Annotated in this window: 106 protein-coding genes and 2 pseudogenes; 31 read left to right on the top strand and 77 right to left on the bottom strand. The window is 41.1% G+C overall.

Features of this window, described 5'->3' with window-relative positions:
- The 5 genes and pseudogenes from KO511_RS07185 to KO511_RS07200 form a co-directional block, all read right to left on the bottom strand.
- Window positions 1-521: pseudogene (locus KO511_RS07185) on the bottom strand (hypothetical protein); the annotation flags it as partial.
- Between the two features lie 6 nt (window positions 522-527).
- Window positions 528-758 (bottom strand): hypothetical protein, encoded by a 231-nt coding sequence (locus tag KO511_RS22260; protein WP_252724280.1) that lies wholly within the window; start codon window positions 756-758, stop codon window positions 528-530.
- A 318-nt stretch (window positions 759-1,076) separates the two neighbouring features.
- The gene (locus KO511_RS07190; protein ID WP_215986782.1) at window positions 1,077-1,712 is read right to left on the bottom strand and encodes a hypothetical protein; all 636 of its coding nucleotides are present in this window, start codon (window positions 1,710-1,712) and stop codon (window positions 1,077-1,079) included.
- Between the two features lie 124 nt (window positions 1,713-1,836).
- Window positions 1,837-2,487: a hypothetical protein gene (locus tag KO511_RS07195; RefSeq protein WP_215986783.1), complete on the bottom strand. Its 651-nt coding sequence runs from the start codon at window positions 2,485-2,487 to the stop codon at window positions 1,837-1,839.
- A 215-nt stretch (window positions 2,488-2,702) separates the two neighbouring features.
- Window positions 2,703-2,897, bottom strand: coding sequence for a hypothetical protein (locus KO511_RS07200; RefSeq protein ID WP_252724273.1), 195 nt, complete (start codon window positions 2,895-2,897; stop codon window positions 2,703-2,705).
- Between the two features lie 245 nt (window positions 2,898-3,142).
- Here KO511_RS07200 and KO511_RS07205 point away from each other — a divergent pair, with 245 nt between their 5' ends.
- Complete coding sequence (locus tag KO511_RS07205) at window positions 3,143-3,595, top strand: hypothetical protein (RefSeq protein WP_215986784.1); 453 nt, start codon at window positions 3,143-3,145, stop codon at window positions 3,593-3,595.
- Here the strand turns inward: KO511_RS07205 and KO511_RS07210 are convergent.
- The 4 genes from KO511_RS07210 to KO511_RS07225 form a co-directional block, all read right to left on the bottom strand.
- Entirely contained in the window at window positions 3,592-4,332 is a 741-nt protein-coding gene (locus KO511_RS07210; protein ID WP_215986785.1) for a helix-turn-helix transcriptional regulator, read from the bottom strand. The two genes, KO511_RS07205 and KO511_RS07210, sit on opposite strands and share 4 nt — an antisense overlap.
- Before the next feature lie 612 nt (window positions 4,333-4,944).
- A complete protein-coding gene (locus KO511_RS07215) occupies window positions 4,945-6,537 on the bottom strand; it encodes an AbgT family transporter (RefSeq protein WP_215986786.1) in 1,593 nt (530 codons plus the stop codon).
- 211 nt (window positions 6,538-6,748) lie between these two features.
- The gene (gene ykgO, locus KO511_RS07220; RefSeq protein WP_125320556.1) at window positions 6,749-6,874 is read right to left on the bottom strand and encodes a type B 50S ribosomal protein L36; all 126 of its coding nucleotides are present in this window, start codon (window positions 6,872-6,874) and stop codon (window positions 6,749-6,751) included.
- Window positions 6,875-7,135 (bottom strand): type B 50S ribosomal protein L31, encoded by a 261-nt coding sequence (locus tag KO511_RS07225; protein WP_215986787.1) that lies wholly within the window; start codon window positions 7,133-7,135, stop codon window positions 6,875-6,877.
- Between the two features lie 115 nt (window positions 7,136-7,250).
- Here KO511_RS07225 and tsaA point away from each other — a divergent pair, with 115 nt between their 5' ends.
- The gene (gene tsaA / locus KO511_RS07230) at window positions 7,251-7,946 is read left to right on the top strand and encodes a tRNA (N6-threonylcarbamoyladenosine(37)-N6)-methyltransferase TrmO (protein ID WP_215986788.1); all 696 of its coding nucleotides are present in this window, start codon (window positions 7,251-7,253) and stop codon (window positions 7,944-7,946) included.
- Window positions 7,947-8,055: 109 nt separating this feature from the next.
- A complete protein-coding gene (locus tag KO511_RS07235) occupies window positions 8,056-9,771 on the top strand; it encodes a proline--tRNA ligase (RefSeq protein WP_215986789.1) in 1,716 nt (571 codons plus the stop codon).
- Between the two features lie 77 nt (window positions 9,772-9,848).
- Here the strand turns inward: KO511_RS07235 and KO511_RS07240 are convergent, their stop codons facing one another.
- Entirely contained in the window at window positions 9,849-10,694 is an 846-nt protein-coding gene (locus tag KO511_RS07240) for a class II glutamine amidotransferase (protein WP_215986790.1), read from the bottom strand.
- Window positions 10,695-10,782: 88 nt separating this feature from the next.
- On the bottom strand, window positions 10,783-11,361 hold the full coding sequence (gene lpcA, locus KO511_RS07245; protein ID WP_125320551.1) for a D-sedoheptulose 7-phosphate isomerase: 579 nt from the start codon (window positions 11,359-11,361) through the stop codon (window positions 10,783-10,785).
- A gap of 307 nt (window positions 11,362-11,668) precedes the next feature.
- On the opposite strand from lpcA, the gene fadE reads away from it, so the two are divergent.
- Window positions 11,669-14,119 carry an acyl-CoA dehydrogenase FadE gene (gene fadE, locus KO511_RS07250; RefSeq protein ID WP_215986791.1) on the top strand — a complete coding sequence of 817 codons (2,451 nt, stop codon included), beginning with the start codon at window positions 11,669-11,671 and terminating at the stop codon, window positions 14,117-14,119.
- 75 nt (window positions 14,120-14,194) lie between these two features.
- On the opposite strand, the gene KO511_RS07255 is transcribed toward fadE, so the two are convergent.
- Together KO511_RS07255 and dnaQ are read right to left on the bottom strand one after the other, a co-directional pair.
- Window positions 14,195-15,448 (bottom strand): TIGR03503 family protein, encoded by a 1,254-nt coding sequence (locus KO511_RS07255; protein WP_215986792.1) that lies wholly within the window; start codon window positions 15,446-15,448, stop codon window positions 14,195-14,197.
- An 8-nt stretch (window positions 15,449-15,456) separates the two neighbouring features.
- Window positions 15,457-16,200 carry a DNA polymerase III subunit epsilon gene (gene dnaQ, locus KO511_RS07260; RefSeq protein WP_215986793.1) on the bottom strand — a complete coding sequence of 248 codons (744 nt, stop codon included), beginning with the start codon at window positions 16,198-16,200 and terminating at the stop codon, window positions 15,457-15,459.
- 56 nt (window positions 16,201-16,256) lie between these two features.
- On the opposite strand from dnaQ, the gene rnhA reads away from it, so the two are divergent.
- A complete protein-coding gene (rnhA, locus tag KO511_RS07265) occupies window positions 16,257-16,721 on the top strand; it encodes a ribonuclease HI (RefSeq protein WP_215986794.1) in 465 nt (154 codons plus the stop codon).
- 7 nt (window positions 16,722-16,728) lie between these two features.
- Here the strand turns inward: rnhA and KO511_RS07270 are convergent, their stop codons facing one another.
- A complete protein-coding gene (locus KO511_RS07270; protein ID WP_215986795.1) occupies window positions 16,729-17,457 on the bottom strand; it encodes a class I SAM-dependent methyltransferase in 729 nt (242 codons plus the stop codon).
- 39 nt (window positions 17,458-17,496) lie between these two features.
- Here KO511_RS07270 and gloB point away from each other — a divergent pair, with 39 nt between their 5' ends.
- Both gloB and KO511_RS07280 read left to right on the top strand, forming a co-directional pair.
- A complete protein-coding gene (gloB, locus tag KO511_RS07275) occupies window positions 17,497-18,258 on the top strand; it encodes a hydroxyacylglutathione hydrolase (RefSeq protein ID WP_215986796.1) in 762 nt (253 codons plus the stop codon).
- A gap of 70 nt (window positions 18,259-18,328) precedes the next feature.
- Entirely contained in the window at window positions 18,329-19,879 is a 1,551-nt protein-coding gene (locus KO511_RS07280) for a lytic transglycosylase (protein ID WP_215986797.1), read from the top strand.
- 9 nt (window positions 19,880-19,888) lie between these two features.
- Here the strand turns inward: KO511_RS07280 and KO511_RS07285 are convergent, their stop codons facing one another.
- From KO511_RS07285 to rpsB, 21 genes are all read right to left on the bottom strand, one after another.
- A complete protein-coding gene (locus tag KO511_RS07285; RefSeq protein WP_215986798.1) occupies window positions 19,889-20,761 on the bottom strand; it encodes an endonuclease/exonuclease/phosphatase family protein in 873 nt (290 codons plus the stop codon).
- Window positions 20,762-20,790: 29 nt separating this feature from the next.
- Complete coding sequence (gene glnB / locus KO511_RS07290; RefSeq protein ID WP_215986799.1) at window positions 20,791-21,129, bottom strand: nitrogen regulatory protein P-II; 339 nt, start codon at window positions 21,127-21,129, stop codon at window positions 20,791-20,793.
- A gap of 179 nt (window positions 21,130-21,308) precedes the next feature.
- Window positions 21,309-21,614 (bottom strand): c-type cytochrome, encoded by a 306-nt coding sequence (locus tag KO511_RS07295; RefSeq protein WP_436840213.1) that lies wholly within the window; start codon window positions 21,612-21,614, stop codon window positions 21,309-21,311.
- 61 nt (window positions 21,615-21,675) lie between these two features.
- Window positions 21,676-22,995: a tRNA lysidine(34) synthetase TilS gene (gene tilS / locus KO511_RS07300; protein WP_215986801.1), complete on the bottom strand. Its 1,320-nt coding sequence runs from the start codon at window positions 22,993-22,995 to the stop codon at window positions 21,676-21,678.
- 153 nt (window positions 22,996-23,148) lie between these two features.
- Complete coding sequence (accA, locus tag KO511_RS07305) at window positions 23,149-24,108, bottom strand: acetyl-CoA carboxylase carboxyl transferase subunit alpha (RefSeq protein ID WP_215986802.1); 960 nt, start codon at window positions 24,106-24,108, stop codon at window positions 23,149-23,151.
- A 37-nt stretch (window positions 24,109-24,145) separates the two neighbouring features.
- Complete coding sequence (dnaE, locus tag KO511_RS07310; protein WP_215986803.1) at window positions 24,146-27,625, bottom strand: DNA polymerase III subunit alpha; 3,480 nt, start codon at window positions 27,623-27,625, stop codon at window positions 24,146-24,148.
- Between the two features lie 99 nt (window positions 27,626-27,724).
- A complete protein-coding gene (rnhB, locus tag KO511_RS07315) occupies window positions 27,725-28,342 on the bottom strand; it encodes a ribonuclease HII (protein ID WP_436840212.1) in 618 nt (205 codons plus the stop codon).
- The gene (gene lpxB / locus KO511_RS07320; RefSeq protein ID WP_215986804.1) at window positions 28,342-29,487 is read right to left on the bottom strand and encodes a lipid-A-disaccharide synthase; all 1,146 of its coding nucleotides are present in this window, start codon (window positions 29,485-29,487) and stop codon (window positions 28,342-28,344) included. Before lpxB ends, rnhB begins: the two co-directional genes overlap by 1 nt.
- A gap of 85 nt (window positions 29,488-29,572) precedes the next feature.
- A complete protein-coding gene (gene lpxA, locus KO511_RS07325) occupies window positions 29,573-30,361 on the bottom strand; it encodes an acyl-ACP--UDP-N-acetylglucosamine O-acyltransferase (RefSeq protein WP_215986805.1) in 789 nt (262 codons plus the stop codon).
- A gap of 1 nt (window position 30,362) precedes the next feature.
- Window positions 30,363-30,815, bottom strand: a complete 453-nt coding sequence (fabZ, locus tag KO511_RS07330; protein ID WP_215986806.1) for a 3-hydroxyacyl-ACP dehydratase FabZ — start codon at window positions 30,813-30,815, stop codon at window positions 30,363-30,365.
- A gap of 151 nt (window positions 30,816-30,966) precedes the next feature.
- Window positions 30,967-31,992: a UDP-3-O-(3-hydroxymyristoyl)glucosamine N-acyltransferase gene (gene lpxD / locus KO511_RS07335; protein WP_215986807.1), complete on the bottom strand. Its 1,026-nt coding sequence runs from the start codon at window positions 31,990-31,992 to the stop codon at window positions 30,967-30,969.
- Between the two features lie 6 nt (window positions 31,993-31,998).
- Window positions 31,999-32,499 carry an OmpH family outer membrane protein gene (locus tag KO511_RS07340; RefSeq protein ID WP_215986869.1) on the bottom strand — a complete coding sequence of 167 codons (501 nt, stop codon included), beginning with the start codon at window positions 32,497-32,499 and terminating at the stop codon, window positions 31,999-32,001.
- Between the two features lie 26 nt (window positions 32,500-32,525).
- Window positions 32,526-34,928, bottom strand: coding sequence for an outer membrane protein assembly factor BamA (gene bamA / locus KO511_RS07345; protein ID WP_215986808.1), 2,403 nt, complete (start codon window positions 34,926-34,928; stop codon window positions 32,526-32,528).
- Window positions 34,929-34,969: 41 nt separating this feature from the next.
- Complete coding sequence (gene rseP / locus KO511_RS07350; RefSeq protein WP_215986809.1) at window positions 34,970-36,328, bottom strand: sigma E protease regulator RseP; 1,359 nt, start codon at window positions 36,326-36,328, stop codon at window positions 34,970-34,972.
- Window positions 36,328-37,533 (bottom strand): 1-deoxy-D-xylulose-5-phosphate reductoisomerase, encoded by a 1,206-nt coding sequence (gene ispC / locus KO511_RS07355; protein ID WP_215986810.1) that lies wholly within the window; start codon window positions 37,531-37,533, stop codon window positions 36,328-36,330. Before ispC ends, rseP begins: the two co-directional genes overlap by 1 nt.
- A gap of 49 nt (window positions 37,534-37,582) precedes the next feature.
- Window positions 37,583-38,425 carry a phosphatidate cytidylyltransferase gene (locus tag KO511_RS07360; protein ID WP_215986811.1) on the bottom strand — a complete coding sequence of 281 codons (843 nt, stop codon included), beginning with the start codon at window positions 38,423-38,425 and terminating at the stop codon, window positions 37,583-37,585.
- Window positions 38,426-38,435: 10 nt separating this feature from the next.
- The gene (locus KO511_RS07365) at window positions 38,436-39,191 is read right to left on the bottom strand and encodes an isoprenyl transferase (RefSeq protein WP_215986812.1); all 756 of its coding nucleotides are present in this window, start codon (window positions 39,189-39,191) and stop codon (window positions 38,436-38,438) included.
- 96 nt (window positions 39,192-39,287) lie between these two features.
- Window positions 39,288-39,845, bottom strand: coding sequence for a ribosome recycling factor (gene frr / locus KO511_RS07370; RefSeq protein ID WP_215986813.1), 558 nt, complete (start codon window positions 39,843-39,845; stop codon window positions 39,288-39,290).
- 102 nt (window positions 39,846-39,947) lie between these two features.
- A complete protein-coding gene (gene pyrH, locus KO511_RS07375; RefSeq protein ID WP_125320525.1) occupies window positions 39,948-40,679 on the bottom strand; it encodes a UMP kinase in 732 nt (243 codons plus the stop codon).
- 182 nt (window positions 40,680-40,861) lie between these two features.
- The gene (gene tsf, locus KO511_RS07380) at window positions 40,862-41,704 is read right to left on the bottom strand and encodes a translation elongation factor Ts (RefSeq protein ID WP_215986814.1); all 843 of its coding nucleotides are present in this window, start codon (window positions 41,702-41,704) and stop codon (window positions 40,862-40,864) included.
- Window positions 41,705-41,836: 132 nt separating this feature from the next.
- The gene (gene rpsB / locus KO511_RS07385) at window positions 41,837-42,565 is read right to left on the bottom strand and encodes a 30S ribosomal protein S2 (protein ID WP_125320523.1); all 729 of its coding nucleotides are present in this window, start codon (window positions 42,563-42,565) and stop codon (window positions 41,837-41,839) included.
- A 350-nt stretch (window positions 42,566-42,915) separates the two neighbouring features.
- Here rpsB and map point away from each other — a divergent pair, with 350 nt between their 5' ends.
- The 3 genes from map (at window position 42,916) to KO511_RS07400 (ending at window position 47,026) form a co-directional block, all read left to right on the top strand.
- Complete coding sequence (gene map / locus KO511_RS07390; protein ID WP_125320522.1) at window positions 42,916-43,794, top strand: type I methionyl aminopeptidase; 879 nt, start codon at window positions 42,916-42,918, stop codon at window positions 43,792-43,794.
- Window positions 43,795-43,892: 98 nt separating this feature from the next.
- Complete coding sequence (gene glnD, locus KO511_RS07395; protein WP_215986815.1) at window positions 43,893-46,514, top strand: bifunctional uridylyltransferase/uridylyl-removing protein GlnD; 2,622 nt, start codon at window positions 43,893-43,895, stop codon at window positions 46,512-46,514.
- 128 nt (window positions 46,515-46,642) lie between these two features.
- Window positions 46,643-47,026, top strand: a complete 384-nt coding sequence (locus KO511_RS07400; RefSeq protein WP_215986816.1) for a DUF3461 family protein — start codon at window positions 46,643-46,645, stop codon at window positions 47,024-47,026.
- An 88-nt stretch (window positions 47,027-47,114) separates the two neighbouring features.
- Here the strand turns inward: KO511_RS07400 and pgpA are convergent, their stop codons facing one another.
- The 14 genes from pgpA to KO511_RS07470 form a co-directional block, all read right to left on the bottom strand.
- Window positions 47,115-47,618 (bottom strand): phosphatidylglycerophosphatase A, encoded by a 504-nt coding sequence (gene pgpA, locus KO511_RS07405; protein ID WP_215986817.1) that lies wholly within the window; start codon window positions 47,616-47,618, stop codon window positions 47,115-47,117.
- 8 nt (window positions 47,619-47,626) lie between these two features.
- Window positions 47,627-48,598: a thiamine-phosphate kinase gene (thiL, locus tag KO511_RS07410; protein ID WP_215986870.1), complete on the bottom strand. Its 972-nt coding sequence runs from the start codon at window positions 48,596-48,598 to the stop codon at window positions 47,627-47,629.
- Between the two features lie 56 nt (window positions 48,599-48,654).
- A complete protein-coding gene (gene nusB, locus KO511_RS07415; RefSeq protein WP_125321885.1) occupies window positions 48,655-49,131 on the bottom strand; it encodes a transcription antitermination factor NusB in 477 nt (158 codons plus the stop codon).
- Window positions 49,131-49,601: a 6,7-dimethyl-8-ribityllumazine synthase gene (gene ribH / locus KO511_RS07420; protein ID WP_215986818.1), complete on the bottom strand. Its 471-nt coding sequence runs from the start codon at window positions 49,599-49,601 to the stop codon at window positions 49,131-49,133. Before ribH ends, nusB begins: the two co-directional genes overlap by 1 nt.
- 162 nt (window positions 49,602-49,763) lie before the next feature.
- The gene (ribBA, locus tag KO511_RS07425) at window positions 49,764-50,873 is read right to left on the bottom strand and encodes a bifunctional 3,4-dihydroxy-2-butanone-4-phosphate synthase/GTP cyclohydrolase II (protein ID WP_215986819.1); all 1,110 of its coding nucleotides are present in this window, start codon (window positions 50,871-50,873) and stop codon (window positions 49,764-49,766) included.
- Between the two features lie 62 nt (window positions 50,874-50,935).
- Window positions 50,936-51,586, bottom strand: coding sequence for a riboflavin synthase (locus tag KO511_RS07430; RefSeq protein WP_215986820.1), 651 nt, complete (start codon window positions 51,584-51,586; stop codon window positions 50,936-50,938).
- A 2-nt stretch (window positions 51,587-51,588) separates the two neighbouring features.
- Window positions 51,589-52,689: a bifunctional diaminohydroxyphosphoribosylaminopyrimidine deaminase/5-amino-6-(5-phosphoribosylamino)uracil reductase RibD gene (gene ribD / locus KO511_RS07435; protein WP_171361500.1), complete on the bottom strand. Its 1,101-nt coding sequence runs from the start codon at window positions 52,687-52,689 to the stop codon at window positions 51,589-51,591.
- A gap of 14 nt (window positions 52,690-52,703) precedes the next feature.
- Window positions 52,704-53,153, bottom strand: a complete 450-nt coding sequence (nrdR, locus tag KO511_RS07440; protein WP_125321875.1) for a transcriptional regulator NrdR — start codon at window positions 53,151-53,153, stop codon at window positions 52,704-52,706.
- Between the two features lie 225 nt (window positions 53,154-53,378).
- Window positions 53,379-54,629: a glutamate-5-semialdehyde dehydrogenase gene (locus tag KO511_RS07445; RefSeq protein ID WP_215986821.1), complete on the bottom strand. Its 1,251-nt coding sequence runs from the start codon at window positions 54,627-54,629 to the stop codon at window positions 53,379-53,381.
- Between the two features lie 13 nt (window positions 54,630-54,642).
- Complete coding sequence (proB, locus tag KO511_RS07450) at window positions 54,643-55,776, bottom strand: glutamate 5-kinase (RefSeq protein WP_215986822.1); 1,134 nt, start codon at window positions 55,774-55,776, stop codon at window positions 54,643-54,645.
- Between the two features lie 189 nt (window positions 55,777-55,965).
- Complete coding sequence (crl, locus tag KO511_RS07455) at window positions 55,966-56,355, bottom strand: sigma factor-binding protein Crl (RefSeq protein ID WP_125321870.1); 390 nt, start codon at window positions 56,353-56,355, stop codon at window positions 55,966-55,968.
- Between the two features lie 107 nt (window positions 56,356-56,462).
- Complete coding sequence (gene frsA, locus KO511_RS07460) at window positions 56,463-57,710, bottom strand: esterase FrsA (RefSeq protein WP_215986823.1); 1,248 nt, start codon at window positions 57,708-57,710, stop codon at window positions 56,463-56,465.
- A gap of 229 nt (window positions 57,711-57,939) precedes the next feature.
- Window positions 57,940-58,404 (bottom strand): oxytetracycline resistance phosphoribosyltransferase domain-containing protein Tet(34), encoded by a 465-nt coding sequence (tet(34), locus tag KO511_RS07465; protein WP_215986824.1) that lies wholly within the window; start codon window positions 58,402-58,404, stop codon window positions 57,940-57,942.
- A 66-nt stretch (window positions 58,405-58,470) separates the two neighbouring features.
- Entirely contained in the window at window positions 58,471-59,760 is a 1,290-nt protein-coding gene (locus KO511_RS07470; protein ID WP_215986825.1) for an NCS2 family permease, read from the bottom strand.
- 621 nt (window positions 59,761-60,381) lie between these two features.
- On the opposite strand from KO511_RS07470, the gene KO511_RS07475 reads away from it, so the two are divergent.
- The 4 genes from KO511_RS07475 to KO511_RS07490 all read left to right on the top strand — a co-directional run bounded on the left by KO511_RS07475 (window position 60,382) and on the right by KO511_RS07490 (window position 64,534).
- Entirely contained in the window at window positions 60,382-61,854 is a 1,473-nt protein-coding gene (locus tag KO511_RS07475) for an aminoacyl-histidine dipeptidase (RefSeq protein ID WP_215986826.1), read from the top strand.
- A 283-nt stretch (window positions 61,855-62,137) separates the two neighbouring features.
- Window positions 62,138-62,572, top strand: coding sequence for an ATP-dependent zinc protease family protein (locus KO511_RS07480; RefSeq protein ID WP_215986871.1), 435 nt, complete (start codon window positions 62,138-62,140; stop codon window positions 62,570-62,572).
- Window positions 62,573-62,577: 5 nt separating this feature from the next.
- Window positions 62,578-63,483: a 30S ribosomal protein S6--L-glutamate ligase gene (gene rimK, locus KO511_RS07485; protein ID WP_215986827.1), complete on the top strand. Its 906-nt coding sequence runs from the start codon at window positions 62,578-62,580 to the stop codon at window positions 63,481-63,483.
- The gene (locus tag KO511_RS07490) at window positions 63,443-64,534 is read left to right on the top strand and encodes a succinylglutamate desuccinylase/aspartoacylase family protein (protein WP_215986828.1); all 1,092 of its coding nucleotides are present in this window, start codon (window positions 63,443-63,445) and stop codon (window positions 64,532-64,534) included. The genes rimK and KO511_RS07490 overlap by 41 nt, the downstream gene beginning before the upstream one ends.
- A 40-nt stretch (window positions 64,535-64,574) precedes the next feature.
- On the opposite strand, the gene KO511_RS07495 is transcribed toward KO511_RS07490, so the two are convergent.
- From KO511_RS07495 to KO511_RS07505, 3 genes are all read right to left on the bottom strand, one after another.
- Window positions 64,575-65,939, bottom strand: coding sequence for a sodium-dependent transporter (locus tag KO511_RS07495; RefSeq protein WP_215986829.1), 1,365 nt, complete (start codon window positions 65,937-65,939; stop codon window positions 64,575-64,577).
- Window positions 65,940-66,191: 252 nt separating this feature from the next.
- Window positions 66,192-66,938 carry a YggN family protein gene (locus KO511_RS07500; RefSeq protein ID WP_215986830.1) on the bottom strand — a complete coding sequence of 249 codons (747 nt, stop codon included), beginning with the start codon at window positions 66,936-66,938 and terminating at the stop codon, window positions 66,192-66,194.
- A 57-nt stretch (window positions 66,939-66,995) separates the two neighbouring features.
- Window positions 66,996-67,472, bottom strand: a complete 477-nt coding sequence (locus KO511_RS07505; RefSeq protein WP_215986831.1) for a GreA/GreB family elongation factor — start codon at window positions 67,470-67,472, stop codon at window positions 66,996-66,998.
- Between the two features lie 76 nt (window positions 67,473-67,548).
- Between KO511_RS07505 and KO511_RS07510 the strand changes: the two genes are divergently transcribed.
- Window positions 67,549-69,504, top strand: a complete 1,956-nt coding sequence (locus KO511_RS07510; protein WP_215986832.1) for a RecQ family ATP-dependent DNA helicase — start codon at window positions 67,549-67,551, stop codon at window positions 69,502-69,504.
- Here the strand turns inward: KO511_RS07510 and dinB are convergent.
- The 10 genes from dinB to KO511_RS07560 all read right to left on the bottom strand — a co-directional run bounded on the left by dinB (window position 69,483) and on the right by KO511_RS07560 (window position 78,731).
- Window positions 69,483-70,550, bottom strand: coding sequence for a DNA polymerase IV (gene dinB, locus KO511_RS07515; RefSeq protein ID WP_215986833.1), 1,068 nt, complete (start codon window positions 70,548-70,550; stop codon window positions 69,483-69,485). The genes KO511_RS07510 and dinB overlap by 22 nt on opposite strands.
- A 187-nt stretch (window positions 70,551-70,737) precedes the next feature.
- Window positions 70,738-70,971, bottom strand: a complete 234-nt coding sequence (gene nqrM, locus KO511_RS07520; RefSeq protein ID WP_215986834.1) for a (Na+)-NQR maturation NqrM — start codon at window positions 70,969-70,971, stop codon at window positions 70,738-70,740.
- A gap of 20 nt (window positions 70,972-70,991) precedes the next feature.
- Window positions 70,992-71,996 carry an FAD:protein FMN transferase gene (locus KO511_RS07525; RefSeq protein ID WP_215986835.1) on the bottom strand — a complete coding sequence of 335 codons (1,005 nt, stop codon included), beginning with the start codon at window positions 71,994-71,996 and terminating at the stop codon, window positions 70,992-70,994.
- A gap of 142 nt (window positions 71,997-72,138) precedes the next feature.
- The gene (nqrF, locus tag KO511_RS07530; protein WP_215986836.1) at window positions 72,139-73,362 is read right to left on the bottom strand and encodes an NADH:ubiquinone reductase (Na(+)-transporting) subunit F; all 1,224 of its coding nucleotides are present in this window, start codon (window positions 73,360-73,362) and stop codon (window positions 72,139-72,141) included.
- A gap of 33 nt (window positions 73,363-73,395) precedes the next feature.
- The gene (nqrE, locus tag KO511_RS07535) at window positions 73,396-73,992 is read right to left on the bottom strand and encodes an NADH:ubiquinone reductase (Na(+)-transporting) subunit E (RefSeq protein WP_114785191.1); all 597 of its coding nucleotides are present in this window, start codon (window positions 73,990-73,992) and stop codon (window positions 73,396-73,398) included.
- Window positions 73,993-73,999: 7 nt separating this feature from the next.
- Window positions 74,000-74,632: an NADH:ubiquinone reductase (Na(+)-transporting) subunit D gene (locus tag KO511_RS07540; protein ID WP_215986837.1), complete on the bottom strand. Its 633-nt coding sequence runs from the start codon at window positions 74,630-74,632 to the stop codon at window positions 74,000-74,002.
- Window positions 74,632-75,402, bottom strand: a complete 771-nt coding sequence (locus KO511_RS07545) for a Na(+)-translocating NADH-quinone reductase subunit C (protein ID WP_215986838.1) — start codon at window positions 75,400-75,402, stop codon at window positions 74,632-74,634. The genes KO511_RS07540 and KO511_RS07545 overlap by 1 nt, the downstream gene beginning before the upstream one ends.
- Window positions 75,392-76,636: an NADH:ubiquinone reductase (Na(+)-transporting) subunit B gene (locus KO511_RS07550; protein ID WP_215986839.1), complete on the bottom strand. Its 1,245-nt coding sequence runs from the start codon at window positions 76,634-76,636 to the stop codon at window positions 75,392-75,394. The genes KO511_RS07545 and KO511_RS07550 overlap by 11 nt, the downstream gene beginning before the upstream one ends.
- A 5-nt stretch (window positions 76,637-76,641) precedes the next feature.
- A complete protein-coding gene (locus tag KO511_RS07555; protein ID WP_215986840.1) occupies window positions 76,642-77,982 on the bottom strand; it encodes a Na(+)-translocating NADH-quinone reductase subunit A in 1,341 nt (446 codons plus the stop codon).
- Between the two features lie 440 nt (window positions 77,983-78,422).
- Window positions 78,423-78,731 carry a BolA/IbaG family iron-sulfur metabolism protein gene (locus tag KO511_RS07560; RefSeq protein WP_215986841.1) on the bottom strand — a complete coding sequence of 103 codons (309 nt, stop codon included), beginning with the start codon at window positions 78,729-78,731 and terminating at the stop codon, window positions 78,423-78,425.
- A 135-nt stretch (window positions 78,732-78,866) separates the two neighbouring features.
- On the opposite strand from KO511_RS07560, the gene KO511_RS07565 reads away from it, so the two are divergent.
- The 4 genes from KO511_RS07565 to KO511_RS07580 all read left to right on the top strand — a co-directional run bounded on the left by KO511_RS07565 (window position 78,867) and on the right by KO511_RS07580 (window position 82,784).
- Window positions 78,867-79,997 carry a methyltransferase gene (locus KO511_RS07565; protein ID WP_215986842.1) on the top strand — a complete coding sequence of 377 codons (1,131 nt, stop codon included), beginning with the start codon at window positions 78,867-78,869 and terminating at the stop codon, window positions 79,995-79,997.
- Between the two features lie 48 nt (window positions 79,998-80,045).
- Window positions 80,046-80,615 carry a YajG family lipoprotein gene (locus tag KO511_RS07570; protein WP_215986843.1) on the top strand — a complete coding sequence of 190 codons (570 nt, stop codon included), beginning with the start codon at window positions 80,046-80,048 and terminating at the stop codon, window positions 80,613-80,615.
- Window positions 80,615-81,172, top strand: a complete 558-nt coding sequence (locus KO511_RS07575; protein WP_215986844.1) for a peptidylprolyl isomerase — start codon at window positions 80,615-80,617, stop codon at window positions 81,170-81,172. The genes KO511_RS07570 and KO511_RS07575 overlap by 1 nt, the downstream gene beginning before the upstream one ends.
- 256 nt (window positions 81,173-81,428) lie before the next feature.
- A complete protein-coding gene (locus KO511_RS07580; RefSeq protein ID WP_215986845.1) occupies window positions 81,429-82,784 on the top strand; it encodes an AmpG family muropeptide MFS transporter in 1,356 nt (451 codons plus the stop codon).
- Between the two features lie 67 nt (window positions 82,785-82,851).
- Here KO511_RS07580 and KO511_RS07585 read toward each other — a convergent pair whose 3' ends face one another.
- The 3 genes from KO511_RS07585 to KO511_RS07595 all read right to left on the bottom strand — a co-directional run bounded on the left by KO511_RS07585 (window position 82,852) and on the right by KO511_RS07595 (window position 84,804).
- Window positions 82,852-83,514, bottom strand: a complete 663-nt coding sequence (locus tag KO511_RS07585; RefSeq protein ID WP_215986846.1) for a ChrR family anti-sigma-E factor — start codon at window positions 83,512-83,514, stop codon at window positions 82,852-82,854.
- Entirely contained in the window at window positions 83,511-84,095 is a 585-nt protein-coding gene (locus KO511_RS07590) for a sigma-70 family RNA polymerase sigma factor (protein WP_215986847.1), read from the bottom strand. The genes KO511_RS07585 and KO511_RS07590 overlap by 4 nt, the downstream gene beginning before the upstream one ends.
- Before the next feature lie 139 nt (window positions 84,096-84,234).
- A complete protein-coding gene (locus tag KO511_RS07595) occupies window positions 84,235-84,804 on the bottom strand; it encodes an LON peptidase substrate-binding domain-containing protein (RefSeq protein ID WP_215986848.1) in 570 nt (189 codons plus the stop codon).
- Window positions 84,805-85,153: 349 nt separating this feature from the next.
- Here KO511_RS07595 and KO511_RS07600 point away from each other — a divergent pair, with 349 nt between their 5' ends.
- From KO511_RS07600 to csdA, 4 genes are all read left to right on the top strand, one after another.
- Window positions 85,154-85,978: an outer membrane protein OmpK gene (locus KO511_RS07600; protein WP_215986849.1), complete on the top strand. Its 825-nt coding sequence runs from the start codon at window positions 85,154-85,156 to the stop codon at window positions 85,976-85,978.
- Window positions 85,979-86,090: 112 nt separating this feature from the next.
- Window positions 86,091-86,975 (top strand): 2-dehydropantoate 2-reductase, encoded by an 885-nt coding sequence (gene panE / locus KO511_RS07605; RefSeq protein ID WP_215986872.1) that lies wholly within the window; start codon window positions 86,091-86,093, stop codon window positions 86,973-86,975.
- The gene (locus KO511_RS07610; RefSeq protein ID WP_215986850.1) at window positions 86,968-87,573 is read left to right on the top strand and encodes a DJ-1 family glyoxalase III; all 606 of its coding nucleotides are present in this window, start codon (window positions 86,968-86,970) and stop codon (window positions 87,571-87,573) included. Before panE ends, KO511_RS07610 begins: the two co-directional genes overlap by 8 nt.
- Complete coding sequence (gene csdA, locus KO511_RS07615) at window positions 87,570-88,781, top strand: cysteine desulfurase CsdA (RefSeq protein WP_215986851.1); 1,212 nt, start codon at window positions 87,570-87,572, stop codon at window positions 88,779-88,781. The genes KO511_RS07610 and csdA overlap by 4 nt, the downstream gene beginning before the upstream one ends.
- 46 nt (window positions 88,782-88,827) lie before the next feature.
- On the opposite strand, the gene radA is transcribed toward csdA, so the two are convergent.
- The gene (gene radA, locus KO511_RS07620; RefSeq protein WP_215986852.1) at window positions 88,828-90,207 is read right to left on the bottom strand and encodes a DNA repair protein RadA; all 1,380 of its coding nucleotides are present in this window, start codon (window positions 90,205-90,207) and stop codon (window positions 88,828-88,830) included.
- A gap of 134 nt (window positions 90,208-90,341) precedes the next feature.
- Here radA and KO511_RS07625 point away from each other — a divergent pair, with 134 nt between their 5' ends.
- Window positions 90,342-92,687 (top strand): PilZ domain-containing protein, encoded by a 2,346-nt coding sequence (locus KO511_RS07625; RefSeq protein WP_215986853.1) that lies wholly within the window; start codon window positions 90,342-90,344, stop codon window positions 92,685-92,687.
- A 69-nt stretch (window positions 92,688-92,756) separates the two neighbouring features.
- On the opposite strand, the gene serB is transcribed toward KO511_RS07625, so the two are convergent.
- Window positions 92,757-93,737 carry a phosphoserine phosphatase gene (gene serB, locus KO511_RS07630; protein ID WP_215986854.1) on the bottom strand — a complete coding sequence of 327 codons (981 nt, stop codon included), beginning with the start codon at window positions 93,735-93,737 and terminating at the stop codon, window positions 92,757-92,759.
- 103 nt (window positions 93,738-93,840) lie between these two features.
- Between serB and KO511_RS07635 the strand changes: the two genes are divergently transcribed.
- Window positions 93,841-94,446, top strand: coding sequence for a YtjB family periplasmic protein (locus KO511_RS07635; RefSeq protein WP_215986855.1), 606 nt, complete (start codon window positions 93,841-93,843; stop codon window positions 94,444-94,446).
- 104 nt (window positions 94,447-94,550) lie between these two features.
- On the opposite strand, the gene deoA is transcribed toward KO511_RS07635, so the two are convergent.
- The 6 genes and pseudogenes from deoA to KO511_RS07665 all read right to left on the bottom strand — a co-directional run bounded on the left by deoA (window position 94,551) and on the right by KO511_RS07665 (window position 101,820).
- Window positions 94,551-95,879, bottom strand: coding sequence for a thymidine phosphorylase (gene deoA, locus KO511_RS07640; protein ID WP_215986856.1), 1,329 nt, complete (start codon window positions 95,877-95,879; stop codon window positions 94,551-94,553).
- 82 nt (window positions 95,880-95,961) lie between these two features.
- Window positions 95,962-96,738, bottom strand: coding sequence for a deoxyribose-phosphate aldolase (gene deoC, locus KO511_RS07645; RefSeq protein ID WP_215986857.1), 777 nt, complete (start codon window positions 96,736-96,738; stop codon window positions 95,962-95,964).
- 384 nt (window positions 96,739-97,122) lie between these two features.
- Entirely contained in the window at window positions 97,123-98,388 is a 1,266-nt protein-coding gene (locus KO511_RS07650; RefSeq protein WP_215986858.1) for a NupC/NupG family nucleoside CNT transporter, read from the bottom strand.
- A gap of 203 nt (window positions 98,389-98,591) precedes the next feature.
- Window positions 98,592-99,365: pseudogene (locus KO511_RS07655) on the bottom strand (TatD family hydrolase).
- A 149-nt stretch (window positions 99,366-99,514) separates the two neighbouring features.
- Entirely contained in the window at window positions 99,515-100,288 is a 774-nt protein-coding gene (gene yaaA, locus KO511_RS07660) for a peroxide stress protein YaaA (RefSeq protein ID WP_215986859.1), read from the bottom strand.
- A gap of 98 nt (window positions 100,289-100,386) precedes the next feature.
- Entirely contained in the window at window positions 100,387-101,820 is a 1,434-nt protein-coding gene (locus tag KO511_RS07665) for an alanine/glycine:cation symporter family protein (protein ID WP_215986860.1), read from the bottom strand.
- A 703-nt stretch (window positions 101,821-102,523) separates the two neighbouring features.
- Here KO511_RS07665 and KO511_RS07670 point away from each other — a divergent pair.
- Window positions 102,524-102,712 (top strand): DUF3545 family protein, encoded by a 189-nt coding sequence (locus tag KO511_RS07670; RefSeq protein ID WP_215986861.1) that lies wholly within the window; start codon window positions 102,524-102,526, stop codon window positions 102,710-102,712.
- A gap of 40 nt (window positions 102,713-102,752) precedes the next feature.
- Here the strand turns inward: KO511_RS07670 and KO511_RS07675 are convergent, their stop codons facing one another.
- Complete coding sequence (locus KO511_RS07675; protein WP_215986862.1) at window positions 102,753-103,304, bottom strand: hemerythrin domain-containing protein; 552 nt, start codon at window positions 103,302-103,304, stop codon at window positions 102,753-102,755.
- A 100-nt stretch (window positions 103,305-103,404) separates the two neighbouring features.
- Window positions 103,405-104,091: a uracil-DNA glycosylase gene (gene ung / locus KO511_RS07680; protein WP_215986863.1), complete on the bottom strand. Its 687-nt coding sequence runs from the start codon at window positions 104,089-104,091 to the stop codon at window positions 103,405-103,407.
- A gap of 551 nt (window positions 104,092-104,642) precedes the next feature.
- Here ung and grcA point away from each other — a divergent pair.
- From grcA to KO511_RS07705, 5 genes are all read left to right on the top strand, one after another.
- Window positions 104,643-105,020 carry an autonomous glycyl radical cofactor GrcA gene (gene grcA, locus KO511_RS07685; RefSeq protein ID WP_215986864.1) on the top strand — a complete coding sequence of 126 codons (378 nt, stop codon included), beginning with the start codon at window positions 104,643-104,645 and terminating at the stop codon, window positions 105,018-105,020.
- A gap of 148 nt (window positions 105,021-105,168) precedes the next feature.
- Window positions 105,169-106,734, top strand: coding sequence for a diguanylate cyclase (locus KO511_RS07690; protein ID WP_215986873.1), 1,566 nt, complete (start codon window positions 105,169-105,171; stop codon window positions 106,732-106,734).
- A 284-nt stretch (window positions 106,735-107,018) separates the two neighbouring features.
- Complete coding sequence (locus KO511_RS07695) at window positions 107,019-107,417, top strand: hypothetical protein (protein ID WP_215986865.1); 399 nt, start codon at window positions 107,019-107,021, stop codon at window positions 107,415-107,417.
- A 374-nt stretch (window positions 107,418-107,791) separates the two neighbouring features.
- Window positions 107,792-108,928, top strand: a complete 1,137-nt coding sequence (locus KO511_RS22415; RefSeq protein ID WP_215986866.1) for an RCC1 domain-containing protein — start codon at window positions 107,792-107,794, stop codon at window positions 108,926-108,928.
- Window positions 108,929-109,051: 123 nt separating this feature from the next.
- On the top strand, window positions 109,052-109,897 hold the full coding sequence (locus tag KO511_RS07705) for a LysR family transcriptional regulator (protein WP_215986867.1): 846 nt from the start codon (window positions 109,052-109,054) through the stop codon (window positions 109,895-109,897).
- On the opposite strand, the gene KO511_RS07710 is transcribed toward KO511_RS07705, so the two are convergent.
- Together KO511_RS07710 and KO511_RS07715 are read right to left on the bottom strand one after the other, a co-directional pair.
- Window positions 109,848-110,627 (bottom strand): TSUP family transporter, encoded by a 780-nt coding sequence (locus tag KO511_RS07710; protein WP_215986874.1) that lies wholly within the window; start codon window positions 110,625-110,627, stop codon window positions 109,848-109,850. The genes KO511_RS07705 and KO511_RS07710 overlap by 50 nt on opposite strands.
- A gap of 141 nt (window positions 110,628-110,768) precedes the next feature.
- Complete coding sequence (locus KO511_RS07715) at window positions 110,769-110,927, bottom strand: hypothetical protein (RefSeq protein ID WP_185759736.1); 159 nt, start codon at window positions 110,925-110,927, stop codon at window positions 110,769-110,771.
- Window positions 110,928-111,146: the final 219 nt, after the last annotated feature.

A 111,146-nucleotide genomic window follows, 5' to 3' on the forward strand; every position in this document is an offset into this window, starting at 1 on the left:
ATAGGGAGTTGAACGCTACGTTTAGACAGCATGGCAAATGAGCCATCAAGCTTTTTAAATAGGCCCGCACGTTCAGAAACAAAGGTTCCGTAGTTGACCCCGCCTGTTCTGCTTGCCATCGCTACTTGAGAAGCGTACAAATCATTTATTTCTAAAAGCACGCCTTGGATGTTTTTCATATTTTGCTCAACAAGTGCCGATGTAGTCCCTACACCTGTCGCTACTTGAGCATAATAGTCGCTAGGTAAACCATCTGATTTAATTCGCTCTTCCAACTGATAAGAAAACAATTCAAAGTGACGGTTCAGGGTATCAACTTCCTCATCCAGAAGCTTTCCTAATTCTTTACTGGCAATCTTTGCTTGCTCAAGCCACTCATCAAGCAGCTTCTTATCTTCTGGTGTTTTCGGCTTTGTTGTCGGAAGAAGCACAATCTCACCCTCTCGAACAGGCTCGTTAAGGTGTGAATTACAGCTTTTGATATACTGCTTTTGATCTTCCTTAGTTTCAGCAGTAAACAAACTTGCTCATAAAGCCTCTTGAAGTTGAGTAGTTGGCGACTGCAACCAGCCAAGTTCAAAAACTCGTGCTGCTTTTTCGCGCTCAGCAATAACCCGTTCACGGTTCTCAGCCCAACGTTTCTCATCCTTCTCTGTATAGGTTAATTCTTCTCTGCGCTGTTGCCGGTGACGTGCCGCTCTTTCTCTTGTGGTTTCTTGCCTTTCTTCAGGGGCATATGGGAAAGATTTATACCGCATATAAGTTCGCTTATAGAAAAAATAAAAGGGATGATACCAATAGTTTCAGCTAGTTATCATACCTAATAAAGCATTTTGATGCATTAACCAACGAAATAGTCATTTTGACTACTGAAACGCTCAAAGTAACGCTTTGCATTCGGTTTTAAAGAGTAAATATTGGTAGAGGTAGTAAGCGTTAACATAACCAGAGTGGGTTCTGATTATGACTTTTGGACAGAACGTTGTTAGTTAATTTTATAAATTGCTAAATGAGAGATAACTAAAAATATGGCAGTTGATAGCTTGATATCCATATTAATGGTGCTGATGAATTTGTTATACACCTTTTGAACCAACGTATATACCATTATCGTGTGACGCGTTTTCATAACGTTTAATATTTATGATTATGTATTTAATACTCTCTTCATCATCACCCAAATTCTTAGATAGCCTTACCATGAAAAACACGATACGAGACCACGCTTTGAAGTGATCATCTGTTAACTCGGATGCTACAGGAAGCAAATTACCAAAAGTATTTAGTTCAATGTCACATTGAGCTTTGATTGCGTCTATCTCTTGAGTTGCTAAACCATTTTCTTTAATAAATTCGAACAAACTGTCTAAGTACTCAATGTTCTGTGTATGTTCTTCACCATAAAAAGCACCTACACGATATTTACGAGGTAATGTTTTAAAACCGTGTCGTAAGAAAAAAATTAGGTACTCGCGCAAGCGCTTCTCTTTTACAATTAAAAGCTGTATTCGGTTTTGTTCCTGCCAGCGATCTATGATGAACAATATAATGCAAAGCTCGAACAACATTCCTGTGAGTTCTGGCAAAAGATTTTCCGAAAAATACTCTGCTGAATCATTTATATAGAATCCAACTTGGATACATACTAGTAGTAGGATAAAAACTACAATAGTAAATGTTCCTTGTTTAGTATTGCCCGGTATCCAGTTCATTCTTTGTAATTTTCCTCTGACAACGCACAGCACAGATAATATTCTTGAATTGATTGCTTTACGAAACCTATTACACAAGTGGATATTTATCCAACCTTACCGCTTATATATTTTTCACTTTTTATCAATCAGTTAGTTGAGCTGATTTATTAGAAATTACCTTAAGAAAATCCTCGATATTAGCTTCTTTTTCAGGCTTCTCCTTTATATGTGCATAATAAGTTTGCTGATCTGGCCCCCAATCAAAGTAAAGACCTCTATTCGGTTGTGACAGGCTTTCTGCTTGTGATTCGCTAACCACTAAACTTATTTCTGATAGCTTCTCTGGCATTGGGTTACCTACAAGTTTGGCAAAAACCATAAGACGGTAAGAGCCTGCTAGGAAGACAAAATCTACACCATCTGCTGGCAATAGAAAGTGATGATCGAATGTTACACCCTCTTGCGGAACATAAAGACCGCTACCTCGTTTTAACTCACCTTTATCGCCATATACCCAAATGTTGAAATTTTGTTTAGACTCGTGTCGTTGTAAAGATACATGGATGCTCTCTATTACTTGGCCTCGTTTTGCAGTACTAAAGAGTAATGTTCGCAAGTAAACTTTATTTTTTCCACTGTCAAAAAGAGAACCATCAGGACCCAAAAAAATCACTGTTGGCTGCGACATCAACAGCTTTCCTTTTCTAAAGAAGGTAAGCCAGGCAGTTACCCCAGATACGATTAAAGCGATACACGAAAATACCAAACTAAGCACATATAACTCTTGATTCATAAGATGAGACCAAAGTAATCAACCAGTCACATATTGAGTTATTAGAAAAGCTAGGTCAAATAACAGTGGTTAGAAATGTTACAATCAACGACTCTACGCAGAAAGGGGCAAAAACACTCCAGTCCCAAAATCTAATCTTTGATCCATTCCCCCAGCATCAATATGCTAGCCAAGATAAATGAAAGCCATTAGCAGCAAAAACGTATCGATGGGTGTTATTTCGCGGCAAACAGGCCGTTTCTTTCGGACTCGGTTGGAGCACAGGAGCGCAGGCTGGTTTGCAGCCAATGAGTGAACTTTTGCTCTGCTTCATCAGGTGTTTTCTCTAAGCCAAGCAAAATGTATTTATGGCCAAATAAACCAAACCCAAATGGGGCGACTAAATTCCCCCTTTTTATATCATCAACCACAAGCGGATAAGAACCTAACGCTGCACCAAGGCCTTCTACCGCAGCTTGAAAACAAAAATAGAAATGCGCATAAGATTGGTGAACATTGTTTAACAGATGAGAGTAGCCATTGCAGGATAACCACTTCTCCAGGTTAAATTTAGGGCATACACCAATAGAACTTTAGCGGGCAACACTCTTCTATTGACTCAAAGAGTGCTAGCCATTACTTTCTCTTCCTGTAAGAGACTGAATTTAAGATAATTATGAGTATCACTACAAAAATTAACAACAAAATAAAGGTGGAAGACTTATATCTTTCGCTAAAACTTACCAATGGGGAACAAAGCCAGATTATCTCCAATATGCCTTGCGCTTACAAAGACATCTATTACCAAAATCAATACGATAAAATTGATGACACGTTTGATTTCACTGAGCAAAACCCTGGCCGAGTTTGTTATCCAAATGAATTGGGGGAATATACCTCAAACTACATTAAAAAAATGGCAGGCCACGGATACTACAACCTTTTTTCCTTTTCATTGAGTCATAGAAACCAGTCTATCTCATGTATTGTCACCGTCCCATGGAAACCGCACGATAATCAACTTCATTTTAGTGAATTGAGAGACAAAGTGATAAACTCGACGAAAACTATAATACGTGAATTTAGTCAATATCCCGAGTTAGCTGATATAGACTTAGCACTTAGCTAAGCTATCCAACCAAGATTGATAGCTTTTATCGCTGCATCGATGGTTTTTTTTGCCCCTAACTTTAGGCGCGCATTTTTAAGGTTACTATGTACGGTAGATACTTTATATCCAGTAATCTTAGATATTTCTGTCACGTCTATCCCATCTTTTGCTAGAGATAAGCATGACAGTTCTCCATAATTGGGCTTTTCAATAGGGCTATCATTAAAGAGCTGTCCTGCGATTGTCTCTGGATTCAAAATAAGTGGGGACAACTTTACTTCTTCCATTTCTACCGAGATTTCATGAATGTACTTCTTAAGCATGTACTTTGAAAATTTAATCACAGCTTTATCTTTAACCTCATTGAAATACAAACTACCTTCCTGACAAAAACTCCCCAGAACAAACGAAACCTTCATCGAACCAACAATCGATGACCTAGCATATAAATTATTGATATTGAAACATTTTCCTAATTTTTCGTTAAACTCCACTTCTTGAGGGTCTCTATTATTTTTAGTCATAAACACCCCTTCCTTATCGTTATTCAACATAGGGTCGATAAGGTATAAGTTCTCCTTTCTATATATTTTCTTTACATCTGAAGGCAAATTTGAAATCACCGATACATTTCTATTGCTTTCAATATATAAGCTGTATAGGTCAATATTTATTTTTTCTTTCAGTGACTCACAATCAGATTTTATTGCTGAATCTTTTCTGAGCGATAGTTCTGAATTCGACTTTGATTTCATTGAGTTAACAACTTAATTATTCGGTTTGTGGATATGTACCAATCAACCCTAAATTTAGGATTTTTGTATAAACAGCTTTAACTTACCCTAAGTTCTTACTACTTCGGGCTGTTCCTAAAATAGTACCGGGGTAAGCTCCAAGCCAAATTGTACTATTATCTATAACCTTCCTAGGTAAATGCCTCACAATTCTTTTGTGAGGCAAGCTTTTTAGCTAATTTGTCCGTAGCTCAGCTGCCTTGTTAGATGATGGTTTCCATAATGTATCTCAAAAAGCACTGTATCTATTAATTATTATAAAAATCAGAATGTTATTAACATCATCTAACTTGATAATACTAAAGAAGATGTTAACAATACATAAGCTTTAGTACCCGAAAACTAAAAGAAGTTTATAATGACTCAGCCAACTGGACTCAGGAAAAATGTTGTTAACAAAAGAAATACTAATTCAATGGTGCTATCTGCCACTGAGTGATATAGGCTAAATCCTTTATTGAGGAAAAACGCCCCCCTACAGATTTCAAGTGTACAAATCCTCAAATACATAAAAGCCCCTAAACGCCAAAGCGTTTAGGGGCTAAATCGATTAAAGGTTTGGACTTTATATGGTTACGGCGTGTAGTAGGTTGCCGCGCCCGGGCCAACAGGTAGGCCAAACACAAATACCCATAGATAAAAGAGTAGGCTCCAGCCGACGATAAAACACAGTGAGTAAGGCAGCATAGTGGCGATTAGGGTGCCAATACCAAGGTTTTTCATATAGCGCGTCGCTACCGCCAGAATAAGAGCGAAGTAGCTCATCATAGGCGTGATAATATTGGTGGTCGAATCACCAATACGATACGCCGCTTGAATGGTTTCTGGCGCGTAGCCAACCAGCATCAGCATAGGCACAAAGATAGGCGCAGTCACTGCCCACTGAGCCGAAGCAGAGCCAATCATCAAGTTGATAAAGCCGCACATCAAAATAAAGGCAAAAAACAGCATAGGCCCTGTTAAACCAATTTCTTGCAAAAAGGTGGCACCCGACACAGCAAATACTTGACCAAAGTTTGTCCACTTGAAAAATGCGACAAACTGGGCGGCGAAAAACACCAGTACAATATACGTGCCCATTGAAGACATCGACTTTGACATGGCATCAATCACATCACGGTCAGTTTTCATTGTGCCGACAACTTTGCCGTAAACCAGCCCTGGAATAGCAAAAAAGACAAAGATAAAGGCGACGATACTTTTCAAAAATGGTGAACCCGCCACAGTGCCTGCATCAGAGCGTAAAATGCCATCGGCCGGCACTATGGTCCAAGCGAGCAAAGCACACAGAACCAAAAGTGCAATACCGGCGCATTTCATGCCTTTTTTCTCAATCTCTGCTAGCTTACCCATTGAATCTTGGGATAAATCTTCTGACGCTTCGTCTTCGTTGTATTTTCCCAATTTGGGCTCAACAATCTTTTCCGTTACAAAAGCGCCCATGGCCGCGATAAAGAAGGTTGAAACAAACATGAAGTACCAGTTGACTTCAGGACCAACCGTATAGCTTGGGTCAATCAGCTGCGCCGCCGTTTCCGTGATCCCTGACAGCAATGGATCCACAGTACCAATCAGCAAGTTGGCAGAATAACCGCCAGAGACACCGGCAAAGGCCGCCGCAAGACCAGCTAGAGGGTGTCGCCCCAAAGAATGAAAGAGCATAGCTGCAAGAGGAATAAGGACAACATAACCAAGCTCTGAAGCTGTATTAGAGATAATACCCGCAAAGACAACGGTGACGGTGACCATGCGCTTTGAAGCGCCCATCACCATACCGCGCATCACAGCAGAAAGTAGTCCTGAGTATTCAGCAATTGCAACACCCAATAGCGCAACGAGAACGGTTCCAAGCGGCGCAAAGCCAACAAAGTTTTTCACTAAATTGGTGACAATTAGCTCTAGGCCATCGGCATTAAGCAGACTCACTGCGTGAATCATGCCGTCAGCGGCTCGCCCTTTTACACCTTCAGGTCTTGGGTCAATAACAGAAAGTTCAAAATATCCAGCAATGCCTGATGCTACTAATATAGTGGCACAAAGTATCACAAACAATGTGATGGGGTGAGGCAGTAGATTCCCTAAGTACTCAACCATATCTAAAAAGCGTGTGAATATAGGCTTTTTAGGCGAGTTAGGTGTAGGTGTAACTGAAGCAGACGACGTCATCTGTTCTCTCCTTGTAAGTAGCTCCTGCGTTTTGTAACAATTTATCAACAAAACCTGCGCAGGTTACTCGACAAAGAAATCCATTAAAAGTCGTAAATGTAACAAGTTGTTAGCCTGATCATTATATTTTTGCGAATAAAGCTCAAAGCTAGTGACATCACCCATATAAAAATAAAAACAATATTATCAATTACATGGGTGCATTTATTAATTAACGCTGAACCGCTTTAAAGCGCGGGTTAGCTTTGCAAATCACATACAGCCGCCCTTTTCTCTTTACAATTTGGCAATCAGGATGGCGATTTTTTGCACTCTTGAGAGATTTTAGTACTTTCATTTACTCGTCTCCTTTAGCAAATTGTCCAAAGCGACGTTTAAAGTTAGCCACTCGACCTTCCTGATGAATAACACGTTGCTTACCAGTATAAAAAGGGTGTGATTTAGATGAAACCTCAATAGTAAAATAGGGATAGGTGTTCCCATCTTGCCATTCAATCGTACGATCCGTTTTTAAGGTCGACCCAATTAAAAAATATTCATCAATACTGGTATCATGAAATACCACGGTTCTGTATTCAGGGTGAATGTTATCTTGCATAAATACTCCTCCACTCATAAGTATGTTATAACATAACAAATGATAACGACTATCAACAAGTATTACTAGTGTTTTTGTGGTACTTTTATTGCCCCCCTTGCCCTGAGAGAAAAATATGTATTCTGTAAAACCAATCGGTTTTATTGAGACTCCCTATAAAGAAAAGTTTGCCGTGCCTCGTCAACCGAATTTGGTTTCAGCTGCATCCTCTCGAGTCAAATTATTGGGAGAAGCCAATAATCCTGATGCTGTGAGAAGCCTAGAGCAGTTTTCACATCTTTGGCTGCTATTTCTATTTGATCAAAATTTAGAAGCCGGATGGAAACCTACTGTTAGACCACCAAGATTAGGTGGTAATGAGCGTGTGGGGGTGTTTGCGTCTCGTTCTACTTTTAGGCCCAATGGTATAGGTATGTCAGCGGTTGAAATGAAAGGCATCACTAAAATGGGGGAACAAATCTATATCGAGCTAGGTAACGTCGACTTAGTCAATAATACGCCAATTATCGATATCAAACCCTATATTCCCTACTCAGACTCTATTGCTTGTGCCAATGGTGGCTACGCTGAAGAAGAACCCATAACCTTGCCCATCAACTTCTCAGAAGCAGCGCTTCACATATTAGAACAGCGCAGTGATGCTAGTATCGTCAAAACAGTCATCGAACAAGTTCTGGCGCAAGACCCTAGGCCCGCTTATAAAAAGAATAAACCTGATACTAAAGAATATGCCGTCAATTTGTTCGATTTAAACGTAAAATTTATCGTCAAAAATGACTTAGTAACCGTTACTGCAATTGAATGCTTTTGACAAAGGCTTTTGGCTGATATTATAAACGGCTGACTATTTCCCTGATGGGAATTCAATACTCCTGCCCATTTTGGCTGGAGACACTAACTTTAATAAACGGATAAAATTAATGCGTACCAGTAATTATCTTCTTTCTACTTTGAAGGAGACTCCAAACGACGCAGAAGTCGTGAGCCACCAGCTCATGCTACGTGCAGGTATGATCCGTAAGCTGGCTTCAGGTCTTTACACCTGGCTACCTACTGGTCTACGCGTACTGCGTAAAGTCGAAAACATCGTTCGTCAAGAAATCGACAATGCAGGAGCAGTCGAAACTTTGATGCCCGTGGTTCAGCCGTTTGAACTTTGGGAAGAGACAGGCCGCAGTGAGAAAATGGGCCCTGAGCTACTTCGCTTTACTGACCGTCATACACGTCCGTTTATTCTTAGCCCAACAGCTGAAGAAGTGATCACTAGCCTTGTACGTAACGAAGTGAGTTCATACAAACAGCTACCTATTAATTTGTATCAAATTCAGACCAAGTTCCGTGACGAACGCCGCCCTCGCTTTGGCGTGATGCGCGCACGTGAATTTTGCATGATGGATGCCTACAGCTTTGATATCGACAAAGAGGGCTTACAAAAGTCTTACGATGCCATGCATGACGCATACTGCAAAGCATTCGATCGTATGGGGCTTGGATATCGCCCTGTACTCGCCGACTCTGGCGCTATCGGTGGTAGTGGTTCGCAAGAGTTCCACGTACTGGCAGAAAGCGGTGAAGATCTAATAGCCTTCTCGACCGAGTCTGACTATGCAGCAAACATTGAGAAAGCTGAAGCAGCCGCTCCTGTTGGCGATCGCGCTGCTCCTAGCCAAGATATGACGATGGTTGATACACCAAACGCAAAAACCATCGCCGAACTTGTAGAGCAACATGGCCTATCCATTGAAAAAACAGTGAAAACACTGTTCGTCAAAGCATCAGAAGAAGTTGATGCCGATATTATCGCGCTTATCATTCGCGGCGATCATGAACTAAACGAAGTCAAAGCAGAAAACCTTGCTCAAGTGGCTGCGCCTTTAACAATGGCGACCGAAGAAGAAATTCGTGCACTTATTGGCGCAGGCCCAGGTTCACTAGGTCCTGTTAATCTCAAGCTGCCCTTTATTGTAGATCGCACAGTAGCTGCAATGAGCGACTTTGGCGCTGGTGCTAACATTGATGATAAGCACTATTTTGGCATCAACTGGGGCCGTGATGTAGAGCTAGACCAAGTTGAAGATCTACGTAACGTAGTAGAAGGCGATCCGAGTCCTTGCGGCAAAGGAACACTGATGCTTAAACGTGGTATTGAAGTGGGCCATATCTTCCAGTTAGGCAGCACATACTCTCAAGCAATGAACTGTGGAGTTCTAGGTCCTGATGGCAAGAATGCCATTCTAGAGATGGGCTGTTACGGTATTGGCGTATCACGTGTTGTGGCTTCTGCTATTGAACAAAACCACGACAAAAATGGCATTATTTGGCCAGATGCGCTGGCACCTTTCCAAGTCGCGATTGTTCCAATGAACATGCATAAATCTGAAGAAGTCAAAGCAGCAGCTGAAAAACTGTATACAGAATTGACTGCAATGGGTATTGAAGTCCTATTCGACGACCGTAAAGAGCGCCCAGGTGTTATGTTCTCTGATATGGAACTTATCGGTATACCTCACACTATAGTGATTGGCGATCGCAGTATGAAAGAAGGTAACTTCGAATATAAAAATCGCCGTACTGGTGATAAAACATCGATTGCTATCGCTGAAATCATTGCCCACCTAAAAGAGCAATTGGTTTAACCAATAGACAAACCGCTAAACAAAAGGCTGATATTAATACATCAGCCTTTCTCATTTTAACGGTATGCTTATACCAATTACTCTAATGGTTCTTTAGGGGCTTGGTTTTTCACTTTTTTAGGCGCAAAAGGGACGCCTTGCAATTCATCCGCATTACCGTCAGTTAGTTCTCCGCAATGAAATAACCCAAACTCTCCCGGCTTCATACGGTGCCATTCTTCATTGTCGGTCAATGGCTGTGTTGCGATAACCGTCACTACATCGTTTGGCGTCGTTTCTTCCTGAAAATTGATTTCAATATCTTCATCAATAAGAGAAGCTTTACCAAATGGAGCCCGGCGAGTGATCCAATACAAATGGTTAGTACAGTAAGTCATTACATATTCACCATCTGACAGCAACATATTAAATACCCCTTTCTCACGCAGCTGATCACAGCATTTCGCAATCAACTTAAACACACCTGCCATATTTTGTGGTGGTTCAGGGTAATTATCCTCCATTTGCTTTAATAGCCAGCAAAAAGACAATTCGCTATCCGTCTGGCCAACAGGGCGGTGCCGCCCCGTGACCAAATCATGGTATTCACTTAGTTGGCCATTATGCGCAAATGTCCAATAGCGGCCCCATAATTCACGAGTAAACGGGTGTGTATTTTCAAGATTAACCGCACCACGATTTGCCTGGCGAATATGACTAATAACAGCGCAGCTTTTAATCGGGTAGTTCTGAACCAATTCTGCAATTTTTGAATCACAACTTGGATTTGGATCTTTGAAATTACGAAAGCCTTTACCTTCGTAAAACGTAATTCCCCAACCATCACGGTGCGGACCCGTATTTCCACCACGTTGCATCAATCCAGTAAAACTAAAACAGATATCGGTTGGCACATTGGCGCTCATTCCGAGCAGTTCACACATAGCTCAAAAAGCTCCTTATAAAACAACAATACCAGCGCTAAACACTGGTATTATATAAGCTTGATTAACCCTTAACCATATAGAAGAGTTATTGTTCCATCTCTTTTTCAATTAGCTGAATCACTATGTGGATGATCTTGATATGAACTTCCTGAATACGATCAGCATAACCAAAATGCGGCACACGAATTTCAATATCCGCTAGACCCGCCATTTTGCCACCGTCTTTACCAGTAAGTGCAATCGTTTTCATTCCTTTAGCTTTAGAAGCTTCAATGGCTTTAAGAATGTTACCTGAATTGCCAGAAGTGGATAGCCCAAACAGCACATCACCTTTAGAACCAACCGCTTCAACATAACGAGAAAACACATGATCATAACCAAAGTCATTGCTGACACAAGATAAATGGCTAGGATCTGAAATCGCAATACCAGGAAATCCTGGCCGATTTTCACGGTAACGCCCAGTGAGTTCTTCAGCAAAATGCATAGCATCACAATGCGAGCCTCCGTTACCACAAGATAATACCTTACCACCTTGCTTAAATGACTCAGCAAGCATCTTAGCTGCCGCTTCAATCTGTGCGATATTAGTGTCGTCACTAAGAAAGGCATTTAATACTTCAGCAGCTTCAGTTAATTCGTTTTTAATCAGATCCTGATACATAGGTTGTTCTCTAATTATTGAGTCTTAAAAAGCCGACATTAACTGTCGTCATCGTCATACTCAGAGTTTACTCAAACAATCCCTACTGTCGATAGATTCCAGTAAACAATTCCGCATTTATTGTGTTCCTAACCCCAAAAAATCGTCGGTCTCTTCATTTTTAGGTTTTTTACTCTATCAAGATCATTTTTAAGCACATTTTTGTTTTACATTTATTTAATATTTTAATTACAATAAAACTGGTTGGACCTCTACTGGAATTACAGCGTATAAATAAATACAACACGCTGAACAAGGAACATTAACTATGGACACTTTGATTTCTATACTTGGATTTTCTGCTGTACTGGCAGTCTGTCTGTATCACCGAACTACCTTGGTTAAATCCATGGCTGCTCTTACTGCAACTTTATTAGTACTTTCTGTCTTTGGCGCTGCTGGGTCAGTTAGCTGGATTCTGTTCATAGTAGCGGCTGCCATTCTTACTATCCCCTCAATACGACAATCCCTCATCAGTAAAAAAGCACTCACTGTGTTTAGAAAAGTACTGCCTGAAATGTCACAAACAGAGAAAGAAGCGTTAGATGCTGGAACGGTATGGTGGGAAGCAGAGTTATTCAAAGGCAAACCAAATTGGCAACAGTTACATGATATCCAAGCGCCCCAGTTAACTGCTGAGGAGCAAGCCTTTCTAGATGGGCCAGTCAATGAAGTCTGTGCCATGGTAAACGACTATCAAGTCACTCATGAATTAGCTGATTTACCACCACAGGTTTGGCAATACCTGAAAGATAACCAGTTTTTCGCCATGATCATAAAGAAAAAGTATGGGGGCTTAGAATTTTCTGCTTATGCACAGTCTTTAGTTCTACAAAAACTCACAGGGGTATCTTCTGTACTGTCTTCCACCGTCGGTGTACCAAATTCACTAGGACCAGGAGAACTTCTGCAACATTACGGAACAAAAGATCAAAAAGATTACTATTTGCCTAGACTAGCCGAAGGAAAAGAGATCCCGTGTTTTGCTCTGACTAGCCCTGAAGCAGGATCCGATGCAGGTTCGATTCCAGATTTTGGTGTCGTTTGTAAAGGTGAGTGGGAAGGTAAAGAAGTGGTTGGAATGCGCCTAACTTGGAACAAACGCTATATCACATTGGCCCCTATAGCGACGGTTCTTGGCCTAGCATTTAAATTACGCGATCCTGAAGGTTTATTAGGGGATCAGCAAGAAGTGGGGATCACATGTGCCCTTATCCCTACCAACCTAACTGGTGTTGAGATCGGTAACCGACATTTCCCACTCAATGTACCTTTCCAAAATGGCCCTACTCGTGGTGAAGGTTTATTCGTTCCATTAGATTTCATCATTGGTGGCCCAAAAATGGCTGGCCAAGGTTGGCGAATGCTAGTCGAGTGTTTATCCGTTGGACGAGGAATTACCTTACCCTCTAATTCAACCGGAGGAATTAAAACAGCGGCACTGGCAACAGGTGCCTACGCTCGAATCCGTCGCCAGTTCAAACAACCAATAGGTCAAATGGAAGGTATTGAAGAGCCGCTAGCTCGCTTAGGTGGTAATGCTTATGTGATGGATGCAGCAAGTAACCTTACGGTCGCGGGGATTGATCTTGGAGAAAAACCATCAGTAATATCTGCGATTGTGAAATACCACTGCACCCACCGTGGCCAACAAAGCATCATCGATGCAATGGATATTTTGGGCGGCAAGGGGATCTGTTTGGGCCCCTCTAACTTTCTTGCTCGAAGCTATCAAGGAGCTCCTATTGCCGTCACCGTTGAAGGTGCAAACATTCTCACTCGTTCAATGATTATTTACGGCCAAGGCGCCATTCGCTGTCACCCATATGTACTTGAAGAGATGGATGCGGCTTACTCAGATGCTTCCGATGCCCTCGATAAATTTGACTCAGCCTTAGCAGGCCACGTTAGTTTTACTCTTAGCAACCTTGTTCGCAGTTTCTGGCTCGGGCTGACCGATGGTCGCTTTTCTGATTCTCCTGTCAACGATTCAACCAGCCGTTACTATCAACAGCTCAATCGCTACAGTGCGAACATTGCCTTCCTATCAGACGTATCGATGGCTGTTTTGGGTGGTTCTCTAAAACGTAAAGAACGTCTTTCCGCTCGTTTAGGGGATATATTAAGCCAACTTTATCTTAGCTCTGCCACTCTAAAAAGATTTGAAAGCGATGGCCGAATTGCTGAAGACTTACCATTATTACATTGGGGGCTTCAAGATAGCCTCAAACAAGCTGAAGCAGCGATTGACGAGCTTTTGGTTAACTTTCCCAACAAATGGCTAGGTAAGGCTTTAAGGGTAATAACCCTTCCCTTTGGTCTGGTTAGAAAAGCACCCAGTGATCAATTAGACAGCGAAGTAGCACAAATACTTCAAACTCCTTCAGCTACACGTGAACGCCTGGGTCGTAACCAATACTTCCAAGCGAGTGAATTCAATCCAGCTGGTAGAGTTGAACAAGCGTTACATGTTATTTTGCAAGCTGAGCCGATTTTCAACAAGGTGTGTAAAGCACTGGATGAGAGGCGTCCATTCTTAAACTTGGATCTAATTGCTGATATTGGCTTAGAAAAAGGGATTATTGATTCTGATGACGCTCAATTGTTGCGTAATGCTGAGCAGCATCGTCTCTATGTGATCAATGTGGATGACTTTGACCCAAAGGACTTGGCAGCCATGCCAAGTGAGGTCTTTCCTCTGATGGATGAAGTTGCTTAACAAGCTATATGTATAAGGGCCGCATACGCAGCCCTTATCTATTTATCCTTAATCACTTCAGCACCGTTTCGCTTACTACTTCTTCGGCATCTCTAATTGCATTTCAGGAATCTCTTCTTTCTTAGGCCTTAACTTTAACTTACCTATCCCAAACCACATTGCCAAACCAATAAGAATCACCACAATATTAGCAACAGATATCATAATGATTGTCTTAGTACGCTTTTCCTCACGAAGTTCAAGCAGCCGCATTTCTTCCATTAATTTCTGCTGTTTCATCCGCTCTTCTTCCTGAAGCCGGCGAGTTTCGGCAATATCGACCTCTTCCAAAACGCTATAAGTCTGATTTTTAACTGGGAAAACAAGAGGTCGTCCAGAGGCTAATTCGGTAGCAAATGCTCGCCCAGCCCAAGAGTAGTTTCCGATATCACCATTATACGGGATAGGTAATAAAACTCTCTCGGCGTCTTCCTTCGCACTCTCTGCGATAACCAGTTCTGAGCCATCAGGCGATTTGTGCTCTATTTGAGCGGCAATACTACCAGGTTCAATCATGCCCTGCTCACCAGCCACCGCCACCATATGCTCTTTTCCTTCTACGCGGCTTTGGATAAAGGTAGTTTGTATTGGCGTTGGGTAAACTAACACTTCCTGCTCTTGTGCCCGAAGAAAAACGCCATTACCTGAGGTAATACGAACGCGGTATTTCCCCGGGACTGGGGATATATTCAGTGAAACGGTAAACACCCCATCTCCAGCAACTTCATCTAAGCCCATTCCGTCATCAGAGAAATCACCGATTTTATAAGCTATCGGTCTTGCCTCTTTGATCAATGAAGCTTCATTTTCAATATACTTGGTGAAAGTCACCAGAAGATTGACTCGATCTAGGAAATCTCTCATGATCAAAGGTTTATCATCTGACTTCAGCTGTGCAGAGAATTTAATTTGCTCCCCCTGAAACAGTCGAGTCGGCATTTTATCCGTGATGAGCTCTAGGTGTGAAATCAAAATGATTTTATTTTTGGGTGTGATCTTACCAATTGCCTGCCATGGACCAGCCATTGGGTTATTAATAGAAATAATGTCCATTGAAGGTTCTTGATACCAACGAACATTATCTGGTTTTCGAAAAGCGTAATACTTTTTACCATCCGGACGCACAAGAACCACGGGCTTAGAACGCTCAGCTCTATATACTACAAACGTAATTTGTTCAATAGTAGAATCCACTCGAAAACGATTATCTAGTAAAGACATTGAAGATTCCTCTGCGTAAGCAGAAATACTGACTAATAAGCCAAGTAAGACTAACAAAACCTTCAACATTTCTTCTCCTACTGACGCCAGAGGCAGCTACCGCTTGTCTCCACTATGTCTAATCGTTCATTGTGTGCTTTTAATTCATCGGCCGTTGCAGCGATAACCTTTAGCGATTTTCGTCCACTAGACACTCGTTTTATTGACTCGCCTCCCAATTCACCTTCAGCTGAGTAACTTGAGCTAAACTGCAACGATGTCTGGCCACCTGTCATCAGTAAGTATACATCAGACAAAATTTCAGCATCCAGCAAAGCGCCATGGAGCGTACGATGCGAGTTGTCTATACCATATCGATCACATAATATATCAAGGTTATTACGCTTACCTGGGAAGATTTTCTTCGCCATCGCAAGTGTATCGGTCACTCGACAATAGTCATGTGTTTTGCCAATGCTGGGATCCAACATTGAAAATTCATGATCCATAAAACCCGTGTCAAAAGGCGCATTGTGCGCGACTAATTCTGCCCCGCTAATGAATGCTAAGAATTCCTCATGTACATCACGATATTCAGGTTTATCAACAAGAAATTCATCCGTGATACCATGCACTTCTATCGCTTCTGACTGAATAGCGCGATCAGGTTTAAGGTATACGTGGAAATGACGCCCTGTTAGCTTGCGGTTGATTATCTCAACGGCGCCGATTTCAATAATGCGATGACCTTGATAATGGGGGCCACCTTCTCGATTCATACCCGTAGTTTCGGTATCGAGAACGACAATGCGATTGTGATTGGAATTGTTGCTGGTATTCATAACAAATTTTGTGTCAGACTATACAAATTCTACGCTTAACCCAATAGTATCAAATCATGACGAAACTGGTGGAAATTTTTACAGATGGATCTTGCTTAGGTAATCCAGGTCCAGGTGGCTATGGCATTGTAATGCGCTACAAACAAGTAGAAAAAACATTCAGCAATGGCTATACACTTACCACCAATAACCGTATGGAAATGATGGCGACCATTGTTGCCTTGCAAACGCTCAAAGAACCCTGTGATGTCGTTTTGACGACGGATAGTCAATATGTGCGTCAAGGTATCACCCAATGGATACATAACTGGAAAAAGCGCGACTGGAAAACCTCTGATAAAAAACCAGTTAAGAACTCAGACCTTTGGAAAGCTCTCGATAAAGAAAGCACACGCCATCAAATAGACTGGCGCTGGGTCAAAGGCCATGCTGGGCACAGAGAAAATGAAATGTGTGATGAATTAGCTCGATCAGCAGCTGAAAACCCAACAGAAGAAGACACTGGCTATCAAGCGAACTAGAATCGTCTTACTCATCGGATACTTTGTAGTTGATCCCAACTGGCGTCAACTTTCTCTTAAGTTTCCAGTGAGGCTTAATTAGCTTAAGTGGATAACTTCTTTTGCGTGCCACAATAAAATAAAGACTGCCTACTGGGTTAGCCCAATCTCCTAAGCTATTTTCTAGCCAAGTCCACACAGTGCGGTAGTTTTCCATTGGAAATAAAGCATACCGATCGCAATCGATGACTTGATAATTCAGAATATTAAGCCAATCTCGAATTCTACTAGGAGTAAACATGCGCCCACTCCAGGGTAAATTATTTTTTCGCCAAGGCATCAAACTAGATAACCCTGTAAGGCTTATTGGGTTAAAACCCGTAATGATGACGTAACCATCATCAATCATTACTCGATCAACTTCTCGGAGCATTCTATGCGGGTCATTGCAGTAATCAAGTTGATGCGCTAATACAACTACATCAAAGCTTTTTTCTAGAAATGGTAAGTTGAAGCTATCTGCAATCACATTATGCAAGGGGTTTTGAATATCGAGGTGAACTTGATGTTGAATATTACAATTAAAGCTGGTTAACTCGCAGCTGAGTCCACCCAGCTTAAGCATATGATAACCAAATAGCTTTGGGCACCATTCATCAATACGAGTTTGTATTGATTCACTGACCCACTGGCCATTCTTAAGCTGAGACCATGAATGAGGCTTTTCAAGCTTCTTAAAACTTCGTGCTGGCTTCATACTTAACCTGCTTTACTCTTGGTAATCGGAGAAACAACCATGTTAGATATCAAAAGCATACCCGCATTCAATGATAATTACATCTGGCTGATTAAAAATAGCGATCAGCGTTGTGCTGTTGTTGACCCTGGGGATGCAGGTCCGGTAATAAAATACCTAGAGGAAAATAATCTAGCTTTAGATGCCATTCTAATTACCCATCATCACAATGACCATATTGGTGGTGTACCAGAACTTGTAAGACGCTTCCCAAATATTGACGTAGTTGGCCCAATTAATGAACCTGTACCAACCTTAACTCATCCAGTCGAAGTCGGTGAACAAATCGAACTATTTGGTGAAATTTTCTTGGTGCTAGGTTTAGAAGGCCATACTAAAGGGCATATTGGTTATGTAGGAGACGGTAAACTTTTTTGTGGAGATGTGATGTTCTCAGCTGGATGCGGTAGAGTATTTGAAGGCACGATGACTCAAATGCATAGCTCGTTAGACAAACTGATGGCATTACCAGAAGAAACCGAGGTCTACTGCGCTCATGAGTATACAGCTAGCAATATCGCCTTTGCTTTAGCGGTTGAACCGGACAACCAAGCACTCCTTAAGTATCGTGATGAAGTCAATCGTCTTAGAGCACAAAATAAGCCCACTCTACCAACCACGATTGGCAAAGAAAAACAAATCAATCCATTTGTTAGAACAGATCAACCCAGAATCATTCGCTCGGTGGCTAATCGAACACCTCATTCAAATAGTTCACTGGCGATTTTTACTGCATTACGTGAGTGGAAGAACGAATTTTGACGTGTTGTAACTTGTCAGCACCGTATTTAGACAAGTATTATCAGCAGCCAAAAAGAAAAAGGGTTGTGAAATGCGAGTAAAACACAGCTGGATATTAGCTCTGCTACTGACTGGATGTCAGCTTACCCAGCAATCAGAAAACAAAGAATTACCTTCTCAAAACACCGAAAATCTGTCTGAGCTAAATTCAAGCCACACCACAAAAAATACGAGTAGCGAATTTAGTGTATCGCCTCAATCTCAAGAGGATCTATGGCAACGCATTGCCATGCAGCTCAACTTCGCTATACCAGACGACAAAATGGTCAACTACTATCGCACTTGGTATTTAAAACATCCTGGACACTTAAAAACGGTCTCTGAACGAGCACAACCTTTTTTATTCCTCATCACCCAAAAAATCGAGCAACGAGATCTGCCACTAGAACTCGCACTGCTACCGATAGTAGAAAGCTCATTTGACGCTTTTGCTTATTCTCATGGAAGCGCAGCGGGTCTGTGGCAGTTTGTACCAGACACAGGGAAATATTACGGGCTCAAGCAAAATTACTGGTATGATGGACGCCGAGATGTTGCCGCTTCAACAGACGCAGCTTTAGATTACCTCACCGCACTCAATGCTCGTTTTGATGGTAACTGGTCCCATGCTATTGCAGCTTACAATAGTGGTGGTGGGAGAGTCTCTAGTGCGATTAGAAAAAACCAAAGGCTAGGTAAACCTATCGATTTTTTTTCGCTTGACCTACCGGAAGAAACTAGTGGGTATGTTCCAAAATTATTGGCCCTAGCCGATATAATGGCCAATCAAGACAAGTATGATATTGATATCCCACCAATCGCTAACAAACCTGCAGTTGAACTTTTTGATCCTCAGGAACAGCTTGATTTAGCAATTGCCGCTCGTTATGCCGGTATCAGCGTCAAACAAGTACAAAGTTTAAACCCTGCTTATAATCAATGGGCTACCGCCCCAACTGGTCCACATCAATTACTCCTGCCAGTAGACACTATCGAAAAATTCAAGAGAAACATCGCCGAAAATCGTGGAAAAGGGATGAGATTGGTGCGATATAAGGTAAAATCAGGAGATAGTCTTAGCGAGATTGCCAATCAATACAATACCACAACTAATGTCATTAAAAATGCTAACGCCTTGACCAATGATTCTATCAGAATCGGGCAATTTTTAATGGTTCCGACATCAACCAAAGACGATAATGTCTACACACTAAGTGCAAGTAACAGGTTAGCGAGAACCCAAGAAAAATCACGAGGTCAGTATAAGGTCACTCATACTGTTCGCTCTGGAGATAGTCTATGGAGTATCGCCAAGGCAAATAAAATCTCTTATCAGTCTCTTGCTAAGTGGAACAGTATCGGCCCCAAAGATACCTTGCGTGTGGGCCAGAACTTGGTGATCTGGAAGAATACTTCTGACGGAGCCGTGATTCGAACCGTCTTTTACAGCGTTAAGAATGGCGACACTATCAGTGCCATCGCGAATAAGTTTCGGGTCAAGTCGAATGATATTGTCAAATGGAACCAATTAAGTAAACAGAAGTATTTACAACCCGGTCAAAAGCTAAAATTATACGTAGATGTCACCAAAGTCAGTGTTTAGGCTTTTGACTCACGGTGAAGGTTGAATCGTTTCAGGATTTATTAACTCAAAAAATACTTCGATAGGGTTATGATCAGAAGCATCCGATGGCGATGCTTCTGCTCTAAGCAACTTTAATCCCCGATAGAATACATGATCAAGTGCATACCCAGTAACAAACTGACTTCGATTATCTGGAGAATAATCGACTTCCTTGAGGTCTAACTTATTAAGAGCTTTCTCAACGACAGCAATCCGAGTCTCACTCCAACTATTAAAGTCACCAGCGACAATAATGGGGCCACGATGCAACTCAATTAAATCTGTCAGTGTATCAAGTTGCCTCTGATACTCGCGAGTACCGTAGGTAAAATTCACTGCATGGATATTAATAACGGCTAATAGTTCACCATTAGAAAGACGATAATTAGTATAAAGTGCTGACTTGGGTAGGCGAAGCCAAGGCTCTAACTCGGTAAAAGCACATGCTTTTTGAGGTATAGCTTTCGACAAGCTGAGCACTCCAACACTGGTATTAAAAATCTCAAATGCGTCAACTTGATAAGCATTCCACTGTTGAGATTTCAACCAATCTTTTAGATCCGAGGTAAGACTAGATTCTTGAAGCAATACTAATTGTTTATTCTGGGTATAAGATTGCAAACTTTGCTGCCAATTATCTTTATTTTGCTTGTAAATGTTCCACACTAACAAACTTAATTGGCCTTTATCGTCAAGTATACTGCCCGATGATATTTCAACACAATATGGAGAAAATGCTTCACTTGACGGTGATATTAGAGCAATTTGTGGCTGACTGGGCAGAAAAAAGACCGTATTGAATCCTATAATCCCACCCAAGACTACGGCCAATAGACCAAGTAGAAGCCACTTGCTTTTCATTCAATTCTCCACCAGTAGATCAATCAAGGCTAAATAGCCTCTTCATCCTCTTCACCGGTCCGTATGCGCACTACACGTTCAACGTCAGTAATGAAAATTTTACCGTCACCAATTTTACCCGTTTGAGCCGTATCGATTATGGTATCAACACATTGATCGGCAACATCATCAGCCACCACGATCTCAAGTTTTACTTTAGGCAAGAAATCAACCATGTATTCAGCACCACGATATAATTCTGTATGACCTTTCTGACGACCAAAACCCTTTACTTCTGAGACAGTCATACCTGTTATACCAACTTCTGCGAGAGCCTCTCGCACATCATCTAACTTAAACGGTTTAATAATGGCTTCTATTTTTTTCATGTTCATCCCTTAATCTTCAAAAGCTGGTGCCATTATCCCATGCTCAACAAACAATAAAAAGCCCAAGCAACTCAAGTCTACACACCTTATTATATGTTTGCTTACCTTAAATACAGGTGTAAACAAATAAAAAAGGGAAAGACTATTATTGCTCGGGCCAATAGTACCTTTAGATCAACCTACTTTAAACTTGAGTAATACGCCGCTAGGTTTTCAATATCAGCATCACTTAACATAGCAGCCTGAGCCTGCATTACTACCGCTAAACCGCCATTACGCTGCTTCGCTTTATAGGCTTTAACTGATGAGATAATATACTGCTCATTCTGTCCTTTAAGGTTTGGATAGCCTGGGATGACAGCAATACCATCAGCGCCATGACAAGCAGCACAGACTGCCGACTTAGTTTTACCCGCGGCTATATCACCAGCTGCGATGGCTGTTCCAGCGATTAGACTCGCCCCAATAACGATTCCAGTTACCATTTTATTCATTGCGCTTCCTTATTATATTCACTATTTTCATGTGATTTTATGTAAATAATAGTTACACATCTGGTACGGATTTATCCCAAACAAGTTCACAATCTTGGCCAACAAAATCAGAATCAATAAAGACTCCAGCAACAGCTACCACTTGATCACCACACATAAGAATCGGCACCCTACGCCTCATCCAACTCGGTATACCATATTCTTGAAATAGTTTTTTTAGTTTTCGACTATGGCCACGATCTGAAGGTGTCGCGCTTAAACCTTGTGGCTGAAAAATAACGCTGAGAGGAGCACCAGCGAGCGCTACTTTAGATAAAGCTCCAGTATCACTATGTTGTAACTTCAATTCCCCTAAATTTTCGGGTAAGGCTACTACAACATCAAATTGAATATCATGCTGCCAATATGATAAGTCTTGCCATTGTTTAACTAAATATAGTCGACCATCAAAACGACGAACCTGCCCATCAGGTAAAGATATCATCGGATTGGCATCATTTCGACTTAGTGCAACCTCAAGCCAAATTTTAATTAGCACATCACGATTTGGCATCTTGGCTTGCTGGGTACCAAACCACATTCTTAAAATTCGGCTTCGCATTAATGGGGACATATTCAACAATACAGCAATTTCTATACTTCCATCTTGATACAAAGCGCGATTTAAATGCTCAGATAAAAGCTCATCCAGTAGTGCTTCTTGTTCAGCACAAAGCTCAGTGCTGCGCTGCACAGATTGAGCAAAATGAGGCCAACGTTCATTGAGAGTCGGGAGGACTTTGTGACGGAGGAAATTGCGATCAAAACGAGTATCTTGATTACTTTCATCTTCCACCCAATGTAAATTATGCTTGTATGCATAATCCTCTATATCCACTCTCCTTACATCTAACATAGGACGAACTAGCTTAGCTTTACCATAGGGAGTGTATTTGGCCATCGAGGATAGTCCCTTAGGGCCACTACCGCGCTTTAACGCCAGAAGAAAAGTTTCTACTTGATCATCTCGATGCTGACCAGTTAACAGTAGATCTCCACAGTTCAAGTGTGCCTCTAGCGCTTGATATCGAGCTTCTCGTGCACTCTCTTCTACACTTTTACCTTTTTTCTCTAGTCTGACTTGCTCTAAGTAAAAAGAGATCCCTTCTTCAAGGCACCATTGACGACACTGATCAGCCCATTGGTCGGCATTACTACTCAAACCATGATGGACGTGCACCGCCAGACAAGGCCGGTGAAATTCATTTTGATACTTAGTCGCTAATGCAAGTAACACTCTAGAGTCAACCCCGCCACTCAAAGCAATGACCAGACGACTGTTTGGCTGTACGTATTGTTGAATCACCGACAAAAAATTCTGATATAAGTCCATAAAAACAGTTTTATTGCAAAAAGTCATGACCACTAACAAAGCCCGCAGACCTGTTACCGAAAGTGTCAGCTCAACAAGTCACTATACACTAGTCTAACATCCCCAATAAAAAAGGCCGAACCCAGTTCAGCCTTTTATTTCGAGCATTACTGGTTAGCAATAACCGTAATTCATTAGACGTTGGTAACGACGCTCAAGTAACGTATTATTATCAAATTGCTGTAACTCGTTCAATTGTCTCAGCAGAGTCGCCTTCATGTTTTCAGCCATTTTGACATGGTCACGATGCGCTCCACCCAATGGCTCTTCAATGATTTCATCAATAAGTTCGAGTTCTTTCAAGCGTGGAGCAATAAGGCCCATTGCTTCAGCAGCTTGAGGAGCTTTATCTGAATCTCTCCATAAGATTGACGCACAACCTTCAGGTGAAATAACAGAATAAGTAGAGTACTGCAGCATATTTACGTAGTCACCTACACCAATAGCAAGTGCACCACCTGAACCACCTTCACCCACGACATTACAAATTACTGGAACTTTAAGCCCTGACATCACTTTCAAGTTTTTCGCAATAGCTTCAGACTGACCACGTTCTTCTGCCCCTACTCCAGGGTATGCACCAGCAGTATCAATAAAGGTGATGATAGGCATATTGAATCGTTCCGCCGTTTCCATAAGGCGAAGCGCTTTACGATACCCTTCTGGCTTTGGCATTCCAAAATTACGCTTCACTTTCTCTTTAGTTTCACGACCTTTTTGGTGACCAATAATCATGACTGGACGACCATCTATACGCGCCATACCACCAACGATAGCTTTATCATCCGCATAAGCACGATCACCAGCCAACTCTTCAAACTCAGTAAATACATGCTCAATATAATTCAGCGTGTACGGACGTAAAGGGTGGCGAGCTAACTGAGCCGTTTCCCATGCACCAAGATCACTGAAAGTTTTCTTTTTAAGTTCTAAGCTTTTCTTTTCTAACTGCTCAATCTCTTTTTCCAGATCAACACCAGAATCTCCACCATGGCGAGAAACACTTCTAAGTGCTTCAATCTTGGCTTCTAATTCAGCAATAGGCTTTTCAAATTCTAAAAAGTTCAGGCTCATCTATAGATCCTTTCTTATTCGGCATGGTTTGCCGAACTTAGTTAAATTCGAGCTCTACTTGGTTTTTACCAAGCAGCTGTTTCAAATTGTCTATTAATTCATCACTTGGCGTCACACGCCATTCCGTACCTAACGTCAAGCAAGCTCTTGCATCGCTGCGCTGGTAATATATGTCGACAGGAACACTTCCCGCCTTATAAGGCTCTAATATGTTACTAAAGCGCTCAAAAAATTGCTCGTCGATCTGAGACTCTTCCATAATTATCGACAATCCTCGTGCGTATTTTTCACGCGCCGCACCAAGATCCATGATCTCACGTGCCATCATTTTAAGGCCACCATTGAAATCATCAAAGCTGACCTGTCCTGACACAACCAAAATTCTGTCTTGCTCAAGCAGTTCAGCGTAACGCTCAAGCGCATCAGAAAATAGCATAACTTCCATACGACCACTTCGATCATCGAGAGTCATAAGACCAATTCGACTACCACGTTTTGTCGTCATGACTCTGGCTGCTATGACTAAACCAGCAATCGTGACACTTTGATCTCGCCTGGTAGGCGTCGCGTCTTTCAATCGACAACTGGTATATTTACCTAATTCCTTTATGTAAGCGTTAATAGGATGTCCAGTTAGATAGAGGCCTAGTGTATCACGTTCTCCCTCTAGCCAAATTTTTTCTGGCCAAGCTGGCACCTTAGTATATTTGTGCTCAACTTCTTCAGGGGCCTGGGTAAGCACACCAAATAAATCACTCTGTCCAAATGCTTCTGCTTGATGATGTTGACTTGCTGCTTTTACAGCATCATCTAAAGACGCCATCATGGCCGCACGGTGAGGTCCCAACCTATCAAGTGCACCAGAATAAATTAACTTCTCGATAACACGTTTATTGACTTTTTTAAGGTCAATTCTTGCACAGAAATCAAATAAGTCTTTAAAGTAACCGCCGTTATTGCGCGCTTCAAGAATGACTTCAATGGGCCCTTCCCCAACTCCTTTAATCGCACCAATACCGTAGACAATTGCGCCACCTTCATCCACATTAAATCGGTACAATCCCGAATTAATGTCTGGCGGCAACACTTTAAGCTTCATGCGTAAGCATTCATCGACCAAACCAACCACTTTCTCGGTATTATCCATATCAGCTGTCATCACAGCAGCCATAAATTCTGCTGGATAGTGCTTTTTCAACCACAGTGTTTGATAGGAAACCAAAGCATAAGCTGCTGAGTGAGACTTATTGAATCCATAACCTGCAAATTTCTCCACTAAATCGAAGATTTTCATCGCAAGTTCGCCATCTACACCATTTTTAATAGCACCATCTTCAAACACAGCACGTTGCTTAGCCATTTCTTCAGGCTTTTTCTTACCCATAGCACGGCGCAACATATCAGCTCCGCCTAAAGTATACCCGGCCAATATCTGAGCAATCTGCATGACTTGTTCTTGGTATAAGATAATGCCATACGTAGGTTCAAGTGTTTCTTTAAGTGATTCATGCTGCCAGGTTTCATCTGGGTAAGAAATAGCTTCTCGGCCATGTTTTCTATCAATGAAGTTGTCTACCATTCCCGATTGAAGTGGGCCGGGTCGAAATAGAGCTACCAAAGCAATAATGTCTTCAAAACAGTCTGGCTTAAGGCGTTTAATAAGCTCTTTCATCCCACGGGATTCAAGCTGGAATACCGCCGTTGTTTCAGCATTTTGTAGTAACTTAAAAGACGCAGCATCATCAAGAGGAATCGACTCGATTCGAATTGGGGTCTCGCCTTGCTTTTCAAGCCTGGGGTTAATTAATCCTAGTGCCCAATCAATAATGGTAAGTGTACGTAAACCAAGGAAGTCAAATTTTACTAAACCTGCAGTTTCTACATCATTTTTATCAAACTGGGTAACTGGAAAGTGACCTTCCGCATCAGCATGTATAGGGGCAAAATCTGTAATGGTAGTGGGGGAGATAACCACTCCTCCCGCATGCTTACCTGCATTACGTGTACAACCTTCCAGAATACGGCACATGTCAATCAGTTCTTTTACCTCCTCATCAGCTTCATAAAGATCGGCCAATGCAGGCTCAGCTTTAAACGCTTTTTCCAGTGTCATGCCTGGATCTGGAGGCACCATTTTTGAAATTCGATCAACAAAACCAAATGGGTGTCCGAGTACGCGCCCGACGTCGCGAATAACCGCTTTTGCAGCCATAGTACCGAATGTAATAATCTGAGAGACTGCATCCCTCCCATACATTTCAGCAACATGCTCAATAACTTGATCGCGTTTATCCATACAAAAATCGACATCAAAGTCAGGCATAGAAATACGTTCTGGGTTTAGAAAACGCTCAAATAATAAATCATATGCCAAAGGGTCAAGATCGGTAATCTTAAGCGCGTAAGCAACTAAAGAACCAGCACCAGAACCTCGACCTGGTCCAACAGGAATATCATTGTCTTTAGACCATTGAATAAACTCCATAACGATCAGGAAGTAACCTGGAAAGCCCATATTATTTATGACTTCAAGTTCTATTTTTAGCCGCTCATCATATTCAGACCGACGTCTTACTCGCACCTTCTCATCAGGAAAAAGAAACTCTAAGCGATCTTCTAAACCTTCTTGCGATTTCTTAACCAGAAACTCCGTTTCTTCCATGCCATCTGTTGGGAAAGCCGGTAAGAAATACTCCCCTAAACGCACAGTGACATTACAACGCTTGGCAATTTCAACACTATTTACAAGTGCTTCAGGAATGTCGGCAAAAAGCTCGCACATTTCTTCTTCACTGCGCAAATATTGCTGAGCACTATATTTCTTAGGCCGTCGCGGATCATCTAATGTATAACCATCATGTATCGCAACACGAATTTCATGAGCTTCAAAGGTCGATTCATCTAAAATCACGACATCATTAGTTGCGACTACCGGAAGTTGCTCAAGCTCCGCAAAATCAAGAGCAAAATGTAGATATGTCTCTTCATCAGCTCTGCCCGTGCGTGTCAGCTCAAGAAAAAAACGTTCAGGAAAATGCTGGCGATAAAAATCGGCGCAATGCTGAGCAGCCCTTCTATTTCCTTTTAATAAAGCTCTTCCAATCTCACCATTGACTCCACCTGATAAAATGATCAGTCCTGAAGAGAATTCTACCAACCAGTCTTTATCAATCACAACCTGGTGCTGCACATGTCCCCGTAAATAGGCTTTGGATATAAGAAGCGTTAGGTTTTTATACCCTTGATTATCAGACGCCAATATAGTTAACCGAGTTAACTCTTCCCCAAACTCCACCGACTGCATGACAAAGTCAGCACCAATTATCGGTTTAACTCCACACCCATGAGCGGTTGTATAAAACTTTACCAATCCACATAAATTGGTAAAGTCTGTCAGCGCAACAGCTGGCATTCCCATTTTCGCAACTTCTTTAACCAGAGGAGAAACCTTAGAAAGGCCATCAATCATGGAAAAGTCACTATGGACTCTGAGGTGAATAAATTTAGGATCTGACATTAATATTCCAAATATTATGCTGAGACTGTGGGTACGCAAGGTTATTTTACGTGATATAGCGTTTTAGATATACCCTAGCCAACTGGGTATTGATATGATCTAAACTAAACCCAAGGCTTTCTTTACTGGCTTAAAACTTCTCCGATGCTGTTCGATGACACCATATTTATCAATAGCCTCAAAATGCGCCTTAGTCGGGTACCCCTTGTGTTTTGCAAAACCAAACTCAGGGTGAAGCTTATCGAGTTCTTCCATTTCCTGATCACGAATTACCTTTGCAATAATAGATGCAGCACTAATTTCAGCAACACGCATATCACCTTTAACCACAGCTTGAGCATCCATAGTCAACGGTGGTATGCGATTTCCATCAATCAGAGCTAAATCTGGTATAACATTCAAACTTTCTATCGCTCTTTGCATCGCAATCATAGTCGCGTTGAGGATATTATGCTCATCTATTTCTTCATGGGAGCAGCGCCCAACACCCCAAGCCAAAGATTTATCCAAAATTTCAGAAAAAAGTGCCAAGCGTTTTTTTTCTGTCAATTTTTTCGAATCATTTAAGCCCTCGATTGGTTGATTTGGGTCAAGGATAACGGCTGCTGTAACCACATCACCAACTAAAGGCCCTCGACCTACTTCGTCAACACCAGCAATGACTTGATAGCCAGCAGGGTATTCAAACTGGGGTAGATTTTTATTTTTCTCAGCCACTATGACAACCTACCTACTAGTTTTAATACCGCATCAGCCGCCTGAGTATCTGCACCTTTACGAATCCAATTATGCATTTGAGCAAATTTTTCAATCATTTTCTCACCCCGAGCAGTGAATAATTTCTCCACTTCTACTTCAAGGGCTTCTGGAGTACAAGCTTCTTGAAGTAACTCTGTCACTAACGCTTCATCTGCAAGAATATTAGGCAAAGAAACATATTTAGTTTTAACCATACACCTAGCAAGAAAGGCGGTAAAACCATTAACACGGTACCCAACAACCATAGGGCGTTTAAGCAACATACATTCAAGTGCGACAGTACCAGATGCTAGCATTACCGCATCTGATGCCGTAATCACATTACGAGCAGTGTCGTTGACTAGTCTAAAATCCAGCTCAGGAGCAAGAGTCTGCCAAGCCTGCTCAAATTGCTCTCGACGCTTTTCATTGACTAAAGCGACAACAAAGCCCAACTCAGGATTTTTTTTATTCAGACGTTTACACGCCTCAATAAAAGGTCCAGCAAGCATCTTAAGTTCATTTCCCCTGCTTCCTGGTAACACGGCAAGCCACTTTTTATCTTGTTCAAGCTTCAGGACATCACGAGCTGGTGCCTTTGGTGATTCAAGCGGGATAGAATCAGCTAAAGTATGTCCGATAAATTCACATGGAACTTGGTATTTATCGTAAAAGTCTTTTTCAAATGGCAAAAATGCCAACACTAAATTAGTGGCTGCTTCAATTTTAAAAATGCGTTTCTGACGCCAAGCCCAAACTGAGGGACTAACGTAATGAACCGTTTTGATACCCGCATTTTTTAAATCAAACTCCAGTCGTAGATTAAAATCGGGAGCATCAATACCGACAAATACATCAGGTGGATTTTTAGTAAAATAACGCACCAATTCAGCTTTTACCTTAAACAAACGTGGTAATCGTCCAAGTACTTCAACTAAGCCCATCACCGCAAGCTCTTCCATGTCAAATAAGGATTCACAACCTTGTGACATCATTTTAGGGCCACCAATGCCAACAAATTCAGCATTTGGGTAGCTTTTCTTAATCGCCTTTATCAAGCCTTCACCCAATGTATCTCCTGAAAGTTCTCCGGCAACAATGCCAATACGCAGTGGTTTTTCCATTACTGAATTACCTTTCTTAATGCCATAAACGTAAAAAAGATCGCAACAAGCCTGTGCGATCTTTTTCTAAACACGCTGAGCTTACTTAACGAATAACACCACGTTCAGAGGTATCCACAAAATCAATAAAGTGCTGTATTGAAGGCCAATCTTTCGCTATTTCGACTAAAGCTTGCTTAGCTTCAACTTGAGTTTTCCCAGAACGATAAAACTCTTTATAAGCATTACGCAGCGCTCGTAATTCAGCTTTTTCAAACCCATGTCTTTGCAAACCAATAAGGTTCAAACCAAATGGCGTAGCATGATTGCCCTGAGCTAAAACATAGGGTGGAACATCTTTAACAACAGCTGAGCATCCGCCTATATAACTGTATGCGCCGACTTTACAAAAGGGGTGTATTGCTGAAAGTGCCATAACGCCAGCGTAATCTTCAAGCGTAACATGCCCACCTAAAATGGCATTATTGCCAATGTGAGTATGATTACCTACAACAACGTCATGGGCAATATGAGCATTAACACATAGAAGGTTATCATCACCGATAACGGTTGATGCTTTGTCTTGAACGGTACCGCGATGAATTTGAACCGCCTCACGGATGACGTTACGATCACCGATAACCACTGTGGTCGCTTCCCCGCCATATTTTTTATCTTGGTTTTCTTCACCAATCACAGCATGAGGAAAAACTCGATTTTCCTTACCAAGCTTGGTGTGGCCTTTTATGACCACATGAGACATTATTTCTGTTCCCTCACCAACTTCAATCTTGCCTGATATATAGGTGAATGGTCCAACAGTAACATTGGCAGCAAGGGTAACGTCTCCCTCAATGACTGCGGATGGGTGAACCTTAGCAGTTTCATGAATCATATTAAAATTCTCGACGTGCGCACTTTAACTCTGCTGAACAAACCACATCACCATCAACTGTTGCTTTTCCATGAAAAGCAGCAATACCACGGCGCTCTTTAATAAACTCTACTTCAATTACAAGTTGATCACCTGGCGTGACAGGCTTGCGAAATTTTGCTCCATCAACACTAGCAAAATAATACAGTTCATTTTCAGAAGGAGCACCAAAAGATTTAAACGCCAATAGACCTGTAGCCTGAGCCATTGCTTCCAAAATTAACACACCAGGAAATACCGGAAGTTGTGGAAAATGACCCGTAAACTGAGGCTCATTTACTGAAACATTTTTAATCGCCTTCAGATATTTTTCTTCTTGAAAGTCAACCACACGGTCAATTAGTAAAAAAGGATAACGATGAGGTAACAATTCTTGGATTTCAGTGATGTTCATCGTTTTGTTTTCAGTAGTCAAAGTCATGTTCCTATATTGAATGCTAAATTAGCTGGCAGGCATTGTACCCAAGTCACATTTAAATACTAAGTATGCGCATTAGCGCAGATATAATCTCAATACAATCAGTCGGAAAAAAGACTCGCAAATGCGAGCCTTTAATTGAAATGAGTTAAGTGTCGTCTTCCAATTGTTTCTCAACTGCTTTAAGGCGCTTATTCATATCATCAATACGATGTACACGCGCAGCAGTTTTACGCCACTCTTTATTAGGCTGTAGAGGAATGCCTGAAGAATACATACCTTTTTCATCGATACTACGCATAACCATACCCATGCCGGTAATCGTCACACCATCTACAATTTCAATATGACCGTTAATAACGCAAGCTCCACCAATAATACAATATTTTCCAATGGTAGTACTACCAGCCACAACTGTACCACCAGCCATAGCTGTGCCATATCCGATGTGTACGTTGTGCGCTATTTGTATCATATTATCAATGATGACATTATCTTCAATAACTGTATCTTCAAGCGCACCACGGTCTATAGTGGTACAAGATCCAATTTCGACTCGATTACCAATAATAACCGTGCCTAGCTGTGGGATCTTGAGCCATTCACCTTTTTCATTTGCATAGCCAAAACCGTCAGAGCCTATGACAACATTTGCTTGAATAAGGCAATCAGAGCCTAAAACAACATTATGATAGATGCTTACATTTGACCACAACTTGGTATTTGCACCTATTTGTGCATTTTTGCCAATATAGCAGCCAGCTCCAATCACGGCATTTTCGGCTAATCGTACTCCACTTTCTATAACCGCATTAGCTCCAATAGATACGCCTGCTGCTATAACTGCATCATCCGATATAACAGCTGATGCATCAATACCGCTAGCTGGTGCAGGCGTTATATCTAAAGCTTGTGCTACCTTAGCAAAAGCAACATATGGATCCTTTACGACAAGAACATTACCCGAGCACAACTCTCGTTGCGCCTCCTTTACCATAATCACTGTCGCTTGGCAGTCAGGTAGATATTTTGCATATTTAGGATTCGACAAAAAGGTAACATGTCCTTCTTGTGCTTTATCCATTGGGGATACCATAGTAACAAGCGCTTGCTCATTACCATATAACTGCCCCCCAGTAATCGTTGCCAATTTGGCTAAAGTAAGTGTTGCCATAGTAAATCACTTAAGTGCGTTAATAACTTTATCAGAAATATTATACTCAGGTTTACCGTATTGCATAGTTTGGATATCAACAACGATATCATAACCTTCTTTTTCAGCTACTTTCTTCACTGCATCTTGAATAACTTTAAATAATTTCTGTTTTTCTTCTGCTTCACGGCGAGCTGATGCTTTTTCTAAAGCTTGCCCCTTAATCTTGTATTTGCTATCTAATTGAGCAATATCAACTCGAAGCTTTTCTACTTCTTCCGGACCAAGTAACTCACCATCTCGTTTCAGCTTTTCAATTTTTGTTTTTGCTTCAGCTTGGATCGACTTAAGCTCATCAGCTTTGTCTTTGAACTCTTTCTGCATTTTCTGGAGTACAACCTCACGCTGTGGAAGAGCCTGAAAAACTTGAGCTGTATTTATATAGCCAATTTTTTGCGTATTGCCTGCCGCATTAGCAAAAAAAGAAGACGTCATTAATACTAGGCTAAGGCCAGCCGCTTTAATCATTTTATTCACTTTTTATTCCTCTGTATTTAGAAGGTTCTTCCGATGGTGAAAGTGAAGAATTCTTCATCATCACCTTCATAAATTTCAATGGGTTTAGCTACGGAAAATACCAGTGGCCCCATTGGAGACATCCACTGTAAGGCGACGCCATAAGCAGCTCGGTAGTTAGTAGGATCTGAATAATCATTATACATTGGGTCACTAACCCCTTCTCGATAATTAAATTCGGTATCCCAAACGCTCGCAGCATCGACAAATAGACTGGTTCGAATCTGACTGCGAGCTTCATCAGACGCAAATGGCGTCGGCACGATTAATTCCATACTCGCGGTAGCAATAGCATTACCACCTACAGAGTCATCTGTTACATCTATACAACCGTTATTTCCGCATGAACCAACCGTTTCAGTGTAAACAGCTTTAGGGCCTGCTGAGCGTGAACTAAAGCCTCTCAAAGACGTAAATCCACCTGCGTAATAGTTTTCATAAAATGGAAATAGATTATCATTTCCATCAGTTTGCCCATAACCGTTACCGTACCCAAGTTTACCACGCATTAATAAAGTAAACTCGTGTTTCTTAGTCAGTGGGATGTACTGACGAACTTCGTAATCAAGTTTAAAATATTGCGCATCAGAACCAGGCACTGTCATTTTTCCAGAGGCGCGCTGATAGTTACCAGCAGTGGGGAAAAAACCACGGTTAAGGTCGTTGCGAGTCCAAGATATGTTGAGATCAAAATCGTTGGTAAGAATATCACCTTCAGGCTGGCCGATGCTTTGAGCAAATAGCTGAGCTTGATCGTAAGTTGGAACATTACCAATCTTATTATGAGTGTATCCTATACCAAAGGCGATATTGTTCAATTCATTGACAGGAAAGCCCCAGGTCAAACTTGTACCATAACTCTCATTGGTATAATCGATGATACCAGCGTCTGAAGCTTCAAAGGTGTTATAAAATATCTTACCACCTAGGCTTACACCGTCTAAATTCCAAAAAGGATCACGATAATCAAGGCTGATATTTTGCTGGTAATCATTCATCATTGCATTAATACCAACTCGATTACCTGAGCCTAAGAAGTTATCTTGCTGCAATCCCACTTGGAAGCTAACACCAGATTCTGTTCCGTAACCAATACCAAAATTGACACTGCCTGAGTTGGCCTCTTTGACATTGTAAACAAGATCAACTTGATCATCACTGCCAGGAACTCTCACCGTTTGCACGTCTACAGTTTCAAAATAACCCAAACGATTAAGGCGCTTCTTACCCGTCTCAATAGATTTTGAGTTCAGCCAACTGCCTTCCATTTGGCGCATTTCTCGGCGCAAAACTTCATCTTTAGTCGAGTTATTACCTACAAAACGTACATCGCGGACATAAATTCGCTTACCCGCTTCAACATTAACAACCAAAGAAACCTGCTGAGTTTCATCATTAAACTCTGGGATAGTACGAACTTGCGGATAAGCATAACCAGCCTCACCAAGGACGCGCTTGACCCCTTCCTCTAAGCTCGTCACCTTTGAGCCATTATAAACATCACCAGTTGCAAAAGGCACCAAAGCCTCAAATTCAGCTTCTTTACCGATCAATTCACCGCGAAATTTCACATCTTTAACCGTGTAAGGTAACCCTTCATTAACGGCTAAGGTGATATATACGCCTTTTTTATCAGGAGAAATAGCAACTTGTGTTGAATCAAGCTTGAATTTAAGATAACCACGATCCAAGTAATATGACTTTAAAGCTTCTAAGTCACCAGCCAGTACCTGCTTTTGATATTTGTCATCTGATAGAAAGTTCCACCAAGAAACATCAACATTGAGGTTAAAGCGACTCAATAACTCTTCGTCATTGAATGCCTTATTACCAAGAAAGTTAATTTGTTGGATTTTTGCCGACACACCTTCCGAAAAGACAAACTTCAGATCAGATCGATTACGAGGTAAAGGAGTAACAACCGCTTTTACTGTCGCATTATATTTTCCAACACTGTAATAAAAATCTTCTAAGCCCTTTTCAATATTTGATAATGTCGTCCGATCAAGAGCTTCACCAACTCTAACTCCTGAAGCGTCAAGGTTCTCTTGTAATTGCTCTTCCTTTATCGCTTTATTACCAGAAAATGAAATGCTAGAAATCGTTGGACGTTCTTTGACCTGGACAAGTAACTGATTGCCTTCTCGCAATACTTTTATATCTTCAAAGTTACCTGATGCATACAGTGCCTTGATGATTTCAGACACATCTTGACTATCAATCGTATCTCCAACTCGCACTGGCATTTTTAATAACGCCGCGCCAAGTGCAACACGCTGTAATCCATCAATCTGGATATCTTCCACAACAAAGTCTTCGGCTCCGTTCGCAGCGACGCTCGATGCCAATAGCGTTGCAAACAGAATTTTATTCATCGCCATATTGGTTTTAGTTATTCCTTACTACAACCTTTGCCCACTTCTTATAGACGAGCAAAGTCATTAAATATTGCCACTGCCATGAGAGAGAAAATAATAGCTCCGCCAATACGGTAGCCCATATCTTGAACACGTTCTGGTACTGGACGCCTAGTGACAGCTTCAACTGCAAAAAACATTAAGTGCCCACCATCTAACATAGGTAGGGGGACAAGATTAATGATGCCTAAATTAACACTAATTAATGCTAAGAACCCGAGAAAATACACCAAACCATAATCAGCTGTTGTACCTGCACCTTTCGCGATTGAAATTGGACCGCTCAAGTTATTTAAGCCTACATCGCCAATAATTAGCTTTTTCAGCATACTGACAGTTAAACCAATTACTTGTCCCGTTTTTTGAACTGCTTTTCCGACTGACTCAAATACACCAAACTTCAGATCGAATCGATAGTTTTCTGGCCATTCTGCGACCTGAGGAGCAATTCCAGCAAAACCAATAACTCGCTGATTAGACAACTCTCGGCTATCAGGAACCAAAGTCAAATTGATGACATCACCGTTACGCTCGACGGTTAAATCAATCATCTGCTCTGGTCGACTTTGCACTAAGTCAACAACCTGATCCCAATCGTTTATGGCTCTACCATTTGCCGATAATAATGTATCACCAGCCATCAATCCCGCAGCTTCACCAGCGCCACCTTCTGTCACTGAAGCCAGAATGGTTGAAATATCAGGAGTAAAAGGCTTAAAACCCAACGATGACATAGCTGACTCGACTTCTGGGTCGAAACTCCAAGTAGTCAAATCTAACGACTTAGTCTCCTCAGTGCCAAACTCGTTCGCAGGAGCTACTGTCAGTGTCATCTGTTTATCACCAATATGAGAAATCAATCCCATATTTACTGATTCCCAATCCGGTGTTTGGACGCCAGAGACCAACTTAAGTTCCATATTCGGCTCAAGACCAGCTTGCGCAGCTATCGAATGAGGTACGACTTGCCCAATTACAGGTTTTACAGCAGGAATACCAATTAAAAAAACTAGCCAGTACGCAAACAAAGCAAAAAGAAAGTTAAATACAGGACCTGCAGCAACTATCGATGTTCTCTTCCATAGAGGTTGAGCATCAAATGTTTGATTTTTTTGCTCCAAGGAAACTTCATCGACCCGGCTATCCAGCATTTTAACATAACCGCCCAATGGGATGATGGATAAACTGTACTCAGTCCCGTCTTTACCTGTCTTACTCCAAATTGATTTACCAAAGCCAATAGAAAATTTTTCTACCTTGACACCGCAGCGTCTAGCAACCCAGAAATGGCCATACTCATGCACCGCTACTAAGATACCTAAAGCAATAATAAATGATGCGAAATTCCATAAAATATCTGTCATTATGCAAACTCTTCAATAATTTCGATAGCCAATGCTCGCGCCATTTTATCCAGCTCTAAGATACTTTCCAAGCTATTACAACCTGACTGGCTATTCTTGCCACAAATATGGCTAACCACGCGCTCATTGACGATAGCTATATCAGTAAATTTAATCTGGCGTGATAGAAAATATTCTACCGCCACTTCATTGGCTGCATTAAGAGCGGTTGTAGCATGTTGCCCTGCATAACAGGATTCTATAGCTAACTTCAAACAGGGATACCTTTTATAATCGGGCTCAAGAAACGTAAGCTGCCCAATTTTAGTGAAATCGAGTGGTTCCACCCCTGCTGAAATTCGTTCTGGATAAGAAAGTGCATAAGAAATAGGTGTCGCCATGTCTGGATTGCCCATTTGAGCTAACAAGGAACCATCTTTATACTGAACCATAGAGTGAATAACAGACTGCGGGTGAATTAATACCTTAAGCTGATCTCGATGAGAATTAAACAACCACTTAGCTTCAATGTATTCTAAGCCTTTATTCATCATACTCGCTGAATCCACCGAGATCTTGGGCCCCATAGACCAATTAGGGTGAGCAATCGCCTGCTCTGGGGTAACTTGTGACAGCATTTTATTATCGGTGTAACGAAAAGGACCTCCAGAACCGGTCAATATGATGTGCTGGATCCCTTGCTTCGTTAGATCACAATAACCAAGGCTGGTTTGGATAGATTCAGGTAAACATTGAAAAATTGCGTTGTGCTCACTATCAACGGGCATAATTTCTGCGCCATATTGTTTAACCGCATCGATGAAGATTTGACCAGACATCACCAACGCTTCTTTGTTGGCCAGTAACACTCGCTTACCCGCCTTAACCGCATCCATTGTTGGTATGAGACCAGCGGCCCCAACAATAGCTGACATAACCGTATCCACTTCATCAAAAGAAGCGACATGGCTAATTGCTTCATGCCCAGCTAAAACTTCAGTCGGCAACTTCAACTGCTGGAGTTGCGTTTTAAGCATTTTAGCTGCATCGTCGCAGGCCATAACAGCATATTTGGGTCGCCATTTTTGGCATAATTGACGCATTTTGTTTACGTTAGTGCCTGCAGCCAGTGCAACAATTGAATACTGAGACAGGTTATGTTCAATCACTTTAAAAGTGCTGTCGCCAATTGAGCCCGTTGCACCTAAGATTGTCAGCTTGCGCATAAGAAAAACCTGTAAAATCGACAAGGTAGGCCGAAGCCTACCTCTGTAATTAGAAAATGAAATAGAGAAGTGTAAACACCGGGAAAGCGGCCGTTAGGCTGTCAACACGATCTAAGATGCCGCCATGTCCAGGAAGAATATTACCACTATCTTTGATACCAGAAACACGTTTAAACATGCTTTCAACGAGATCACCTAGTACAGAGATGACAACGGTAACTAGCGTAATGATTACCATGGAAAAAGAGTTACTGAACTCAATATCAAACCAAACAGCTGTACCCCAACCAACAAGGATGGCAGTAACAATTCCACCGATTAATCCTTCAACTGTTTTATTGGGGCTAACATGAGGAGCCATTTTACGCTTACCAAAGCTCTTGCCACAAAAATAAGCACCGCTGTCAGCAGCCCAAACAATAAAGCATACAAACAGCACAAGCTTGGCCCCGTGATAACTATCCTCGTAAATACCTTCAGCCCTGAGTAACAAAATACTCCAGAAAAAAGGTAAAAGGGTGAGAACGCCAAATAGGTGTCTCAACCAATTGGAATGTTGCCAAAGTTTTGCTGAACGAGGAAAAGAAAGCACTAAACAGCTAGATATAATCCACCAAAAACTTCCAAGCGAGAGCACCACAACATGGGCATCCGTGATTAAATTTAGGCTTCTTGCATCAAACGGAATAACAGCCAAGGTCAAGGCACTAATAGCGACACTTGGTATCAATGCAAACAACCTCGTTTTAGATTCGACAAATTGGGTCCATTCCCAGTAACCTAAAAATGTCACCATAGCTACTGCTAGCATAAATAATGCTAACGGCAGCTTGAAAATACCAAGAATAACAGCAGGAGCAAGAATGAGCGCTGTAATAATTCGTTGTTTCAAACTTAAACCCTTAATCGCTTTCGATCAGTTCTTTAACCTGTTCACCGGTGTAGCCAAAACGTCTCTCCCGATTAACAAACCATGTAACAGCTTCAATTAAACTATTTTCATCAAACTCGGGCCAATAGATAGGGGTAAAATACATTTCAGCGTAAGCCATCTGCCAAAGCATAAAGTTACTAATACGGCATTCACCACTCGTTCGTATTAATAAATCAACCTCAGGTAAATCGGCCATAGTTAAGCATGAAGTAATCAGTTCTTCATTAACATCATCGGCATCGACTTCTCCAATTAACACTTTAGATGCAATGGTTTTGGTTGCTTCGACAATATCCCACCGGCCTCCATAGTTGGCTGCAATATTAATCACCATGCCACTATTGCCTTCAGTCAAAGACTCTGCCTGAGCTATTTTATTTTGTAACCGCTGGCTAAAGCGACTTTTATCACCAATGACCCGTAAACGTAAATTGTTCTTATGCAATCTTTTAACTTCTGTAGATAAAACGGTAATGAACAACTCCATTAACACGCCCACTTCCTCTTCAGGTCGACGCCAGTTTTCACTGCTAAAAGCAAATAAAGTGATAGCTTTAATGCCTAACTTAGCCGATGTAGAAATAGTTTTTCTCACCGCAGAAACGCCATTTCTATGACCAAATACGCGAGGTTTTCCTTGCTCTTTTGCCCAGCGACCATTGCCATCCATAATGATGGCAATATGTCTAGGGAGTAATTCTGATGAAAGTTGAATATTTTGCATACAAGGATTTATGGTTATCAGCAGGAGCTAAAGAGTAGCACAAAAAAACGCTGTACTGCGAGCACAGCGTTCTCTATATTGAGCGTATGAATGGAATTAAACTTCCATCAGCTCTTTTTCTTTTGAGGCAAGGACTTCATCTATTTTTTTCACTGCTGCGTCAGTAATTTTTTGAATTTCATCTTGTGCCTTATGATCTTCATCTTCCGAGATCTCTTTATCTTTAAGCAATGATTTAAGCTCACCATTAGCATCTCGACGAATATTGCGAATAGCGACACGACCACCCTCTGCTTCGCCTCGTACAATCTTAACCAAATCTTTACGGCGTTCTTCTGTTAGTGGTGGAAGTGGTACACGAATAATAGTCCCTGCCGACATTGGGTTGAGCCCAAGATCTGACATCATAATAGCTTTTTCTACTTTAGGAGCTAGCTCTCTGTCAAATACTGTGATTGCTAGAGTTCGCGCATCTTCGGCAACAACGTTAGCAACTTGATTCAATGGCGTTGGCGCACCATAGTAGTCAACAGAAATGCCAGAAAGTAAACTAGGATGAGCACGGCCTGTACGTACTTTCAAAAGATTACTTTTCAGCGCTTCTACACTTTTTTCCATGCGCTCTTGAGCGTCTTGTTTAATTTTATTAATCACAATATCACCTTAATGTGTCATTCTTTTTTAGAAGAAAGCCTAATTAGGATTCTTCAAAAGGTAATACCCTAATATGAAACTCTCACACTAGGGTTGAATAAGTTATTCAGCCGTACTAATTAGGGTACCTTCAGCTTCACCCATGACCACTCTACGAAGTGCGCCAGGCTTGTTCATATTGAATACGCGAATAGGCATTTTATGATCACGCGCTAACGTAAATGCTGCTAAATCCATCACTTTTAGTTCTTGATCAAGAACTTGTGAATATTCAAGCTTATCATACAACTCTGCATCTGGATTAGCTACTGGATCGGCGGTAAATACACCATCTACTTTTGTCGCTTTTAAAACCACATCTGCTTCAATTTCAATGCCACGTAAACAGGCTGCAGAATCAGTAGTGAAAAATGGATTCCCCGTACCTGCCGAGAAAATTACCACTCTTCCCTGGCGCAGTTCACGAATAGCATCTGCCCAGTTGTAGTCATCACATACACCTTTTAGAGGAATAGCAGACATAACACGCGCATTTACATAAGCACGATGCAAAGCATCACGCATCGCAAGACCATTCATTACTGTGGCCAACATACCCATGTGATCACCAACAACTCGATTCATGCCGGCTTCTGCAAGCCCAGCACCTCGGAAAAGGTTACCTCCTCCGATTACCACACCAACTTGTACACCCAGCTCCACCAGTTCTTTCACTTCTTGAGCCATGCGATCAAGAACCGCAGGGTCAATACCAAAACCTTCTTCACCTTGAAGAGCTTCACCACTCAATTTTAACAAAATACGTTGATATGCAGGTTTAGGGTTCGTAGTCATGCAGTTTACCTTCAAAAAGAGAGTTATTAATTAACAGTCATGGATAACCAAATAAGATAAAGCGCAAACCACATATCAGCTTCAAGCTTACTTAACTATTCATCACGGCTAACTGAACAAATGCTATTCGTAAAAAGACCGTAGCCTAAGCTACGGTCTAAACTTTTATGCATTTCTAAGGATTAACCTTTTTGAGCTGCAGCGACTTCTTCGGCAAAGCTCATACCTTCAGCCTTCTCGATACCTTCACCCACTTCTAAGCGAACAAAGTTAGTAACAGAAGCTGCGCGCTCTTTAAGAATTTCACCTACAGACTTTTTAGGTTCCATAACGAAAGCTTGACCAGTCAGAGATATCTCACCGGTAAATTTCTTCATACGACCAACAACCATCTTCTCTGCGATTTCAGCTGGTTTGCCTTCGTTTATAGCGATTTCTACTTGAACTGCTTTTTCTTTCTCTACTACGTCAGCTGGAACATCTTCTGGGTTCACATATTCAGGACGAGAGGCAGCTACGTGCATTGCAACATGCTTAAGTGTTTCTGTATCGCCTTCACCAGCAACAACAACACCGATTTTTTCACCATGACGGTAAGAAGCAATTGCAGTACCTTCAACGTATTGAACTCGACGAATGTTGATGTTTTCACCAATTTTAGTCACTAGAGCAATACGAGTATCTTCGAATTTCGCTTGTAGTTCTTCTACGCTCGCTTTTGTAGATAGAGCATGAAGAGCAACTTCTTGTGCAAACGCTGTAAAGTTTGCGTCTTTCGCTACAAAGTCAGTCTGACAGTTAACTTCAAGAAGTACAGCCGCACCATTATCTTCTTTAATGATGATAGCACCTTCAGCCGCTATATTACCTGCTTTCTTAGCAGCTTTAGCAGCGCCTGATTTACGCATATTTTCAATTGCTAGTTCGACATCGCCGTCAGTTTCTACAAGCGCTTTCTTACATTCCATCATGCCTGCGCCAGTGCGGTCGCGCAGTTCTTTAACTAGAGCAGCAGTTACAGCCATTCCTCTATTCCTCAGTTTAATCTGGATTTGGTAAAAAACAGGGGCCTAAATCGTGGGCCCCTGCTGATAACTATAACTCAACCTATGCAAATTTTAGATTTTGCATAGGTTAAGTTTGGCTCAGAGCCGCTATTATTCAGCTTCTACGAAACCGTCTTTTTCAGCAGCGCCAACTACGTCTTTGTTACGGCCTTCAGTTACTGAAGAAGCAGCAGCATTTAGGTATAGCTGTACCGCACGGATAGCATCATCGTTACCAGGAATAATGAAATCTATACCGTCTGGGTTAGAGTTAGTATCAACTACAGCGTAAACTGGGATACCTAGGTTGTTTGCTTCTTTAACTGCAATGTGCTCGTGATCTGCATCGATTACGAATAGAGCATCAGGTAGACCGCCCATGTCTTTGATACCGCCAAGAGACTTCTCTAGCTTCTCCATTTCACGAGTGCGCATTAGAGCTTCTTTCTTAGTCAACTTGTCAAAAGTACCGTCTTGAGATTGACTTTCAAGCTCTTTAAGACGCTTGATAGACTGACGAACAGTTTTGTAGTTTGTTAGCATACCACCAAGCCAGCGGTTGTTAACATAGAATTGGTTGCTTGCAATAGCAGCTTCTTTAACAGCTTCAGATGCAGCGCGTTTAGTACCTACAAATAGAACCTTACCTTTTTTCTCACCGACTTTAGCTAATTCAGATAGCGCGTCGTTGAACATTGGTACAGTTTTTTCTAGGTTGATGATATGAACACGGTTACGAGCACCAAAGATGAATGGCTTCATTTTTGGGTTCCAGTAACGAGTCTGGTGACCAAAGTGAACACCAGCTTTTAACATATCGCGCATTGATACAGTTGCCATTTTAAATTCCTCTATGGGGTTAGGCCTCCACAATCCCCATAACTCCGACTGAACTAACGATCAGCACCCCGGAATATGTGACGAATTGTGTGTGATTTAAAGATATATGTTTATTGGAAAGTCATCGGCTTCGCCAAAAAGGAGAGAACAGACAGCATTTCCGGCGCGTTTTATACCATATTTACACCTGTACTGGCTAGTAAAAAAACATTCACCCAGATTAACTAAAATGTTTCATGGTGCTAAGCCCATTTCTTAATCCATGAAGAATCATTCTCATTAGCTTTGCTTCCTGATAGAATGCATCCATTCGCGCTAATGAGTGCCATTGATTAAATTAGAGAAAACCGATGTCAATCAAGATAAAAACCTCAGCAGAAATTGAACGTATGCGCATAGCGGGTGCGTTAGCCGCCGAGATCCTTGAAATGATCGAACCTCATATTAAGGAAGGCGTAACAACTGACAAACTTAATCAGATTTGTCATGATTACGGGATTGAAAAAGGGGCTTATTCAGCGCCTCTTGATTACCACGGATTCCCCAAGTCCATTTGTACATCCATTAATCATATTGTCTGTCATGGCATCCCTGCGTCAAAAGATGAAGTAGGAAGCAATGGTCAACCAAAGCCAGCTATACTTAAAAATGGAGATATCATAAACGTTGATATCACCGTGATAATTCCAACCGATGAAAATGCAGACCTCAGTGTACGCCCGCAAGGCTATCATGGTGATACATCAAAAATGTTCCTCGTTGGTGACGTTTCGCCTGCAGACAAACGCCTTTGCTTGGTAACTCAAGAAGCTTTATACGTTGGTATGCGCAAAGTAAAACCTGGAGCTACTGTCGGTGATATAGGCACTGCGATTGAAAAATACATCAAGGAAAATAATAAGAGGAATCCTCGCAATAAGTTTTCTATTGTGAAAGATTTCTGTGGCCATGGTATTGGCAACGAGTTCCACGAAGAACCACAAATTGTCCATTATAAAAACAACGACCGCCGCATTCTGGAAGAAGGAATGTGCTTTACTATTGAACCGATGATCAACAGCGGAAAATTTGGCGTTACCGTTGATGCCGAGGATGACTGGACTGTGTATACAGGAGACGGTAAAAAATCAGCCCAGTATGAACACACTATACTAGTCACAGATACGGGTTGTGAAGTTCTCACATTACGCCCAGATGATACCATCCCACGCATTATGGATAATGCTTAGTTTCACCGTAAAATATCCTCACTTCCTCGAGGATATTTTTTTATTCTCGGCATTTTGGTAGATTGTTACACTATGGATGCTTTGCACGGATTTGCCATATGTGTTATCAATCACCTTTAAGTTTGCTGGACAACCAAATATCAATCTCTGAACTTAAGTCTCAACTCAAGAAATTTGCTGATCACCAAAAAAACGAATTCATCAATCACCACTCAATCACTGAACTTGTGTTTGGTCGTGCAAAATATATGGATTTACTTCTCAATAGACTCTGGCAACATTTTGGTTTTACTCAACACTATCATGTCAGCTTAGTCGCCGTCGGTGGCTATGGCAGAGGTGAATTACACCCTCTTTCGGATATTGATATATTGATAGTCTCCGAACAATCCCTGCCAGAGGATCTGAATGGAAAAATCAGTAGCTTTATCACTCTATTATGGGATCTTAAACTCGAAATTGGGCATGCAGTAAGAACCATTGAAGAATGTTCATCTATTGGGCGAGAAGACTTAACTGTTGCAACCAATTTACAAGAAGCTCGACTATTGTGCGGCTGTGAAGAAACCTTCAACAAACTAAATCAAGCAATCCATTCCGAATCATTTTGGCCTAGTGACATTTTCTATAAAGCTAAGGTTCAAGAACAGCGAGACCGTCATGCAAGATACCATGACACTACCTACAATTTAGAGCCAGACATCAAATCAACACCAGGCGGCTTACGTGATATTCATACCTTAAGTTGGATTGCAAGGCGGCATTTTGGTGCCACATCTTTGCTTGAAATGAGCGAGTATGGCTTCCTAACCGATGCCGAATACCGTGAATTGCTAGAGTGCCAAGATTATCTTTGGCGCGTTCGTTTTGCTCTCCACTTACAACTAAAAAGATACGACAATAGGCTGACTTTCGCCCATCAAGTGCAAGTCGCAGAATGTCTTGGCTTTGTTGGTGAAGCTAATAGTGGCATTGAGATGATGATGAAAGAGTTCTATCGTACACTCAGACGTGTCGCTGAACTCAACAAGATGTTACTTAAGCTTTTTGACCAAGCCATTTTGGAGAACGGTATTGAGAGTGCACCAGTCATTCTAAGTAGAGACTTTCAAAGGCGAGGACCTTTAATAGAGGCGCGTAAGCCAGCATTATTTCAATCTCGCCCAGAAACGATTCTTGATATGTTTTTGCATATTGCTAATGATTCAACGATCGAAAGTGTCGCCCCAGCAACACTTCGGCAATTAAGAACAGCTCGACGCCGATTAAATACGTTCCTTCACACGATTCCAGTAGCACGTAAAAAATTCATCGAACTTTGCCGCCACCCAAACTCACTCACCAGAGCATTCACTTTAATGCATAAACTTGGTGTGCTCGCAACCTATTTGCCTCAATGGAGCCAAATTGTTGGCCAAATGCAATTTGACTTATTCCATGTTTATACCGTTGATGAGCATAGCGTTCGTCTCCTTCAGCATATTAACACCTTTAATCAACCAGAAAATCATCCAAAACATCCCATTTGTTGTGAAGTTTTTCCTCGTATACAAAAAAAGGAACTACTGATCATCGCTGCCATCTTTCATGATATAGCCAAAGGCCGTGGTGGTGACCATTCTATCCTCGGCGCAGATGAAGCTTATGAATTCTGTAAAGAACATGGCTTGTCCAACCCAGAAGCTAAACTGGTTTCTTGGCTGGTTAAATACCATTTATTAATGTCAGTGACAGCTCAAAGACGTGATATTTACGATCCTGATGTGATCAGTGAATTTGCGAGACAAGTTCGGGATGAAGAATATTTAGAATATTTAGTTTGCTTAACCGTCGCAGATATCTGCGCAACTAACCCAAGTTTATGGAACAGTTGGAAGCGTACGTTATTGGCCGAGTTATTTTATTCGACTCAAAGAGCGTTGCGCCGAGGGTTAGAAAACCCTGTTGATGTACGTGAAAGGATCCGTCACAACCAACAACTCGCCTCAGCTCAGCTGCGCAAGGAAGGGTTTAATTCTAGAGAAATAGAACTACTATGGCAAAGATTCAAGGCTGATTATTTTTTACGCCATTCACATAAACAAATTGCTTGGCATTGCTCGCACCTGCTTCGCCACAGCGATCATAGCCAACCAATAGTTCTAATTTCAAAAAAGGCAACTCGTGGTGGTACAGAAGTCTTTGTCTATAGCCGCGACCAACGTGCACTTTTCGCCACCATTGTCGCTGAATTAGACAGGAGAAATTTCAACGTACATGATGCTCAAGTAATGACGAGCAAAGATGGTTATGTACTCGATACCTTTATAGTACTCGATCACCACGGCAATACTATTGATGAAAATCGCCATAATGCCGTTATTAAACATTTGGTTCGCGTACTTAGAGATGGACGTACAACTAAAATAAAGACTCGCAAGCCCCATAGAAATCTACAACACTTTAAAGTCAAAACTCGAATTGAATTTCTACCTGCAAAAGGTAAAAAGCGCACCTTTCTAGAATTTGTTGCTCTCGATACTCCCGGTTTATTAGCCATTGTTGGGGCGACATTTTCCGACTTAAACTTGCACCTCCATGCCGCTAAGATCACAACAATAGGTGAACGTGCAGAAGACTTATTTATCATTACAAATGCACATGGTATTAAACTGACTGACGAGGAAGAGTTACAGCTTAATGAACGACTCGCAGCGAATATTACCAAGTTAGCCCCATAAGCGATCTTGTCCACAAGTTGCAAAGGTAGCCTGGAAATCAACTACCTCCAGCCTGATTCCACTGCTACATTAGTGGAACTGGTTGTCATGTAAATCATTAACACAGATTTAAACATAAGAGGTCGCCTATGTTCCCACACCTCACAGCTTTAGGGATTCAAGAGCCTAAACAAATTGAACGTTACTCCCTCAGGCAAGAAGCGCATAAAGACGTATTAAAAATCTACTTTCGCAAACAAAAAGGTGAACTGTTTGCAAAAAGTGTTAAATTCAAATATCCGCGTCAGGTAAAAAATGTCTTGGTGGATGGAGGCAGCAATAAATACAGAGAAATCACTGAAATCAATCGCAATCTAACACTCATTATTGACGAGTTAAACACAATCACTAAACCTGAAAAGCTCGCTAAAGTCGATACTAAGGAAAAAATTCTTTCCGATCTACGTCACCTTGAAAAAGTTGTATCGAGTAAGATAGCAGAAATCGAAGCCGATCTTGAAAAGCTCAAATAAAGACAAATAGGGGCCAAGCCCCTGCTAATAAATAGTGAACTCGATTTCTCAACTATCTAAAGTAACCACATACAAACTCTAACTGTGATCACATCCAACCAGCGTATTTTCCGACTAGATAAAGAGAGACAAACGCCATAACACCAGCAACAATATCATCAAGCATGATACCAAAACCACCATGCACATGCTTATCCAACCAACTAATAGGCCACGGCTTAACCATATCGAAAAACCTGAAAAGCAAAAATCCTGTTAATACCCATTTCCAATCTGTCGAAGAAAGATCAAACAAAGGGACAACAAGCATAGTGATCCAAAAGCCTACAAACTCATCCCACACAATAGCGCCGTGATCGTGGACACCCATATCATCTGAAGTAACTTGGCATATTTTTTTTCCGACCAATGCCGCTACCACAAGAGCAAAAAAATAGATCGGCAGAGGCAATTTTACCAACAAAAGATAAAACGGGATAGCAGCCAGCGTTCCCACAGTTCCAGGCATAATAGGTGATAAGCCACTACCAAACCCTGTTGCCAAAAGATGCCAAGGGTTTTTAAGCGAAATAAATACTAATGGATTTGTCATACTACTAATTAATCTTGTTTAAAATGATCGAATCCCTGTAGAGCCCAGTCCACAGGTTTTCCTTTATTGGACAATTCAAAAAAGTCTTTATGGCGAATTTGACCGATACAGCTTATTTTACAGCCACAATGGGCCAGGGCGATATCAATCATACCTTTATGTTGCTCAGGTACGGTAAAACACAACTCATATTCCTCACCACTGGTGAGGGCATAATGTTGAGCTTTATCTATACTGCCCATAAATTGAATAAGTTGGTTAGAAACGGGTAACTGGGTAATTTCCAGATGAGCACCCACACCCGAGCGTTTAAGAACATGCCGCAGATCAGCAACTAGCCCATCAGAAATATCAATGGCAGAGCTTGCAAGGCCAAGTAGAGCCTGACCAGCTAAAATACGTGGAGTTGCCAAATAGTGAGACTTCTCAAGCTGCTCGGAAAATGGCTTATTGCGTAACTCTGTGTTTAGAATGACATCTAGCCCTGCCTTACTATCACCCAGCTCGCCTGTCACATATATCCAGTCGCCCACTTGGGCGCCATCTCGCCTCAACGCCTTAGCGGGGTCAACAAACCCCTGCACGGTGAGTGTCAGACTTAATGGCCCTTTAGTCGTATCGCCACCAATTAACTGGATACCAAAATAGTTCGCAAGCTCAAAAAAGGAATCACAAAAAGGCGCTAACCAAGATTCATCTAACTCAGGAAACGTTAAAGCAAAAGAAACCCATGCAGGAGTTGCCCCCATTGCAGCCAAATCACTAATATTAGCCGCCAATGCTTTATGTGCTATCCAAGCTGGATTAGCATCTTCAAGGAAATGAGTACCCGCTACCAGAGTATCGGTACTAATCGCTAAAGACATGCCATTAGGTACCTTAACTAATGCACAATCGTCCCCTGCCGCCAACAACACATCTTTACGTGGAGACTGTCGACCTACAAAATATTTATCAATTAGATTAAATTCACCAAACATAATATTCAATGTAACGTGCGATATAAAAAAGGTCAGCATTTGCTGACCTTTTTTAATTATTTTGACTGTTTTTTACGAACATGTGGTGCCGCTTTATCCAAAACACCATTCACAAACTTATGACTTTCTTCCGCAGCAAAGACTTTTGCCAATTCTATGGCTTCATTAATAACGACTTTGTATGGTACATCTTCACGGCGAGTCATTTCGTACATTGCAAGGCGGAGCAAGGCCAGCTCCATCATATCCAAATCTTGCATCGGACGAGCAGTATAGGGACGGATCTTGCTATCCAGTTCCATGTGACTTAACACAACACCTGTTAGAAGGTCACGGAAGTATACAACATCCGTATCTGGTGCAATCAATGCAGGCTCAGCAGCATGATGTTCTTCTTCATCATATTTGCCGCCAGATAAAAACTGCTCTTCAATAGTGGCAACATTTTCTTTAGTAATTTGCCATGAGTAGATCGCTTGCAGAGCGAATCGACGTGCATTACGACGTGCGGCTGGTTTCACACTGGCCCCCATTAGGAATCTATTTCAGATAGAACGTTAATCATTTCAAGTGCGCTTAGTGCGGCCTCTGCACCTTTATTACCAGCCTTGGTTCCCGCGCGCTCAATTGCTTGGTCAATTGTATCAACAGTTAAAACTCCAAATGCAACTGGAAGGCTAAATTCCAACGACACTTGAGCCAAACCCTTGTTACACTCACTGCAAACATAATCAAAATGAGGTGTACCACCACGGATCACTGTACCAAGCGATACAATAGCATCAAACTTACCCGTTTTTGCTACACGTTGGGCAACCAAAGGAAGCTCAACTGCACCAGGGCAGCGAACAACCGTAATATTATCATCACCAACTTGCCCATGACGCTTTAAAGTATCGATTGCACCAGATAATAGACTTTCGTTAATAAAACTGTTGAAACGAGAAATAACGATAGCAATTTTTGCATTTGGCGCTGGGAAGCCACCCTCGATCACTTTCATAAGCTTTCCTTTAACTATGTTCATCAAGTGAGAATCGCCGGATTCTAGCACAAACCTGTGATCAATATCTAATGGAAATTTGCCATTCCTCAGCAAGCAGGGCAGCTCTCAAAAGATGTGCCTGAATGGTTATTTTAGCTAAAGAACTATTCAGTCGTAACATTATTCACAAACGTACTCAACCACATTCAAACCAAATCCACCCAAGGCATGATATTTTTTATTCGTTGAAGAGAGAAGACGCATATCATGGACACCAATATCAGCTAGGATCTGCGAGCCAACCCCAACTCGTCGCGAGGTTCCCTGCTTTTTAGCTAATGTAGGTGCATGTCCTTTATCCTGAGCTTCAAACATTTTCACACGATGGATAAGAAGCTCTGTTGATTCTTCATTACCGAGAATAACTAATACACCTCCATCTTCACCAATACGCTTCATCGCATTATCTAGAGTCCAACTACGTTCTGCATTTCTGTCACTACGCAACAAATCTGTGAAAGTATCTTGTAAATGCACTCGAACTAATGGCGCTTGATTAGAAATATCACCTTTACACAAAGCATAGTGGATTTGGTTATCAATCGTGTCTCTATAGGTAAGTAATTCAAACTCGCCATATTCAGTGGGTAATAGGCACTGCGCAACACGCTCAATCGTCGTCTCAGTGTTATTGCGATGCTCAATAAGATCGGCAATTGTACCAAGCTTTATGCCATGCTTTTCAGCAAATACTTCTAAATCAGGACGACGAGCCATAGTGCCATCTTCATTGAGAATTTCGACTATAACACCCGCAGGTTCAAGCCCCGCTAACCTTGCAAGATCACACCCAGCTTCAGTATGGCCAGCGCGAGTCAAAACACCGCCTTCCTGCGCAGCAAGAGGGAAAATATGCCCTGGCTGAACCAAATCAGCCGCTTTCGCATCTATGGCAACCGCAGCTTGTACAGTTCTAGCTCTATCAGCAGCAGAAATACCTGTTGTCACCCCCTGAGCGGCTTCAATTGAAACAGTAAAGTTTGTGGTGTACTGCGCGTTGTTATCTTGCACCATTGGGGGAAGGCCTAAGCTTTCGCAGCGCTCTTTTGTCATAGTCAGACAAATAAGGCCTCGCCCGTGGGTCGCCATAAAATTAATTGCTTCGGAGGTCACATGTTCCGCTGCCATGATTAGATCGCCTTCATTTTCACGATCTTCATCATCCATCAAAATAACCATTTTTCCTAAACGAATGTCTTCAATGATCTCTTGCGGCGTACAAATTGGCATGACTTGATTCCTGTTATTGGTGCTGTTAATTATATTTATTTAGAGCAACTCGTAATGCTTAATCACGCAAAACCATTTTGCTGGAGGAATTCCATAGTTAAACGTGATTCTGGTTGTGAAGACTGATTGTTCAAAAGACGTTCCATATAACGGGCTAATACGTCAACTTCAAGATTTACTTTACGCCCAACATGGAAATCAGCAATCGTTGTTTCTTCTCCAGTATGTGGCACAATCGTTAACTTGAAAGCATTTTTACGCAACGCATTCACTGTTAAACTAATACCATCAACGGTTATTGAGCCTTTTTCAGCAAGGTATTTACACAATTCTGAAGGCATAGATACCCAAAATTCGATTGCTCGCCCCACTTGATTGCGTTCAACAATTTCTCCCACTCCATCGACATGCCCTGAGACAATATGGCCACCAAATCGAGTGGTCGGTAACATCGCTTTTTCTAAATTGACCTTACTACCAACTTGATAATCAGTAAACCCTGTTTTATTAAGCGTCTCTAGTGACAAATCGGCACTATAACTCGTGGCATTACAACTGATAACGGTCAGACAAACTCCATTCGTAGCAATACTATCGCCAAGTTTGACATCTGACATATCAAGTTTACCAACCGCAACAGTAACACTGATGTCTTCACCTTTAGGGGTAATTGCTGTCAATGTCCCAACAGCTTCAATAATTCCTGTAAACATAATTATTTATTCTTTGTTTTTACGTGGGCAATAATGCGAATGTCTGGGCCGATCTGCCTAATATTTTGAATATCCAACTCAACAACATCCTCCATCGACTGTAAACCAAGCGCGCCAAGCAAACCTCGACCATCACTACCCATTATTTTAGGGGACAAATACAGTACCAATTCATCAACCAAGCCTTGTTTGATTAGGCTACTGGCGAGAGTCGAACCAGCCTCTACCCAAAGATGATTAATACCAAAGTTTGACGCTAAATCAGCAAAGGTTGTTTTTAAATCAATTAGGCCTGAGTTAGTCAATTGAGGCTGAATATCTCCTTGGTCAGAAACCACTATTCTCATACCTTCTGTCGAGAACAATTTAAGCTCAGGTGTGAGATTATTTTGCCGGTCCAAAATGACACGTTTAGGTTGACGTACCTCACACTCAGAAAGCTCATTTCTCACTGATTCTGGTAATTCTACCCAGCGAACATTTAACGATGCATTATCGTCAATCACAGTTTTGCTAGTTGATAGAATTGCATCAGACTGAGCTCGATACCTTTGTACATCACTGCGAGCCTGAGTTGAAGTAATCCACTGACTTTGACCGTTAGACAAGGCTGTTTGTCCATCAAGACTCGCCGCCATTTTCAGTTGTACAAATGGAAGTCCGGTTTTCATCCTTTTAATAAAAGCTGGATTCAATGCTTGTGCATCACTTTTCAAAAGACCAACTTGTACTTCTATACCGGCTTCACGAAGCATCTTAATGCCGGCTACTTTGGGGTTAGGGTCTTCCATTGCACAGATAACTTTTGCTACTTTTGCTTGGATCAAAGCAGCGGCGCACGGAGGGGTCCTACCGTAGTGAGAACAAGGCTCAAGAGTGACATACACAGTTGCGCCAGCGGCTTTATTTCCAGCCATTACCAATGCATTTACCTCAGCATGTGGCTCACCCGCACGATAGTGAAACCCCTCACCAATAATATGATCATTAAGCGTAATGACACACCCAACATTCGGATTTGGTGGTGTCGTATAAATGCCGCCTTTTGCCAAAGCAATTGCACGCGACATCATTTGAAAATCTAGAGAAGAGAATTCAGACATGGTAATGCTAACCGTTAATCTTCTAAACGAGCTATCTCTTCACCAAACTCTCGAATATCTTCGAAACTTCGGTAAACGGAAGCAAAACGAATATAGGCAACCTTATCGAGTTCTTTAAGTTGATCCATCACCAAATTACCAATCATTTCGCTTGGCACTTCTCGCTCACCAGTTGCTCGGAGCTGTGACTTGATCATACTAATAGAGAGTTCGACTGAATCTGCACTCACAGGACGCTTTTCTAGCGCACGCTGAAGCCCACCGACCATTTTATCTTCATCGAATGGTTCACGGTTTCCATTTGATTTAATCACCCGAGGCATAACCAATTCCGCAGTTTCGAAAGTGGTAAAGCGCTCATTACAGGCCAAACACTGCCTGCGACGACGAACTTGGTGACCATCCGCCACCAAACGAGAATCGATCACTTTGGTATCATTCTCTGCGCAAAAAGGACAATGCATATCACCTCCATAATATACTGAAATAGCCTTTGGTTGACGACCGAAATACATCAACAAAGCTACTTTAATATATCGTTACTAGTGTAACGGATTTGCTAAAGCGAAGAAAAGTAAAAGGGGCTATATCGCCCCTTTTTTCATCTCAAAGATGACTAAATCATTAGAATAAGCTAATGCTTCTTGCTAACCCTTGGCAAACTTGTTCAATATTCACACAAAAAAGATTTAGCTACGAACTAAGTAATCTGCCTTTCCTACCCATTTATAACTAGTGAGTTCTTCAAGACCCATTGGACCACGTGCATGTAGTTTTTGTGTTGACACCGCAACCTCCGCCCCCAAACCAAATTGAGCGCCATCTGTAAAACGAGTCGATGCGTTGACATAGACTGCAGCTGAATCTACTGAGTTAATAAATCGCTCAGCATTTTCTAGGCTATTAGTCATAATAGCATCTGAATGACTAGCATTATGAACCCGCATATGCTCAATCGCTTCAGTAAGATCGTCAACGACTTTCACGCCTAAGGTATAATTCAACCATTCAGTATCAAAATCGCCTTCAGTACTGTTGCGGATATTTTCAGCACCGTCGAGCAATACCTTTGCTTGAGGCTCAGCAACAAAAGTTACTTTACTCTGTATTCGTTGCTTTAAATTGGAAAAAAACTCAGCAGCAACACTACGGTGAACTAACAATGTATCTAAGGCATTGCATGCAGATGGGCGCTGAATCTTGGCATTTTCGACCACATTTAATGATTTTTCCAAATCAGCACTTTCATCAACAAAAATATGACTGATGCCAAAGCCACCAATAATGACAGGAATAGAGCTATTTTCTTTGCACATTTTATGTAGACCAGCACCACCTCGTGGAATAATCATGTCAACATAATCATCAAGTTTCAAAAGCTGAGACACTAACTCTCTATCTGGTTTTTCAATATATTGAACCGAAGCCGCTGGTAGCTTAGCCCTTTCAAGAGCTGATTGAATGACTTTAACCAGCTGCATATTGGAAAAAAACGTTTCTTTCCCACCACGGAGAATACTCGCATTACCTGTTTTCAGGCATAAGGAAGCAATATCAATAGTAACATTCGGACGTGCTTCATAAATAACACCAACAACCCCCAGCGGTACACGCCGGCGAGCCAAAGACATACCGTTTTCCAATACTTTACTGTCAATTTCGCTTCCAACAGGGTCATCGAGTTTGATAACATTTCTGACATCATTTGCCATTGCAATTAACCGAGCTTCAGTGAGTAACAGACGATCTAGCAATGCATCTGTCATCCCCGACTCTCTACCAAGCTCAATATCTTTTGCATTTGCTGCTAGAATATCTTCACAATTGTCTTCTAGTTCATCAGCAATAAAAGCCAAAGCTTGATTCTTTTGTGTTGTTGATGCGTTGACTAGTTGAAATGCAGCTTGCTTTGCAGCTTCACCTATAGAAATCAGTTCCACTCTTATTACCTCATTATTCTTGAATAACGACCATATCATCTCGGTGCAATACTTCACTACCATAGTCGTAGCCCAAAATGCCTAAAATATCTTTACTGTGTTTGCCGATGATCCTAGTCATATCCTGACTAGAATAACTCGAAATACCGCGAGCGATTAACACTCCCTTCTGGTCGGTAATTCTAACCACCTCTCCGCGAGAAAATTCACCGATCACTCCAATCACACCTTTGGCCAATAGGCTGCTACCTCGAGACAAAACGGCTTTCATTGCTCCGTCGTCAATTACAATATCACCTGACGCAGCTGGCCCGGCTAAAATCCAGCGTTTACGACTTTCCAAAGCCTCTTCAATAGGTAGAAAACGGGTGCCTTGCGGCTCAACACTAAGAGAGTCAAACACCACATTAGGTGCACTACCGGCAGCAATAATCACCTCAATCCCAGCACGGCGAGCAATATCGGCGGCTTGCAGCTTGGTTGCCATTCCGCCAGTACCCAAGGTAGTCCCGCTATCACCCGCTATCTTTCGTAGCGTATCATCAATTGTTTTTACTTCTTTAATCAACTCAGCATTAGGATCTTTACGTGGGTCTGCTGTAAACAACCCCTTTTGATCTGTGAGTAATAAAAGCTTGTCAGCACTACATAAAATGCCAACAAGAGCGGAAAGATTATCATTATCTCCGACTTTGATTTCACTTGTCGCAACGGCATCATTTTCGTTTACGATAGGAACAATATCATTACTAACCAAAGCGTTAATAGTATCTCGAGCATTTAGAAAGCGTTCACGGTCTTCCAAATCAGCACGAGTTAACAGCATTTGACCAATTTTGATGCCATAAATACCAAACAATGCTTCCCAAGTTTGGATAAGTTGACTTTGACCGACTGCGGCAAGAAGCTGCTTGTTCGCCATGGAATTAGCTAGTGTGGGATAATCTAAGTGTTCTCGCCCAGCTGCTATAGCCCCTGAAGAAACTATTACGACAGAGTGACCTTGCTTTTTTAATTCTGAACATTGCCTTGCTAACTCTACCATGTGAGATCTATCTAGCGCCGATGTACCACCAGTTAATACACTGGTACCTAATTTAATAACAACGGTTTGACGACTCGCAACATGTGCGCATTTTTGATTCATTGTCTATCTGCTATGAAAATTAAAATAGTCTATTCACTAGGGTCTGTTGTCCCTAGCTAAGCAATCAAGTTGATTGATCACTGCTAGTTGTTCTGAACATAGTGTTGTAACAATCAAAGCAGAAATTAACAAGCAGAAAAGGCGCTACTTAGCGCCTTTTTTAATCTAAAAACTTATTAAAAGATTTATTTAAACAAATTCAGTAGATTCTTTATGAAAGTCAAGAGTCATACCAAATTGAGTAGCAAGAGTATCGATAAGCTTTTTATGAAAACCTTCTTGAGTACGGTAGACTTCCGCAATTGCTTTTTTAGGTAGCTTCTCGTCCATCCAGTCTCCTTGGGCATCATATAAACCAATGCAATATTTTGCCTCGAATGCTTCCCCCTCTTGCTCTAGTTCTAACCACCACCCCCAAAACTCTCGTTCTTCTGGTGATTTCTTGTCATTAACGCACACAGAAAGACAATCGAACAAATATTTACCTTGTTCACATTGTGCCTCTCTTAGATAAGGGCCAATTGCTTTTAGCGTAGATAGTAAACGGTAATGGGTTGGATTTTTTGGCTGTTCAGACATAATGAATCTCCATATTCAATATCTGTTGTAATTATGATGAGCAAAAATCAGGACCACTTTGTTTGGGCATTGCCCATATATAAGTGTTGACTAATTTATGTGTTTTGTCATCTAATTAACTCATCCTCCAACCATTTGATCGCCAAATCGAGGGATTGCTCATACCCCTGTGTAATTGTTTTTGCGCTGATTTTCTTTGCTTTTCCATAGTCGCTAAATAATGCAACTAACTGATTATCACTATGGGGAGAGACAGGATCATTTTCTAAACTCATCGCTAAAATAGGAACTTTGGTTTTGCGACTCGACAGTATGCCCTGAACTTTAAGCGACCAAGCCATGAGTTGTCCTGCTAAACTATTAATATCCACTGCATTTTTACCGAGACGAGAAGCCAGAACATCAAGGTACATCTTAGGCATTTTTTTCAATTTCTCTGGCGAGGAAAGAACATCATGAATTGGAGCTCCCAAACTGACACAAGCTTTCAGTTTGTCTTGCTCAACAAATGAAAGCCTCACCATCGCATTGCCTCCAAAACGAAAACCTAACAAACCCACTCTATGATGATCCACCCATGGAATATGAAACAGTTCATTAAGAACAACTTGATGTAAGCGAGAGGTATCTTCAGTCAATGACCAATGATTGTTATGTCCTATTGAAGGCATATCAACAGTCAACATCGCAATATTTTTTGCCGCTAGGTGATTTCGAAAAAGCTTCCATAGATCCGTTTGTAGGCTATCCAATCCAGCACTGACCATGACAACAGGCTGCGGTTTGTCTGTACTAGTTAAATGTAAATGAGCAATAATACGTTTATTTTGAAATGGAATTTCTAATTTTTTAACTATATATTGTGTTTTTTTGGCGGCTTCTGAGTAAGCATTGCTAGCAAGAACCTGAGCTTGAGATGCTAAGTTGTCATTCTTAAGATGAGGATAACCTGCAATACTAAAACACAAAGACGCATTAAATAACTCATCAGCAGCGTCTTCACCCTCAAGTTCATTAGAACGTTTGGTATGCAACATACCCAATTTAGTCCACTCGTAAGTCCAGTTCCCGCTATGATATCCCATCACAGTATCGAGCCATTCATCATGGCTCCTCGAATGCTTGGAAAAAGCTATTTTAGCTAAAACAGCTTCAGCTTCTATTGGATCGACACCTTGCCATGTCCACTGCATTCGCTGCATATTTCGATACCATTTAGAACCGTCTAACTCACGCTTATCATCCAGTATTTTCTGACTACTTGGCATATAGTGAGTAAGTGAAGACGTTTCTTTGGCTTGCTTGTGATTGGTGAACAGTGTTTCTGATAGGTTTTTGCTCACTTCTTCAGACATAACATGGCCTAATCATAAAATTTCCTGCATTGTATACTTGAGTAGCGTTAAAAATCAGCTTTGAATTGTCGTTTAATATACAAGCTAACACTAGGCTACGTATGTATGAGCACTATGGCTAAATACGGCTGAAAACAAAAGTGATCCTCTAAGGACCACTTCACTTTCAACCATTGATTTAAACAACTGTTCTCATCGAGAACCGTTGTTTTAGTTTGGCTACAGCAGATTACTTCTGCTTGCGATTAATTGGTTCTACATACTGGATTGCCATATCCCAAGGTTGCTCAATCCAAGTTTCTTGTTCAATATCTACAACATAATCATCAAGAAGAAGGGCACCAGATGGTTTAGCACAAACGGCAATAAGCTTAGCTCTTGGGTAAAGTTCCCGTAGCTTTCGTGCAGTATCTCCACTATCAACTAAATCTTCAATTATTAGGTAACCCTCACCATCTCCCTCCGGTGCTTTGAGTACACTCATGTCACGCTGATGATCATGATCGTAGCTAGAAATACAAATGGTGTCGACATAACGAATACCAAGCTCGCGAGCTAAAATAGCGCCAGGTACAAGACCACCTCGACTCACTGCCCATATTCCTTTCCACTGGTCAGCTGGCATTTGCTTTTCAGCGAGCTCTCGACAGTAGGCATGCATTTGATCCCACGTAATAATGAACTTCTTAGTCATTGTAATAACCCAATTATTTGACCGTTTATCCTACTGTTAATAGTGAGATAATCCGTATTAAAACCGCTAAGCAAATATATATTTTAGGATAAAGATTATCGACATAACCCAGACACTAAGAGAAACATCTCGACCTTTACCACTACATAACTTTATTGCAGCATAAGCAATAAAACCCAAAGAAATGCCTTCAGCAATCGAGAAAGTCAAAGGCATAAGAAGACAGGTAACAACAACGGGGGCAGCTTCTGTCAAATCACGCCAGTCAATACTCGCTAAACCTGATAACATCAAAATAGCTACATAAAACAATGCACCAGCCGTCGCATAAGCTGGAATCATCCCCGCCAACGGTGAAAAGAATAAAGCAAGTAGAAATAAAATACCAACGACAACAGCCGTTAAACCCGTTCGCCCACCAGCAGCAACACCAGATACACTCTCAATATACGATGTGGTATTTGATGTACCGAGTAATGCGCCTACAGATGTAGCCGTTGAATCAGCTAATAAAGCTTTGCTCAAGCGGGGAATTTTGCCATCTTTATCCATTAAACCTGCTTTCTGTGTAACACCAACCAAGGTTCCCGCGGTATCAAACAAATCAACAAATAAGAAAGCAAAAACGACCGAAATCATCCCAACTTCAAACACAGCAGAAAAATCGAGTTGTAAGAAAGTTGGCGCAATACTCGGTGGAGCCGACATAATGCCTGCCCATTGTATATCACCAAAAGCTAAGCCTAAGCCAGTAACAACCAAAATAGCAATCATGACGGCACCTTTTACACCTCGATTAACTAAAGCAATTGTCAAGAAAAAACCCACAGAGGCTAAGACTGCTGGTAGAGATGTTATGGCTCCTAAGGATACTAAAGTCGCTGGGTTATCAACCACAATGCCTGCATTCTTTAATGCGATAAAAGCCAGAAACAGCCCAATACCTGCAGAGATACCAGTGCGAAGTGACAGAGGTATAGAATGTATGATCCACTCACGAATTTTAAACACACTCAATAGAATGAAGAGCAGACCAGAAACAAACACCGCGGCTAAAGCAACTTGCCATGTATAGCCCATGCCAAGAACAACAGCATAAGTAAAGAAGGCATTCAGTCCCATACCTGGCGCTTGTGCTATAGGATAATTTGCAACAAAACCCATAATAAAACAACCGATGGCAGCCGCAAGACACGTCGCTACAAATACGGCACCGTGATCCATGCCTGCATCGGCTAAAATTGCAGGGTTAACAAAAATGATGTATGCCATGGTCAAGAAAGTCGTTAGACCAGCAATAATCTCAGTTTTTACGTTCGTACCGTATTCACTGAGCTTAAAAATTTTTTCGAACATAATCGAGTTCCAAAGGTGAGAAAGTAAACGGTTGCGTAATCGATTGGCGGAATTATAGAGTCTAATAATTTCAAATTCCAGATAGATTTGAGCTACAGTCGAGTATTCTATTGTTAGGGTATCAATTCGAATAACGTAACATCTTACTGATCAAGACAAAAATACCTTTGAGTTCAAAAGTTAATAAAAAACGCCACTCAAGTTGAATATCGATAGAGTCATATTAGTTCTTAATCAACTGCGATAAAATTCTAACTTAAAGAGTAAATGAGCTTAGTTTTTAAACATCAATGGCTGTTTAAAAACTAAGTTGTAGGTACAAATAGAATACACAATATGGCACGCATAGTAATTCTTTCATAACTATCGCCTTCTTAAAGAATTAAATTAGATATCAGCTAAAACGACTCATACATAAACAATAATTATCACTTCATCACACCTAACCTACATGGTATTTATGTGACGAAAAAATAAATTTTTGCTCACTTTTACTACTACACAACATCGGGTGGTGATATTCTCAGGAGTTAGAGTTCGTCGGCTAAACAAGCCTTGCACAATGGTGAGGTTTTAAAGTCATTTGCCAAAACTTTCCTCACCACAGTTAAGGAGTCATCTGTGTCTGAATTCCATTCTGCAATAAGCAACTTGTCACCTAGCCTTGTATGGCAGTTTTTCGACAAGATTTGCTCCATCCCACATCCTTCTAAACATGAGGAAGCACTAGCTCAGTACATAATAGGCTGGGCCAAAGAGCAGAACTTGGCCGTTCGAAGAGATACCGTGGGTAATGTATTTATCAAAAAACCTGCAACACCTGGTATGGAAAATAAGAAAGGGGTCGTACTGCAAGCCCATATTGATATGGTCCCGCAGAAAAATGAGGACACCGTCCATGATTTCACTAAGGATCCAATCCAGCCTTACATTGATGGCGAGTGGGTGACAGCGAAAGGCACAACGCTTGGTGCGGATAATGGCATGGGTATGGCGTCATGTTTATCTGTACTCGCTTCTAATGATATCAAGCATGGACCATTAGAAGTCTTGCTGACTATCGATGAAGAAGCAGGTATGACAGGTGCTTTTGGGCTGGAAGCTGGTTGGCTAGAAGGAGTGATCTTACTCAATACTGATTCCGAACAAGAAGGTGAAGTATACATGGGTTGCGCTGGTGGTGTTGATGGTGAAATAGCTTTCGACATTCAACGCGAAGCGATTCCCAATGGCTACACTACTCGTCAGCTTACCATGAAAGGTCTAAAGGGTGGGCACTCTGGCTGTGATATACATACCGGTCGAAGCAACGCCAACAAACTCGTTGCTCGCTTTCTTGCCGGTCACGCTCAAGAGTTAGATCTACGTTTGATTGAATTTCGTGGAGGAAGCCTTCGTAATGCCATCCCTCGTGAAGCTTTCGTGACCGTTGCTATACCTGCTGAAAATGAATCAAAGTTGGCAGACTTATTCAATGCATATACTAACCAAATACAGCAAGAGTTAGGAAAAACGGAAACCAGTATCATTTCTCTTAATCAAGAGATAGAGCCAACCGAAAAGGTGCTCTCCGTTGCCGACCAACAGCGCTTTATTGCAGCACTTAATGCATGCCCTAATGGGGTTATACGTATGAGTGATGAAATAGAAGGTGTGGTCGAAACGTCACTCAATGTGGGGGTTATCAGTACTGAAGCCAACACGATTAAGATACTTTGTCTTGTGCGCTCTTTAATCGACTCTGGTCGTAGTCAAGTAGAAAGCATACTTACCTCAATTGCAGAGCTTGCCAATGCTAGCATTGAATTTTCTGGAGCTTATCCAGGTTGGAAGCCAGACGCAGACTCGGAGATTATGTCCATTTTTCGCGAAATGTATCAAGGCATCTATGGCCATAAACCAAACATTATGGTTATCCACGCAGGTCTCGAATGTGGCTTATTTAAAAATCCTTATCCAAATATGGATATGGTCTCGTTTGGCCCGACCATAAAATTCCCCCACTCTCCAGATGAGAAAGTAAAAATAGATACAGTCGCGCTATATTGGGAGCAAATGGTAGCTTTGCTTGAAGCTATCCCAGAAAAAAACTAATCTGCGAAATTACCTCAGATACAACAGGGGCAAGTATTAAGCCCCTGTATATTCCTTATCATCTTGCCACAATGTCTAGCTTTCCGATAAAGCAGTGAAACCAACAACAGTGATAGATATTATTTGTCGTCACGATGAGTTTTTTCTGTTCGTCCAATTTCTCCAATATTGCTAGGATAGCAGCCTCATTTGAATAGACCATTAGCCAATCTTAATAAGCTTTTTGTCATAATAAACAATTTGTTAAAATTTTTGTTTGATCAATGGTTGAGGTTAAACTGTGATAAAAAATAAAATGGTGGTTGGTTGGCGAGAAACCATTAACCTTCCAGAACTTGGAATAGCCCAAATTAACGCCAAAGTTGACACTGGTGCGCGTACTTCATGTCTGCATACCTTTAAAACGAAAAAGTTTGAGAAGCAAAATGCTTCTTGGGTTCGATTTTGGATTCACCCGAGACAACGAAGTACAGAAGAAACCATCATCTGTGAGGCCCCTATTATTGACGAGCGACTAGTAAGAGACTCTGGAGGGCATGAAGAGTCTCGCTACGTCATTGAATCCATTTGCTCACTCGGAGGGCAAACTTGGCCAATAGAAATTACTCTCACCAATCGTGAAAACATGTCATTTCGCATGCTTTTGGGACGAATTGCAATGCGAGAGCGCATCATAGTTGATCCGAGCAAATCATATTTAATACCTTTCAAGGAATGAGCTCAATGAAAATTGGAATTCTATCGCGTAATGCACACTTGTATTCGAATCAACGCTTAATTGAAGCTGCGCAAAACCGAGGTCATGAAGTCAAGGTTATTGATGCCTTGCGCTGTTATATGAATATCAACTCGGATAAGCCACAAATCCACTTCAAAGGAGAAGAGTTATCGGGATTTGACGCTATTATTCCTAGAATTGGTGCTTCGGTGACCTTTTATGGTACAGCCGTGCTACGTCAATTTGAAATGATGGGCGTATATCCAGTCAACGAATCAGTAGCAATCACTCGTTCACGTGACAAACTTCGTTCGATGCAGCTGTTATCGCGCAAAGGTGTAGGGATGCCGATCACAGGATTCGCGAGTAAACCTGATGATGTTAAAGATCTGCTGGAAATGGTTGGTGGTACCCCAGTAGTTATCAAGCTTCTTGAGGGTACACAAGGCATTGGAGTCGTTTTGGCAGAAACACGTAAAGCGGCTGAAAGTGTAATTGAAGCTTTTATGGGGCTCAAGGCAAACATTATGGTTCAGGAATACATCAAAGAAGCTGAAGGAGCCGACGTTCGCTGCTTTGTTATCGGAGACAAAGTAATAGCAGCAATGAAACGTCAGGGTGCTGAGGGCGAATTTCGCTCTAACCTGCATCGCGGTGGCAGTGCATCTTTAACAAAAATCACACCACAAGAACGCCGAACCGCAATCGCAGCAGCTAAAATAATGGGACTGAATGTTGCTGGCGTCGACCTACTAAGATCTTCTAGAGGCCCATTGGTGATGGAAGTCAATTCCTCACCGGGTCTTGAAGGGATTGAGGCGGCTACCGGAAAAGACATCGCTGGAATGATAATAGAATTTATCCAAAAGAATGCAGCAAGTAAAAGGACAAAAACCCGTGGCAAAGGCTAAAAAAAATCGCGTATTTGAGTTTCTCAGTCATTCAATACTCCCCGGTGAGAGAAAGGTCATTGAATTGGAGGCGGCAAAACTCTACACACATTCCCCTCTATCGATCACTGTTGAAATAATCAACGGAAGATTGGCGGGGCCTGTTCTTATGGTGAATGCAGCAATCCATGGTGATGAGCTTAACGGTGTTGAGATTGTTCGCCAGCTCATAGACACCATAGAGATCGACAAACTCAAAGGCACACTCATTGCAGTCCCTATCGTTAATGTATTTGGTTTCATTCACAAATCACGTTACCTTCCCGATAGGCGAGATCTCAACCGTTGTTTCCCTGGAAGTGAAAAAGGCTCTTTAGCCTCTCGGATGGCTTACACTTTTTTTTCTCATTTGGCAAAACGTTGCGATTACATTATTGATCTACACACAGGCTCAATACATAGGACTAACTTACCACAAGTCCGTGCCAACTTGACTAACATAGATACTCTTCGCATCGCTCAGGCCTTCGCTACCCCCGTTATTATTGATGCCCCTTTGCGCCCTGGCTCATTGCGCAGCGAAGCTGAGCAACTCAATATCCCAGTTCTAACTTATGAAGCAGGGGAAGCACTACGCTTTGAACCCATATGTATTAACGCGGGATTTTTAGGGGTTAAGCGTGTTATGCAGGCTATTGGTATGCTTAGAAAAAGTCGAAAAAGCTTGCCATCCTCGGTGATAGCAAAATCAACCAACTGGCTAAGGGCAGAAAGTAATGGCATTCTAAGAACCGTAGTCACATTAGGAGAAAAAGTTACTCGTGGGCAGATACTCGCCTACATTAGCGCCCCACTGGGTCATAGTGAGATCGCATTAAAAGCGCGCAAAGGAGGGATTGTGATAGGGCAACAGACGTTACCGCTGGTCAATGAAGGCGATGCCATCTTTCACCTCGCCTATTTTGAAGAAGATGATCAAGAAGTAGAGCAAGTTGTAGGGGACTTTATCGACGAGGTCTCAGATGCGGATCTAGAACCTCTCACTACAGGCCAAATCACCCAACCAAATTGATAAACACCTCATACAACATGAGGTGTTTTATTTTGTTCTTTTAACTGAATGACGCCCAAATAACTGTGGTCACTAAAATAGGGCAAACAAACTTAACATAGAGTGGCCAAAATTTTCCAAACCAACCTAAAGTAAACTCTGGGTAACCCTGTTCTAATTCTTTGATTTTGGAGTGGCGATTCCAAACCCAACCACCAAATACACAAAACAAAAGTGCAGCAACAGGCTGAAGGTATTGGGTTGCTGCTGTTGCAACTAATCCAAACAAACTGCCAAAATTGAATACTATTACTGTACTAAATAACGCAATCAGACCACCTAGAACCCAACTAGTCGTACTGCGCTTGGTTTTAAATCTCTCGCCAACTAAAGCAACTGGGCATTCTAACATCGAAATAGAGGATGTTAACGCCGCAATTGTCAATAAAGTAAAGAACACTATCGCAAATAACTGCCCCAACAAACCTAAGCTATCAAACATCAAAGGAAGAACAGTAAATACCAGTGTATCCGAGCTCAGTAGGGCACCATCTTCGGCATAGATCTGGACACCTTTATGCATAGCAACAAACATAGCAGGCATCACCACTAATCCAGCGATGAATGCCACCAAGGTATCAACAAGCGTAACGTGCATCGCCATCTTGGGTAGATTTTCTTTCTTACTGAGATAAGAACCATAAATAAGCATAGAACAGCCGCCAATGGTCAAGGAGAAGAAGCCTTGCCCCATAGCAGCCAAGATCAATTTACCATCCATTATCTTATTAAAATCGGGGACCAGATAATGCTGCAACCCTTCTGTTGCGCCAGTTTGAGTCATGATATAAACGAACAACAACCCAAAAAGAATAAATAGCGCAGGCATAAGACGAGTTGACCATTTTTCAATACCTTGCTTTACGCCACCTTGAACTATCAAGATTGTCAGCACATAAAAAACCAAAGTACCAAATAAATTGCGCTCGACACTAAAACCTTGCAGCCACTCTGTTGCCAATTCTAAACCTGCAACTTCAGTGATAGCACCTAAGAGAAAACATATAAGCCAGCCTCCAACAATACTGTAAAAGGCGAGCACCAAACTGGGTACACTCAAACCAATCCAGCCAACCATAGCACCAAACTTTTTCATTGTTTGGTTAGACGTTAGGGAACGCATACTATCGACTGGGTTAGCTTGCCCATGACGGCCAATAGCCATCTCAACAACAAGCATCGGAAAAGCAACGGTCAAAATCATGATTAGGTAGACGAGTAAGAAGGCCCCTCCCCCATTACTTGCTGCCTGTGTAGGAAAACCCCATATATTACCTAACCCAACAGCAGCGCCTGCCGCCGCTAAAATAAAGCCTAAACGAGAGCCAAAGTGCTCCCGAGATTCGAAGTTGTCTGTGGGTGTCATACGACCTTAAGTACCGCATCTATAAACTAGTTGGCTAGTACGATATTACAATCTTTCATTACACTCCAGAGATATAAGGTACTAATCATTACTTACTCAGAAAAAAACACATCACAGAACGTAAATAATTCTTTACAAAAATAATTACTCTATCAATAAGTATCTAATTAAATAGAAAAAGAATGGCGTATACATCAAGAGCGCCTAAAAGCGCTCTATCAAAAATATCTAACTCATAGTTTCAGGTGCAAGTTAAATAGTAAATACCTGATAATCTTGAAGCTGTGGGATTATCTGATGCAGTTCTTTTTCTTCTTGGGCAAGATCATCCAAAGAGTCACAAAACTCTTGGCTTTGCTTCTCTACTTCTCCAGCATGCTTTTTGAGTCGAGTCGCTATCCGCTCCTTAAGCTCACTCATAGTTTCAGCCATTTGAGTCAGGTTAATCCCATCTTCAGCTTTCATTTTCTCAGACATCGCCGTGAAAGCACTCGATATAAACTCTTGATTAAAAAGTTTTTTTGCATTTTCAAAGTCTTGAGACCAAGTTTCGCTTAAAGACGAAAAAGTATCTGCTGGTAGAATTAAATCTCCTTCTTTGTAGTACCTTTGTTCAATGTCGGCGTAGAACTCTTGCATCGATGCTTTAACACTTTCAAACGCATCTGGCGCATCAAAACTTCTACCTACATCATCTATGATATCGTTTGCAAGCGTGAGTCCATCACGAGCAATTTTTTTCGCGCGCGGAAGGTAGTCATTCAAATGAGCACGATAGTCTGAGATTGCCTGTTTTTGTTCAGGCTCTAGAACCACTTCCTTCCCTTCAATCAACAGTCTGTTATCCGAATCAACCACTGCTGTATTACCACTTTCCTGATGAATCTCTAGCCTCTCGCCATTTAGCTTAATATCGCTTTTTAAGTCGACTTTACATTGAGCAGCATTGACTTGGCTCACCATAATCAGCAGAGGTATCGTCAAAAACACTTGTTTCATTTTTATCTCGCTTTGTTGAATACTTCCAAACCGTATCAAACAATTTGCCGCCTTGCGTCAAATTATTGTATCGATTTGATAACTAAAACTTGCTTGGCCCACTTTATATTCAGCTTCATCACCGATAGATTTACCTTTTAGCGCCTGCCCAAGGGGAGAATTTAATGTCACTAGCATCACTCGTTGCTGCTGATAATCTACTTTTAAACCTCCCGCACATGGTGCTACAAAAAACCACTTAGGCTCATCATTGTCATCCAAAAGGCCAACCAAACTCCCAAGTGTCACAACTTCACTCTTTTGAGGTAACTGCAATTGTTTCATCTGGCTAAGCTCACGCTCACACTCTTCAACCCGCATAGCTTGGCCATGAGCTAAGTAAGAAGCTTCTAAAGCTAAAGTATCGTATTTATGCTCAGGAACCGTTTGTTCATCGGTTGCCGATTCAATCGCTCTTTGCGTCGCACTATGTGCTATAGACAAAGAATTCTCCATCTCTAGTAATATTGCTTGCCGTAGCTCAAACTTATTCATACTAAAACCATGTTCCTCAGCCAATATTCTCTCTAGAATACTATCTCAAGCACCATCCTCATACTGGTAATGGAAAATGCAGACTTCAAATACTCAAGAAATCATTTATACATGTTTGCAACAACGTTTTGGTTTTGAACAACTTAGGGAAGGCCAATATCAAGTCATTGAAAAGGTCTTAAACGGTAAGTCATGTGCTGCTATCTTTCCCACCGGCTCAGGAAAATCACTATGCTATCAGCTTTCGGCTTTATGCCTTCCTCATCTCACGCTAGTGATCTCGCCATTACTAGCCCTTATGAAAGATCAATTGTCATTTTTACACAATAAAGGAATCGAAGCCGCTTCACTCCATTCAGGTCAAAGTAAGCAAGAAATTCAAACAACAATGAACAATGTGCAAAATGGAGAGGTTAACATTTTGATGGTCTCCGTTGAAAGACTGAAAAACGAGCGCTTTCGCCAATTTTTGTCACAACAAAGCATCTCATTATTGGTGGTCGACGAGGCACATTGCATTTCAGAGTGGGGGCATAACTTTCGTCCTGATTATTTAAAGCTCCCCCAAATACAGCAGGAACTTTCTATACCTCAGGTATTGCTCTTAACCGCAACAGCAACACAAGCTGTGTTAAACGATATGGGCCATAAGTTTAATATTGATAAGGACGATATTACTGTCACTGGGTTTTATCGCCACAATCTAGATATTTCAATCCTTCCGTGTTCAGTTGAAGAAAAAAAATCTGCATTACTTTCTATTATTAATCAAAAGCCTAAGCTAACTACTATTGTTTACGTTACCCAACAAAATACCGCTGAGATAATTTCCAAGCTGTTGATCTCTGAGGGAATTGATACCATGGCATATCATGCTGGCCTAAAAAGTCATCAACGAGAAAATATCCAACACAAGTTTATGTCAGGTCAAACCAACTGCATCGTTGCAACCATTGCTTTTGGGATGGGGGTGGATAAATCAGATATTCGCCGAGTGATTCATTTTGATTTACCGAAGTCGATTGAAAATTATGCTCAGGAAATCGGCCGTGCTGGTCGAGATGGACACCCCTCGCAATGCCTATTACTGGCAAATGAAGAAGGAGTTTGTACACTAGAAAACTATATTTTTGGCGATACGCCTGAATATACAGAAATCCTCGACGTGATACAGCAAGCTACTTCATCAATACCTCAATGGGAAGTCGTCATTTCACGACTTTCAAACCAAAGCAACATTCGACAACTACCACTCAAAACCTTGCTAGTCTATATGGAATTGCAAGAGGTTATCAGTGCTCAATATATCTACTTCGCAGAATATCGATTTAAATTTCTGGTACCACAAAGTGAAATAATAACGCAATTTAATGGTGAAAGACGCGTATTTACTCAAGCGCTATTTGATAGTACTTCAAAAGCTAAAATATGGTGTCAGGTTGACTTTGACGAACTTTGGCATAACTACCAAGGTGAACGTAATAGAGCTATTTCCGCCCTCGATTACTTTCACCAGCAAGGTTGGATAGAACTAGAAAGTAAACTAATGACTGAAGTTTACCGAGTTAATGAAATCAAAACCTCTCCAGAGCAAATGGCTAATCAACTATCAGCCTTATTCAAAAACAAAGAGCACAGCGACATAGATCGTATTCATAATCTATTGCATCTATTTAAATCCAATCAGTGTCTAAATCATGCTCTGGCAAGCTATTTCTCTGATCTAAACGCCCCTAAACAATGCGGTCATTGCAGTGTCTGTCGAGGAGAAACTAAAGCTTGGCCCGAGAAAACTAATATAATTAATGGTTTAGAAGATATCGGCAGGTGGCTACAGGAACTCGAAAAAGTCTCGACATCATTATCAGATGCCATCAAAGCAAAATTTCTTTGTGGTATTACCATTCCATGGTTTACAAAAATAAAAGCGAAGAAGATGGTCGGGTTTGGTGAGCTTAGTAACTATCCATATCAACAAGTGCTTAATATGATAGCCTCACAAAATGATGTTCAGAAAAAGCTTAATTGCTGATTGTCTTCTTCCGGTTTGAGCATAACACTCAAGCCTAACAAGCGAATCTCTCTGCCCTTTTGTCGCTTAAGAATGTCCCGAAGTAGTACTTTAAAATAGCCTAGATCTAACTCTGGGTGAATATGCTCAATAGTTGTCTGCTGAAAATCTGCAAACTTCACCTTAACACTTTGTTTTAATATTGATTTTTCTTGGGATACTTTTGCCAGCCTAATTTCAAGTTGAGGAAATAATTTATTCTCAATCACATGCCAACACTGCTCAAAAGTCATAATGTTTTGACTAAATGTACTTTCAACTCCTACAGATTTTCGCTCACGCTCGACCACTACAGGACGATTATCAATACCATGACTTTTACTCCATAACGCAGCACCGAGGCGACCAAAATCTAAAAGCAAGCTACGATAATCACTCTTTTTAACATCCAAACACGTAAACAAGCCTGCTTTGTGCAATTTGCCCAAACTTACTCGACCAACTCCAGGGATTTTTTCTAGTGGAAGCTTGTCTACTTCTAGCTGTAAACGACTTGGCGAAATCACATATTGACCATTTGGCTTATTTAAATCTGAAGCAACCTTGGCTAAGAATTTAATTGGAGCAACACCCGCTGATGCAGTAAGGTTTAACTCCTGAAAAATATCATTTCGAATAGCTTGTGCTATTAAAGTCGCAGAACCTTGATATAATTGGCATTCCGTCACATCTAAGTACGCTTCATCTAAAGACAAAGGCTCAATAAGAGACGTATAACGAGAAAAAATACCTCGAATATGCTGGGAGATTTGCTTGTACTCCGGCATACGACCAGGCACTACGATAAGGCTCGGGCATAACTTAAGTGCTTTCCCTGTTGGCATTGCACTTCTAATACCGTATTTTCGCGCTTCATAATTACAGGTACTTATCACCCCTCTTTGCTTTTCACGCCCCCCGACGGCTAAAGGTCGGTCACGATAGCTTGGATTATCACGCATCTCAACCGCAGCATAAAAGCAATCCATATCAATATGGATAATTTTTCTTACCCTAGTTTGATCCATAAACAACAACGAATACTGTATAAAAAACCAGTATAATAATTATTCGCTTTAACGCCAAGGATAAATTACAGTTTTGCTTTCAGATAATCGCTTTAGGCTAAGTAGGAAACTCAGCTATTACTTGAGAAAATCTAAATGGATTTTATGTAGATGATAAAGCCCGACATTAAATCGGGCCTATAGAATACTATGCAATACGGTCGTTTTCCCACGCGGCAAGCTTTTCTGCCCTGAGAGCCTCTCTTGCTTCACGTTTCTTACGTGCATCACAAGGCTCTGGACAATTACATACTTTATCCACTCCAACAGCGCCAAGCCCACCACAGCTTCCTTTTACCACTTTCTTTTGGAAAATGTAGCCTACAGACATAGCGGCGATAAAGGCAATAAAAACACCAAAGGTGATCAGAAATGTATTCATAACAACATACTCACTAACTATTATTTATTAATATATGGCTTATACGCTTCCGATGCCAGTTCTATATACCCATCACTCGATTTTACAATCATAATCACAGGAATATTGTTTTCGTTGGCTATCTTCATACCCTGTTCCTCGCCCAGAACCATCAAACCCGTAGCGAGACCATCAGCCGTCATAGAAGACTTATCGAGTACTGTAACTGAAACGACTTTGTGATTGATGGGCTTCCCAGTCGCAGGATTAATAATATGGGAATATCTTATCCCATCTCTTTCAAAATAATTTCGATAGTCACCTGATGTTGCGATTGCCATATCACCTGGCTCAATAATTTCCTGTATTGCGCGCTCATCTACCGTTGGTTTTTCAATCGCAACTCGCCATTTTACACCTTCTCGATTTAAGCCTTTAAGGCGCATTTCGCCTCCAACTTCGACCATATAATTCTCAATCCCTTGTGACTGTATATAATCGGCAACAACATCAACACCCCAACCTTTCGCTATCGTGGAAAGGTCAATATATAGATTGGGAATATCCTTTGAGAGCGCATTACCATTAACACTTAAGTGTTGAATACCTGTTACCGCTCTGCGCTTTTCAAGCTCACTATCACTCGGCACCACTTCTGGACGAGCTTCAGGCCCAAAGCCCCATAAGTTAACTAAAGGCCCGACTGTCACATCCAAAGCCCCTAATGTTAGACCATTAAGACGAACAGCTTCTTTCACCACAGTTACGGTTTGTGGTGATACTTCAAAAGGCTGTGAGCTCTTATTTTGATTAAAACGACTCAATTCAGAATCGCTACGATAAGTCGACATCTGATCATTAACTTGCTCCAGTAAGCGATCTATCTCTTTCTGTAACACATCTGGAGAGGGCTGTTCCTGGGAGACAATATACTTGATATTGTACGTTGTCCCCATAGTGAGGCCACTGAGATAAATTTGGTCAATTGGTTTTTCGCAACCAACAATAACGAAGAGAGAAGCAAATACAACAAGCCATTTTTTCACTTGTTTGATTCCTTTTGAGTAAATGGGAATAGCACATGAACCTTCAGTGAGTTCATCTTCTATCACCACTTAAAGTTTTAACCGTAGAAAAAACAATGGCTGACCTTACAAGGTCAGCCATATTTATCAAAGACTTAAAGTATTAACCACCAAAGTCATCGAGTAGGATGTTTTCATCTTCAACACCAAGATCTTTTAGCATACCGATAACAGCAGCATTCATCATAGGTGGACCACACATGTAGTACTCACAATCTTCAGGCGCGTCGTGGTCCTTAAGATAATTTTCATACAATACATTGTGGATAAAGCCAGTATAGCCATCCCAATTGTCTTCAGGCATTGGATCAGATAAAGCACAGTGCCAAACGAAATTGTCGTTCTCTGCTTGCAATCCATCAAAGTCTTCTACGTAGAACATTTCTCGCTTAGAACGAGCGCCATACCAGAAAGACATTTTACGTGAAGAGTTGAGACGCTTAAGTTGGTCAAAGATATGAGAACGCATCGGAGCCATACCAGCACCCCCACCAACGAATACCATTTCATTTTCAGTATCTTTGGCAAAGAACTCACCAAATGGCCCTGAAATAGTACACTTATCGCCATCTTTCAGTGACCAGATGTATGAAGACATAATACCAGGTGCTACCTCTGGATTATTCGGCGGAGGCGTAGCTATACGAACGTTCAGCATGATAATGCCTTCTTCTTCCGGATAGTTTGCCATAGAATAAGCACGGATGGTCTCATCGTTAACTTTAGACTCATAACGGAACAAATTAAATTTGTCCCAGTCTTCACGATATTCATCTGGAACATCGAAATCTGCGTATTTGATGTGATGAACAGGCGCTTCAATCTGAATGTATCCACCAGCGCGGAAAGGCACTGACTCACCATCAGGGATCTGTAGCTTTAGTTCTTTGATGAAGGTCGCTTTGTTATCATTAGATATAACAGAACATTCCCACTTCTTAACACCAAATATTTCTTCAGGAAGCTCAATATCCATGTCAGTTTTCATTGCTACCTGACAGGCTAAACGTTCACCTTCACGGGCTTCACCTTTTGAAATATGGTCAAGCTCAGTAGGCAAAATGTCACCACCACCTGATTTAATTTTGACACGACACTGACCACATGAGCCACCGCCACCACAAGCAGAAGAAACGAATACACCAGCACCAGCTAGAGCACTCAGAAGTTTACTTCCTGGTTGTGTAACGATTGCCAAAGAAGGGTCATCGTTAACAGAAATTGTAATGTCACCAGTCGGTACAAGCTTAGACTTAGCGAATAAAATCACTAGTACTAACGCCAGCACAATCAGAGTAAACATCACTACGCCAAGAATAATGTCCATTGACTATTCCTTAATTGTTGCGGTCTACCCGACTTACAGTTGAACACCAGAGAAAGACATAAAGCCTAGCGCCATAAGACCTACTGAGATAAACGTAATTCCTAAGCCACGTAAGCCTGGAGGTACGTCTGAGTACTTCATCTTTTCTCGGATACCTGCAAGAGCGACAATCGCTAACATCCAGCCCACACCTGAACCGAAACCATAAACAACTGATTCAGCAAAGTTATAGTCACGTTGCACCATGAAAGACACACCACCAAAGATCGCACAGTTAACCGTAATCAATGGTAGAAAGATACCAAGCGCATTGTACAGAGGCGGGAAGAAACGGTCCAAAACCATTTCTAAAATCTGTACTAAAGCCGCTATAACACCGATAAAGGTGATGAAGTTTAGGAAGCTAAGGTCTACCCCCGCAACCAAGGCATTCTCTTTCAACACTAGATTGTATACGAGGTTGTTTACTGGTACTGCAATAGTCAACACCACAACAACAGCGACACCTAGGCCGAAAGAGGTCTTTACTTTCTTAGATACGGCAAGAAACGTACACATACCCAAGAAGAACGACAAAGCCATGTTTTCGATAAAAATCGATTTAACTAACAGACTAATGTAATGTTCCATGACGTTCTTACTCCTTCGCTTCTACTTGTTCTGGTTTAAGGATACGAATCGCCCAAATCAGGAAGCCAATTAAGAAGAATGCAGACGGTGCAAGTAGCATCAGACCATTTGGCTGATACCAACCACCATTGCTCACTAAAGGCAGTACTTCGATACCAAAAAGTTTACCAGAGCCAAATAGCTCACGGAAAAAACCTACAGTAATAAGAACAAAACCGTAGCCTAAACCATTGCCAATACCATCAATAAGAGAAGGTACTGGAGCAGACTTCATTGCAAATGCTTCAGCACGACCCATTACAATACAGTTGGTAATAATCAGGCCAACAAAGACCGATAACTGCTTAGAGATATCGTACAGATAAGCTTTTAGTACTTGGTCTACCACAATAACAAGTGAAGCGATGATTGCCATTTGAACAATGATACGCACACTGTTAGGAATATGATTACGGATAAGAGAAACAAAGAAGTTAGACATCGCAGTTACAAAGGTCACCGCGATTGTCATAACAAATGCTGTTTCAAGTTTCGTAGTTACTGCAAGCGCAGAACATACACCAAGAACTTGTAGCGCAATTGGGTTGTTATCCAATACTGGCGCTAAAATGCTCTTTTTAACGTTTTGTACACTAGACATTAGTTCAGACCTCCGTCACGAACTTTTGCTAGGAACGGGCCAAAGCCCATGTCACCTAACCAGAAGTCAAATGTGTGTTGAACGCCATTACTGGTCAGTGTTGCACCAGATAAACCATCAACACCATGCTCTGAGCCTGCTGGCGCACCACCTTTAACGACTTTGATAGCAGGTTTGTGATTTTCATCGAACAATTTCTTGCCAACCCACTGAGCTGTCCATGAAGGATTCTCAACTTCACCACCAAGTCCAGGTGTTTCACCTTGCTCATAGTAAGTAATACCTGAGACTGTATTGCCATCAGTTTCTACAGCAACAAATGCATACATCATTGACCATAGACCGTTACCATGAACTGGTAAAATGACCCTAGACACGCTATCACCCTGTTTAACTAAGTAGATAGTACCTACATTAGCACGTCGAATGATCTTAGCTTGATCTTCATCAGTTGGTAACTTTGTTGACTTTGCTGGGTCTTTAGCTGCTTTACGCTGATCATATATCGCAGCATCACCTTCAACAAAATCACCCGTGTTGAAATCAACTAAACGAGGTTCTATATACTCAGAAAATAAGTCTGGTACATTTTTACCGTCAGTATCAATGCCAGCAACTTGAATAATTTTCGTTTGCTTATCCAAAGCAGCATTGGCTTTTTGCTGCTCACGTAAGCCCACTGCTGCAGTTGATACTATGATTGAACAAACAAGGCTCAACCCAATAACAACCCCCAGCGTCTTTTTAATGCTGTCGTTATTACTTGCCATAGCGTGCTTGTCTCCGCTTGATGTTCTTTTCAATAACCACATGATCGAACAAAGGTGCAAACAAGTTCGCGAATAGAATCGCCAGCATCATACCTTCTGGATAAGCCGGATTCACAACACGAATTAATATACACATCACACCAATCAGTCCTCCATACCACCATTTCGCTTTATTAGTAAATGAAGCAGATACAGGATCGGTCGCCATAAAGAACATACCGAATGCAAAACCACCTAAGACTAGGTGCCAATGCCATGGCATATTAAACATTGGATTAGTGTCTGAACCAACTAGATTAAATATTGTTGCAGCTGCAACCATACCTATCATCACACCAGCAATAATACGCCATGAAGCAATTCTCATATAAACGATTACTGCGGCACCAATCATCAGAGCTAGGGTTGATACTTCGCCGATAGAACCGGGAATGTTACCGACAAAAGCGTCCATCCAAGTGATCGGGGTACCTGTTACCGTATTGACTAGCGCACCGTTACCACCTTGTGCCCACTGGCTCAGAGCCGTAGCACCAGAGAAACCATCAGCAGCTGTCCATACTACGTCACCTGAAATTTGAGCAGGGTAAGCAAAGAACAGGAATGCGCGGCCAGCTAATGCAGGGTTTAAGAAGTTACGACCTGTACCACCAAATATCTCTTTAGCGACCACGACACCAAACGTGATGCCTAAGGCTGCCTGCCAAAGAGGAAGTGTAGGTGGAACAATTAATGCGAATAAGATAGAAGTGACAAAGAAACCTTCGTTAACTTCATGCTTACGCACCATACAGAACAGTACTTCCCAGAAACCACCAACGATAAAGACAGTCGCATAAATAGGTAGGAAATATGTCGCTCCCAGCAGTAATTTACTGCCCCATCCGGCATCGGCCGCAAGAGAACCACCCAACATTTCTGTTAACCAGTAATGCCAATTACCGGCAACAATCGAAGAAAATTGATCGCCAGCATACATATGGTTAAGCGCGACAATAGCTTGGCCACCAGCGTTATACATTCCCCAGAACATCGCAGGGAATACCGCCAACCAAACCATAATCATGATACGCTTTAAGTCAACACTGTCACGAACATGCGAACTCTTCTTAGTGATTAAACCTGGCGTGTAGAATACCGTCGCAACAGCTTCGTACAGTGCAAACCATTTTTCATGTTTACCACCAGGTTCAAAATGATGTTCAATGTCTTCAAGATACTTTTTAAGAGCCATGAAAATCACCCTTCCTTTTCGATCGTGTCTAGGCATTCACGAAGCAATGCTCCGTATTCATACTTACCCGGACATACAAAGGTACATAATGCTAGATCTTCTTCATCAAGTTCTAGTGCACCTAATGCCTGAGCACTGTCTGTATCACCTGCACATAGATCACGAAGTAGCAAAGTCGGCTCCATATCCAGTGGCATAATACGTTCATAGTTGCCGATTGGCACCATTGAACGATCACTACCATTGGTCGTAGTTGTCATATTAAACAACTGACCTTTGAAAATATGACCCAAATAGGCTCGTGTTACCGAGAACTTGTTCTTACCAGGCGCAGCCCAGCCAAATAGCTCTTTGTCTCGACCTTCACGCAGTACCGAAACTTGTATATGGTAACGACCAAGATAAGCATGTGGACCATAGGCCTGCATTCCTGACAAAACAGAGCCAGCAATAATACGAACTTCACCTGGCATTAATTCACCATCAGTCAGTTCGGCAACATTTGCTCCCTGAATGGTACGAATTAAGCGGGGATTATTAACAACTGGACCTGCAAGAGAAATCACACGTTCAGTATAAAGTTCACCTGTGAGAAATAATTTACCGAACGCTATAACGTCTTGGTAGTTAATGCTCCACGCGACATTCTCGGCATTCACTGGATATAAGAAATGCATGTGAGTGCCAGCGAGTCCCGCTGGATGGGGGCCGTCAAAAACATGCTCTTCAACATTTGTTGAAGAAGAACGAGGGAGACTGGTACCGGCTTTACAAACGTAAACTTTGCCATCAGTCAAAGTTGAAAGTACATCCAAACCTGCAACAAATGCTTCCTGCTGTTCATTAATGACCAACTCAGGCTGAACTGCCAATGGATTGGTATCCATTGCAGTGACAAAAATTGCCTGTGTAGAAGATTCAATGGCTGGAACCTTGCTGAACGGACGAGTACGTAAAGCTGTCCAAAGACCAGAATCAATAAGCTGAGTTTTGACCATACTAGGGTCAAGGCCTGCTAATTTTTCGGCTTCAAACTTATCGAATGTTACCTGTTCCTCACCTGACACTTCAATCACAACTGACTGAAGGACACGTTTGGCTCCACGGTTAACCTCGATTACTTTGCCACTTGCTGGTGAAGTAAACTTCACACCAGAGTTCTTTTTATCTTCAAAAAGAACTTGTGCTTTTTTTACTTCATCACCTACGCGAACATGCATAGTAGGTCGCATGCCAACGTACTCTTCGCCAAGCAAGGCGACTTTCTTGATGGTCTTACCATCATTAATCACCTGGGTAGGAGTTCCTGCAATAGGCAGGTCCAAACCCTTCTTTATTGTAATCATACGCACTTGCACTACTTTTATCGGGAAAAAGATTCATTGATTGCGTAACTTTTAGACACGACATCAGTGTCCGGTTTTGGCGCAGTTCAAAACACCAAAATCGCAACATCCTATTAAAAACCTCGTTACAAATTTAGTCGAGATTTATCAGGTGCGGTAGTCTAGCATCTTTTTAGAAGTATACGCTATGTCCAAAGAAAGGAATCAGATATATATTTCGAAGGATTTGAGTTTAAAAGGTTAAGTATTATTCACAAGTTTGAACTACCGCACAATTTGCGATAAATTCAGGCTGCATAATACTCTGTTTTATTCGCATTATGAAACACTTATCATTAAAAGCAATCACGGTGTTTTTTTGTATATTTACTGTTAAAAACTTGGTTATTTTATAATCAAGGAATTACTCGTTATCACTATACTTATTTTTATGCTCTATACTATTTGGATCCTCCCAAGCACATTGGGCTATCTGGAGCAATTTGATTTTGTTTTTTCCATTCTTCTAAGGTATATGTGTGAATTGAGAGTGCATGAATATGATTAGCTAACTCGTTCGCTAAAACGTGGTTAACCTGTCGATGACGACCAATCAACCTCTGCCCTTCAAATTTATCACTGACAATCACTACCTTAAAGTGACTTTCTGAACCTTCAGGGACATTGTGCATATAACTTTCATTTAACACATCGAGATGCGTAGGAATAAAGTAGTCTGTTAGTTTAGTTTCTATCACTTCTTGTATCATTGTGTCACCGTGAAAATAAGAACTATTTTAGAGGGCAAATGATAGCCTTCTTATAACCAAAGCTAAAGGTTTTAGTTTCCAGTCTCCTCTGCTTCTGCGACAATTTATCCCAACAATTCCCATATCTTTACAAATATGAAAACTGAACTTGCGCTTTTTGACCGTGCTTTAACCCTGAACAGGTTTCCCAAAAGGGATAATGAGACACTTCAAGCATGGGATGCTGGAGACGAATATCTCATTAGTTATATGGAAGAATTGAATATTGAGCCTGGTAAACACATCTTGATCCTCAACGATAACTTTGGCGCACTGAGCTGTTGGTTTACGCACAAGTATCGTGTCACCATGATGAGTGATTCATATATCGCTCACCAAGGTACAATTGAAAATATCGAAAGTAACCGGTGCGAAGAAGTCACTCTGTCTAATACCATAGCTAACATACCAGCTAATGTAGATTACGTACTCATCCAAATCCCAAGGAATAATCGTCACCTTATATGGCAATTAAGTCAATTAAGACAAGCCCTTGATTCGACAGTACCTGTCATTGCTGTGAATAAGGCTAAAGACATCCACACCTCAACGCTAAAACTGTTCGAGAAATACCTCGGCAAAACCCATACATCACTAGCTTGGAAAAAACATCGTCTAGTTTTTTCTGCAGCCGATAGCTCTAACACTTTGGTTGTCGAACCGGTCACTCAGTGGAAGGTTGAACAATATGGCTTTGAACTCAATAACTTACCTAATGTTTACTCTGGAGAAAAGCTCGATCAAGGAGCACACTTTATACTCAATTACTTACCAAAAGGACTGACAACTGAACGAGTGATAGATCTTGGATGTGGAAACGGTGTACTGTCAGTTAAACTAGGGCTTGATAACCCAGGTGTGCAAATCACATGCGTAGACGAAAGTTTTATGGCAACAGACTGCGCAAAAAGCAATTTACTCAATTCCTTAGGGGTAGAAAGAAATACAAAATGTATCACTAACAATTGTCTTGATGGATTCGAAGAGAATAGCGTAGAGCTGGTTTTGTGTAATCCTCCTTTTCATCAACAACAAGCTATTACCGATCACATAGCATGGCAAATGTTCTGTGATGCAAAGCATGTTCTTTGCAATGAGGGGAAATTATTAGTTATCGGTAACCGTCACCTCGGCTACGATGTGAAGTTATCCAAGTTGTTTGGAAAATCTAAGATCAAACTTATCGCCTCAAATAATAAATTTGTTATTTTACAGGCAACTAAATAGTTCACTATCATGTCTCTATATTTAGAGCGACGATTAAAGGAAATCATAATGAGAAAACTGTTTCTGACCGCGTCAGTGGCTTTACTTGCTGCATGTTCATCTCCTCAGCAAGAGCAGCTAAACTTTATACCTCAGCCAGTTCTAAGCAACAATAACCTTGTTCAAGACGCAAATTTCACACTAACCAGTAAAGATGTGCGATCAGCTCAATATGTGGCATTAATTGATAGCGGCCGTTCAAATATTGAACCTATACACTCCAAGCAAAACATCAGGATTAGTATTGAAAATGCTTTATTGGAACAGTTTCAATCTCAGGGTTTTCGCAGTACCGTAAATAGTGAAAATTCGGTTCGTATTGAGATACAAGAAGCATTAGTTTCCGTCAAACACTCAGTAATGGAAAACCAGATGGACGGTAAAGTCGTATTAGAAATAACCGCAGAAACACCCAAGGGTAAACTGGTAAAAACGTATACTGGTACAGCTAAGCGAAATGGTGTTCTTAGTGCCTCTGATGATGAGATTGGCATGGTACTAAATGACGTCACTAACATAGTGCTAAAAGAAGTTGCCAATGATAGAGAGCTCAAAAACTACATGCAGGAGCGCTTCTAATGTGGAAATCAGTAATAGCTTCACTTGCTCTTTTCAGTAGTCTAGCATTTGCTGGGCCTAAAGTTGTATTTGAAACAACCTTAGGGGCATTTACCGTTGAACTAGATGAAAAAAAGGCCCCTATTACTGTGGCTAACTTTGTCAAATATGTTAAAGATGGCAGTTATGTAGGCACACAATTTCATCGTGTCATCCCTGGTTTCATGGCTCAAGGAGGGGGATTTGATAAAGACATGAAGCCTGTAGCTACCTATGACCCGATTAAAAATGAGGCATCCAACGGACTAAAGAACGAGGTGGCTACGATTGCGATGGCCAGAACTCGTAACCCAGATTCTGCCACTCGGCAATTTTTTATAAACTATAGCGACAATGGGTACCTTAATTATGATGACAACAAACAGAAGCCATCCGCAGGCTATACCGTATTTGGAAAAGTCACTAGCGGCTTTAAAACCGTTACAGATATGAGTAAAGTTACCACCATAAAAAAAGGGAATTATCGAGACGTACCTGAAACTGCCATTATTATCACTAAGGTAACTTTAATGCCCTAAAGCTTAGCTCTAACCTGACAGGTTGGAGCGCTTTATTACCGCCTTCATATTTATAAAAAATATTTATTTTTTCTTTTCGATTGATTAAAAAAACAAAAGCAATTCATCTTGACGCATTCGAGACAACCATTAATATCACCAAAGATACTTAGACCACTTCAGAACCTTAGATCTAAAATCTCTAACCTGATTGGCTAGAACTTTCTATTACTAAATTTTTACTATTTAAAATCATATCTTCTATTAGGATGAATTCATGTCAATCAACTCCTGTTCAAGCTCATGGCAAGCAACTCTTCGTAGTTACTTAGATAAACGATTACTTTGGGTTTTCATGCTTGGCTGCTCTAGTGGTTTCCCTTGGGTTCTTATTGGATCAAATATGTCCGGCTGGCTCAAAGATGCGGGCCTTACACGCTCAGCCATTGGTTATTTTGGCAGCGTGTTTGTCGTCTATGCCATCAATTTTCTTTGGGCCCCCCTGGTTGATCGGGTCAAACTTCCACTGCTGCATACATTGTTAGGACAGAGAAGAAGTTGGATTTTCTTCTGCCAATCTATAGTCTTGATTTGCACCTTAATGATCGCAGGAGTCAATCCAGCGGAAAACTTGCTCTTCACGTCCATGCTCGCTCTTGGTATCGCAGTCGCTTCCTCCACTCAGGATATTGCTATCGATGCCTTTCGTATTGACACCTTTCCTAAATCAGATTCTTCCAAATTGCCGCAAGCCTCGGCAATGGCAATTATTGGATGGTGGACAGGATACTCTCTCCCTGGGTACTTAGCCTTTGTAAACGCTGATTCTATTGGTTGGAATGGTGTTTATTATGGTATGACAATGTTCGTGGCTATTCTTATGGTTTTCACTCTTCTCGTTACGGAACCAAAGACCAACCGTGAAAAATTGCAGAAACAAGCAGAACAACGTCATTCTGCAGTAGTAGGGTCAAAAGCTTTCTCATGGTTAACAGTGACTGTTGTCGAACCCTTCCTTGATTTTTTCAGAAGTAATGGAGCCAGAGTGGCCGTAACTCTGCTGCTATTTGTTTTCCTATTCAAAATAGGAGAAGCTTTCCTTGGTCGCATGTCTATCCCATTCTATAAAGAGGTTGGGTTTAGCAATGAACAAATAGGCTATTACTCTAAGCTAATCGGTTGGGGAGCAACTATTTTCTTCACTTTAGTTGGTAGTATGTTTAATGTTCGTTTCGGAATAGTACGTGGGCTGATGATAGGCGGTATTACAATGTCGGTCAGTAACTTAATGTTTGCTTGGATAGCCTCAGTCGGGCCAAATGAACATCTTTTCTTAGCCACTATATTAGTCGACAACTTCACAACAGCATTTTCAACTGTCGCCTTTGTATCTTTCCTAACAGTCCTTACTGGCCAAGCTTTCTCTGCAACACAATATGCCTTACTTGCGTCATTAGGAAATTTAGGGCGCACAACGCTGGCATCGTTTAGTGGTGAACTGGTCGACTACCTTAACGATTGGTCCATGTTCTTTATTCTTACTTGTTTGATGGTAATTCCGAGTTTAATTATGCTGTATTCGCTTCGACACTACTTCACAGACATATTAAACAAGGCTCACAAAAAGACATGAGCGAAGGTTAAAGTAAGGGCAAATAAAAAGGCTTGGTCAAGTACCAAGCCTTTTTATTTCTAACTTATTAAGGGTACATCCCCTTACCAAACAAATTGAATACTCTTGCAACCCCTTGAGTAAATACCATTGGTTCTGTCAATACAGTTAGGCACAAACAATCTTCGTCAGGTTTAGTATAAGGGCTGTGTTTATCTGAAGCATCTTTGACCAGGTAATCTCCGACTTCGTAATGCCCTTTTTCGTCGCTGAAGCCGCCGTACAAAATCAAGGTTGATTCAGTTCCTTTATGGGTGTGTTGCGGAATGTTCACCCCTGCAGCAATGTATAATAAATTCACTCGCACCGTATCACACACATCAATAGGAGCACTGAAAACTTTTCCTCCATAGCTGCGCCATTCGCCTATTTTATGTTCAAATCTAGACAGTGATAAAGGTAACGAAAACTGTTTACCGTGAACCTCAATCGATATAGGCTTCCTAAAACGCTTTATCGGCATTGTGTCAGGCTTAGATGCAACAATATTAGTAAACATAGAATCAAAGCTTAAGTCTTGTTCTCCATGAAGTAAGCTCAACTCCTCTCCAAGACATTGTTCGAGACTTAGAACTTTTTCCTTGCAGTTTTGGCAGTTTTCTAAATGAGTAGCAACAGCAAATCCTTCAATTGAGTTGAGGTCACCTGCTGCGTATGCTTTGAGACTATTGTAATCAGGATGATAACTCATAACCGTTCCACCTCCATAGAGTGACGTAATTTTTCAACCGCTAGTCTGAGTCTAGATTTGACTGTTCCCACGGGTATATCATACATTTCAGCGACCTGCTGGTGTGGAAGCTCTTCCAAATACACAGCCTGCACAACTTTTCTTTGAGCTTCGGGTAAAACGCTCAAAAACTTGATTACCTGCTCTTTGAGCATCTCGTGTTCAGGAGCATAATCTTCAACACGATCTGGTGGGAAAAAATCATCTGGCCAGATATCCTCGGAATGAATATGTAACTCTTTACCACGTTGTTTTCTGAGGGTATCAAAGCATAGGTTTCTCGCGATAGTATAAATCCAAGTCGACAATGAACTTTTACCACCATCGAAAAGCTTACTTTTTCGCCATACTGTCGCCAACGTTTCTTGAACAAGTTCTAATGCAACTTGTTCATTTCCCATGTGCTTAAAAACAAACTGTTTGAGTCGCGGCGCAAAATGCGTAAAGACTAGAGAGAAAGCCTCTTTATCCTGCTCTTTCACTTTCTCCATGCATTCGCACCAATCTTGCTTGACGAACGACTTAGTGTCTTTGGATACCATATCGGGTTTCCTTGTGCGGGCTTTCACTTCTTACGAGCCGAAAATGTAAAGCGATCATATTAAAAACACATTATTTGACATGAACACGCCATAATATTTACGACCATTTTCGGCATGTCATCTTTTGGCTATATCAAGTTTAGCTGTCTATTGACAGAGATAAAAACTCTATTGCTTCTCGGCAATCTCTTTGTAGAAGTAAAAAGTCTACATCCCTTTGCTTAACAGGAAGTAATTCCAGCCATCTCTGGCATACCCAACTTGCATCATCAAAGAAACATTGAGGATGCAGCTCAGAAAACTGAGGGAAATGGCGGTAAACATCTTGGAGGGAATCACTCAAATGCTGATGCTTAACTTCTATCTTTGAATAAGACCATGCATTTAGCCATTCTACTTTCGCCTGCCTCAAACCATCATATTCAGACCTAACTGCATCAATCCTAAACTTCTTAATCCCTACAACCGTAACGCCCAACAAACCACTTTCAAGCATCTCAAAGTCAACAACTTGCACCAGAGTCCCAACTGACGAAAGGACAGGCTCAGCCGATTGATCGTTGGCATCCAAAAGACAAATACCAAATGTGCCATCGGATTGACAAGCTTGCTTTATAAGCCTTTTGTACCTTGGCTCAAATATTCGCAGTTTCATTTTCCCATTGGGCAATAACATTGATCCAAGGGGAAAGAGCATAATTTCCTTCACAATCAAACACCATTTACTTATTTATAGTGGTTTACGTCACTGCATGAAATTCGATCAAAAACAGCGCATGATGGTAAGCGTAAACTTGAAAGATGTGCTGACATCAAACAAGAAATTGGCAAGCAAACGATATCGTCAACCACTTAATCCAAAACTGATAAGTTCAGTAAAAATAAAATAAACAATAAAATATGTGACACACATCAACAAAATAGTGCAATTTATCATCATTTATCACTGATAAATGATGCGTTTGTCGTTATTATGCAGCAGCCAAAGTACAGCGAAGATTGTACATTTCGGCACCATAACTACATTTTCATATCAAATATACATAGAGAGTCCCACTATGCGTAAATCACTTTTAGCTCTTGGTGTTGTTGCTGCAATGTCTACATCTGTCATGGCAGCCGACTATTCAGACGGTGATATCCACAAAAATGATTATAAATGGCTTCAATTTAACCTAATGGGAGCCTTTAATGAAAAAGGTCCAGGTTCTGACTCAACCCATGACTATCTAGAAATGGAGTTTGGCGGTCGCTCAGGAATTTTTGACCTCTACGGTTATGTTGACTATTTCAACATTACTGGTGATTCAGACAGTGATAAATCAGGCTCTGACAAGCTATTTATGAAATTTTCACCACGTATGTCACTTGACGCTGCTACTGAAAAAGATCTCTCTTTTGGTCCTGTACAAGAGTTGTATATAGCGACAGAAAACATCTTTTATGGTGGTACTACAGAAGCGCAATATAAAATTGGTGTAGGTTCTGATGTTATAGCTCCATGGTTAGGAAAAATAGGCTTGAACCTTTACGCTAACTACGATAACTCACGAAAAGATTGGAATGGCTATCAGATCTCTACTAACTGGTTTAAGCCTTTTTATCACTTTGATAATGGTTCATTTATTTCATATCAAGGCTATTTAGATTTCCAGTTTGGCATGAAAGACGAATATTCTCAGTCTAGTACTGGTAGCGCTATGTTTAATGGTATCTACTGGCATTCAGACCGCTTTGCTGTAGGTTATGGTTTAAAACTGTTTAAAGATGTATATGGCTTCGAAGATGGTGCCAATCGTCCTTGGCCTGATGCAAACGGTAATTTCCCAGAGAATGAGTCTTCCGGTATTGGTCATTACGTATCGGTCACTTATAAGTTCTAAACCGACTTACGATCTAAAATTTTTAAAATGGCACTCTTGAGTGCCATTTGTGGTTGGCAATATATTTGTATCATCGTATTCTCTTGGTAAACTCGCATCTCTAGTTATTAAGATGAATATCGTTATTGTTGGCCCAGGAGCTATTGGCTCTTTATGGGCATATAATTTGAATATTGCTGGCCATTCGGTCTCACTTTGGTCTCGGCAGCAAAACCCATCGATTTCTCTTCAATTAGATAATCATTCTGCCATTGAATTTAAGAATAATTATCGAGACAAGCTTGCATCAGCAGATGTTTTACTGGTTACAGTTAAGGCGCCTCAGGTACAATCAGCTATTAAATCAATGACACTTAACATCCCCAAAGAAACCATTGTAGTCTTAATGCATAATGGTATGGGGACAGCAGAGACTATCAACACTTTATTACCGAATAACCCACTTGTGATTGCTATAACCACACATGGGGCGTTTCGCCCAAAGCCTTTTCAAGTACAACATACAGGTAAAGGTCATACTCAATTAGGCGGATACAACGATGCTGGTAAACGTTGTGATTTTTTACAGCCCGTGTTTGAGCATGCGCTACCCAAGGCAACATGGCACTCTGATATCCTCAATCCAATTTGGCATAAGCTGGCGATAAATTGCAGCATCAACCCACTGACTGCGATCAATCAAGTCAAAAATGGACAGTTGTCTTGCCCAAATTATCAAAAAATAATCACTTCGTTGGCAGAAGAAATAAGCCAAGTTTTAAACGCTGAAGGTATACTTATAACTAGCGATAGTCTAATAAATAAGGTCAATCAGGTGATTGAGGCAACGTCTAAAAATCACTCGTCTATGCATCAAGATATTTACCATAAGCGTCCAAGCGAGATAGACTTTATTACAGGTTACCTTTTACAAAGAGCAAAAGCGCATAACATCCTTGTGCCAATCAACGAAAAGCTCTTTCAACAAATTAAGCAGATTGAACAAAACCATGACTAAAAAAGTACTGGTACCCATAGCTCCGGGTACGGAAGAGATGGAAGCCATCACTGTCATTGATATGATGGTACGAGCGGGCTATCAAGTCGTTGTTGCAAGTGCTGATTTCGAAGGTCAGTTGGCGATGAAAGCGTCGCGCGGAGTAACACTAACCGCTGATTGTAAACTGGTTGATATTGCTGACAACGAGTTTGACGCTATTATTTTATCTGGTGGCGTAGGAGGCTCTGAAGTCTTTCGCGATAGCACACTGCTAATCGAAATCCTTCGCCAACAAATGTATGAAGGTAAATTGGTTGCCGCTATCTGCGCGGCCCCAGCGTTAGTACTGGCCCACCATAACCTTTATCCAGATGCTCTTATGACTTGTCACCCAAGTTTTGAATCACATATTGGTCAAGATAAGTGGCGAGCTAAACGAGTCACCTATGATGTCAATCATAATTTGCTCACGAGTCAAGGTCCCGGAACAGCTCTTGAGTTCGCAATGGAAATTATTATCAACCTATCTGGTAAAAAACATGCATGGACCGTCGCTGAGCCTATGATCACTTTACCCACTCTTCACTATCAGAAATTAGGTGTCGTTGAATCATGATAGATGTAAATGCTATCCGCGCACAATTTCCAGCTCTTACACAAAAAGTTAATGAGCAAGCACTTGTTTACCTTGATAGCGCAGCAACCACACAGAAACCCGAATGCGTCATTGATACCATTGCACACTACTATCGCTCTCAAAATGCTAATGTTCATCGAGGAAGTCATAGTTTAACGTCTACCGCAACCAATTACTTTGAATCTGCACGTCAAACTGTAGCCAAGTTTATCGGTGCTAAAACTGAGAAAGAAATCATTTGGACTCGAGGGGCAACTGAAGCTCTCAACCTAATCGCTCAAACTTATGCTCGGAATACACTCAAACCTAATGATGAGATTTTAGTCAGTGAAATGGAACACCACGCCAATATCGTACCTTGGCAGATAGTGGCAGAACAAACTGGGGCAAAAGTGGTAAAAATCCCAATGACGCAAAGCTGTCATTTGGATATGGAAGCTTTTAGTACCTTACTCTCTGCTAAGACAAAAATCGTCGCTCTCGCTCATATCACTAATGTCACAGGAACCCGACTTCCAATTGAAGACGTCATCGCCAAAGCTAAACGAGTAAACGCTAAAGTCATTATTGACGGGGCGCAAGGTATTGTCCACGAACCCATTGATGTAAAGACGCTTGGCGCTGACTTTTATGTTTTCTCAGGCCATAAGATCTACGCTCCTGCTGGTATTGGAGTTCTTTATGGAAGGTTAGAGTTGCTTGAGGCCATGCCGCCATGGCATGGTGGCGGCAAGATGGTCGAAAAAGTGTCTTTTATGGGCACGACTTACAGTGAACTTCCTGGCAAATTCGAGGCTGGCACCCCAAATATAGCTGGGGCCATTGCACTCGCTAGGGCAATTGACTGGTATACTGCGTTGCCTACCCAAGATGTTGAAAAACATGTACAAGATATCACTCGGCAAGCTTATCAGAAACTAACCTGCATTGAAGGCGTAAAAATACTCGGGTATCAGCCTAAAACAAGCGTAATTTCATTCATCATTGAAGGCGTCCATCACCAAGATGTAGCCACCTTACTTGATCAGCAAGGTGTCGCAATACGAGCAGGCCACCACTGCGCTCACCCTTTAATGGATGCATTAGGGGTAAAAGGTACATTGCGCGCTTCTTTTGCTATATATAATACCTTACAAGACGTTGACCAGCTCATAGTTAGCGTCGAAAAAGCGGTAGATATGCTCTAAAAAATGAAGACTGGACTCAGGGTTGAACATATTCAACCCTGTTAATTTATAACTCTTCAAATGCAGCTATCGCATCTGACAATTTTTTTACTGCGTGGATTTGCATCCCAGCAATACCACCTTTGGGCATATTGGCAGCTGGCACAATAGCTTTCTTAAAACCATGCTTAAATGCCTCATTCAATCGTTCCTGACCACTCGGTACTGGGCGTATTTCACCAGCCAGCCCTACCTCACCAAAAACGACTACATCTTGGGGTAATGCTCTATCTCTAAAGCTAGATAATAGCGCCATCACTAATGCCAAGTCAGCGCTCGTTTCAGTGACTTTTACACCACCAACAACATTTACAAACACATCCTGATCTGACATCTGCAAACCACCATGTTTATGTAATACAGCAAGTAAAAGGGACAATCGATTTTGCTCAAGACCAACAGCAACACGCCTCGGATTTGCTAGCTGCGAATAATCAACCAAAGCCTGAATTTCTACAAGTAGTGGACGCGTACCTTCCCACACCACCATGACTGAACTACCAGATGTCTCTTCTTCACCTCTGGAAAGAAAGATTGCAGAAGGATTACTGACCTCCCTTAGCCCCTGACCGGTCATAGCAAAAACGCCTAACTCATTCACAGCACCAAAGCGGTTTTTATGGCTTCGAAGCGTTCTGAAACGACTATCGGTCCCACCATCAAGCAACACTGAGCAGTCAATGATATGCTCCAGTACCTTTGGACCGGCCAAGGAACCATCTTTAGTCACATGCCCGACAATAAACACAGCGACGTTATTTTGTTTGGCATAGCGAGTTAAAGCCGTTGCAGATTCACGCACTTGAGCAACACTACCAGGAGAGGACTGCACATCACTAACATGCATCACCTGTATTGAGTCTATGACCAACAGTTTTGGCTGCTCCTTTTCTGCAACCTGGCAAATTCGATCGACATTAGTCTCTGAAAACATTTTCAAGTTATCTTTAGGAAGTCCTAAGCGTGATGCACGCATTGCGACTTGTTGTAGAGATTCTTCACCAGTCACATATAATGTTGGCATCTTAGAAGCCAAATAGCACATAGTTTGTAAAAGTAAGGTCGATTTACCAGCGCCAGGGTTGCCACCGATTAAAATTGCAGCACCAGGAACAACACCGCCTCCAAGCACTCGATCTAGTTCTTTAAAACCACTGCTAAAACGTGGTACTTCTTGTAAATCAATCTCAGAAAGTACCTGAACCTGTGTTTCACCTGAATTTCCAGCATAACCCGCTAGCCGCTCATAGCTGGTAGTATTGGGTGATGCCGCAAGCCTAACCTCACTAATTGTATTCCACGCGCCACATGCATTACATTGGCCCTGCCACCTAGGAAAATCTGCCCCACAATCATTACATACGTAAGCTCTTTTTACCTTTGCCATAACACTCCAGACCCAAATTTATAACGATCTCGTTATCATTCATCACCGATAGACCTTGATTCGTTGTAACATAACACTAAAGTTTTATATATCAAGGTAGATATTTCATACGCGAGGTAGTTAAACAAGAACCGATGGAGCAAACAGAAATATTATCATTAGCAGAACGATTGATTCCTGCTTATCACTCAGATGATTTTGACTTCCTTCTTAGCCAAATAACCGAAGGGGAGCCCCCGTCCGTCAAGCTTTTAGTCAAAATGGAACTCAATAGAGTAATGGTGCCATGCTCCAAGATTGTCGACCTAAGAGGCAGGGTTAATGGCGAATGTCGAGAATATGAACTAGATGGCATCAAACATTGGCTTGATGATGTGGCTTTTAACACCTACCAAAAAAATGTTCGCAAGTTTGGTGGTTATACCGAAGGCGTTTGGGAAGCTTTAAGTAACACGCACAATAACTTCCGCGTGATGAAAAAAAGAGGACAACTGCACGGAGATGAAACCGAAGAGAAGAGTAGTATCTTCGATGTGGAAGCGATTAAACTTGGCTATGACCTAAAGCGCCGAGAAAATCGCCTTAAAATATCCTCTCAAATTGAGTTTAAGGTTAACAATGATCTAGTTCACGCCACAACTATAGATCTCTCACCATCTGGAGCAAAATTTAAAGTCCCTTCTGCATTTGACTATAAGTCAGGAGAAGTTATCTCAGTTCGATTTATTGAACTGATTAAAGAATCAGAGTTGGAAGAATTGAAAGATCCAATACAATACCGAATTGTTGGTGTCGACGAGTCTTATGATAATGATTCGGTCAAATTTCTTCGTTTGATCAAACTAGAAGAATCAAATGTAGTCGAGCAGTTAATAGAAAGTAAACTCAATAGTGCAAGCCAGCGTAACCGGCATGATACCCAAGACAAAGTCATCCGAGCACGTTCAAGAGGGTATGAGCACACTTTTCTCAAACATACCTGTAATTTACCTTTATTCTTTAGTGGCTCTGAACTTAAACTCGCTTTGATGACCGAAAACAATCAACCAATATGGCACTATTGGCACGATGAGCGAAATCAACAAGCATTGACTGGTTTATTTAATCAAAAGCGTCTAGAGCAGTTAATGCCAAAAGGCAACCAAAGTACAACCAACATTCTTTATGCGTTTACTCATAGCCACCAAGAAAAAGTGTTATTCTTTTCCATGATGCTCCCAGAAGCAAAACCCGAGGTACGACAACTTTTCTGCCATGTCGGAGCGAAAAAAGACAGTTGGAAAGTGTTCCAAATTCATATGTTTGAACTAACCAAGGAAGAAACTTCAGAACTGGTAAGGCACTCATCTGAACTAACCCTTGACGCCAGCACACTAACTCATTGTGGTATTCTTCAGGAAGTTTCGACAGAGACAAGTAATAGCGATTATTTACTAACTCCAAAGCCCAAACTGCCAAGTAGTGCCATTAACAATTTTCGTCATGCTCGCAATCCAACCAACAATCCAACTTGTATTTATTATGATGCTAAATCTCGCCGCAAAGAACCACGCTTTCAGTTTCGTTCCTCTTTAACGCTTACAGGCGAAGATAAACAAACCCACACTGGCATTACGCTCGATATATCTAAACGTGGTATTAGCATCGCGTTGACTTCTCCAAGTGCACTAAAAGCAGGAGACACATGCTCTGTAAACTTCACAGAGCTGGACAAACTGGATAAAAACGTTACTTTAAACCAAGTGCCATATAAAGTAATCAGAATATCTCCAGGAGGTAAACGTCTACAGCTCGTCATCCTCGAAGATAGCCACACCATGAAAAATATAGCATTTTTCGGTAGTTTAATTGAACATAACCAAGACAAGCTAAATTCAATAACTGAAGTTCTTCCAAGTAATGAGTTACTCGAAGACCTGCATGATATTCTGTTAGACAAAATCGTCAGTGCCCCTATTTTCGTAGAAAAACCGACTAGGACCCTAAAACCTAGAGTCATAGGGGTCAATTTCCCACTTCCTCCTTACCTAATTTTACTGGCGAAACTTGGCAAAGAAGACAAATTCTCTCTTGAACCACTATACAAAGGACACACAAATACCCTGCTTGCTCAACCTATGAAACACATAGACGGCGCTCAACCGCAATTTCATGAGATTTATCTCGCGATTACTCTTTTTGGCAACCGTATTCACTCCTATGAATCAAAACTACTTGGCGAATTTGAATCAGTCAAACAGCGTATTGAATTTATTAAAAACGCCCAATCACTAGGAAATTTCTATGCTATCCGTATATGTAGCGCCCCTGTGTTTGAACCTATGAGTGCATTACTTCAAGAAGACATAACCGAGCTAGCTCCAATCAATATGCATCATGCGAGAACGTTAGAAAAAGAAATAACCGGTATCGTTGGTTATAGTGAAATCATCGATATCACTGAAGAAGTAACACTTCGTTTAGGACTGCCGAATAAATAAAATTTCCTTCCTTGGAGTTACTTCGTTCAAAAGCACTTCTCACCATAAACCACCTCAAATTAGAACGGACTAAGGTTTTATTTTAAAGCTTATCTTTTTCTGCTTAGCCAAAGCCGCAGATAAAATACATAATACCCCCCCAAGCCCTGAGAAACGTACCGCAGTTTGTGCCAACTGCTCTACTTTAGGCTTAGCATGGTAGGCAATACCTAAGCCTGCTGCTTCCATCATAACCAAATCATTGGCTCCATCCCCCACAGCAACGGTATTGTGAGCTTCTATTGCATATAGCTCTGCTAATTCATGCAAAATATCAGCTTTAGTCTGCGCCGTTACAACTTCTCCAAGCACTTTACCGGTCAGTTTACCATCAATAATTTCCAACTGATTAGAGCATGCATAGTCTAGATCTAATGTATTTTTGAGGTGATCAGAGAAATAGGTAAAGCCCCCTGAAGCTATTGCCGTCTTCCAGCCAAATTGATGAAGTGTATAAATTAAACTAGAGAGGTCGGGCATCAAAGTTAACTCATCCCTAACTTTAGTCAGTACCGATACATCAGCCCCTATAAGAGCGGCAACCCGCTTGCGAAGGCTTTGTTCAAAATCAAGTTCGCCTTGCATTGCTCTTTCAGTAAGTTCAGCGACTTCGTCCCCCACTCCAGCCAGTTTCGCTATTTCATCAATACATTCGATTTGTATAGCGGTAGAGTCCATATCCAACACTATCAACCCTGGCGTGGATAAGTCTGGTAAATCATTAAGAGACGCATAATCAAGTTCTAACGCAGGGAGAATTTCCTCATGTTCTGGAAGTAAATTACCTTTCATCAAAGCAACTTGATAATGGCCTACTTTCCATATGTCAACAATAAAATTCTTGTATCCGGTGTACAAATTGATGCGTTCGAAATGCTCATCTAGTAGACAATCACCAAAGATAATCCAATTTGCTTTCGCCTTATCTAAGTGGCTAGTGTATCTGGCCGCTGACAACCTACTGTATAAATGAGTCTGTTTTTGAATAGAAAGAGTCTTAAACGTTTCCATGTGAATTATTCCTAAAAAGCTTAACCACAACTTAACCTATTGCATTTTACCTGCGCAAGTATCAATATTCTTTATAGTAAACTTATCTTCTGTTTAGGTGAATATGGAATCTTCCCTGTTTTCATTCCGCATGGCACTGAGAGTACTCGCTATCTTCTCTTTGATTGTTATGCTCATTGTGATCGGTATCAATAGCGTTAAGATCACTCAGGCAAATCAAGAGATACAAAAAAACCAATTAGATACGCTAATTAAGGTTTTGGTATCACAAGCTTCTTTGGCCGCAGGAGATATGATCGCGAGCCAAGATCAAGAGCGCTTATTAAAATTAACCAACCAACTCGCCATAGACGACTTGGTATTTGATGCAACTATTTACGATGCTCAAGGCGTTCGATTAGCGTCAAGCGATAAAAGTAAAAATGTACGAGAAATTCTTGGTTTAGACACGCCCCTTGAAACGGCTCGCATAGGCAAGCAACAACTTGTTGAACCTGTTATTTATGATGGTGTCGTGATAGGTTTTGTACGTCTTACCTTTGAAACTGGAAAAGTGACGGCTTTCTCCGATCATTACTACAGAAAAAGTGACCGTTATATGTACACCATGGTCGGAATGAGTTTTATTACGGGGTTACTTTTGACTATGGTTGTACGTAGGAAACCTAAGAGTAAAGGTGAAAACCTACTATTAAAGGAACTTGTATAAAAAGGCCAATGTATAAAATAAAACCTAATTTTGTACAGCCATTAGCCTTTTAGCTTATTATCCATCCATAGGTAGGCTCAGCTGGCCTTATCAAAAATATGGCATTAAATGTCTTCAACACGTATTTGGCGATAAACTTCTGGAGTTGGTGAATACCGATTCCCGATTACAATAGCATTTTGGAGTGAGGCTGCTGCGTCTTTCCACTGTTCTTCATTTCGAGCATGAATAATGGCTAGCGGTTTAGTTGAAGATGCTCGCTCACCTAAGCGAATAAAGTGGTCAAACCCTACTGAGTAATCAATACTATCGGTGGCAAATTGGCGTCCTCCTCCCATCGCCACAACAGCCATACCTATTGCGCGTGTATCCATTGCTGTCACCACACCATCTTGCTCAGCAAATACTGGTTCAGCAATAGGTGATTTTTCTAAGTAGCTGTCATAATTACCGACAAAGTCTACTGGCCCACCTAAGCCCGCAACCATGCGGCCAAAGCATTCAGCGGCTTTACCATTATTCAAGGCATCTGTTAGCTTAAAGCGTGCATGCTCACTGTTATCAGCCAACCTTCCTAGTACTAGCATTTCCGCTCCTAGAGCTAAGGTCACTTCAAGGAGACGGGGATTTTGATATTCTCCAGTCAAAAACTGAACCGCTTCTTTCACTTCGAGTGCATTACCTGCTGAAGATGCCAACACTTGATTCATATCGGTCAAAATAGCCGTTGTTTTGGTACCCGCGCCATTAGCAACCCCTACGATAGATTTAGCCAAATGCTCAGACTCGTCATAACTTGACATAAAAGCACCGGAGCCCACTTTAACATCCATGACCAAAGATTCTAAACCAGCAGCGAGCTTTTTCGATAAAATAGAGGCGGTGATAAGGGAGATATTATCTACGGTTGCGGTGATATCCCGAGTCGCATAAAGGCGTTTATCAGCAGGTGCTAAGTTACCGGTTTGGCCGATAATGGCCACTCCGACTTGTCTGGTAACATCAGTAAAAACTGCATTGCATGGCATAATATTATATCCCGGAATAGACTCTAATTTGTCAAGTGTCCCCCCAGTATGACCAAGCCCCCTACCTGAAATCATAGGAACAAAACCACCACATGCTGAAACCATAGGCCCTAACACCAAGGAGGTTAGATCTCCTACTCCACCAGTTGAATGTTTATCTACAATAGGCCCCGGAAAATCTTGCTGACACCAATCAATGACCATTCCTGAATCACGCATGGCACAAGTCAACGCAATACGCTCAGACATCGTCATCTCATTGAAAAAGATTACCATCGCAAAGGCAGCTATCTGACCTTCAGAAATACTATTGTTGGTAATCCCTTGTATAAAGAAGTTAATCTCACCAGAGGTAAGCACTCCACCATCACGCTTTCGACGAATGATTTCTTGAGGTAAATACATTAGACTTTCCCATACAAATTGATGTTTGATTGTAATTTAGGCATTGTGGCGAGAAGATGCTCACCACAAATAAATAGAAAAGCTAATAAGCTGCAGGGTCAGCCGTTTTATCTGTCACTTCTAATGTATTCAGAAGGCTGGTCAAAAGACTAGATGCTCCAAACCTGTAGTGACGAGTATCTACCCACTGACTACCCAATATCTCATCAGCCATTGCTAAATAATCTGCGGCATCTTCAGCAGTGCGCACTCCTCCAGCAGGTTTAAAACCAACACTTGAAGCGACATTCATATCGCGAATAACTTCAAGCATCATACGAGCGTACTCGGGCGTAGCGTTAACTGGCACTTTACCGGTTGAAGTTTTGATAAAATCAGCACCAGCTTTGATCGCTATCTCAGATGCTTTCTTGATAAGCGTTTCTTGTTGTAGCTCACCTGTTTCAATAATTACTTTGAGTAAAATATCTCCACAGACTTGTTTACACTGCCTTATAAGCTCGAAGCCCACGTCCTCATTACCGGCAATAAGAGAACGGTATGGGAATACAACGTCAACTTCATCAGCACCGTAAGCTACTGCAGCTTTCGTTTCAGCAACGGCAATGTCAATATCATCGTTGCCATGAGGGAAATTAGTTACCGTAGCAATTTTGATCTCAGGTGTGCCTTGCTCTCGAAGTGTTTTTTTAGCGATTGGAATAAAGCGTGGATAAATACAGATGGCCGCAGTATTCCCTACTGCAGATTTAGCAGCATGACACAAAGTAATAACCTTGGCATCCGTATCATCATCATTCAACGTAGTAAGATCCATCAGTTTAAGTGCACGTAACGCTGCAGCTTTTACATCGCTCATTTCTATCTCCGATCAATATTTATTTACCCGCAGTTCAACACAATACCTAGGTTGAATACGGAACGATAGCCACTGATAAAATGCAAACGGTTTGTATCTCAAAAATTATTTAACTTAAAATGTGGCGGGGTTTCAGGGCTCTAGATAAAAGGAGATTAAAAGCAAATATTAAATACATCCTGCGATCTTAAACGTGATAAGAACTTCGTCAAACCTCAATCAAGATAAATATGGCTAAGAAATGATCTTTAATAATTTACAAAATGTGCAACTCAAATCGGCATCAAAACATGCTTGATTTTGCTACTTTGACTAACAATTAGATATACAAAAAAGCCCCGCTATCGAAATGAGCGGGGCTTTAACATTAATTAGATGCGAAGGTTACATGCCAGATAAAGTAAGGCAAAAGCCTGCTATTGTCGCGGCCATTAAGTTTGATAGTGTGCCTGCGGCTACAGCTTTCATGCCCATACGAGCAATTTCTGAACGACGTTGAGGCGCAAGTCCACCAAGGCCACCTAAAAGAATGGCAATCGAGGATAGGTTAGCAAAACCACACAGTGCAAACGAAATAATTGCCTTTGTCTTCTCAGAAAGAACTATTTCCGCGGCATCACCTAATAGAGGGGCAAAATTAGAATAAGCAACAAATTCATTCACCACCACTTTTTGACCAATAAAAGAACCTGCTATCACAGCTTCTTCCCATGGCACACCAACTAAGAATGCCAACGGAGAAAAAACATAACCTAAGATCAGCTCTAGTGTCAATTCAGGCATACCAAACCAACCACCAACACCACCCAGAATACCGTTAGCCAATGCGATAAGGCCAACAAAAGCCAGTAGCATAGCACCAACGTTGAGTGCTAACTGCAAACCCATTGCTGCACCGCCTGCGGCGGCATCAATAATGTTCGCTGGCTTATCTTTTTCACCATCAATTTCGGCATCCAAGTTTTCATTTGGCTTGTCCGTCTCAGGCATGATGATTTTAGCAAACAGTAAGCCACCAGGAGCTGCCATAAACGATGCTGCTACTAGGTATTCAATAGGAACCCCCATAGACGCATACCCTGCCAGAACACCACCAGCAACAGAGGCTAAACCACCACACATAACTGCAAATAACTCAGATTGAGTCATTTTAGGGATAAAAGGGCGAACGACTAAAGGAGCTTCGGTTTGACCGACGAAAATGTTTGCAGCCGCAGACATAGATTCTGAGCGAGAAGTACCCAATATTTTTTGAAGAGCCCCCCCAAGAATCTTTATCACCCACTGCATAATACCGACGTAGTACAAAACAGAAATGAATGCCGAAAAGAAAATTAGTGTAGGAAGTACGCGGAAAGCGAAAACAAAACCGCCACCACCGAAAATTTCAAACATCTTACCGGATACTAAGCCACCAAAGATAAACTCTGTACCTTGGTTGCCGTAGGCAATAACATCAGAAACACCGTCAGAGAAGCTTTTAAGCAACTCCTGCCCCCATGGGATATATAAAATAAATGCACCCAGTGCAAATTGAATAGCGAATGCGCCACCCACTGTTCTTAAATTAATAGCTTTACGGTTGCTAGATAAGGCTACTGCAATTGCGAGTAGAACTAGCATACCGACTAGGCTCATAAACAGGCTCATAGTTTATGACTTCCTTATATGTTGTTTGTTGGCGTGTTGCAATATGGAGTTATAAAGCGGGGCAATTATACTCATCCGGCCACCGTTAAGGTAATGCGGCCTTCACAGTTTCTAATAAGATTCATCATGTGACAGTTAAAATTTGAGATCTTAATCACAAAAACAAAACAAGCAAATCATACTAATAACATTTTAATTAGGAACTATTCACATATTTTGAAAGCTATATTTCCATTCTTCCATGTAGAATGAGCAACAAGTTCCTCATCAGAATCTCGAAGACTTGCAAGGCAAGACAAAATGTTGACCAGCATGGTAGGATGATTGGGTTTCCCTTTGTGACCATACAGAGGCATATCAGGAGAGTCCGTCTCCAATACAATACATTCAATAGGCAAATCGATGACTGTCTGACGAGTTTTCCTAGCTCGAGGGTAAGTGATCACGCCACCAATACCAATATAAAAACCCAGTTCGACAAACTGCATGGCCTGCTGATAACTACCAGAAAAGCCATGTAGCACTCCTCCATAGCGAAAGTTATGCTGTTTTAACTGTCGAAGAACTTAGTTATGTGTTTTTCTACTATGAAGTATCAAAGGTAGCTTAAGGTTATCTGCTAACTCGATCTGAGCATCAAACACTTTTCTTTGCACCTTATAATCGATGTCAATTAGCGCATCCAACCCACACTCACCAATAGCGTGGCAATGCTTAACAGGAGTTTCAAACTGCTTATATAGGATTGGGATAGTCTGAATACTGTTGTCATTAAGAAAATAAGGATGCATCCCCATTGCGATATATAGTCCGGCATACTCAGATGACAATGCCAGCAACCTCTCCCAGTTTAAAGGACCAATTGAAGGAAGCATGATTCGTTCCACGCCATTTTTTTTTGCCAATTGAAACTGTGCAGCAAAATCGCCAGCAAAGACATCAAAATCAAAATGGCAGTGGGTATCAAAAAGGCGCATTATAATTGCGCCCTGAGAGTAGAGTCTGACATGTGTTCAGCTAAATCTTTACGGTAAGGAACGTATCGATACCTGCTTTCTTCAAAAAAATCCAAGTAAGTACACCATAAGTCGCCATTTTTGAGCTCGATATACATAGTCAACAACCTTTATTGCTCATCTCGTTTAAAGATTAATTCGGTTGGCGAAGACTCTTGTTCAACAAAATAATAGCCCGACGCTTCAAATTTAGTCAGGCTAACCACACTATCGATACGATTTTCGATAATATATCTCGCCATCATACCTCGTGCTTTTTTAGCATAGAAACTGATAACCTTATATTGGCCATTTTTACAATCTTTAAAAATCGGAGTCACGACTTGCGCGCCAAGTGAGTTGAGTTTTACCACCTTAAAATATTCATTTGAAGCGAGGTTTATCAGTACATTATCCCCCTGCTCTGATATAGCATGATTTAATTTATCTGTAATCACATTACCCCAGAACTGATATAAGTTACTTCCTTTATCATTGGCAAGTTTAGTCCCCATCTCTAATCGGTAAGGCTGCATTAAATCGAGAGGCTTAAGAAGCCCATATAGCCCAGACAACATCCGCAAGTGTTTTTGCGCATAGTCAAAATCGTCATCAGTTAAGGTTTGAGCATCGAGTCCAGTATACACATCCCCTTTGAAAGCCAAAATTGCCTGACGAGAGTTTTCTAAAGTAAACTTTTCATCCCACTCTTGGAAACGCCCAACATTCAAATCTGCAATCTTGTCACTGACTTTCATTAAACTAGCTACATCTGCAGGGGCAAGCTTGCGGCATACGTCGATCAATTTTTTTGAATACTCTACCAACTCAGGCTGAGTAAATTTCTCTGTCGCCAATGGTGACTCATAATCTAAGGTTTTTGCAGGTGAAACGACGATTAACATGACTTTAACTCTATCCTTGCTGTTGTGATTATCTATAGGGTACAAAAAAAGCCATGCAATGTCTGCATGGCTTTTTGTATCACTATTATAGCTAACGTCTATGAGTCTTGTTTGTTGTTATCCCAAATACCATCTTCTAATTGTGATTTCAGCTCTGGAAAATCATTACAATCAAACGTTGGAACCTTCCCTGCTTTAAGCTGGCGATTATAGTCTTTGGCTAGCTTAATCACGATACCAGATAGCAATAGAATCGCTACTAGGTTAACAATAGCCATCATACCCATGGAGACATCAGCCAGTGACCAAACAACGGGTAAGGAAGCCAAAGCACCGAACATCACCATGCCTAGAACCACGAGACGGAAAATACTTAAACCTGCCTTATGGTTATGTTTAAGAAATATTAAGTTAGTTTCAGCATACGAATAGTTGGCAATGATCGAAGTAAAGGCAAAGAAGAAAATCGCAACTGCAACAAAAATCCCTCCCCAAGAACCAACTTGAGAACTTAGCGCTGCCTGTGTCAATTCAATACCTGTAATCTCACCATGAGGTACATATTCACCAGACATAAGAATAATCGCCACTGTTGCTGAACAAATGACAATCGTATCCATAAATACGCCCAACATTTGTACGTAACCTTGAGATGCTGGATGTGGAGGATAAGGTGTCGCTGACGCTGCTGCATTTGGAGCAGAACCCATACCCGCTTCATTCGAGAATAGACCACGTTTAATGCCATTAATCATTGCTTGAGCAATAGCGTAACCTAAACCACCAGCTGCGGCTTCTTGCAGACCAAAAGCACTCTTGAAAATCAAACTAAGAACAGCAGGCAACTTTTCAATGTTGGTAAATACAACAAATAAGGCAAGAAGCAAATATAGAAGTGCCATTGCTGGGACTATCATCTCAGCAACACGCGCGATTCGTTTAATACCACCAAAGATGATTACTGCAGAAAGGACAACAACTGCAATACCAACGTACATTTCATCCCAACCGAAAGCAGTGTTCATCGCTCCTGCAATAGAGTTGGCTTGCACAGCATTAAAGACCAAACCAAAAGCGATAATTAGGAAAATGGAAAATAGCACTCCCATCCAGCGCATACCTAAGCCTTTTTCCATATAATACGCTGGACCACCACGATAATTACCATCATCATCTTTGGTTTTGTATAGCTGTGCTAGTGTACTTTCTGCAAATGATGTTGCCATTCCCAGCATAGCAATAAGCCACATCCAAAAAATTGCACCTGGGCCACCTGCCGTTAACGCAACAGCAACACCTGCCATATTACCCGTGCCCACACGTGCAGCAAGGCTAGTACACAAGGCCTGAAATGATGAGATACCTGCGTTATCAGTTCTACGGCTATTTTTCAAAACCGAAAACATATGGCCAAAGTGTCTAAACTGGATAAAGCCAAGCCTGAATGTAAAGTACACACCGACGCCAACCAGTAAATAAACCAGAATCGAGCCCCAAAGCAGGTCATTCATCAAATTAATTAAGTCTGTCATAAGATCCTCATATTGAGTGTTCGCTGTTCTCTGCTTCCTTGCCTTCCATCTAGTTGCCAACCAAGTGTCAACTCTGCTTAGTATTATTATTTGTTTATCGTGCAACCCAGATATGTAAAACGCGCCTCATGCTTCCATTTTACGTAACAGCGTATTTTTTGACTGGCGGATAATGCAATCTCAAACGTCAAAAATCAATATGTAACAAAATGCATATAGGTGATATATTTAACTATAAAATCACCATTAGCTAACACAAAAAAGAACAAAAAAAACACAACTTAAAAACATTAGTATTAAAATTTAACAACAACAAACAATAGATAACCCTGCAACCTAATTCCACTCTTTAAATGATCATCGGTCCTTTCGCATCAAGGACTCACCCTTATCTCTCTATCGCTGGCTTTCAGGGCAATCACCATACAAAATCAGTAGCACTGCACACAAACTCAACCTCACCAGTGGTGGTCATTTATTAAACACGCATTTAACATTTAGTTTGCTGTTTTTTACCTATTTAAAAGGAGCTGCTTGCATAAAAAAACAACAATTTTTCATCATTTTTCTGTGAAGCCTAGTAAAAAAAGCATTAAAAGTTAATTAAATCGTAACAAATGAGAAACCAATCAAGGTTACGCTTCAATCAGAATGGTATTTAAACATTACCCCTTCAAAGAGAAATCAGTTAAAGAGGTGGCGTATGGAAGGCTTAAACTTTGAAGAAATTATGGAAATGGACTTTCCAAAAACTCGAGCAACACGCTCCAAGCCAGTAAAACGTAAATGGCGAGAAATTGAGGCTATTAAGGACAAACAAAGACTACAGCGTGAGTTAAAAGATATGGACATCGGCTTCGATAATTTTGATCAACTCGATTTCGATTGCTGACATTAAAAAGAGGCATTAATGTGCCTCTTTTAATTTTTGTTCAAACACAATCTTGCTCACCTTGGCGAACGCGGTTAGCAATTTGCTGGTATTCTTCTGCTATAGTGTCACCAAACACAGGATCACTCTCACCAACACTCCACTTTTTCTCAACCTCTTGCCAGTCATGGAGATTAAAACTTTTTTCAATTAATGGTAGGATGAAACGCTCTTCTATCTCTAAATGACGTTTTTGCGCTAAAATGAATTCCTCAAGCTGCTTAACAAACATATCTTGTGGTACAACAGCATCCTGAAGGATCATTTCGACCGTATTAAGAAAAGTATGAGTCTTGTCCGATAACACCTCATGTTCTTGTTCCAAATTATCCAGTTCCTGTTTATGCCCATAATGGTCCATATAATAGTGATAGAGAATATCTTCTTTAGGGTGATGTACACGTTCTGAATGATTCGCCAAATAGTCCACAACTTCTTTAACCAAACTATAATTAATAAACTTTTCAGCCTGTAGTTGAGCAATATTCTGTTTTAATACAGCCAAAAGACGAACCATATAGCTATGCTCTCTGCGGATCCTTTCCATCATCATGATAAGTTCCCTTAAGACTTATTTTTTATAAGTGTATAAGGAAATCGCCATGATAAGTTTGATGTCTTCCTAAAAATAAACACAAAAAGTAATCTTAGTTTTATATTGTGACTGATATTGGCAAACGCCAGTCAATTGCTGACTTTCCTATCGAGTGAAGAATTTGATTAGCTTTAGAAAAGTGCCGACAACCGAAAAAACCTCGATGGGCGGAAAGAGGAGATGGATGCGGCGCTACTAGTACATGATGTCGCTCTCGATCAATAAATCGTCCTTTCTTCTGAGCGTGTGAACCCCATAATAAGAATACAACACCAGACTGATGCCTATTAACCGCTTCAATCACTCTATCTGTAAATGTTTCCCAACCTGTTTTAGCATGTGAATGAGCCTTACCTTGCTCAACAGTTAGTACTGTATTTAACAAAAGCACGCCTTGCTCGGCCCAGCTCTGTAAATATCCGTGAGTAGGACTCTCAAAACCCTCAATATCCTGAGACAACTCTTTATACATGTTGGTAAGTGAAGGAGGTGGTTTAATCCCTGGAAGAACAGAAAAACATAAACCATGCGCTTGATTGGGACCGTGATAAGGATCTTGGCCCAGAATAACCACCTTTATATTACCAAATTCAGTTGCACGAAAAGCATTAAAGACATCTTTTTCCGGAGGAAAAACGACCTTTCCCAATGCTCTCTCAGATTCAACAAAGCCTAACGTTTGCTGGAAGTAATCCTGCTGTTTTTCAGCTCCAATGACATCATGCCATGCCAATAATTGGTTCATATGTTGTTCCTTTTTCCAATTTATGCTGCAATGATTGTCGCAAAAAGTGGCAAAGGAACAAAGCAATTAGAGGTAGTCAATCAGTGTTTTTGTGGCGTCCTATAATGCCCTTGCCCTACCACATGGCGATTTGGTATGGGAAAACGAGCAACTCGAGTACGAGTATAAAATGATGTATATGGCATAATGGTATCCTCAGTTGTATGCAGCCCAATCATGTTATGAAAATTTGATGCCAACATTCAGAAATTTACTCATCCGATCGATAATTTACAGTCAATCAAATCTTTTCATTGCAACAACTTAAACGTAGTAAAATAACAACAAAATACGATAGACATAAAAACAACAGAATCATAACAAAAGTAAGAATACATTAGAGAAATGAAGATTAACTCCAATTAAACTTTTATATTTTATGTAATTAAAAATAGTCAACTTCAATTGATAAAAATCAAAATCTAATCCCTATAAATAGGTTATATAGAATAAAGAACATAAAGTTATGAAAAATAACACCATATACTATTCATATCACCTAGGAGATAGACATGATTCAAGGTATACAAATTACTAAAGCCGCCAATGAGGCATTAGTAAACTCAATATGGTTACTCGATAAGGAGAAAGGTGAAGCTCGATGTATAGCAGCAAAACATGGGTTCAATGCTGATCAGATTATTGCAACCAGAGAACTCGGTGAACATGAGAGTAGAGAAATATTGATTGAGACTATGCCGCGTATCGAAGGGGGCCAACATCTAAACATCAACGTACTAAAACGTGAAACACTAGAAGATGCCGTAAGTAATCCTGAGAAATACCCCCAGCTTACTATCCGTGTTTCAGGCTATGCTGTTCGATTTAATTCTCTGACAACGGAGCAGCAACGTGATGTAATTGCTCGTACATTTACAGAATCACTTTAGTAGGTGCCTAATTGTAAGGCGTAGCGATACGCCTTTTTGATGCTTAGTTGTCTTCTTCTTCTCAGTTTAACCTTCGATCAACTCACAATATACTAAACTATCATTAGTGGACTTTTCGAGACCTATTCTAGGGGGGACTAGTTTGAAAATGCGATCGACCTTAAGACCCACCCTCGGGTTTAAGCTATGTGTCCATTTAGGCATTTTGATTACACTTGTACTCGTATCGTTTGCTATTTTGGTTGGAGAATATAGAGAACAAAAACGCCGAATCCTCGACAACTATTCTGTCATTATGGAGTCTAAAGTACGTTCTAGTATTGGCGTATACAATAAGTTTTCTCACTATGTCTACCAGCAGATTACCAACAATGATGAGGTAATCAAGCTATTATCGATAGCAGTCGAGGGGAAAAACGACAAGCGAGACGAAGCAAGAATAAAACTATACCAATTACTCAAGTCTAATTATCAGCTTCTTAGAGCACATAACTTTAGGCAACTCCACTTCCATTTACCTAATGGTGATAGCTTTCTTCGAGTACATAAACCTGAAAAATATGGCGACAATCTATTTTCTATTCGTGAGTCTGTCAGGCTAGCCAATACACAACAAAAAATAGTTGAAGGCTTTGAAGAAGGACGCATTTTTAATGGTTACCGCTTCGTCTATCCAGTATCAAAAGGGCAACAAGCTCTAGGTAGTGTAGAAGTATCTCTATCAATGGGAAGCATTGTAGACCTTCTGGTTGATTTATACCCTCAAGACGACTTCCAATTTATAATCAGTCAAAATGCAGTCGATTCAAAATTGTTTAAGGACATGAAAAACCACTATATACCTAGCATTCTCGCTGATGGGTATTACTACGATAAAGCGGTATTTGAAAAACATTTACGTAACGTGAACCACAGAAGCCTGATCGACCAAGCTAAAAATTACAGCAGTCAGCTCAAGCCTTTATTTGACAAAAAAGAGAGCTTTTCACAAGCTATATCTTTACAAGATCAAGACTATATTATTAGCTTTCTTTCGATAAAAAACTTCAAAAATGAACATGTTGCCTATTTGATCAGTAGCTCACGAGATAATTTATTGAGCACTTTACTCCATAACTACGCGACTTACTTAATCTTAATCGTAGTTGTGTCATTATTTTATATCTGGAACATTTATTCTGAATTTACCCACAAAAAAGAGCTGACTTACCTGTCCAGTACAGACTTTTTGACCAAGCTTTCAAATCGCAACAAATTCACTGAGCATTTACACTTTGAACATGAGAAATCGAAGAACTTTAATTCCACACTGAGTATAATTATCTTCGATATAGATCATTTTAAAAAAATAAATGATGAACTGGGGCACAATGCAGGAGATGATTGCCTGAAGGAACTCAGTGAACTCGTTTCTAAGAAAGTCAGACACACAGATATCTTAGCAAGGTGGGGAGGTGAAGAATTCATAATATTACTTCCAGAAACACCTGAAGAAAGTGCCCTTAAAGTGGCAGAAGCGGTAAGAAAAGCAATCGAGTCTAATGCCTTTTCACTAGACCGAATTATAACTGTCAGCTTAGGCGTTGCAGAATTATCTTCTAATGATACAAATGTTGAGCAGGTTATTGCAAGAGCAGATGAAGCACTCTACGCATCAAAAAATGATGGTAGAAACAAGTCTAGTTCTTGGTATCAAATTCAAGAAAAAACTTAGACTTATTACCATCATTTAAAATCAGTTATATTTAAATAAATAGACAGTAAATTTAAATATATAATCAGCTCTTAAACATATGTTTTCTATTAGATAACAATAACCCTACAAATGTTAATTAAATTACTTAAACGTACCAACTTACGTGGCAGGGTTAATGTTTCAGAAAAATATCAATATGTATTTGGGATATAAATCATACTTCAATTACTTAGATCATTTACTCTCACAGAACAAATAACCTACCTTGTTGTAACATTTTAATAACAAGGAAGTTTTATCATATGAAATTGTCAGCATTTATTTTTTCTACCCTACTACTATCTAGTCAAACAGTATATGCAAATACAACAACTTATGTATATTGTGGCCTACCTGATGCAAGTGATTGGGAATGGCTCTTAGACGAAAATGATAATTATATGACAATACCAGGGAAATGGGGAATAATAACTGAAGCAAGTGGCCACTATTTCAAAGTATTTAGAGTGAGTGAAGAAGTTTGGCAACAAAAATCATTTAACTGCCCTTCTGGTTATACTTCACAGCCTGCAGATAGCGGAACATCACGCTGGGAAATCTTTGAAGTCATTCGTTCGAATGGCTCTAGCTACTTTATTAATGGCTATAAGACGTATTATTTACAAGGTCAAATAGATGCGAATTTCCAACTTAGAGTTTGATTTAAATATAACTTAAGCAATGATTCAATATATTAAATCATTGCTTATTAACAAAATTTAACTCATTATATTTCTCACCATACAACCATTAAACAATGAGGTAATCATGCTTAAAAAATCTATTCTATTATTCACCATTGCTTTATTTTCATCAGCAAGCTCTATGGCAAGCATTAGCTGCCCTCCAGGTGAAATGCCAATATGTAGTGTAAATTTATGCTTTTGCGATAAGCTTTAATAAGATGCTTATTCATTAAACCATTATGATTAATAGGCTGTTTTAAATCCAGCCTATTTTCCACCTAAATAAAAAACCAACGGCCTATTTAATCGGTAATAATTAATTATTTAAAATACAAAGGATAATTTATAAAGTGAATTTTTTTTCGATCTTCATCTTATTTTTTTTATTTATATCCAACGCACATGCACAAACACCAAATTACTGGAAAAAAATATCACTAGGAAGTAGTCACACTTGCGCTGTATCAGAAAGTGATGCTATCTACTGCTGGGGTAATAATTACTCAGGACAGTTAGGGGTAGGCCTATCCAATATTCATTCTATAATCAGACCAACTGCTGTCAATTTATCTGGTGAAAAAAAACAAATCAGCCTTGCTGCCAATCATTCTTGTTCTCTATCAACACTCGGAGAAACAACTTGTTGGGGAAACAATAGCCGCTATTTACTTGGGCAAGGGCTTTATCGATTCATCGCTCCAAGAGCACTATCACTTCAATATTCAGCAAAATTCCTTTCAATGGGCAGCAATCATGCTTGCTTAATACAAAGTGATAATACTGCGCAATGTTGGGGCGACAATTTCTTCGGCCAACTCGGTACTGGCAGAACTCGACCTGAACTCTTTCCCACTGCTGTAATAGAACAATCACCACTAACAAGCATCCAAGTAGGTGATAATTTCACCTGTTTTCAAACAGAGTTAGGTCAAGTAAAATGTTGGGGAAACAACTATTTTGGTCAATTAGGCATTGGCTTTCCAACTAATCAAACCAAAGATAATCAATCTTATTTAATGCCACAAACCGTCCAATTAACTCGCCCAGCAAGTTCTGTTAACGTGGGTCACCAGTTTGCTTGTTCTCTGCTTGATAATCATCAAGTCAAGTGCTGGGGTAATAATCAATCAGGCCAACTTGGGATAGGACATCGAAGAAATAAAGCCAGACCAACAAGCTTAACGTTCGATGAAAATGTTCAAACACTTGCACTCGGCAAACAACATGCTTGCGCAATACTACAAAGCGGAACACTGCAATGCTGGGGTTCCAATCAACATGGGCAACTGGGAATTGGCAACTACCAAACCCAAACCACCCCGACGACAGTCACTCTTGGTCAAAGCGCCAAACACATATCGCTCGGTGATAGGCACACCTGCGCGATCTTAGAAGATGATACTCTCAAGTGCTGGGGAGACAATATCAAAGGACAACTAGGGTTGGGTAATCGAGAACCTAAAACAACACCTCAAACTGTCATCTAGGTATATACGCCATTGTCTTACTTAATTCTTTTTGTAAGACAATGGTGATGAAAAAATTTAACTACCAAGTCAGAATAACTTAAGCTAAATTGGGTTATCCATTCCTATTTTTCAACGTTATTCATGTTACTTGAAGGTATTGAAACTCTACTGGTGCTTAGCAAAGCAAAAACCATGAGCCGCACTGGTAGCCTACTGTACATAAGCCAATCTGCGGTCAGTAAACGTATCGCTAATTTGGAAAAGAAATTGGATAAGAAATTGATTGAGCCTTGCGGCCGTTCAATCAAACTTACGCCCGATGGCCAAGCTTTGATTAAGAGTATAGGCCCCTCATTTAACGAACTTCGTGGCCTTATCTATGAACAGCAAACACTGCAAGATACCTCATGGATAACTCTTGATAGCTCAAAATCATTGATTGCAGGATATCTTGGTAAAACTATAGCTAACTACTTAAGAGACGACTCTTTCCTCAGGATTACCACAAATCATACTCCAAGAATTATCGAACACGTTCAATCAGGCAAAGCCACTTTGGGCCTCTGCGCTGGCCTAATACCAGACCATCATGGCTTGCTCACATTCCATTTAGCAGATGAACCTTTTGCTATTGTGTACCATAAACCGTTAACCCAATTACCAGATAAAGTCATTACTAATGATCTAACCAACCCAGCCAATAGCTACCAACGTCAGACACTCGACAAGTTTAATATTACGCCAATTATGGAAATGGACGCTTACACAGCTGCTGCTCAACTCGCACTTGGGGGGACGGCACCTGCTCTTATCCCTAACTCGATCATCAAAGCCTTAAGCATCTCAGAAAAATACTGTTTTCGTTTTGCCGAATTAGCACATCTGATTCGCCCAATTCATATCTGTGTCAGGCAAAGTGTCTATCAATCACCCAGAGTTAAAGCATTGATATCAACCATTGGTGATGCTGTTGCCAAAGCAGTTTAATTGCCATCGCCATCGACATAGTAATAACTAAAGGTCGAATCCATTTTTGCCCTTTTGTTACCACTACTTTCGCACCGAGACGTGCTCCCATAAAACCGCCAACAGCCATAGTTAAACCCAGTTGCCAAATCGGTAGGCCAGCCATAATAAAAAACAGCAGCGCGGCAATATTAGAGGTAAAGTTAAGCACCTTAGTACGTGCCGTAGCAGCCACCAGAGAAAATTGGCCAATAATCACAAAGCACACGGTAAAAATAGATCCTGTACCAGGACCAAAAAAACCATCATAAAACCCAACACCACCGCCAACACACAGAGCAAACATCGCCTCAGATAATTTTGCTTTTCCTGAGTGAGGTTTACTCTTGGGCATTAGTAAAAAATACACTGAAATTGCCAGCAAAAATATCGGTATTAGACTGGTCAAAATACTAGCATCGATATATTGCACTACCTGTGCACCTATTGCCGCACCAATAAAAGTGCACGCAATGGCAAGGCGCATTTCTTTTAGGCTCACTAAGCCATTGCGGACAAAGTACCAACTGGCTGAAAAGCTGCCAAATGAGCTTTGCAGCTTATTTGTGGCCAGAGCCTGAGTCGGGGGAACGCCAGCGGCCAGAAGAGCAGGTAAGGTCAACAACCCTCCCCCACCCGCCATGGCATCAATAAACCCTGCCGCAGTAGCAACGAAAAAAAGTAAGGTTAATATTTCAATTGAGATGTCCATATCATGCACATAATAGTCATTAGTGATAATAAACATATCATTCTATTTTTATCTCACATAAGGAAAGCACAGATATCAACCTATTCCTTTTTTTCATCATTTATAGAAAGCAAATTTTATTGATAATAAATAAATGACATCTTACTCATACCCATCACCCAAGGTGAGATCGTACTTTGATTGAGCTTTATATAAGCGGTGAAATCTGAACATGTCCTCAACGACATGGGATAAATTTGAAAGCAGATCAATTGCTTGTTGGTCATTTTCTCGTTCAAGTTTTTCAGCTAGAGAAAACATCGCTTTACTATTAAGTGAAGAAAAAAGGTGGTCATAGGTTGAGGCTCTACTTAAATGTAGTCGTTCTAAGGTTGCCAAAGTAAAAAACTGACAAAATCAGCACAAGGCACTTTCTAACAAGAAAATGCCCCATTCTGCGCTACGTGTCGAAGTTTGAGTAAAGAACATTCGGTAGATTCGATATAGAAAAATTAATGGGTGGCAAAAGGCAATGTATGG

The organism is Vibrio hepatarius, from assembly GCF_018860525.1.
Taxonomy (GTDB): Bacteria; Pseudomonadota; Gammaproteobacteria; order Enterobacterales; family Vibrionaceae; genus Vibrio; species Vibrio hepatarius_B.

What these genes read in the sequence shown, in the direction of transcription:
- lpcA (WP_125320551.1), bottom strand. Translation starts at nt 11,361, where the DNA reads ATGTATCAGGATCTGATTAAAAACGAATTAACTGAAGCTGCTGAAGTA.
- KO511_RS07470 (WP_215986825.1), bottom strand. Translation starts at nt 59,760, where the DNA reads ATGTTCGAAAAAATTTTTAAGCTCAGTGAATACGGTACGAACGTAAAA.
- rnhA (WP_215986794.1), top strand. Translation starts at nt 16,257, where the DNA reads ATGACGAAACTGGTGGAAATTTTTACAGATGGATCTTGCTTAGGTAAT.
- KO511_RS07635 (WP_215986855.1), top strand. Translation starts at nt 93,841, where the DNA reads ATGGAATCTTCCCTGTTTTCATTCCGCATGGCACTGAGAGTACTCGCT.
- KO511_RS07565 (WP_215986842.1), top strand. Translation starts at nt 78,867, where the DNA reads ATGAAAACTGAACTTGCGCTTTTTGACCGTGCTTTAACCCTGAACAGG.
- KO511_RS07225 (WP_215986787.1), bottom strand. Translation starts at nt 7,135, where the DNA reads ATGCAAGATAACATTCACCCTGAATACAGAACCGTGGTATTTCATGAT.
- KO511_RS07545 (WP_215986838.1), bottom strand. Translation starts at nt 75,402, where the DNA reads ATGGCAAGTAATAACGACAGCATTAAAAAGACGCTGGGGGTTGTTATT.
- KO511_RS07555 (WP_215986840.1), bottom strand. Translation starts at nt 77,982, where the DNA reads ATGATTACAATAAAGAAGGGTTTGGACCTGCCTATTGCAGGAACTCCT.
- nusB (WP_125321885.1), bottom strand. Translation starts at nt 49,131, where the DNA reads ATGGGGGCCAGTGTGAAACCAGCCGCACGTCGTAATGCACGTCGATTC.
- dnaQ (WP_215986793.1), bottom strand. Translation starts at nt 16,200, where the DNA reads ATGAATACCAGCAACAATTCCAATCACAATCGCATTGTCGTTCTCGAT.
- KO511_RS07365 (WP_215986812.1), bottom strand. Translation starts at nt 39,191, where the DNA reads ATGCAAAATATTCAACTTTCATCAGAATTACTCCCTAGACATATTGCC.
- KO511_RS07285 (WP_215986798.1), bottom strand. Translation starts at nt 20,761, where the DNA reads ATGAAAAGCAAGTGGCTTCTACTTGGTCTATTGGCCGTAGTCTTGGGT.
- KO511_RS07625 (WP_215986853.1), top strand. Translation starts at nt 90,342, where the DNA reads ATGGAGCAAACAGAAATATTATCATTAGCAGAACGATTGATTCCTGCT.
- KO511_RS07585 (WP_215986846.1), bottom strand. Translation starts at nt 83,514, where the DNA reads ATGAGTTATCATCCTGATTACAATAGTCTCAAAGCATACGCAGCAGGT.
- tsaA (WP_215986788.1), top strand. Translation starts at nt 7,251, where the DNA reads ATGTATTCTGTAAAACCAATCGGTTTTATTGAGACTCCCTATAAAGAA.
- thiL (WP_215986870.1), bottom strand. Translation starts at nt 48,598, where the DNA reads ATGTTTGGTGAATTTAATCTAATTGATAAATATTTTGTAGGTCGACAG.
- lpxA (WP_215986805.1), bottom strand. Translation starts at nt 30,361, where the DNA reads ATGATTCATGAAACTGCTAAGGTTCACCCATCCGCAGTCATTGAGGGA.
- KO511_RS07210 (WP_215986785.1), bottom strand. Translation starts at nt 4,332, where the DNA reads ATGAAATCAAAGTCGAATTCAGAACTATCGCTCAGAAAAGATTCAGCA.
- KO511_RS07495 (WP_215986829.1), bottom strand. Translation starts at nt 65,939, where the DNA reads ATGACACCCACAGACAACTTCGAATCTCGGGAGCACTTTGGCTCTCGT.
- KO511_RS07575 (WP_215986844.1), top strand. Translation starts at nt 80,615, where the DNA reads ATGTGGAAATCAGTAATAGCTTCACTTGCTCTTTTCAGTAGTCTAGCA.
- KO511_RS07205 (WP_215986784.1), top strand. Translation starts at nt 3,143, where the DNA reads ATGAGTATCACTACAAAAATTAACAACAAAATAAAGGTGGAAGACTTA.
- KO511_RS07590 (WP_215986847.1), bottom strand. Translation starts at nt 84,095, where the DNA reads ATGGTATCCAAAGACACTAAGTCGTTCGTCAAGCAAGATTGGTGCGAA.
- rseP (WP_215986809.1), bottom strand. Translation starts at nt 36,328, where the DNA reads ATGACAGATATTTTATGGAATTTCGCATCATTTATTATTGCTTTAGGT.
- map (WP_125320522.1), top strand. Translation starts at nt 42,916, where the DNA reads ATGTCAATCAAGATAAAAACCTCAGCAGAAATTGAACGTATGCGCATA.
- csdA (WP_215986851.1), top strand. Translation starts at nt 87,570, where the DNA reads ATGATAGATGTAAATGCTATCCGCGCACAATTTCCAGCTCTTACACAA.
- KO511_RS07235 (WP_215986789.1), top strand. Translation starts at nt 8,056, where the DNA reads ATGCGTACCAGTAATTATCTTCTTTCTACTTTGAAGGAGACTCCAAAC.
- ribH (WP_215986818.1), bottom strand. Translation starts at nt 49,601, where the DNA reads ATGAAAGTGATCGAGGGTGGCTTCCCAGCGCCAAATGCAAAAATTGCT.
- KO511_RS07580 (WP_215986845.1), top strand. Translation starts at nt 81,429, where the DNA reads ATGTCAATCAACTCCTGTTCAAGCTCATGGCAAGCAACTCTTCGTAGT.
- nrdR (WP_125321875.1), bottom strand. Translation starts at nt 53,153, where the DNA reads ATGCATTGTCCTTTTTGCGCAGAGAATGATACCAAAGTGATCGATTCT.
- glnB (WP_215986799.1), bottom strand. Translation starts at nt 21,129, where the DNA reads ATGAAAAAAATAGAAGCCATTATTAAACCGTTTAAGTTAGATGATGTG.
- KO511_RS07705 (WP_215986867.1), top strand. Translation starts at nt 109,052, where the DNA reads ATGTTACTTGAAGGTATTGAAACTCTACTGGTGCTTAGCAAAGCAAAA.
- KO511_RS07295 (WP_436840213.1), bottom strand. Translation starts at nt 21,614, where the DNA reads ATGGTAACTGGAATCGTTATTGGGGCGAGTCTAATCGCTGGAACAGCC.
- deoA (WP_215986856.1), bottom strand. Translation starts at nt 95,879, where the DNA reads ATGTATTTACCTCAAGAAATCATTCGTCGAAAGCGTGATGGTGGAGTG.
- ribBA (WP_215986819.1), bottom strand. Translation starts at nt 50,873, where the DNA reads ATGCCAATTTGTACGCCGCAAGAGATCATTGAAGACATTCGTTTAGGA.
- frsA (WP_215986823.1), bottom strand. Translation starts at nt 57,710, where the DNA reads ATGTCTGAAGAAGTGAGCAAAAACCTATCAGAAACACTGTTCACCAAT.
- KO511_RS22260 (WP_252724280.1), bottom strand. Translation starts at nt 758, where the DNA reads ATGCGGTATAAATCTTTCCCATATGCCCCTGAAGAAAGGCAAGAAACC.
- nqrE (WP_114785191.1), bottom strand. Translation starts at nt 73,992, where the DNA reads ATGGAACATTACATTAGTCTGTTAGTTAAATCGATTTTTATCGAAAAC.
- fadE (WP_215986791.1), top strand. Translation starts at nt 11,669, where the DNA reads ATGGACACTTTGATTTCTATACTTGGATTTTCTGCTGTACTGGCAGTC.
- KO511_RS07695 (WP_215986865.1), top strand. Translation starts at nt 107,019, where the DNA reads ATGAAATTGTCAGCATTTATTTTTTCTACCCTACTACTATCTAGTCAA.
- KO511_RS07240 (WP_215986790.1), bottom strand. Translation starts at nt 10,694, where the DNA reads ATGTGTGAACTGCTCGGAATGAGCGCCAATGTGCCAACCGATATCTGT.
- KO511_RS07500 (WP_215986830.1), bottom strand. Translation starts at nt 66,938, where the DNA reads ATGAAACAAGTGTTTTTGACGATACCTCTGCTGATTATGGTGAGCCAA.
- KO511_RS07540 (WP_215986837.1), bottom strand. Translation starts at nt 74,632, where the DNA reads ATGTCTAGTGTACAAAACGTTAAAAAGAGCATTTTAGCGCCAGTATTG.
- KO511_RS07430 (WP_215986820.1), bottom strand. Translation starts at nt 51,586, where the DNA reads ATGTTTACAGGAATTATTGAAGCTGTTGGGACATTGACAGCAATTACC.
- KO511_RS07280 (WP_215986797.1), top strand. Translation starts at nt 18,329, where the DNA reads ATGCGAGTAAAACACAGCTGGATATTAGCTCTGCTACTGACTGGATGT.
- KO511_RS07715 (WP_185759736.1), bottom strand. Translation starts at nt 110,927, where the DNA reads ATGTTTTCTCTAGCTGAAAAACTTGAACGAGAAAATGACCAACAAGCA.
- deoC (WP_215986857.1), bottom strand. Translation starts at nt 96,738, where the DNA reads ATGAGCGATGTAAAAGCTGCAGCGTTACGTGCACTTAAACTGATGGAT.
- ribD (WP_171361500.1), bottom strand. Translation starts at nt 52,689, where the DNA reads ATGTCTGAATTCTCTTCTCTAGATTTTCAAATGATGTCGCGTGCAATT.
- nqrF (WP_215986836.1), bottom strand. Translation starts at nt 73,362, where the DNA reads ATGGACATTATTCTTGGCGTAGTGATGTTTACTCTGATTGTGCTGGCG.
- KO511_RS07215 (WP_215986786.1), bottom strand. Translation starts at nt 6,537, where the DNA reads ATGACGTCGTCTGCTTCAGTTACACCTACACCTAACTCGCCTAAAAAG.
- pgpA (WP_215986817.1), bottom strand. Translation starts at nt 47,618, where the DNA reads ATGACAAATCCATTAGTATTTATTTCGCTTAAAAACCCTTGGCATCTT.
- KO511_RS07255 (WP_215986792.1), bottom strand. Translation starts at nt 15,448, where the DNA reads ATGTTGAAGGTTTTGTTAGTCTTACTTGGCTTATTAGTCAGTATTTCT.
- dnaE (WP_215986803.1), bottom strand. Translation starts at nt 27,625, where the DNA reads ATGTCAGATCCTAAATTTATTCACCTCAGAGTCCATAGTGACTTTTCC.
- ykgO (WP_125320556.1), bottom strand. Translation starts at nt 6,874, where the DNA reads ATGAAAGTACTAAAATCTCTCAAGAGTGCAAAAAATCGCCATCCTGAT.
- pyrH (WP_125320525.1), bottom strand. Translation starts at nt 40,679, where the DNA reads ATGACTACGAACCCTAAACCTGCATATCAACGTATTTTGTTAAAATTG.
- tsf (WP_215986814.1), bottom strand. Translation starts at nt 41,704, where the DNA reads ATGGCTGTAACTGCTGCTCTAGTTAAAGAACTGCGCGACCGCACTGGC.
- ispC (WP_215986810.1), bottom strand. Translation starts at nt 37,533, where the DNA reads ATGCGCAAGCTGACAATCTTAGGTGCAACGGGCTCAATTGGCGACAGC.
- KO511_RS07675 (WP_215986862.1), bottom strand. Translation starts at nt 103,304, where the DNA reads ATGATGATGGAAAGGATCCGCAGAGAGCATAGCTATATGGTTCGTCTT.
- ung (WP_215986863.1), bottom strand. Translation starts at nt 104,091, where the DNA reads ATGAACCAATTATTGGCATGGCATGATGTCATTGGAGCTGAAAAACAG.
- KO511_RS07510 (WP_215986832.1), top strand. Translation starts at nt 67,549, where the DNA reads ATGCAGACTTCAAATACTCAAGAAATCATTTATACATGTTTGCAACAA.
- KO511_RS07560 (WP_215986841.1), bottom strand. Translation starts at nt 78,731, where the DNA reads ATGATACAAGAAGTGATAGAAACTAAACTAACAGACTACTTTATTCCT.
- KO511_RS07195 (WP_215986783.1), bottom strand. Translation starts at nt 2,487, where the DNA reads ATGAATCAAGAGTTATATGTGCTTAGTTTGGTATTTTCGTGTATCGCT.
- gloB (WP_215986796.1), top strand. Translation starts at nt 17,497, where the DNA reads ATGTTAGATATCAAAAGCATACCCGCATTCAATGATAATTACATCTGG.
- KO511_RS07600 (WP_215986849.1), top strand. Translation starts at nt 85,154, where the DNA reads ATGCGTAAATCACTTTTAGCTCTTGGTGTTGTTGCTGCAATGTCTACA.
- KO511_RS07270 (WP_215986795.1), bottom strand. Translation starts at nt 17,457, where the DNA reads ATGAAGCCAGCACGAAGTTTTAAGAAGCTTGAAAAGCCTCATTCATGG.
- KO511_RS07570 (WP_215986843.1), top strand. Translation starts at nt 80,046, where the DNA reads ATGAGAAAACTGTTTCTGACCGCGTCAGTGGCTTTACTTGCTGCATGT.
- proB (WP_215986822.1), bottom strand. Translation starts at nt 55,776, where the DNA reads ATGAATCAAAAATGCGCACATGTTGCGAGTCGTCAAACCGTTGTTATT.
- rimK (WP_215986827.1), top strand. Translation starts at nt 62,578, where the DNA reads ATGAAAATTGGAATTCTATCGCGTAATGCACACTTGTATTCGAATCAA.
- accA (WP_215986802.1), bottom strand. Translation starts at nt 24,108, where the DNA reads ATGAGCCTGAACTTTTTAGAATTTGAAAAGCCTATTGCTGAATTAGAA.
- KO511_RS07610 (WP_215986850.1), top strand. Translation starts at nt 86,968, where the DNA reads ATGACTAAAAAAGTACTGGTACCCATAGCTCCGGGTACGGAAGAGATG.
- KO511_RS07665 (WP_215986860.1), bottom strand. Translation starts at nt 101,820, where the DNA reads ATGACAGACTTAATTAATTTGATGAATGACCTGCTTTGGGGCTCGATT.
- KO511_RS07710 (WP_215986874.1), bottom strand. Translation starts at nt 110,627, where the DNA reads ATGGACATCTCAATTGAAATATTAACCTTACTTTTTTTCGTTGCTACT.
- nqrM (WP_215986834.1), bottom strand. Translation starts at nt 70,971, where the DNA reads ATGAATACATTTCTGATCACCTTTGGTGTTTTTATTGCCTTTATCGCC.
- KO511_RS07690 (WP_215986873.1), top strand. Translation starts at nt 105,169, where the DNA reads ATGCGATCGACCTTAAGACCCACCCTCGGGTTTAAGCTATGTGTCCAT.
- tilS (WP_215986801.1), bottom strand. Translation starts at nt 22,995, where the DNA reads ATGGACTTATATCAGAATTTTTTGTCGGTGATTCAACAATACGTACAG.
- KO511_RS07340 (WP_215986869.1), bottom strand. Translation starts at nt 32,499, where the DNA reads ATGATTAAAGCGGCTGGCCTTAGCCTAGTATTAATGACGTCTTCTTTT.
- KO511_RS07400 (WP_215986816.1), top strand. Translation starts at nt 46,643, where the DNA reads ATGTTCCCACACCTCACAGCTTTAGGGATTCAAGAGCCTAAACAAATT.
- KO511_RS07650 (WP_215986858.1), bottom strand. Translation starts at nt 98,388, where the DNA reads ATGAGCCTGTTTATGAGCCTAGTCGGTATGCTAGTTCTACTCGCAATT.
- KO511_RS07670 (WP_215986861.1), top strand. Translation starts at nt 102,524, where the DNA reads ATGGAAGGCTTAAACTTTGAAGAAATTATGGAAATGGACTTTCCAAAA.
- rpsB (WP_125320523.1), bottom strand. Translation starts at nt 42,565, where the DNA reads ATGGCAACTGTATCAATGCGCGATATGTTAAAAGCTGGTGTTCACTTT.
- glnD (WP_215986815.1), top strand. Translation starts at nt 43,893, where the DNA reads ATGTGTTATCAATCACCTTTAAGTTTGCTGGACAACCAAATATCAATC.
- KO511_RS07505 (WP_215986831.1), bottom strand. Translation starts at nt 67,472, where the DNA reads ATGAATAAGTTTGAGCTACGGCAAGCAATATTACTAGAGATGGAGAAT.
- lpxB (WP_215986804.1), bottom strand. Translation starts at nt 29,487, where the DNA reads ATGGAAAAACCACTGCGTATTGGCATTGTTGCCGGAGAACTTTCAGGA.
- grcA (WP_215986864.1), top strand. Translation starts at nt 104,643, where the DNA reads ATGATTCAAGGTATACAAATTACTAAAGCCGCCAATGAGGCATTAGTA.
- KO511_RS07550 (WP_215986839.1), bottom strand. Translation starts at nt 76,636, where the DNA reads ATGGCTCTTAAAAAGTATCTTGAAGACATTGAACATCATTTTGAACCT.
- panE (WP_215986872.1), top strand. Translation starts at nt 86,091, where the DNA reads ATGAATATCGTTATTGTTGGCCCAGGAGCTATTGGCTCTTTATGGGCA.
- KO511_RS07190 (WP_215986782.1), bottom strand. Translation starts at nt 1,712, where the DNA reads ATGAACTGGATACCGGGCAATACTAAACAAGGAACATTTACTATTGTA.
- dinB (WP_215986833.1), bottom strand. Translation starts at nt 70,550, where the DNA reads ATGGATCAAACTAGGGTAAGAAAAATTATCCATATTGATATGGATTGC.
- lpxD (WP_215986807.1), bottom strand. Translation starts at nt 31,992, where the DNA reads ATGGCAACACTTACTTTAGCCAAATTGGCAACGATTACTGGGGGGCAG.
- crl (WP_125321870.1), bottom strand. Translation starts at nt 56,355, where the DNA reads ATGTCTGAACAGCCAAAAAATCCAACCCATTACCGTTTACTATCTACG.
- yaaA (WP_215986859.1), bottom strand. Translation starts at nt 100,288, where the DNA reads ATGTTAATCGTCGTTTCACCTGCAAAAACCTTAGATTATGAGTCACCA.
- radA (WP_215986852.1), bottom strand. Translation starts at nt 90,207, where the DNA reads ATGGCAAAGGTAAAAAGAGCTTACGTATGTAATGATTGTGGGGCAGAT.
- bamA (WP_215986808.1), bottom strand. Translation starts at nt 34,928, where the DNA reads ATGGCGATGAATAAAATTCTGTTTGCAACGCTATTGGCATCGAGCGTC.
- KO511_RS07490 (WP_215986828.1), top strand. Translation starts at nt 63,443, where the DNA reads ATGCAGCAAGTAAAAGGACAAAAACCCGTGGCAAAGGCTAAAAAAAAT.
- serB (WP_215986854.1), bottom strand. Translation starts at nt 93,737, where the DNA reads ATGGAAACGTTTAAGACTCTTTCTATTCAAAAACAGACTCATTTATAC.